The sequence below is a fragment of the Marinobacterium litorale DSM 23545 genome (assembly GCF_000428985.1).
GTDB classification, from domain to species: Bacteria; Pseudomonadota; Gammaproteobacteria; order Pseudomonadales; family Balneatricaceae; genus Marinobacterium_D; species Marinobacterium_D litorale.
In genome coordinates this window covers 230685-320729 of sequence record NZ_AUAZ01000002.1, presented here as the reverse complement: position 1 = coordinate 320729, position 90045 = coordinate 230685, and the positions used below count along the sequence as shown (strand labels likewise).

At 57.9% G+C, this 90045-nt stretch carries 84 protein-coding genes (1 of these 84 cut by a window edge); 34 read left to right on the top strand and 50 right to left on the bottom strand.

All coding sequences use genetic code 11. From position 1 onward, the window contains the following. Positions 1 to 175 precede the first annotated feature (175 nt). Complete coding sequence (locus G403_RS22025; protein ID WP_281171136.1) at positions 176 to 1177, bottom strand: DNA/RNA helicase domain-containing protein; 1002 nt, start codon at positions 1175 to 1177, stop codon at positions 176 to 178. Between the two features lie 238 nt (positions 1178 to 1415). On the opposite strand from G403_RS22025, the gene istA reads away from it, so the two are divergent. Both istA and istB read left to right on the top strand, forming a co-directional pair. Then, positions 1416 to 2957 carry an IS21 family transposase gene (istA, locus tag G403_RS0103020; protein WP_027852673.1) on the top strand — a complete coding sequence of 514 codons (1542 nt, stop codon included), beginning with the start codon at positions 1416 to 1418 and terminating at the stop codon, positions 2955 to 2957. 22 nt (positions 2958 to 2979) lie between these two features. Next, positions 2980 to 3774 carry an IS21-like element helper ATPase IstB gene (gene istB / locus G403_RS22020; protein WP_051298454.1) on the top strand — a complete coding sequence of 265 codons (795 nt, stop codon included), beginning with the start codon at positions 2980 to 2982 and terminating at the stop codon, positions 3772 to 3774. 206 nt (positions 3775 to 3980) lie between these two features. On the opposite strand, the gene G403_RS25605 is transcribed toward istB, so the two are convergent. Then, positions 3981 to 4115, bottom strand: coding sequence for a MerR family DNA-binding protein (locus G403_RS25605; RefSeq protein WP_245578191.1), 135 nt, complete (start codon positions 4113 to 4115; stop codon positions 3981 to 3983). A 182-nt stretch (positions 4116 to 4297) separates the two neighbouring features. Here G403_RS25605 and merP point away from each other — a divergent pair, with 182 nt between their 5' ends. Then, positions 4298 to 4573: a mercury resistance system periplasmic binding protein MerP gene (merP, locus tag G403_RS0102995; protein ID WP_027852671.1), complete on the top strand. Its 276-nt coding sequence runs from the start codon at positions 4298 to 4300 to the stop codon at positions 4571 to 4573. A gap of 29 nt (positions 4574 to 4602) precedes the next feature. Continuing rightward, entirely contained in the window at positions 4603 to 4794 is a 192-nt protein-coding gene (locus G403_RS25755; protein WP_342665424.1) for a GDCCVxC domain-containing (seleno)protein, read from the top strand. Positions 4795 to 4806: 12 nt separating this feature from the next. Here G403_RS25755 and G403_RS0102990 read toward each other — a convergent pair whose 3' ends face one another. The 11 genes from G403_RS0102990 to G403_RS0102940 form a co-directional block, all read right to left on the bottom strand. After that, positions 4807 to 7803: a Tn3 family transposase gene (locus tag G403_RS0102990; RefSeq protein WP_027852670.1), complete on the bottom strand. Its 2997-nt coding sequence runs from the start codon at positions 7801 to 7803 to the stop codon at positions 4807 to 4809. Between the two features lie 3 nt (positions 7804 to 7806). Continuing rightward, positions 7807 to 8217, bottom strand: coding sequence for a putative toxin-antitoxin system toxin component, PIN family (locus G403_RS0102985; RefSeq protein WP_027852669.1), 411 nt, complete (start codon positions 8215 to 8217; stop codon positions 7807 to 7809). Next, positions 8217 to 8456 (bottom strand): ribbon-helix-helix domain-containing protein, encoded by a 240-nt coding sequence (locus G403_RS0102980; RefSeq protein WP_027852668.1) that lies wholly within the window; start codon positions 8454 to 8456, stop codon positions 8217 to 8219. The genes G403_RS0102985 and G403_RS0102980 overlap by 1 nt, the downstream gene beginning before the upstream one ends. 339 nt (positions 8457 to 8795) lie before the next feature. Next, positions 8796 to 10145: a DegQ family serine endoprotease gene (locus G403_RS0102975; protein ID WP_027852667.1), complete on the bottom strand. Its 1350-nt coding sequence runs from the start codon at positions 10143 to 10145 to the stop codon at positions 8796 to 8798. A 249-nt stretch (positions 10146 to 10394) separates the two neighbouring features. Further along, positions 10395 to 11180 (bottom strand): prolipoprotein diacylglyceryl transferase, encoded by a 786-nt coding sequence (gene lgt, locus G403_RS0102970; protein WP_027852666.1) that lies wholly within the window; start codon positions 11178 to 11180, stop codon positions 10395 to 10397. 184 nt (positions 11181 to 11364) lie between these two features. Then, the gene (locus tag G403_RS0102965) at positions 11365 to 12741 is read right to left on the bottom strand and encodes an MFS transporter (RefSeq protein WP_027852665.1); all 1377 of its coding nucleotides are present in this window, start codon (positions 12739 to 12741) and stop codon (positions 11365 to 11367) included. A 120-nt stretch (positions 12742 to 12861) separates the two neighbouring features. Further along, positions 12862 to 13401: a DsbE family thiol:disulfide interchange protein gene (locus G403_RS0102960; RefSeq protein ID WP_027852664.1), complete on the bottom strand. Its 540-nt coding sequence runs from the start codon at positions 13399 to 13401 to the stop codon at positions 12862 to 12864. Between the two features lie 40 nt (positions 13402 to 13441). Further along, positions 13442 to 14167 (bottom strand): cytochrome c biogenesis CcdA family protein, encoded by a 726-nt coding sequence (locus G403_RS0102955; RefSeq protein ID WP_027852663.1) that lies wholly within the window; start codon positions 14165 to 14167, stop codon positions 13442 to 13444. A gap of 93 nt (positions 14168 to 14260) precedes the next feature. After that, positions 14261 to 15049 (bottom strand): DsbA family protein, encoded by a 789-nt coding sequence (locus G403_RS0102950; RefSeq protein ID WP_027852662.1) that lies wholly within the window; start codon positions 15047 to 15049, stop codon positions 14261 to 14263. A 79-nt stretch (positions 15050 to 15128) separates the two neighbouring features. Then, the gene (locus tag G403_RS0102945; RefSeq protein ID WP_027852661.1) at positions 15129 to 15563 is read right to left on the bottom strand and encodes a DUF411 domain-containing protein; all 435 of its coding nucleotides are present in this window, start codon (positions 15561 to 15563) and stop codon (positions 15129 to 15131) included. Between the two features lie 327 nt (positions 15564 to 15890). Next, positions 15891 to 16247 carry a hypothetical protein gene (locus tag G403_RS0102940; protein WP_027852660.1) on the bottom strand — a complete coding sequence of 119 codons (357 nt, stop codon included), beginning with the start codon at positions 16245 to 16247 and terminating at the stop codon, positions 15891 to 15893. 131 nt (positions 16248 to 16378) lie between these two features. On the opposite strand from G403_RS0102940, the gene G403_RS0102935 reads away from it, so the two are divergent. Further along, positions 16379 to 17356 carry an arsenic resistance protein gene (locus G403_RS0102935; protein ID WP_027852659.1) on the top strand — a complete coding sequence of 326 codons (978 nt, stop codon included), beginning with the start codon at positions 16379 to 16381 and terminating at the stop codon, positions 17354 to 17356. A 147-nt stretch (positions 17357 to 17503) separates the two neighbouring features. Here the strand turns inward: G403_RS0102935 and G403_RS0102930 are convergent, their stop codons facing one another. From G403_RS0102930 to G403_RS0102910, 5 genes are all read right to left on the bottom strand, one after another. Continuing rightward, positions 17504 to 18082, bottom strand: coding sequence for an SCO family protein (locus tag G403_RS0102930; protein WP_027852658.1), 579 nt, complete (start codon positions 18080 to 18082; stop codon positions 17504 to 17506). A 3-nt stretch (positions 18083 to 18085) separates the two neighbouring features. Continuing rightward, complete coding sequence (locus G403_RS0102925; RefSeq protein WP_169719877.1) at positions 18086 to 18514, bottom strand: copper chaperone PCu(A)C; 429 nt, start codon at positions 18512 to 18514, stop codon at positions 18086 to 18088. Positions 18515 to 18531: 17 nt separating this feature from the next. Then, positions 18532 to 19431, bottom strand: coding sequence for a cytochrome c oxidase assembly protein (locus G403_RS22005; RefSeq protein ID WP_084403906.1), 900 nt, complete (start codon positions 19429 to 19431; stop codon positions 18532 to 18534). A gap of 124 nt (positions 19432 to 19555) precedes the next feature. Continuing rightward, on the bottom strand, positions 19556 to 21094 hold the full coding sequence (locus G403_RS0102915; protein WP_027852656.1) for a M16 family metallopeptidase: 1539 nt from the start codon (positions 21092 to 21094) through the stop codon (positions 19556 to 19558). A gap of 17 nt (positions 21095 to 21111) precedes the next feature. After that, a complete protein-coding gene (locus G403_RS0102910) occupies positions 21112 to 21561 on the bottom strand; it encodes a MerR family transcriptional regulator (RefSeq protein WP_027852655.1) in 450 nt (149 codons plus the stop codon). Between the two features lie 106 nt (positions 21562 to 21667). Here G403_RS0102910 and G403_RS0102905 point away from each other — a divergent pair, with 106 nt between their 5' ends. The 9 genes from G403_RS0102905 to G403_RS25225 all read left to right on the top strand — a co-directional run bounded on the left by G403_RS0102905 (position 21668) and on the right by G403_RS25225 (position 30344). Beyond that, on the top strand, positions 21668 to 23911 hold the full coding sequence (locus G403_RS0102905; protein WP_027852654.1) for a heavy metal translocating P-type ATPase: 2244 nt from the start codon (positions 21668 to 21670) through the stop codon (positions 23909 to 23911). A gap of 248 nt (positions 23912 to 24159) precedes the next feature. Further along, positions 24160 to 24600: a disulfide bond formation protein B gene (locus G403_RS0102900; protein ID WP_027852653.1), complete on the top strand. Its 441-nt coding sequence runs from the start codon at positions 24160 to 24162 to the stop codon at positions 24598 to 24600. A 68-nt stretch (positions 24601 to 24668) separates the two neighbouring features. Next, positions 24669 to 25241 (top strand): DsbA family protein, encoded by a 573-nt coding sequence (locus G403_RS0102895; protein WP_245578190.1) that lies wholly within the window; start codon positions 24669 to 24671, stop codon positions 25239 to 25241. Positions 25242 to 25287: 46 nt separating this feature from the next. Then, complete coding sequence (locus G403_RS22000) at positions 25288 to 26499, top strand: M23 family metallopeptidase (RefSeq protein WP_051298452.1); 1212 nt, start codon at positions 25288 to 25290, stop codon at positions 26497 to 26499. Between the two features lie 90 nt (positions 26500 to 26589). Beyond that, positions 26590 to 28020 carry a cytochrome-c oxidase, cbb3-type subunit I gene (ccoN, locus tag G403_RS0102885; RefSeq protein WP_027852651.1) on the top strand — a complete coding sequence of 477 codons (1431 nt, stop codon included), beginning with the start codon at positions 26590 to 26592 and terminating at the stop codon, positions 28018 to 28020. A gap of 19 nt (positions 28021 to 28039) precedes the next feature. After that, the gene (ccoO, locus tag G403_RS0102880; RefSeq protein ID WP_027852650.1) at positions 28040 to 28660 is read left to right on the top strand and encodes a cytochrome-c oxidase, cbb3-type subunit II; all 621 of its coding nucleotides are present in this window, start codon (positions 28040 to 28042) and stop codon (positions 28658 to 28660) included. A 6-nt stretch (positions 28661 to 28666) separates the two neighbouring features. Next, positions 28667 to 28822 (top strand): cbb3-type cytochrome oxidase subunit 3, encoded by a 156-nt coding sequence (locus tag G403_RS24795; protein WP_084403905.1) that lies wholly within the window; start codon positions 28667 to 28669, stop codon positions 28820 to 28822. 94 nt (positions 28823 to 28916) lie between these two features. Next, positions 28917 to 29432: a signal peptidase II gene (lspA, locus tag G403_RS21995; RefSeq protein ID WP_245578189.1), complete on the top strand. Its 516-nt coding sequence runs from the start codon at positions 28917 to 28919 to the stop codon at positions 29430 to 29432. A 132-nt stretch (positions 29433 to 29564) separates the two neighbouring features. Beyond that, positions 29565 to 30344, top strand: coding sequence for a hypothetical protein (locus G403_RS25225; protein WP_156899627.1), 780 nt, complete (start codon positions 29565 to 29567; stop codon positions 30342 to 30344). On the opposite strand, the gene G403_RS0102865 is transcribed toward G403_RS25225, so the two are convergent. Next, positions 30262 to 30846: a recombinase family protein gene (locus G403_RS0102865; protein WP_027852649.1), complete on the bottom strand. Its 585-nt coding sequence runs from the start codon at positions 30844 to 30846 to the stop codon at positions 30262 to 30264. The genes G403_RS25225 and G403_RS0102865 overlap by 83 nt on opposite strands. A gap of 77 nt (positions 30847 to 30923) precedes the next feature. Between G403_RS0102865 and G403_RS21990 the strand changes: the two genes are divergently transcribed. After that, on the top strand, positions 30924 to 31268 hold the full coding sequence (locus tag G403_RS21990) for a hypothetical protein (RefSeq protein WP_245578187.1): 345 nt from the start codon (positions 30924 to 30926) through the stop codon (positions 31266 to 31268). A gap of 93 nt (positions 31269 to 31361) precedes the next feature. Here G403_RS21990 and G403_RS21985 read toward each other — a convergent pair whose 3' ends face one another. The 6 genes from G403_RS21985 to G403_RS0102830 form a co-directional block, all read right to left on the bottom strand. Further along, positions 31362 to 32840: a DNA/RNA helicase domain-containing protein gene (locus G403_RS21985; protein WP_245578186.1), complete on the bottom strand. Its 1479-nt coding sequence runs from the start codon at positions 32838 to 32840 to the stop codon at positions 31362 to 31364. A 359-nt stretch (positions 32841 to 33199) separates the two neighbouring features. Beyond that, positions 33200 to 34189 (bottom strand): nuclease-related domain-containing protein, encoded by a 990-nt coding sequence (locus G403_RS0102850; RefSeq protein WP_051298450.1) that lies wholly within the window; start codon positions 34187 to 34189, stop codon positions 33200 to 33202. A 475-nt stretch (positions 34190 to 34664) separates the two neighbouring features. Continuing rightward, positions 34665 to 36644 (bottom strand): UvrD-helicase domain-containing protein, encoded by a 1980-nt coding sequence (locus G403_RS21980; RefSeq protein WP_051298448.1) that lies wholly within the window; start codon positions 36642 to 36644, stop codon positions 34665 to 34667. Between the two features lie 13 nt (positions 36645 to 36657). Beyond that, positions 36658 to 38397 (bottom strand): DEAD/DEAH box helicase, encoded by a 1740-nt coding sequence (locus tag G403_RS0102840; RefSeq protein WP_027852647.1) that lies wholly within the window; start codon positions 38395 to 38397, stop codon positions 36658 to 36660. 105 nt (positions 38398 to 38502) lie between these two features. Continuing rightward, on the bottom strand, positions 38503 to 39474 hold the full coding sequence (locus G403_RS0102835) for a hypothetical protein (RefSeq protein WP_027852646.1): 972 nt from the start codon (positions 39472 to 39474) through the stop codon (positions 38503 to 38505). A 123-nt stretch (positions 39475 to 39597) separates the two neighbouring features. Further along, positions 39598 to 40962 carry an MFS transporter gene (locus tag G403_RS0102830; RefSeq protein WP_027852645.1) on the bottom strand — a complete coding sequence of 455 codons (1365 nt, stop codon included), beginning with the start codon at positions 40960 to 40962 and terminating at the stop codon, positions 39598 to 39600. A gap of 253 nt (positions 40963 to 41215) precedes the next feature. Between G403_RS0102830 and G403_RS0102825 the strand changes: the two genes are divergently transcribed. Continuing rightward, positions 41216 to 42736, top strand: a complete 1521-nt coding sequence (locus tag G403_RS0102825) for an EAL domain-containing protein (RefSeq protein ID WP_027852644.1) — start codon at positions 41216 to 41218, stop codon at positions 42734 to 42736. A gap of 7 nt (positions 42737 to 42743) precedes the next feature. Here the strand turns inward: G403_RS0102825 and G403_RS0102820 are convergent, their stop codons facing one another. From G403_RS0102820 to G403_RS0102785, 7 genes are all read right to left on the bottom strand, one after another. Beyond that, positions 42744 to 43007 (bottom strand): amphi-Trp domain-containing protein, encoded by a 264-nt coding sequence (locus tag G403_RS0102820; RefSeq protein ID WP_027852643.1) that lies wholly within the window; start codon positions 43005 to 43007, stop codon positions 42744 to 42746. Next, entirely contained in the window at positions 43001 to 44338 is a 1338-nt protein-coding gene (locus G403_RS0102815; protein ID WP_027852642.1) for a metallophosphoesterase family protein, read from the bottom strand. The genes G403_RS0102820 and G403_RS0102815 overlap by 7 nt, the downstream gene beginning before the upstream one ends. A gap of 66 nt (positions 44339 to 44404) precedes the next feature. Continuing rightward, the gene (locus G403_RS0102810) at positions 44405 to 45103 is read right to left on the bottom strand and encodes a histidine phosphatase family protein (protein WP_027852641.1); all 699 of its coding nucleotides are present in this window, start codon (positions 45101 to 45103) and stop codon (positions 44405 to 44407) included. Continuing rightward, on the bottom strand, positions 45100 to 46068 hold the full coding sequence (locus G403_RS24295) for an NUDIX domain-containing protein (RefSeq protein WP_051298447.1): 969 nt from the start codon (positions 46066 to 46068) through the stop codon (positions 45100 to 45102). The genes G403_RS0102810 and G403_RS24295 overlap by 4 nt, the downstream gene beginning before the upstream one ends. Continuing rightward, a complete protein-coding gene (locus G403_RS0102795) occupies positions 46061 to 47158 on the bottom strand; it encodes an HprK-related kinase B (RefSeq protein WP_027852640.1) in 1098 nt (365 codons plus the stop codon). Before G403_RS0102795 ends, G403_RS24295 begins: the two co-directional genes overlap by 8 nt. After that, the gene (locus G403_RS0102790) at positions 47148 to 48044 is read right to left on the bottom strand and encodes a GAK system ATP-grasp enzyme (RefSeq protein ID WP_027852639.1); all 897 of its coding nucleotides are present in this window, start codon (positions 48042 to 48044) and stop codon (positions 47148 to 47150) included. Before G403_RS0102790 ends, G403_RS0102795 begins: the two co-directional genes overlap by 11 nt. Further along, the gene (locus G403_RS0102785; protein ID WP_051298445.1) at positions 48037 to 49674 is read right to left on the bottom strand and encodes a phosphotransferase; all 1638 of its coding nucleotides are present in this window, start codon (positions 49672 to 49674) and stop codon (positions 48037 to 48039) included. Before G403_RS0102785 ends, G403_RS0102790 begins: the two co-directional genes overlap by 8 nt. 166 nt (positions 49675 to 49840) lie before the next feature. On the opposite strand from G403_RS0102785, the gene G403_RS0102780 reads away from it, so the two are divergent. After that, the gene (locus G403_RS0102780) at positions 49841 to 51031 is read left to right on the top strand and encodes a GAK system CofD-like protein (protein WP_027852637.1); all 1191 of its coding nucleotides are present in this window, start codon (positions 49841 to 49843) and stop codon (positions 51029 to 51031) included. A gap of 4 nt (positions 51032 to 51035) precedes the next feature. Here the strand turns inward: G403_RS0102780 and G403_RS21965 are convergent, their stop codons facing one another. From G403_RS21965 to G403_RS0102745, 6 genes are all read right to left on the bottom strand, one after another. Further along, positions 51036 to 51542, bottom strand: coding sequence for a hypothetical protein (locus G403_RS21965; protein WP_036232282.1), 507 nt, complete (start codon positions 51540 to 51542; stop codon positions 51036 to 51038). A gap of 47 nt (positions 51543 to 51589) precedes the next feature. Then, positions 51590 to 54883, bottom strand: a complete 3294-nt coding sequence (locus G403_RS24290) for an EAL domain-containing protein (RefSeq protein ID WP_051298443.1) — start codon at positions 54881 to 54883, stop codon at positions 51590 to 51592. 197 nt (positions 54884 to 55080) lie between these two features. Further along, complete coding sequence (locus G403_RS21955) at positions 55081 to 56682, bottom strand: DNA recombination protein RmuC (RefSeq protein WP_051298441.1); 1602 nt, start codon at positions 56680 to 56682, stop codon at positions 55081 to 55083. Between the two features lie 97 nt (positions 56683 to 56779). Further along, on the bottom strand, positions 56780 to 57076 hold the full coding sequence (locus G403_RS0102760; protein ID WP_027852636.1) for a DUF6156 family protein: 297 nt from the start codon (positions 57074 to 57076) through the stop codon (positions 56780 to 56782). A 199-nt stretch (positions 57077 to 57275) separates the two neighbouring features. Then, the gene (locus G403_RS0102750) at positions 57276 to 57899 is read right to left on the bottom strand and encodes a glutathione S-transferase family protein (RefSeq protein ID WP_027852635.1); all 624 of its coding nucleotides are present in this window, start codon (positions 57897 to 57899) and stop codon (positions 57276 to 57278) included. Then, positions 57893 to 58255 carry a NifB/NifX family molybdenum-iron cluster-binding protein gene (locus G403_RS0102745; protein ID WP_027852634.1) on the bottom strand — a complete coding sequence of 121 codons (363 nt, stop codon included), beginning with the start codon at positions 58253 to 58255 and terminating at the stop codon, positions 57893 to 57895. Before G403_RS0102745 ends, G403_RS0102750 begins: the two co-directional genes overlap by 7 nt. Positions 58256 to 58620: 365 nt before the next feature. On the opposite strand from G403_RS0102745, the gene G403_RS0102740 reads away from it, so the two are divergent. From G403_RS0102740 to G403_RS0102725, 4 genes are all read left to right on the top strand, one after another. Then, complete coding sequence (locus tag G403_RS0102740; protein ID WP_027852633.1) at positions 58621 to 59337, top strand: outer membrane protein OmpK; 717 nt, start codon at positions 58621 to 58623, stop codon at positions 59335 to 59337. Positions 59338 to 59388: 51 nt separating this feature from the next. Continuing rightward, positions 59389 to 60771: a uracil-xanthine permease family protein gene (locus G403_RS0102735; protein WP_027852632.1), complete on the top strand. Its 1383-nt coding sequence runs from the start codon at positions 59389 to 59391 to the stop codon at positions 60769 to 60771. A gap of 147 nt (positions 60772 to 60918) precedes the next feature. Then, on the top strand, positions 60919 to 61566 hold the full coding sequence (locus G403_RS0102730) for a TetR/AcrR family transcriptional regulator (protein ID WP_027852631.1): 648 nt from the start codon (positions 60919 to 60921) through the stop codon (positions 61564 to 61566). An 11-nt stretch (positions 61567 to 61577) separates the two neighbouring features. After that, a complete protein-coding gene (locus G403_RS0102725; protein ID WP_036232278.1) occupies positions 61578 to 62114 on the top strand; it encodes a nucleoside 2-deoxyribosyltransferase in 537 nt (178 codons plus the stop codon). Between the two features lie 95 nt (positions 62115 to 62209). Here the strand turns inward: G403_RS0102725 and G403_RS0102720 are convergent, their stop codons facing one another. The 8 genes from G403_RS0102720 to xdhA are packed head-to-tail and all read right to left on the bottom strand — an operon-like array spanning position 62210 to position 70793. Beyond that, positions 62210 to 63418 carry a urate hydroxylase PuuD gene (locus tag G403_RS0102720; protein ID WP_027852629.1) on the bottom strand — a complete coding sequence of 403 codons (1209 nt, stop codon included), beginning with the start codon at positions 63416 to 63418 and terminating at the stop codon, positions 62210 to 62212. Then, positions 63419 to 64723: a guanine deaminase gene (gene guaD, locus G403_RS0102715; protein ID WP_036232275.1), complete on the bottom strand. Its 1305-nt coding sequence runs from the start codon at positions 64721 to 64723 to the stop codon at positions 63419 to 63421. After that, positions 64723 to 65229, bottom strand: a complete 507-nt coding sequence (locus G403_RS0102710; RefSeq protein WP_027852627.1) for an ureidoglycolate lyase — start codon at positions 65227 to 65229, stop codon at positions 64723 to 64725. Before G403_RS0102710 ends, guaD begins: the two co-directional genes overlap by 1 nt. A gap of 19 nt (positions 65230 to 65248) precedes the next feature. Continuing rightward, a complete protein-coding gene (gene uraH, locus G403_RS0102705; RefSeq protein WP_027852626.1) occupies positions 65249 to 65590 on the bottom strand; it encodes a hydroxyisourate hydrolase in 342 nt (113 codons plus the stop codon). Then, positions 65591 to 66106, bottom strand: coding sequence for a 2-oxo-4-hydroxy-4-carboxy-5-ureidoimidazoline decarboxylase (gene uraD, locus G403_RS0102700; protein ID WP_027852625.1), 516 nt, complete (start codon positions 66104 to 66106; stop codon positions 65591 to 65593). It abuts the gene before it with no gap. Then, entirely contained in the window at positions 66096 to 67004 is a 909-nt protein-coding gene (gene xdhC / locus G403_RS21950; RefSeq protein ID WP_036232271.1) for a xanthine dehydrogenase accessory protein XdhC, read from the bottom strand. Before xdhC ends, uraD begins: the two co-directional genes overlap by 11 nt. Continuing rightward, positions 67001 to 69358, bottom strand: a complete 2358-nt coding sequence (gene xdhB, locus G403_RS0102690) for a xanthine dehydrogenase molybdopterin binding subunit (protein ID WP_027852624.1) — start codon at positions 69356 to 69358, stop codon at positions 67001 to 67003. Before xdhB ends, xdhC begins: the two co-directional genes overlap by 4 nt. Next, on the bottom strand, positions 69351 to 70793 hold the full coding sequence (gene xdhA / locus G403_RS0102685; RefSeq protein ID WP_027852623.1) for a xanthine dehydrogenase small subunit: 1443 nt from the start codon (positions 70791 to 70793) through the stop codon (positions 69351 to 69353). Before xdhA ends, xdhB begins: the two co-directional genes overlap by 8 nt. A gap of 336 nt (positions 70794 to 71129) precedes the next feature. On the opposite strand from xdhA, the gene G403_RS0102680 reads away from it, so the two are divergent. The 8 genes from G403_RS0102680 (at position 71130) to G403_RS0102645 (ending at position 80294) form a co-directional block, all read left to right on the top strand. Next, on the top strand, positions 71130 to 72662 hold the full coding sequence (locus tag G403_RS0102680) for an ABC transporter ATP-binding protein (RefSeq protein WP_027852622.1): 1533 nt from the start codon (positions 71130 to 71132) through the stop codon (positions 72660 to 72662). A 16-nt stretch (positions 72663 to 72678) separates the two neighbouring features. Further along, on the top strand, positions 72679 to 73785 hold the full coding sequence (locus tag G403_RS0102675; RefSeq protein WP_027852621.1) for an ABC transporter permease: 1107 nt from the start codon (positions 72679 to 72681) through the stop codon (positions 73783 to 73785). Next, the gene (locus G403_RS0102670; RefSeq protein ID WP_027852620.1) at positions 73785 to 74711 is read left to right on the top strand and encodes an ABC transporter permease; all 927 of its coding nucleotides are present in this window, start codon (positions 73785 to 73787) and stop codon (positions 74709 to 74711) included. Before G403_RS0102675 ends, G403_RS0102670 begins: the two co-directional genes overlap by 1 nt. A gap of 9 nt (positions 74712 to 74720) precedes the next feature. Next, a complete protein-coding gene (locus G403_RS0102665) occupies positions 74721 to 76082 on the top strand; it encodes an 8-oxoguanine deaminase (RefSeq protein ID WP_027852619.1) in 1362 nt (453 codons plus the stop codon). Positions 76083 to 76101: 19 nt separating this feature from the next. Then, positions 76102 to 77448 carry an amidohydrolase family protein gene (locus tag G403_RS0102660; protein ID WP_027852618.1) on the top strand — a complete coding sequence of 449 codons (1347 nt, stop codon included), beginning with the start codon at positions 76102 to 76104 and terminating at the stop codon, positions 77446 to 77448. A 41-nt stretch (positions 77449 to 77489) separates the two neighbouring features. Beyond that, complete coding sequence (locus G403_RS0102655; protein WP_027852617.1) at positions 77490 to 78437, top strand: isopenicillin N synthase family dioxygenase; 948 nt, start codon at positions 77490 to 77492, stop codon at positions 78435 to 78437. Positions 78438 to 78502: 65 nt separating this feature from the next. Next, positions 78503 to 79000, top strand: coding sequence for a xanthine phosphoribosyltransferase (gpt, locus tag G403_RS0102650; protein WP_027852616.1), 498 nt, complete (start codon positions 78503 to 78505; stop codon positions 78998 to 79000). 196 nt (positions 79001 to 79196) lie between these two features. After that, a complete protein-coding gene (locus G403_RS0102645) occupies positions 79197 to 80294 on the top strand; it encodes a BMP family ABC transporter substrate-binding protein (protein WP_027852615.1) in 1098 nt (365 codons plus the stop codon). 116 nt (positions 80295 to 80410) lie between these two features. Here the strand turns inward: G403_RS0102645 and G403_RS0102640 are convergent, their stop codons facing one another. The 3 genes from G403_RS0102640 to G403_RS0102630 form a co-directional block, all read right to left on the bottom strand. Next, the gene (locus tag G403_RS0102640) at positions 80411 to 80806 is read right to left on the bottom strand and encodes a hypothetical protein (protein ID WP_027852614.1); all 396 of its coding nucleotides are present in this window, start codon (positions 80804 to 80806) and stop codon (positions 80411 to 80413) included. 100 nt (positions 80807 to 80906) lie between these two features. Continuing rightward, a complete protein-coding gene (locus tag G403_RS0102635) occupies positions 80907 to 81260 on the bottom strand; it encodes a hypothetical protein (protein WP_211232629.1) in 354 nt (117 codons plus the stop codon). Continuing rightward, on the bottom strand, positions 81245 to 82741 hold the full coding sequence (locus G403_RS0102630; RefSeq protein ID WP_027852612.1) for an aldehyde dehydrogenase: 1497 nt from the start codon (positions 82739 to 82741) through the stop codon (positions 81245 to 81247). The genes G403_RS0102635 and G403_RS0102630 overlap by 16 nt, the downstream gene beginning before the upstream one ends. Positions 82742 to 82901: 160 nt before the next feature. Between G403_RS0102630 and osmF the strand changes: the two genes are divergently transcribed. Genes osmF through G403_RS0102610 form a run of 4 tightly spaced genes read left to right on the top strand, consistent with a single transcriptional unit; the run spans position 82902 to position 86685 of the window. Continuing rightward, positions 82902 to 83804, top strand: a complete 903-nt coding sequence (osmF, locus tag G403_RS0102625; protein WP_027852611.1) for a glycine betaine ABC transporter substrate-binding protein OsmF — start codon at positions 82902 to 82904, stop codon at positions 83802 to 83804. Between the two features lie 15 nt (positions 83805 to 83819). Beyond that, positions 83820 to 85001 carry an ABC transporter permease gene (locus G403_RS0102620; protein ID WP_211232628.1) on the top strand — a complete coding sequence of 394 codons (1182 nt, stop codon included), beginning with the start codon at positions 83820 to 83822 and terminating at the stop codon, positions 84999 to 85001. Next, positions 84998 to 85951 carry an ABC transporter ATP-binding protein gene (locus tag G403_RS0102615; protein WP_027852609.1) on the top strand — a complete coding sequence of 318 codons (954 nt, stop codon included), beginning with the start codon at positions 84998 to 85000 and terminating at the stop codon, positions 85949 to 85951. The genes G403_RS0102620 and G403_RS0102615 overlap by 4 nt, the downstream gene beginning before the upstream one ends. Further along, positions 85948 to 86685, top strand: coding sequence for an ABC transporter permease (locus tag G403_RS0102610; RefSeq protein WP_051298439.1), 738 nt, complete (start codon positions 85948 to 85950; stop codon positions 86683 to 86685). Before G403_RS0102615 ends, G403_RS0102610 begins: the two co-directional genes overlap by 4 nt. Positions 86686 to 86741: 56 nt before the next feature. Here the strand turns inward: G403_RS0102610 and G403_RS0102605 are convergent, their stop codons facing one another. After that, positions 86742 to 88637 carry a propionyl-CoA synthetase gene (locus tag G403_RS0102605; RefSeq protein ID WP_027852607.1) on the bottom strand — a complete coding sequence of 632 codons (1896 nt, stop codon included), beginning with the start codon at positions 88635 to 88637 and terminating at the stop codon, positions 86742 to 86744. 409 nt (positions 88638 to 89046) lie between these two features. Here G403_RS0102605 and G403_RS0102600 point away from each other — a divergent pair, with 409 nt between their 5' ends. Continuing rightward, positions 89047 to 90045, top strand: partial view of a diguanylate cyclase domain-containing protein gene (locus tag G403_RS0102600; RefSeq protein ID WP_027852606.1) — the 5' portion only. It continues 663 nt past the right edge of the window; 999 of the gene's 1662 nt are visible here — the first part of the coding sequence; the start codon lies at positions 89047 to 89049; its stop codon lies beyond the right edge, outside the window.

Sequence of the window (90045 nt, the reverse complement as noted above, 5' to 3'; positions counted from 1 at the left end):
TCCGTTAAAAAGGGGTGGTTGTGCGCATTTTATGCGCCCCAGCACAGAGAAAATGCAGTTTTAGTGGCACTGAAGGGAGTTGTTCATACGTTTGTTAGGGTTCACATTCGTCGGATTTGTTTATGTCCGGCGCCTCTATACCAAATATTTTTTAGCCTTGAGGCCCCTGTAAGGCTCAAAGCACCGTCAAGAACTCACCGATAACTACCAGATCTTCCTGCTCATCTTCGAGCACAATATCCTTGTATCCGAAGGCATTGGTGAGTGGCCGAAGCAGGATGCGTTGGTTGACCAGTTCACCGTATTCTTCCACCTTCTCACTGTGATATTGCTTTACCGTGTAGCTGCCGCCGTGGTCGGGGTCTTCGATTGAGCGATGCTGAACCACAACAATCTTTCCTTGTCGTGAGCCGCCTGGGTTTGCTCGGAATAGACACCAGGATCCATTAGGGATGCGCCGGTTCATCGATTCACCTACCACACGGCTAATGAAAAGATCCGGGCTTGATCGCATGAAATCAGGCAACTCGGCCCAGTAGTCTGCTTCCGCAGTCTGCATTTCACTGAACTCACCTGCAGCTATGCTCAGGTCATAGATCGGTACATACTGCTCGGAGTTCGCTTCCAAGCGTGACACGACTGGGAGCTCCAGGCCGTTGAAGTCGGGCATTTTACTGCTTTCCCGTGCTTGCTCGTGCTTGGTTTGTGAAGCAAGAAAACTCGCGAAGTATTCCCGGGTTTCAGCGTCGGTTGCGTAAAGGTAACAACCCTTCTGGCCGCGTGTCATGAGAGTGCGGTATGTGTTCTTTATTATTTGGTCCGCTTGGGCTTGGGCATAATCGGGTTGCTCTTTGAGAAGCTTCTTGTAGCCGTGCACGGATCGATCCTGGCCCGCCCTCTTCCCTGCGTCAGTTATTACCCGGCCATCACGAATAACAAAATCATCCCCGATTATCACGCCTATATAGTCAAATTCCAGCCCCTGGCAAGTATGAATGCCCCCGATTTGTTCAACGGAATTATCCGCGATAGCCCAGAGCATGCCGTCGTTATCCAGGTTCCACTGAGCAGCAAAGCCATATTCGGGAAACACGATATCCATCGATTTCTTGTCTTTCTTACTTGCCCAGGGCCAGCAGTATCCCGCGACCATACGAGCCCTATTATCCTTATGCATATTCCGGCCCATGGTGAACAGCCATTCCGGCGGAACGTGAACACCCATTCTGGTTCAACGTGAACACCGAATCCGCTCGAAGCTGAACACTTTCGCCTAATTTCCGGAATCACCGTTCACGGTGCCGGAATCGCTGTTCATCTTCCCGGAATCCGTGTTCACGTTCGTCCGGAATTCCTCTTAACGCATTGATATTTCAACTTGTTTGGTAACCTCTCCTCATTTTCAGGGAGAGGCTATGCCGGCTAAGAGGATCACAATGCGTAAAATCCGAGATGTTCTTCGCCTACGGCTCGCCGCCGGGCTGTCGATCCGACAGATCAAGGACAGTACCAAGATCAGCGTGGGAGCCATCCAGAAACTGCTGAGCCAAGCCACCGAGCTGGGGCTCACCTGGCCATTGCCAGACGATCTGGACGACAGCCAATTGGCGCGGCTGTTCTACCCCGGTGCTGACACCACAGCGTCCGCACGCTACGCAGTACCGGACTGGGCCGCTCTCCACCAGGAACTCAAGCGCAAGGGGATGACCAAGCAGTTGCTCTGGGAGGAATACACCCAGCAGTACCCCAACCGCTGCTACAGCTACTCCCAGTTCTGCGACCGCTACCGCCACTGGTGCGGCCAGCAGAAGCGCTCCATGCGTCAGACTCACCGGGCCGGTGAGAAGTGCTTCGTCGATTACTGCGGGCCGACCGTACCGATTATCTGCGCGAGTACCGGTGAGGTGCGTCAGGCACAGGTGTTTGTCGCTGTGCTAGGCGCCTCGAACTACACCTATGCCGAGGCCACGCTAAGCCAGACGCTGCCGGACTGGCTGGGTAGTCATGTGCGGATGCTCGAGTACTTCGGCGGTGCTCCCGAGATTATCGTGCCCGATAATCTGCGTAGCGGCGTCAGCCGGGCCTGTCGCTACGATCCAGACCTGAACCCGAGTTACCAGCAATGGGCCGAGCATTACCAAGTCGCCGTGGTGCCGGCACGCCCTTATAAACCGAAGGACAAGTCGAAGGCCGAGGTCGGCGTACAGATCGTCGAGCGCTGGATCCTGGCTCGGTTGCGCCATCACAGCTTCTTCTCGTTGGCCGAGGTTAACCACTGCATCCGGGCCCTGCTGGAGGAGTTGAATGAGAAGCCATTCAAGCAGTTGCCGGGCAACCGTCGGCAGGCCTTCGAGCTGCTCGATCGCCCAGCGTTACGAGTACTGCCCAACCATCCCTACCATTACGTCGAGATCAAGCCGGTTAAGGTCAACATCGACTACCACGTTCAGTACCAGCAGCATCACTACTCGGTACCGCACCAGTACGTCGGTGAAACGCTGGAGCTACATGCCAGCGACACCTTAGTCAGGCTGTACTTCCGCCAACAGGTGGTAGCGTCCCACCCACGCCGACATCGGCCCGGCACCACGACCGAGGCCAGCCATATGCCCAAGCGTCACCAGAAGCAGCAGCAATGGACGCCGGGACGACTTAAACACTGGGCCAAGCACATCGGACCGGAGGTCCAGGCTTGGGTGACGGAACAACTGGCAGCGAAGGCTCATCCGGAGCAGGCCTATCGGATCTGTCTGGGCCTGCTGAACCTCAGTCGAGACTACCCCGCCGAACGACTGAATGCGGCTTGCGGTATCGCCAACCGGGAAGGCCTGATCCGGCTGAAACAGATCAAGTCGATCCTGCTTAGCAACAGAGATCGACTCCCCGAAGCACTCAACGTGCAGGCCGATCTGCCTCAGCAGCACGAGAACATCCGTGGCCCCCACAGCTTCCACTGACCCTTCGACACAGGACACCCCGATGAGTACTCAGATCCTGGCGCAGCTGCGCCAACTAAAACTCGGCGGCATGGCCCACGCCCTGCAAACCCAACTGGAACAAACCGGCACCTACGAAGCACTGCCGTTCGTGGAGCGGCTCAGCCTGCTCATCGAGCAGGAAAACCTGAACCGCGCACATCGAAAGCATGAGCGCTTGATCCGCCAGGCGCGGTTCAAACTCGCTGCCAATGTTCAGGACCTGGACTACCAGCATCCGCGCAACGTCAGCCAGGCTCAGATAGCCAGGCTGGCCCAAGGGGACTGGATAGAACGGATGCAAAACCTGCTGATCACAGGTCCCTGCGGTAGTGGCAAGACCTATCTCGGCTGCGCACTGGGCCACAGTGCGTGCCTGCGGGGATACAGCGTCCGTTACTACCGGCTCTCACGTCTGCTGCTAGAGCTGACCCAAGCCAAAGCCGACGGCACCTATCACAAGCTGCTCAAGCAACTGGCCAAGGTCCAGTTGCTACTGATCGACGACTGGGGACTGGAGCCACTCAAACCGGCTCACCGTAATGACTTGATGGAGATTATGGATGACCGACATGGCCAAACTTCGACGTTGGTGATCAGTCAGTTGCCCACCGATCAGTGGTATGCCTGCATCGGCGACAACACCCTGGCGGACGCGATCCTGGACCGGCTGATGCACAACGCACACCGCCTGCAACTGAAGGGTGAATCAATGCGAAAGATCCTGGGGCAGTTGACCGAAGATGAAGGGGTTTGGGGAGTAATGGAACAGAAAGTGCACTTAAGCCCATCATCATGAGCGAATCGCGCTTCTGGTGATGGCGAATGCATTTTGAATACCCTCGGGAACAATGGAGCCGCGATCTATGGTCTCCCCCAAGCATGACTCTCTGGTCAGTGTCTCGATGACTGTGCACATCGCTCCGCCGTCTCCCGCATCACACTGCCGCACCAATCCGCCTAAAAGTTGCTGCATGGCAACTAGGTCGGCCATCTTCTGTTCGATCAACGCGAGCTTGCATGCAGCCAGTGCTCGCGTTTCGGCGCAGGCGTCCCCTCATCGAGCGTCAGCAGTCCACCGACTTCCATGAGCGTGAATCCCAGCGCCTGAGCGCGCTTGATGAAACGCAGTCGCTTCATCATTTCACCCGGATAGCGCCGATGGCCACCTGGTGCCTCAGGTCTACACGCCGGCCATGCCCTGCGCCGATCCGCGCACGCGCTCTCGGCAGCGGCTCCTGTTCTGGATTGTCGCCACCTTGTTGCTCGGCCTGTTGGCCGTGCCGTGGCTGGCCCCGCTGTTCTACTGAAAGGAGATTCCCATGCGCAAACTGCTGCTAGTCGCACTCATGGCCTTGCCTCTCGCGGTGCTGGCTGCAACACAGAAAACCGTCACCCTCGATGTGCAGAACATGACCTGCCCGGTCTGTCCGATAACGGTCAAAAAGGCGCTGGAAAAGGTCTCCAGGGTGAGCGCCGTGAAGATCGATTTCGCCAAGAAGGCCGCCACCGTCACCTATGACCCGGACAAGGCCAAGCCGGACTTGCTGACCAGGGCCACAACGAATGCGGGCTATCCGTCCACCGTACAGAAGTGAAGTCACTATGAGCGCCGTCATCCTCGAATCTGTGTTCGACCTGCCCGCATTGTGGTCATACTCAGCAGGAAACCATGCCCACGGACGACTGCCAGTTCTATTACGAGTGCAGCAACTGCAAGGCGCTGCTACGCCCCAACCCAGGTCATTGCTGCGTGTTCTGTTCGTTTGGCTCGGTGAAGTGCCCGCCGATCCAGCAGCAGCGTGGGTGTTGTTCGTAGCGTTTAGGGAGATCACAGGTCATCATTGGGATTTCGCAGCGGACGTAGTTCCCCGCGCGCAACCTCTTCCGGCACCGCGAACGAATACCGCCCGAGCATGTTGATGTGCTCATGGATCAGCGGCGACAGCCGGGCCACATCTTCCTCCAGCACCGGGTAGCCGGACTGCCTGAGCCGCTCCACGGCGGCCGTCATGTAAAGAGTGTTCCACAACACGATGATGTTCACCACCAGGCCCAGGGCGCCGAGCTGATCTTCCTGGCCTTCACGGTAGCGCTGGCGCAGCTCGCCGCGCTTGCCGTGAAACACGGTGCGGGCCAGGCTGTGCCGGCCCTCGCCTCGGTTCAGCTGGGTCAGGGTGGCGCGTCGTTTGGACTCGTCATCGATGTAGGTCAGGGTGTGCAGGGTCTTCTCGATGCGGCCGAACTCCGCCAGCGCCTGGGCCAGGCGGGTGGGCCGGTCGCCGGCCTGGAGCGTGCGCATGATACCGGTGGCCGGTATCCGGCCGAGCTTGAGCGAGCCGGCCAGGCGCAGCAGGTCGTCCCAGTGTTCGGCGATCAGATCTAGCTTGACTGACTGCCGGGCCAGACCGTTGAGCTTGCCGTAGTCCGCTTCCGGGCGCGTGCGCCAGAAGCGGGTGCCACCGACGTCGGCCAGGCGCGGGCTGAAGTGGTAACCGAGCAGGCGGAATAGCCCAAACACCACGTCGCTGTAGGCGCCGTTGTCGGTCATGATCTGCGTCGGCTGCAACTCGGTCTGCTGCTCCAGCACCACAGCCAGCAGAACCAGGCTGTCACGCAGGGTGCCGGGGACGGTGATGGCGTTAAGGCCGGAAAACTGGTCGGAGATCAGGTTGTACCAGGTGACTCCCCGGCCGGTACCGAAATACTTCGGGTTGGGCCCGGCATGCACGGTGCGCACGGGCACCACGAAGCGCATGCCATCGGCGGAAGCGACCTCGCCACCGCCCCAGGCCTGAGCAAGCGCCAGTTGGCTCTGCGTGGCGACCAGGATGGCGTTGGCAGCGGACAGGGTGTCGTCACGGATGTAGTTCTGGCTGACCCAGGACAGCCGGTCGCGGCGCAGGGCAGGATTGTCGTTGCGGATCAGCGGCTCCAGGCCGGTGTTGCAGGCGCCGCCTAATAGCACGGCACAGAGGCTAATGACCAGGTTGTCGGCGCGTGCATTGCGTTCGGATACATGAGTGAACGCTTCGGCGAAGCCGGTACGGGCAGCGATCTCCAGCAGGATTTCCGGCAGATCGACACGAGGCATCAGGTCGGCTACGGCCGCCCGCAGTTGCAGCAGTGAGTTCGGTTCCTCCAGCTTGTCCAGCGAGCCGAGCGACAGCTCGGTCTTGCCTTCGGCGTTGTCGCTCAGTTGGATCGCGGGGTTGTCGGGCAGGCGGGCGGCCACCGCCTGCCAAGTCGCATCCAACTCGGAGGCCAGCGCCTCCAGAGTAGTGCCAGCATCGATGGTCAGGCCCAGTGAGCGACAGATGATCGGCCGCGCCGCCAGCCATTCGGCACCGTCGAGCAGGCCGAGACGGGGATCGGCATAGCGCCAACTGGGCGAGACGAACACGTCGCGGCGGCGCAGGGCCGTGCGCAGCGCATCGAGCGTGCAAAACACATAGGCGCCCATGTCGAGGGAGCCGTCCTTGCGGGTGACATGCTTCTGCCAAGCTTTAGCCACGATCTCTTGCGGCGCGTCACCCTCCGGTTTCCGGCGCGGCAGGTTCAGTTGCAACCAGTCCAAGCTGGCCGCCACGCCCTTGCCGGCCGGGCTGAAGCCGAAGCGGATATGCTTGAGCAGGTCAGGCAGGAAGCGGCGCACACTGCGGTAGCGCGCTTCCAACGCGAGGAAATACACGTCATCGGCGGGGCGGATCAGCGCATTGACCTCTTCCAGGGCCTTCTCCAGGGTGGTCCTCGGCAGGTCGTTGAACAACCGGGCGCGCACGTTGTCATCGCTGATCGAGTTGTCCAGCACGACCTTGCAGGCAGCGGCGAGCAGCGCGGCCGAGCGGTCCAGGTCTTTCAGGCTGCGCATGCGGGCTTTCTTGTCGGCCTTCTCCGCGTTGCTGAACAGATCGCGCAGCAGCGCTTCCAGGACCTCCAGGGCGTCGTCGTGCGCGGTGGCCTCCAGGCACAGCGCAAACGCCACGAGCGTCGCCATCCGCCGCGACGCTGGCAGCCGGTTGATTGCTGTGACTTTGGCGGTGTTGGCGAAGCGCGCCAGGGCGGCGATGCGGCTGGGCGGGATATGCGCCGCGGCCGGCAAGTTGATGCCGATGCCGCGCACCTCATCGAGCCGGCGCAATGCTCGGATCAGCGCGGGACCACTGACCATCACTGGGCCGGAGCGCAGCTGATCCAGGCGGGAATAGCGGTTACCCTCGGCGACCAGCAGCAAGTCGTGTAGTTGCTGCCGTTGCGCCTCGCTCACGCTGCGACCGAGCGTGAGCCAGAGTCGTTCTTCAACCCGGCTGCGCAGTTGGGCGATGAAGCGCTCCAGGACAGTCACACCGGGCAGCAAGACCTTGTGCGTCAGCAACCAGGTCGTTGCCCGGTTGAACAGCTCGCCCGGCCGGTCGGTGCCTGTCCAGCACAGGGCATACAGCCAACGGGACAAGCGGAAACCGACGCCAGGGCCGGTAAACACTCGATAGCCATAGCGCGCCTGTATTTCCACCGCGTGCCGATGCCGCTGGCGGGTATCGACATAGGCGTGGATACAGGCTGGATCGTCGATCCCCAACTGACGGCAAAGTGCCTGTAGCACCTCTTGGGGGACGGTAGAGAAGTCGTTGGGAAAGGTGCCTAGGTAGCGGACGCTGGTCAGTTGAATGGCATAGCCAAGCCGACTGTGCACACCGCGCAACGGCTGGAGGATATTGTGGTCGTCATCACTCAGGTGGAAGTAGCGTTCCAGCTCTTCACGGCTGGGAGCCTCGACGTAGCGGCCAAAGCTGTTGCGCTGCTCTTGTGTCAGGAAGCCGACCGGCATCGATCACAGCACCTCGGCACAGAATTGGGCGGGCGTGACGATGCGGGTGCGCTCGATGTGTCCCCGTTGCAACAGGCCGGCACGGCGATCCCCGGTCACCAGATAGTCCGCCTGGCCTTCGACAGCCATGGCCAACAGGAAAGCATCGTCGGGATCATCGGCTTCGGCCTCGATGGTCAGACGTTCCAGGACCAGGGCGCGTTGCAGGTTGTTGATCATGGTGCCCACCTTGGCGGGCTGAAGAATGGCCTGGAGTTTGGGGTAGCGGCTGGCCCGGCGGATTTCATCGAGCTGCATGCGCGAAGTCACCAGTTCGAAGCGCGCCGTCCGCCAAGCGCGGTAGATCGCATCGGGTGCACCGTGGGGCGAGATCAGGGCGCTGAACAGGATGTTGCTATCCAGCACGACCCGCATCAGCGTTTACGTGCCCAGTCGAGCGCCTCGGCAACAGCGTCGGTCAGTTCCGACTCGCTCAACTGAGCGTTGGAGGCCTTGGCCTGCTCGGCGCTCAGCTCCAGGATGTGGGCGCGCACCGCTTCCTCGATGAAGCGCGACAGGTCGCCTTTCCGGCCGCCGCCCTGGCTGGCCAGGAACATGCGCAGGGACTGGTCGGTGTCGGCCGAGACGGCGACGTTCCAGCGAACAGTTGCCATGGTGGGCTCCGTGTATAGGTGTTTGTATGTTTATACACCTTCAGCAGGTGGCTCGCAACGGTTCGTCTAAACCTTCGTTTTGTAACTGATCGCTAAATGGCACTGATTATGGGATCAGCTCACGAAACGGAAAATATCGTACGCCAAGATTTATCCGGCACTTTCTTTAAGGCATATGCCGCACCGCGGCCAGATTCTGGCACTATAGCGATCGTCTGCACCAGGGTTACGGCCAACTACTGCCCTTTGGATGTCACGTGCTCGACTACATCCGACTGGAGAGTCGCTGAAGTGGGCCGACGCCCGGCCCCCTTGGCGGACCAGGTGCCGGCCATCGCATCAGCGCAGTACCAGGAAGAAGACCCCGGCTCCTCGCTGGACCTGCAGCAACACTTGATCCTGCTCACGTTTGAGTGCTTGTTCGACATCCTCGACCGTCGACACCCCGGCGCGATTGACGCTGAGCAGGATATCGCCCGGGCGCAGCCCGCTGATCGCGGCCTGGGAGTCGCGCGCCATATCCACGATCTTGACGCCCCCTTCCGGATTCGGCGCCAGGGTCACGCCCTTGAACAGCGGATGCATGTCACTGCCGGCCAAGCGTTCGGGTTCCCCAACCTTGACCTTGATCGTTATCTCCATGCCGTCTCGCAGCAACGACAACGTCACTGTTTCGCCGATATCGCTGAAGGCGATGCTGTTGCGCAGCTCACCGGTGGTCGGGGTCGGATCGCCATTGACCGCGGTGATGAGATCGCCGGCCTGGAGCCCGGCCTTGTCGGCTTCCGAGCCCTTGCGCACATCGGTCACGAGCACGCCGCGCATGCCATTGTCGAGCTTGAAGGCCTTGCGCAGCGCCGGGTTCATGTCCTGGATCGCCACCCCTATTTGGCCACGCTTGACTTCGCCGTGCTCGACAATCTGTTCGACGCTAGCACGCGCCATATTGACCGGAATCGCGAAGCCGATGCCGACATTGCCGCCGCCTGGGGCGATGATGGCGGTGTTGATACCGACCAGCTCACCGCGCAGATTGACCAGGGCGCCACCGGAGTTGCCGGGGTTGATCGACGCATCGGTCTGGATGAAGTCCTCGTAGCTATCGATACCGAGGCCGGTCCGCCCCAAGGCGCTGACCACGCCGGTAGTGATGGTCTGGCCGAGGCCGAAAGGGTTGCCGATCGCCACCACGAAATCGCCGACCAGCAGGCTGTCGGAGTCCGCTAGCTCGACTTCGTACAGGTTGTCGGCATCGATCTTCAGCACCGCGATATCGACCTCGGGGTCGGTACCGACCAGTTCCGCCTCGAACGTCCGGCCATCGATCAGCGAGACCTGGATCTCGTCGGCCCCCTTGATGACATGGAAGTTGGTGACGATGGTGCCATTACCGGCATCGAAGATGACACCGGAGCCGGCGCTGGTCTGGCGCCGTTGCGCGTGCGGTCGCGCCTCCTCGTCGGGTATGTTGAAGAAACGCCGAAAAAAGGGATCGCTGAGCAGCGGGTTCTGCTCCGGCTGGCGGGCGTAGGTGGCGATATTGACCACCGCGGAATTGACCTGTTCGAGCATCGGTGCCAGCGACGGCAGCTCCCGCCCCTGGGGGGCGTTCATCGGCAGGGCGGCAAGGGCGCCGAAGGACAGCGTGGTCAGCATCAGTAGCGCCAGAAAGCGCGCCTTTCGTCTCATTTTTCATTCTCCTCAGCATCGGCCGAGCCCTGGCCCCCGAAGCGGTGCAGACTCGGCCGGCTCCTGAAACCAGGACTGATCATAAAAAGTCTAACGGGTTAGTCGGATCGAAAAACTCATGGGCGTCAATAGATAGCGGAAATGATAAATAGTTCGGCAACAACCTCTGCGCTCCATCTCGTCGACCCTGTGCGTCTGCTGCAGCCGGTACATTTAGCTGCCAAACCTTTAGTTCGCTCAAGGTATCCGTCAATCTACCCGCCGCTGGTAAGCCAGAGCGAGCAGCGCCGCGCCGAACAGGATCATCGGCAGCGACAACAGCTGCCCCATCGACAGCCAGTCGAAGGCGATGAAGCCGAGGTGCTCGTCCGGCTCGCGCACCAGCTCGACCAGCGAACGGAACACGCCATATAAAAGCAGGAAGAGCCCCGATACCGCCATGGGCGGCCGGGGGCACGACGAGAACCACCAGAGCACAATAAACAGCACTACCCCTTCGAGGGCGAACTCGTAGAGCTGCGACGGATGCCGCGGCATCCCGTCGCCGGCCCGCGGGAAAATCACCCCCCAGGGCAGATCGGTCGTCCGCCCCCAGAGTTCGCCGCCAATGAAGTTGCCCAGCCGGCCCGCGCCCAGGCCGATCGGGATCAGCGGGGCGACGAAGTCGCCCATCTCGAAGAAGCGCTTGCGGTGGTGACGCCCGAACAGCCAGAGTACCAGTATCACGCCGATCAGGCCGCCATGGAAGGACATGCCGCCCTTCCAAACCTGGAGCAGCCAGAGCGGATTATCGAGAAAATTATCGAAATTGTAGAAAAGCACGTATCCACTGCGGCCACCGACCACCACGCCAACCGCGCCCCAGAACACCAGATCGGAGATCTGCTGGACGGTCCAGCCCGAGCCGGGACGGCGGGCGCGGAGGGTACCGAGCCACCAGGCCGCGGCGAAGCCCACCAGGTACATCAGGCCGTACCAGTGGATCTGGATAACCCCCAGGTCCAGGGCCACCGGGTCTATATCATGCACCCACATCGGGGCCTCCTCGTTCACAACAGATTACCCATCGAGAGCCGCCGCCCCGCCGGTGCCAAAAAGGCTCCCCATCTCCAGTCGGCCAACGCCGCGTGCCCACAGCCGTCGACCACTTTGGCGCTGGCGCCCATCAGTGCGATTGGCGGCTGAGGTCACCACTCAGCACATCGTTCTAAGTGCCTTACTATCGCTCACGCGCCGGCCAATAGGGATGGTGCTCATCGATGACTAACCGATGACGGTGTCTCAGCGATACGTGGTGATGGCGATGACTGTGGGGTTCAGGACCTTCCCAGCCTTCGTGTTCATGCTGGTGATGCGCGTCATGACAATGCAGGTGGCTGTGATCCAGCGGCTCATGTGTATGCTCAAGAGATTCCGGCTCTTTTACGGGCCAGAGAATCCAGGAGACTGCGGCCGAGAACAGAGCTATTGCGCCCATCACGCCGAAGGCCGCCGCCAGGTCGAGGTTTGCACCGACCCAACCGGCGAGTGGATAGGCAACCAGCCAGCAGGCATGGGACAACGAGAACTGTGCCGCGAATACGGCCGGCCGGTCCGACTCTTGACAGGAACGAATCAGCAGCCTCCCCACAGGTGTCTGCACCAGGGAGCTGCCAAAGCCGATCAGGAACCAGAGCATCATCAGCCCCGCGATGTCAGGCAGAAAGGTTCCTAGCAGAACCGCTGCCGCCATTACACCTCCGCCAAACAACATCAACGGGCGTTCGGAGACCTTTTGCAGCGCCCTGGGCATCAGCAGGGCCGCGATCATCGAGCCAGTTCCTGCCGCTGCCAGAGCAATCGCCACCCAGGTGTCATCGAGGCCCAGGTACGTTCGGACATAGACCACCGTGTTGACGATCTGCATCGCACCAACCGAGGCAACCACCAGGCAAAGCGCCAGCAGTCCCTTGAGCCTCGGTGTCCGGAGGTAAATCTTCATGCCTTTCATCGCCCGAACCCAAAAGGGCGCGCTCTCAATTTGCGATCTGGCGGGCAGCACAACCGATACCACGAGGAGCGCAGAGGCGACAAAGGCCATGGCATTCAGCACAAACAGCGCATTGAAGCTCATCACTACAATCAGCGCCGCGGCGATCGTCGGGCTCAACAGGTTTTCGAGATCGTACGCCAGCCGGGAAAGCGAGAGGGCCCGGCTGTACTGCCGCTCATTCTTGATGATGTCGGGGATCGTGGCCTGAAACACCGGCGTAAAGCCGGCCGAAAACACATTGAGCAGAAACACCAGGCAATAGATTTGCCAGACGGCGGTGATAAAGGGTAGCGCGAGAACAACGGCGGCCCGTAGCAGATCCAGTGAGACCAGAAGCGTGCGGCGTGGCAGCTGCTGGGCGTAACTGCCGAAGATCGGTGCTATGAAGACATAGGCGACCATCTTCAGTGCCAGCGCGACCCCGAGTACTTCGCCGGCCTTCCCACCTGCAACGTCGTGCGCCAGCAATGCAAGGGCGACGGTCGTAAGGCCGGTGCCAAACAGGGAGATGACTTGGGCCAGGAAAAGGTGCCGGTAACGGTGGTCATTCAGCGGGGACGCCATACCTGGATCATTCCTGTGGCAGATATTAGGGGCATGGTAGTATCCAACTACAGCGCCGGTCTGTGTCCTTTTCCATGCGCGAACCGGCCTGACGGGAAAGACGCCCTACCCGTGTTCCGCTCACGGGGTCTGTTGCTGATATTGTTCGAAGAGTGGCCGGAATTTGTCCTGCCACACCTGTTCATCGACGATGCCGGCGTGGCGCAGGCGGATAATGCCGTCCCTGTCGACCAGGAAGGTTTCCGGGGCGCCATAGACGCCGAGATCCAGCCCGAGCCGGCCGTCACCGTCGAACAACGTCAGCTGATAGGGGTTGCCCAGGTCGCTGAGCCACTTCAGCGCCGCGTCGCGCTGATCCTTGTAATCCAGGCCGATGATGCGGATCCCCCGCTTCTCGGCCAGCTCCATCAAAAAGGGGTGTTCGTCGCGGCAGGCCGGACACCAGGTGGCCCAGACGTTGAGCAGGCTCACCTCGCCTTGCAGGATATCCTGTGTCAACACCTGGTCGGGCTGCTGAAGTGACGGTAACTCGAACGCGGGCACCGGTTGCCCGACCAGCGCCGATGGTAGCTCCTGCGGATTCAGCGACAGCCCGCGCCAGAGAAAGAACCCCAAGCCGAACGCGACCAGCAACGGCGCGAACAACAGCACTTTCCTCATCCCCATGTCACAACCTCCATTGATCCGTGTGGGTGTCCATTCATCCGATCGCCCCCATGGCCGGAAACAGCTCCAGCATCCAGATCGCGAACAGTGTCAACTTGCCTGTGACCATGGCGAGGCCCATCAGGATCATGATCAGCCCGGCGGTCAGGTGCAGATAGCGGCTGAAGCGTCCCAGCGCGCGCAACCGCCGCTTGAAGGTCTCCATGAACAGCGAGACCAGCAAGAACGGGATCGCCAGTCCGAGGGCATAGACCGAGAGCATCGCCACGGCCATCCTCGGGTCGGCGCTGAGCGAACTCATGGCCAGGATCGCCGCCAGGATCGGTCCGATACAGGGCGTCCAGCCCAGGGCGAAGGATACGCCCAGCAGGAAGGCGGTGGTCGGATTGCCGGGCGGCAGCGACAGCTGCAGCCGAAACTCCCGTTGCAACCAGCGGATCCTGAGCAGGCCGGTCATGAAGATGCCGAACAGTATCACCAGGCTGCCGCCGATCAAGGTGGCCTCGTAGCGGTAGGCCTGCAGCATGTTGCCCAGCAGGGTGGCCCCCGCCCCCAGGGAGACGAAGATGATCGAAAAACCCAGCACGAAGAACAGACTCAGCACCAGGTGCGGCCAGCGCTGCTGCTCCGGCACCGAGCCGCCCTGGCCGGCGACGAACGACAGATAGCCCGGCACCAGCGGCAGTGTGCAGGGCGACAGAAAGGAGATCAGCCCGCCGGCAAAGGCGCCCAGCAGGCCGAGATTGGCAGCATCAGGCACGGCAGACCTCCAACAGAGTGTACAGGGCGCGAGTCCGGTCCGAGGCCGATTGGCAAGCTCGACATGCAAACGCTCTCACAAAAGTCTCCCTGCTCATTGGGCCTGTCGTGCCCGCTCGATCAGTGCCTCGAAGGTGCGCCGGTCCGCCGCACCGCCCAGCACTTCCGACCCGATAACGAAGCCCGGGGTCCCGGTGATATTGAGTGCGCGGGCCAGCTGGCGGTTGCGGGCAAACTGCGCCTCGATCGCCTCGTGCTGCATATCGGTTTTCAAGACATCAATATCCAGGCCGGTTTCACGGGCAAGCTCGAGCACCCGGTCCTCGGTCAGACGCGTATCCGAGGTCATCAATGCCTGGTGCAGTTCGAGGTATTTCCCCTGCTCGCGCGCCGCCAGCGCGGCCCGGGCGGCGAAGTCCGACGCCGGCCCGAGGATCGGGAACTCCTTGTAGACGAAGCGCAGCTGCGAATCGGCCTCTGCGAGCGCGGCCATCACCGGTACCACCTTCTTGCAGTAGGGGCAGTTGTAATCGAAGAACTCGACGATGGTCACGTCCCCCTCGGGATTGCCGCCGACCGGGGAGTCGGGATCCTCGAAAATGGCCGCCTGGTGTTCGGCAATGGTCGCCTTGATCTGGCCCTGTTGCTGCGCCTGCTGCTGCGCCTGCCACAGGGTGAAGGCTTCGACCACCACTTCCGGATGGCTCAGGATATAGTCCCGCACCCGCTGCTCGAATTCCGCCTCGAGCGGGGCCGATGCGGCGGGCGCGGACGAGGCTGTCGCATGGCTATCGGCCAGGGCAATGCCCGAGGTTAGGGCAATGACAATCGTCACAATAGTGCCTTTCAGTGACTGCACGATGCGTGAAATGTCCGGCTTCATTCGGTACTCCTTAGTACAGTCCCGGCTAGTCACGCGACAGATGCCCGGGCCGGGACAGGTCCTGAGACGAATCGCTGTCTTACTCGACGGCGAAAACTTTCGGCATGCCTTCGGATATCTCGTAGACCGTGAGAGGTTCGGCCTTGGCACCGCCCATTCCCGGCGAGCCGGCCGGCATACCCGGCATTGAAATACCCTTGATATCGGGGCGCTCGGCCAGCAGGCGCTTGATCGAGGCGGCCGAGACATGTCCCTCGACCACATAATCGTCGATTAGAATCGTATGGCACCCCTCCAGTTTTTCCGGTACGCCCAGCTGGCGTCTGAGAGCCTGAAGATCGTTCGTCGGTATGACTTCGAGTTCGAAGCCCTGTTCGCTCAGATAGTCGGCATGCCCCTGACAGCAGCCGCACTGCGGGTTCTTGTACAGCTTGCCTTTGAGGGGCTCATCGGCCCAGCTGAGCCCCGGCAGTATCAGGCCAAACAGCAGTGCCAAAACATTCAGTCGTTTCATGATGTACTTCTCGTCTCGATCGCGGTTAAAGGTGATTTCAATCGACGCTAAGTCGGGTCGCGGTACTGCCGCCCGCGGCGTGCCTGGATCTATCGAGGCATGCCGCGCTGGGATTCCAACATCAAGCGGTGTGGCGGCAAGTTCAGGCAGCGGATAGCACTTCGTTTAACTGGGGAAAGCCAGGGGATAGCCCAGGAAGCCTGTCACCCACCACCGCCAAGCGCGAAATTCAGTCGGATAACAGGCCTGTTAGGTCCCCTTCGGTTTCCCCGGGTAACGACGGCAGCTCACACTGTCTTGCTGGCCTCAACACTGGGCCAGCAAACTTCAGGCGGGAACGGTAATGCGCGGAGGCTGGGGCTCGGGGGGCAAAAAGAGGCCCGTGTGGAAGTCGTGTTGCAGTGCGGATTGCACCGTTGCAGCAGGCCAGGGAAACAGGTTGTCACCCCCTATCGCCGCAGCTGGAAGGTGCACACAGAACAGGTCCATATCGATACAGTCACTGTCCAGCGCTTCGAGTTCACCGCATCCTGTACAGCTCTCTGACATTGCCACCACACCGGCCTGTCCACTGGACTGTGCGCCGTCCAGAGCGGCCCCAAGAGGCTGCCAGACCAGGCTCAGAAGCAGAGCGCACAATGCCAGGCAGGCATACAGTCGGCGAAGATGGGTGGCGGTTCTCATGGGCGGATTAAAGCATGGGGTCTGGGCCCGTGCAAGCTCGCCCCCGCTGAACCCGGGCTACCGGTAGTGGTACCATCGCGCTACTGAACAATCATCGGCAACTCGATGCCATTCAACGGACTTGGCGTGCAATGCGTGACAAACTGGAGCGAAATCAGGTATGGGTCTATCTCATTGCCCTCCTGACCGGCATGGCAATCGGCTGGGTGGCGCCGGAGCAAACCGGAGTTTGGGAGATATGGCTCTGGCCCGTTCTGGGCCTGCTGCTCTACACCACCTTTACGCAGGTGCCCTTGATCCATCTGACGGCCGCTTTTTGCGACCGCCGCTTCATGATCGCGCTGTTACTGGGCAATTTCGTCCTGATGCCGCTGGCTGTTGGCACCCTGCTGCTTCTGCTTCCGGATGATCCGGCCGTCCGCCTTGGCGTGCTGTTGGTGCTGTTGGTGCCCTGTACGGACTGGTTCATCAGCTTCACGCATCTGGGCCGCGGTGACGGTGCCCGCGCTATCGCCGCGGCCCCGGTGCTGTTGATCGTTCAACTGGCTCTGCTGCCGGTGTATCTGTGGGTGTTCATGGGAGAGGTGACCCTGGAGCTCACCCTGGGCAGCCATCTGCTGCCCGCCTTCTTCGGGCTGATCGTGACACCCCTGGTTCTGGCCGGGCTTACCGAGCGGCTGGCGGAAAAGCACCCGTCGGCTCAGGCCCTAGTTGGCCGGCTTGGCTGGTTGCCAATACCCTTGCTCGGACTGGTGCTTTTGCTGATTGCCGGATCCCAGGTTGGCCTTGTGATCGACAATGGCACCTTGCTGTGGTCGGTGTTGGTCGTTTTTGTGCTCTATCTGGCCGTCGCCGCGATCACCGGCAAATATCTCGGCCGTATTTTCCGCTTGACGCCCCATGCCGGGCGCACGCTCACCTTTAGCCTCGGCACCCGAAACTCCTTCGTTATGCTGCCACTGGCCCTCTCCCTGCCCGATGCCTGGGGTGTCGCTGTTGTGGTGATCGTTTTCCAATCCCTGGTGGAATTGTTCGGGATGCTGGCCTTCTTGCGGTGGGTGCCGGGCTTCTTGATCAAAGATGACAGCTCAGTTCGGGGCGATACCTGATGGGGCGAGGCGCAATCTCCCCGGTCGGGCCCTATTCTCCGGTCCCGAAGGACACGCCAGACCTTTGTCGCGCCAAGGCCGGTCAGCCGCCCGACGGCAGGGGCCGGCGCGGGCGCGAGTGGCGTACAAACAGCCCGATTGCTCGCGTTAGCCCTGCACGAGCCGGATCAGGTCGGCCAGAATCGCGTCGATCGTGTCTTCGCCGCGGATCAGCAGCTGCGCCCGGCCCTGTGTATCGAACGCATAGACGGCGCTGCCATGGGAGACCGGATAGTTGCCTTGCGCATCCGGTTCGCCATAGCCGTAGGTGGTACGATAGCGCCGGGTGAGGGTATCGAGCTGCTCCCGACTGCCGGTCAGGCCCACGAAGCGGTCGCCAAAAAAGTCGGCATAGCGGCGCAACGATTCGGGGTCGTCCCGCTCAGGGTCGACACTGACGAACAGCACCCGGATCTGGTCCGCCATGCCCTCGGGCAGCCGGTCCAGCACCTGCCGCATCTGGCCGAGCGTGATCGGGCAGACATCGGGGCAACTGGTGTAGCCGAAAAACAGCAAGTTGACGGTATCGGCATATGCCGCTGCCGTCACTGTTTGGCCGTTCTCGTCGGTGAGCCTGAATTGCAGCTCCGGCATCAGGCCGCCGATGTAGCGGGTCTGCCACTCCGGTCCACGGTCACAGCCGACCAACAGTATTACGGCGGCCAGCGCCAGGACAATGCGTCGCATGGTCTACTCCTGCCATAGTGGCTTGATGCTGAACGGGACGGTCGTCTCCTCGCCACTGGCGAAGCGGAACTGCACCGCAACCTGGTCACCCAGTTGCAGCGCCCTCTGCGGCCCGATGAGCATCAGATGGTAGCTGCCTGGCGCAAATTTCACCTGCCCCTGTGCGGGTACATTCAGAGACGCCACCGGCGTCATGCTGACAGCCTCCCCCCGGTCAACCGTTCGGTGCATGCTCACGTCGTCGAAGGCATCGCTGGACACGGCCACAAGTGTCTGCTCGCGATCGCTGTTGTTGTCCAGCACGAAAAAACCTCCCGACGGGCGGTCGCCCGGCAGAAAACCGATCCAGGCATTCCGGATGGCCAGCGCCGACCCGGCGCTGGCCAGTGTCGTGGACAGTAGCATAACGGTTGCGATGCATATCCTGATCATGATGTTACGTCCTCTTCTCATGGCGTTGAGCGGATACGACCTGAGTCGCCGTCATCGACCTCTGCGGCTGTCGGGTTCGGCGCCTCACTCTGGGCCTGCTCCTGATGCAATAGCATTCGGAGCACCACCAGTATGCCCAGAACGCTCATCATCGCGGCCGGAATCCAGGTCAGCAGGCCGCCCAGCTGCTGGTCGACTTCGGGCGGAACCGGCCAGGCACGGCCGCAAAGCGCGTAGATATCGAATAGCTCCTGTTTCGACAAAGCGATGTAGGCCCCCAGTACCACCTGCGGTAGCGTGATCAGCACCAGTATCAGAATGCGCCGCCCGTAGCCGAGCCGCACCGCCGCATGCTGGACGCTCGGATTCAGCATCAGCCACCAGAACAGGATACCGTCGACCAGCATGCTGGCATTCATCAAGTGATACAGCCTCAGGTTCAGCATGGCGTCGAAGTGCACGCTGGGAGTCAACCAGAAGTAAATAAGGCCGACAAAGAGGGTGGGCGCCACAACCGGATGCTGCAACACCCGATAAAGGCCCCTGGCCATCGGGTTACAAAGCAGCGGTCGCAACCCTCGCTTGCGAATACCGACCGGCACGCCGAGCGCGAGTACCGACCAGGGCGCGGACAACGCGATCAGGAAGGCGCCGAGGTGATGCAGCACCAGATGCTGCAAGCGGTGCATGAAGAACATGTACTGGGCGTAATAATCGAAGCGGGTGTGCAGCACTGCGTAGCAGAGCGTTAGGCCGGCGAAGAACGCCAGGTGACGCCCGAACCCGACCGGCAACTGCTGCTGTGCTGCTGCGCGGGCACCACGGATGTACAGCGCGAGCACCACAACGGTTACACCGACAATGACGGGCGAAAACTGATAGGGCGTCAGCAGGTATCCCCAATCGATCGTCTGCATTGTGCGCTCCATGCCTGCATACATTCGGACCGGAATGGTTCGCAGATCCGGCGGTCTGCACAAACTCTAGTACCAGCGGTGCCCGAGTGCGAATCGGGTTGTGCTTGCCGATCTCGAATGGACGTTACAATGGCGCTTGCACCGCGCCGTCAGCAATAGTCGTTATGTCGATCGCGCTACGGTCTGGATCTGGGTTATCCAGTCGACATTCAGCGGGCTGCCGGCACCCTGATCCGGGGTCAGGCACGGCCGTAACCCTAAAGTGTGGCGGTAGAAGGACGTTGACGGACCTGCGCACATCGTCTTGCGTCACCTTGCTGATGCGTTCTGGCCAGGCACTTAGCTCCTCGAACTCAAGCCCCGATGTCAGGGCCGTTCCGATCCACTGCGCCCAGGCGTAACGGTCCTGTTGCGAATGCACTGTTTCGGCCAGCAGCGCGCGCTTGGCCCGTTCCAGTTCTGCTTCGAACGGGCCCTCCAGTCGAATCCTGTTCAGCTCCAGGTCGATGGTTTCAACCACTCGCGCCACGTCCTCTCGGGATGACAAGGTCACCTCTATTGTGAGAGGCGTCATGCCCAAACTGGCAGGTTCGTAGGTCACTGAAATATCTCGGGCAAGCCCCAGTTCACCGACGATTCTGCGATGCAGGCGACTGTCCGGATCGCCGCCCAACAGCGCGGCCAGAACCTGCAGCGCGGCAGTATGCTCGGTCGGCCCGGTGACGTAGCTCGGGGCGAGGTATTCACGTATCCAAAGGGTCTCGCTCCAATGCTGATACAACCGGGTAGCCGACAGGCCCGGCTTGGGAGAGATCGCTGTTGCCTGTCGCCGATCCGCCAGGGGGCGGGCTGGTATATCGCCGTAATGTTGTTGAATGAGGGGCCGAAGCGATTGCGCCCGCACCGGCCCAGTCATGATCAAAACGGCATTGTTTGGCGCGTACCATTGTCGATGGTAGGCCTTTGCATCCTCTGCTGTAACGCCTGCAAGCTCCTGGACCCCACCCAGAACGGACCGGCTATAGGGATGACCTGGATACAGTGCTGAGTGAAGCTTCTGGTGCTGATCCCGTTCGTCTTCGAACTGCTCGTCGGAGCGTTCTTGCCGGATCTCCCTGCGCTCGGAGGCCATCGCTTCTGGCGTAAGGTCCAGGTCACGCATGCGCCTGGCCTCGACGCTCATGGCCAACGGCAAGGCTTCCAGTGACACGTCCTGGTAGTAAACGGTTTGGTCGTACGAGGTATAGGCCTCCAACTGAACGGCCTGCCGCTCCAGCTTATGAAAGTCCGGATAGTCGCTGCCGACCTCCATGCTGCCAAACGTCAGGTGTTCGACAAAATGGGCAAGCCCCGATTGGCCTGGCGGATCATCAGCCGCACCGGTTTTGTACCAGACCATATGCAGCACGCTTTCGCTGTCGCGGCGGGGGATGACAACCACCTGCAAGCCGTTGTCCAGAACAAAGGTTTCGGCAACGGCCAAGGGCGGGTCGGTGGATACCGATTCGTCCGGCGGCGTGACCGCCGGCCCTGCGTCGGGCGCCGACAGTGCGCTGGCCGACAGCGTAACCAGCAGGCCCAACATGGCCATCCGAGCCCAATGAGACGGCGAGATCAGGGGCACGTTTTTACCGGCTTCTTTTGAATGTCCGATAGCTTGCATCTCCACCTCCCGTCTTGTCAGCTATGGTCGCTTATGTCACCTGACTGCACTTTTAGATGATCGTTCAGGCATTGCGAATGATCGCTCAGGACTTCGATCACGCGGCAGTCGGCGATTCGCCCGCTTTGGCACTGTATCAGCATGCGTTGCAACTCATGCCGCAGCGATTGCAGTTGCTCGATCCGGCCTTCGACCGACTCCAGCTGTGCGCGGGCGATCGCATCGGCGGCTCCGCAGGATTGTTCCGGATGGTCGGACAGGCTCAGCAGATCGCGGATCGCGTCGAGCGAAAAACCCAGCAAGCGGGCGTGATGGATGAATGCCAATCGCTCGATCATGGTTGCGGGGTAGAGCCTCTGATTCCCGGCGCTACGCGCCGGTTCCGGTAACAGGCCGATCTTCTCGTAATAGCGCACCGTTGGTACCTTGACGCCGGTTTTCCGAGCCAGTTCTCCAATTGAAAGCATAAAAAAGCCCTTGAACCTATAGTCGCTATAGATATTAGGGTGTAGGCGAATACTGTGACAAGGGCGTCCGACGGCGGCGCCCTGTTATGTCGGGAGAGCACATTGAATGAATGACATCGGTACGGACTCGACCACGGAACTCTGCTGGAGCGTCGGCGGCATGGACTGTGCCGGCTGCGCGGCCAAGATTCGCAATGCCCTGGAGCGGCTACCGGGCGTCAGCGACGTCAGAGTCTCGGTCATCTCCGAAACGCTGAACTTGCAACTGGAGGAATCTCGAACATCGCGCGACAGGGTCGAAGCTTCGGTTAGAAAACTGGGCTACAGCCTGGTCCCGGCCGTGACCGACCGGGCTGAACCGGCTGCGGCGTGCCGGCAGCGCGCGTGCTGCCACGCGGATACCCGACAGACACCGGGAACCGCAAGCCCCGCTGAGCCCCACAAGCACAGACACGCCTCTGCCGAAGGCGGGCGACACTGGTACCGGACAGCGAAGGGTCGTTTTGTACTGGGGACGGGATTGCTGCTGGCACTGGCCTGGACCACGAAGCTGGCCGTCTCCGAGACCGCCGCTTTCTGGGCCTTTTCCCTGGCCAGCCTGATTGGCGTCGCACCGATCGCCCGACGCGCCTTCGCGGCCCTGCGCGCTGGCATGCCGTTTACGATCGAAACACTGATGACGATCGCCACCGGTGGTGCCCTGGTGATCGGGGCCGTCGAGGAAGCCTCGCTGGTCGTGTTCCTGTTCGCCGTAGGCGAAGCGCTGGAGGGCGTCGCCGCCGACCGCGCCCGTGCCGGCATTCAGGCCCTGGCCAAGCTGATGCCGACGTCGGCACTACTGGAAATCGACGGCACCACGCAAAAGGTGGATGTCAGCCGCCTGAAGGTGCAGCAGGTCGTGCTGGTGCGTCCCGGCGACCGGATCCCGGTCGATGGTGAGATTATCGAGGGCACCTCCGGCATCGACGAGAGTCCCGTGACCGGCGAATCGGTGCCGGTGACCAAGGGGCCCGGCGATCAGGTGTTCGCGGCCTCGATCAATACCGAAAGCGCATTGCGCGTGCGCGTCACCCGCGAAGCCCGGGACAACACCATCGCCCGCATCATCCGGCTGGTCGAGGAGGCGGAAGCCAGCCGATCGCCCACGGAGCGGTTTATCGACCGCTTCAGCCGCTATTACATGCCGTTCATCGTCGGCATCGCCGTACTGGTCGCACTGGTGCCGCCTCTGCTGTTCGGCCAGCCTTGGGAAACCTGGAGCTACCGTGCCTTGGCACTACTGCTCATCGGTTGTCCCTGTGCCCTGGTGATCTCGGTTCCGGCCTCCATTGCGTCGGCGCTCTGCGCCGGCACCAAACGCGGCCTGCTGATGAAAGGCGGCGTCGTCATCGAAGCCATCGCCAAGATCCGCCACATCGCCTTCGACAAGACCGGAACCCTCACCCAGGGCCGTCCGACGGTAACCGACATTGTGCCACTGGGTGCCAGTGACACCGAGGTGTTGCGACTGGCGGTCGCGGTCGAAGCAAGCTCCACCCATCCGCTTGCCGAGGCCGTCCTGGCACAGGCCCGGTCGGCCGGCATACCGGTCGTGGCCGCGGCGAACACCCGGGCCCTGCCCGGCCGCGGCATGACCGCCGAGATCGACGGCCATGAGGTCGGCGTCGGCTCGACCCGCTTCGTTACCGAACGGGGCCTGATGACCGAGGCGGTCCAGAACGCCGTCGCCACACTGGAAAACGCCGGCAAGACGGTGGTGATGGTGTTTCGCGGGAACAGTCTGCTGGGCCTGATCGCACTGCGGGATGAGCCGCGCCAGGATGCGGGCGAGGCGATACGACAGCTCAAGAGGCTGGGCGTCCGTCCGGTCATGCTGACCGGCGACAACGCGCGCACGGCGCAGGCCATCGCCGATACCCTAGGACTGGACTTCCGCGCCGGGCTGCTGCCGGATGACAAGGTCGGCGCTATCCGCGAGATCGCCGCCCAGGGGCCGGTTATGATGGTGGGTGATGGCATCAACGACGCGCCGGCACTGGCGACGGCCCATGTCGGTATTGCCATGGGCTCCGGTACCGACGTTGCGCTGGAAACGGCGGATGGCGCTCTGCTGCGAAACTACGTCAATGACGTGGTGGCCAAAATCCGCCTGGCCCGGGCCACCATGGTCAACATCCGTCAAAACGTGGCGCTGGCGCTGGGGCTCAAGGCGGTGTTCCTGGTGACCAGCATTCTCGGCATCACCGGACTCTGGATCGCGGTACTGGCCGATACCGGCGCCACGGTGTTGGTGACCCTGAACGCTCTGAGACTGTTGCGCTTCGGACACTGCAGGCAGGCAGCAGAGTGAAGTTCAGTCTACTCGAGGCGATGATCGGAACTTTGATTGACCTCAGTGGTCCTTTGCCGGGCGCCTTTCGATCTGGGTGCCCCCGAAGGGGCGGGTCACAGGCCGCGAAGGTTGCCGATACTCGGAAACCTTATCGCGATTTTTCGCAGAACTGACAGGACCAGGAGCCCCCTGCAGGCCTTATCGGCCGGGCGTGACCGGTCTGCGTGATGTGGGCGCCAGTTGGGCTACGGAATGGAGGACCCGATATGAATTCACCCAGCCTGGCGGTCGGTCAGCACAGCTGGAACAGCCTTTTTATCGCCTGGCTGGTTGCACTCGCCGCGACACTCGGCGCCCTGTTCATTGGTGAGATCATGGGACAGGTGCCCTGTCAGTTGTGCTGGTATCAGCGGATCGCCATGTTCCCGTTGGCGCTTATTCTGGGCGTTGCCTGCGCAACAGAGGATCCCTCGGTCCATCGCTACGCCGTGCCTTTGGCCGGTGCGGGCGCTGCTGTCGCGCTCTGGCACAACCTGCTGTTTTTCGGGGTTATCCCCGCAGCCATCCAGCCCTGTGGGCAGGGTCCCTCATGCAGCAGCGCCGATATGACCATTCTAGGCGGGCTGCCCTTACCGCTCTTGTCACTCGCGGCGTTCGCGATCATTTTTTTCCTGCTATTCAACATTAGACTCAAGACAACATCATGAAAAGACGCACCCTCGTCGCCGGCACCGCCGTGCTTGCCGCTGTTGCCTTCGCTGGCGGCGCCTATATCATGAACCATAAGCGGCGGTCCGAGTTGGTGGCTACCGAAGCCAGCGGCGACTTGCTCCTGCGCCCTCACTCCCCGATTCTGGGGCCAGAGCATGCACCTGTGACCATCGTCGAGTTCTTCGACCCCTCCTGCGAGGCCTGCCGCGCTTTTTATCCTTTCGTGAAGCAGATCATGTGGCGTTTCCCCGGCCAGGTTCGCGTCGTGCTGCGCTATGCCGCTTTGCACAAGGGCTCGGATGAAGCGGTTAAGATCCTCGAGGCTGCGCGGTTACAGAACGTATTCGAGCCTGTGCTGGAAGCCTTGCTGGATGCCCAGCCAGCCTGGGCACTGCATGAGGGCCCGAAACTGGACCGGGCGTGGGAAGCTGCCGCCGGAGCCGGTCTCGATACCGAACAAGCCAAGCGCGACCGGAATAGCCCTGGCATCCTGGCGACACTCGATCAGGACGCCGAGGACCTGCAAGCGCTCAACATCACCAAGACCCCCACCTTCTTCGTCAATGGCAAGCCGCTGGTCGACTTCGGCCCCCAGGGATTGCTCAAACTCGTCCAGGACGCGGTGGAAAGCTCTTGATGACCGCGCAGGCGGTTAGGACAACGGAATCACAGCTTCAAACGATATGGCAAACATCAGGAAAAATACCGGTGCAACGCATCTGCTGCCACTGTTGCTTGCAGCCGCACTGACAACAAAGGCACTCGCCTCCCAATCGGAGGTGCCTGCGGATGCGGAAACCCACGGCTCCCCGGCGACCAACACCCTTACCGTTAGCGCCGGAGACACCCTGGAAAGTCTGCTCGATCAGGCGGGGCTGTCCCCGGAACTCCGGCGCGAGGCGACGCTCGCCATCGAGGCACACTATGACGTGACGAAACTGAGCCCCGGGCAGACACTGAGGTTCTATTGGCACCCGTTCTCCAGTCCGCGCCTCGAACGCATCGAGATGACGGTCGAGGGTGGCGCGAAAATCGCGATCGACTTCAGCGACACCGTTACCGCGCGCCGGCTGGAGCCGGAACTGGAGAACTATGACAGGACGGCCATCGGACGCATCGACGGATCACTCTACGATACCCTGGCGAAACTGGATGCACCGCAGCGTTTCGCCGTCGATCTGCCGGAAATGCTTGGTAACCTCGTCGCCTTCAACAGAGACCTGCGCGGTGGCGAACCGATCGCGCTGGTGTGGCGTGAGCAGCAAAGTCCGGACGGCGTGCGCATGGGCGATCAGCTGTTGCGATATGTCCGGCTCGAGCTGACCGATAGGGTACTGGAAATCGTGCTCGATGCCGACGAGGCGACGGCAGCGCTCATCTATCAGAACGGCAAACCGGTTCGACGCCTGGCCAAACCGGTGACCGGTGCGCGTCTGTCATCGGTGTTCGGCAAGCGCCTGCATCCGGTCTTCGGCACGATGCGCATGCACACCGGGGTCGACTATGCGGCCTCGCGCGGAACCCCCGTCAGAGCGACGTCCTCCGGTCGCATCGCTTTTATGGGACGTCTACGCGGTTACGGGCGCGTGGTCGACATCGACCACGGCAACGGCACCATCACACGGTATGCGCACCTGGCTGGATTCGCGGCCGAACTTGCCACCGGTCGATCAGTGATCGCAGGCTCTGTTATTGGCAGGGTCGGTGCCAGTGGGACGGCGACGGGGCCCAATCTCCACTATGAAGTCCGCCTCGACGGGCAACCGGTCGACCCCCTGAGCAGCAGCCGCGAAATCGCCTCCAAGGACAGGCAACCGAACGATGATGATCGCAACAAGCTACAAACCTATCGTTTCCTGTTCCCGACGCTGCTAGCGGACAGTGAGATGGGCTAAGCGGGTGCGACAATTCAGCCATTTGGAAAAGCATACGAAAGTGCCTGGGCCGGTACGAATATCGATTAGCCGGCAATGAGGAGGACTGACATGAATACAGCAGCCGAACATCCGACTTACAACTACAGGGTGGTCCGCCAGTTCGCCATTATGACGGTGGTGTGGGGGATCGTCGGTATGGCCGTCGGTGTCCTGATCGCCGCCCAGTTGGTCTGGCCGGCACTGAATTTCGATACGCCCTGGCTGACCTACGGACGCATCCGTCCGTTGCACACCAATGCGGTCATTTTCGCTTTCGGCGGTTGCGCCCTGTTTGCGACCTCTTACTACATCGTGCAACGCACCTGTCAGGTACGGCTGTTTTCTGATGCCCTCGCTTCCTTCACCTTCTGGGGTTGGCAGGCCGTCATCGTCGCCGCGGCCATCACCCTGCCGCTGGGGCTGACCACCTCCAAGGAGTACGCCGAGCTCGAGTGGCCGATCGACATCCTGATCGCGCTGGTCTGGATCGCCTACGGCATCGTCTTCCTCGGCACCGTCAAGCTGCGCAAGACCTCGCACATCTATGTCGGCAACTGGTTCTTCATGGCGTTCATCATTACCGTTGGCGTGTTGCATGTCGTCAACAGCCTGGCGATTCCGGTCTCGGCATTCAAGTCCTACTCAGTCTACCCGGGTGCCGTCGATGCCATGGTGCAATGGTGGTACGGCCATAACGCCGTCGGCTTCTTCCTGACCGCCGGTTTCCTCGGCATGATGTACTACTTCGTGCCGAAGCAGGCCGAGCGTCCGATCTACTCCTACCGACTGTCCATCGTCCACTTCTGGGCCCTGATCGCCACCTATGTCTGGGCCGGTGGGCATCATCTGCACTACTCCGCGCTGCCGGACTGGACCCAGTCTGTGGGCATGGTGATGTCGCTGATCCTGCTGGCGCCGTCCTGGGGCGGCATGATCAACGGCATGATGACCCTGTCAGGTGCTTGGCACAAGCTGCGCACCGATCCGATCCTGCGCTTCCTGGTGGTGTCGCTGTCCTTCTACGGCATGTCCACCTTCGAAGGCCCGATGATGTCGATCAAGACCGTCAACGCCCTGTCCCATGATACTGACTGGACCATCGGCCACGTACATGCCGGTGCCTTGGGCTGGGTGGCCATGATCAGCATTGGCGCGCTTTATCACATGATCCCGCGCCTCTGGGGCAAGACCCAGATGTACTCCGTGGGCCTGATCAACGCCCACTTCTGGCTCGCCACCATCGGCACCGTGCTCTACATCTGCGCGATGTGGGTGAACGGCATCCTGCAGGGCCTGATGTGGCGCGCCGTCAACGAAGACGGCACCCTGACCTACAGCTTCGTCGAAGCCCTGGCGGCTAGCCACCCGGGTTACTTCGTCCGTTGGATGGGCGGCGCCTTCTTCCTGACCGGCATGTTGCTGATGGCCTACAACACTTGGCAGACCGTTCGTAAAGGTAGCCGTGCGCCGGTCGCTGATACAGCTCCCCGGGTAGCCTGAGGGCAATCGGAATGATGCCATGATCAAGCACGAAGTGATTGAGAAGAACATCGGCCTGATGGTGCTGCTGATCATTATCGTGATCAGCGGCGGCGGCTTGGCGGAAATCGTGCCATTGTTTTTCGCCAGCTCGACGACCCAGCCGATCGAGGGCATGCGCCCCTACTCGGCACTGGAGCTGGAAGGCCGCGATATCTATATCAGGGAAGGCTGCACTGTCTGCCACACTCAGATGGTCCGCCCGTTCCGTGCTGAAACCGAGCGCTACGGCCACTACTCCACCGCCAACGAGGACGTCTGGGAGCATCCGTTCCTCTGGGGCTCCAAGCGTACCGGCCCAGACCTCGACCGTGTCGGCGGCCGCTACTCCGACGACTGGCACCGCGCGCACCTGTACAACCCGCGTGATGTGGTGCCGAAGTCCAAGATGCCGGCCTACCCCTGGCTGTTCACCAACCGCGTCAGCGGTGCCGATACCGCCAAGAAGATGGCAGTCATGCGCAAGATGGGCGTGCCCTACACCGACGAGCATATCGAAGAGGCTGCCGATCAGGTGAATGGCAAGTACGAGATCGATGCGCTGGTCGCTTACCTCCAGTCGCTCGGAAAAACCCATTCCCAATACACCAACAAGCGGTAATTAACCATGAACTACGAAGTGTACGGTCCCTATCTGCCTGTCATCATGCTCATCACCTTTATCGCTTTGTTCATCTGGGTGCTGCTTCCAGGACACAAAAAGAAGTTTGAGGATGCAGCCAACCTTCCCTTTGCCGACGAAGATAAAAACAATCGTCTGTAAAGCTGCGATGGGAATCGCGATAGGCGACATCAGTTGAGCGACTTGAGGGACACCAATGAGCGAATGCGGTTCAAGAGAGCGCGGATGCGCCACCATGATCTGGCGAGCGATTCGCAGTAGCCAGGCCTTATTTTGGTATATGGTGGCCATATTCGTCTTGATGACTGACCAACTGGTAAAGCTGACTATCGTCCACACCTTTACCTATGGCGAACAAGTCGAGATCACGTCTTTCTTCAACCTCGTTTACGTACTGAATCCGGGCGCGGCCTTCAGCTTCTTGGCTGATGCGGGCGGTTGGCAGCGCGGCTTCTTGATCCTGATGGGCCTGGTAGTCTCGGCCTGGTTAATGCACACGCTGTATCAACGCCCGCCGCGCCTGGAAGCGCTAGGGTACAGCCTGGTATTGGGGGGCGCGCTTGGCAATGTCGCGGATCGCGTGCTGCGTGGCCAAGTTGTGGATTTCCTTGATTTTCATTGGCTGCACGCGCATTGGCCCGCATTCAATCTCGCCGATGTGGCCATTGTTTCCGGGACAGCTTGCCTGTTCGCGGTAGTTTTGGTGCAACGAGTGCAAAGGCGCCCAACAAATTGTCAAGGTGACCTATAGCTCAGCCAGGCGTCAGGCCGATGACCTCGTGCGTTAGACTAGGGTCGATTCCCGCTTTCACTGACATGTCCTGTGCGTGGTCTAGGCCTCAACGTACCACCGATCGAGTTTCAGCCTCGGCCGGCATTCTTTGTGGCTGCTGACCTTGGCTCGCCGCGACAGGCAACGCTCGACATTATCAATCATCAGGCAACGTCGTTAACTATTGTGCGGGCCGAGCACCAAAGCGAACGGTTTACGCTCGAACTGAAGACGTTGACTCCGGGACAGCACTATCAGCTGGTGCTGACATTGACGGGGGATGAAGCGGGCGGGCGACTGGCGGAGCCGATCCACCTGGTGACTGATGACACAATGGGCGGCCGTTTGGTGATCCCGGCTTACACCTTGGTTCACGATCGAGTCTATACCTTCCCAGAAACCCTGGACATGGGCCGCCTGCCCCTCGATGTGGTGACACAGGCGGCAAATGCTGAGCGGTTGTCGCAAACTCTCATGGTGTACCGCAAGGGAACATCGGATTTCAAGATTGCCGTCAGTACTGACCTGGATAGCATTCAGATTGACACTGAGCGGGGCCCGGCAGGGGATCGCTACCAGCTGACCGTGTCGCTGTTACCTGGGCGTGCCAGTCTCGGCGCCATTCATGGCCATATCGTCATTCAAACAAATGAAGAGTCGATCCCGGAAATCCGGGTGCCCGTCACGGGGCGCCTCTTTGCTGAAGAACCTCGCATACCTGCTGGCAAGGAAAAGGCGGTCGGGGGGAGAATAATTGGGTTATGTACAGCTTTATGTAAGAGGCGATTCTGGAAGTGCACGTCACCTTTTACACGGTGTCGCGAGCTTGACGGTCAAGCGTCCGGTAGACCGTCGGTCGTGAGATCGAAAACAGCTCAGCCAGGTCGCTGATCGAGTAGTTTCCAGTGTCGTACATGCGGCGCAATTCCTTTTGCTGGCGATCCGACAGCTTCGGCTTCTTTCCGCGCAGTTTCCCTTTGGCGCGGGCGATCGCCATCCCCTCGCGCGTACGGAGCTTGATGAGGTCCGCCTCGAACTCGGCAAAGGTGGCGAGGATGTTGAAGAACAGCTTGCCCATCGGGTCGTTCGGATCATGAACGCTGGCGCCGATTTGTAGCCTCACGCCGCGCTCGGCCAGGCTGTCGCCGATTGCGCGTGCATCAGGAACAGAGCGCGCCAGCCGGTCAAGCTTCGGAACTACGAAGGTATCGCCACTGCGCACGGCCGCCAGCGCCTGGTCGAGGCCGGGCCTTGCCCGGTTCGTGCCGGTGAAGCCTCGATCAGTGTAGATGCGATCTGGCGCGACGCCGAGTTTCAATAGGGCTTCCTGCTGTGCAGCGAGGTCTTGTTTGTCGGTTGAGCAGCGGGCGTAACCAATTAGTGTATGTGTCATGGGTGATTTGTAACGCAAGAGGCCCCTTCACTGAAAAAAATATAGTACCATCTAAATGAGACACGGCATATGCCGCATTGGCGCGCTCCAAAGAACAGGCGGCAGAGCGTCCGTTTAATGATCCTCTATCGGACAGGGTAGTCCCCAATGACAGCCGACCGAAAGGACAAAGCGAAGCTCAACACAGTGGACGCTGCCGAGCGGGTGGCCACCGCCACCCTGCGCCTCACGGTGGTGAACAGCAGCAAGTTCGTGCGCGACCGGAAGCGGGCCACTACGAGCTGACCATTCCTTATCGGAGCGACACCGAGCTGGACAAGACCGTGTACGACCTGCTCACCGAGATTAGCCAGGAAGCCTACATGCGCAACTGTTTCATCGAGGCCGATGCCTGGGAAGTAGGCACCGAGCGCAGGTGGTAGGGCTTAAGTGCACTTTCTGTTCCATTGCTCCCCAAACCCCATGAACAGCTGGGTTAATAATCCGGGGGCGTGATGCGTTGAGAAATCCGGTGTTCACGTTCGTCCGGAATCACTGTTCATCTTCGCCGGAATACGCACCTTACGGTTTTTATCGACAATAGCCTCGCGCATCGCACAGGGGTTATCAAAAACCTGGAGGTCGTAGTCTATGTCGTTTAGATCAGTGTTAGCTGTAGTGCGAATCTGGAGCGCGTGATCAAGCCAAGCCAGGTATCCATCTGATCCGTTACAGCGAAACTGTGACGCAAGCTCAAGCTCCTGAATGTCAGCTCCACACTCGTGTGCCCTTCTTTTGATCTCTTCTACTGTGCCGACATCTTTTAAGGTGACGCGTTGCGCTTCATCGATAAAGAAAACCGAAAATCGTGATGCACTTATCAGCTCTTTGATCTGGCTTTCACCGAGATTCTGGTACATGCCAGACTTTTCATTGAGGCGGTGTGCTTCATCGACGATCAGTGCATGAAAGGTATTTGGCTCGGTATCGGTGTAGCTCCCCGAGCCTTTAAATAGGTTGTCGATATGGGTCTTCTTGCGAGTGCCTGTTAGCTTTTTCTTAAACACCTCTCGCGGAGCTGAGTTCCGTGATACATATTGTGTCATCATTCCACGGTTCGTGAGCTCTACCAACAAATTTATTGCTACCACTGACTTACCGGTTCCTGGCCCTCCCTTGACCACCAAGCATTGCTTGTTACGGTCTGTTGCTTTATGAGCGAGATCGATGGCGGTTTCATACACCAGCTTCTGCTCGTCAATCATCAGAAACTCGGCATTACCCTGCATCATTGATACGAGCGCGTCGGCAAGATTCTTGCTCGGTTTGATTACACCATGCTCGATTCGATACATGATGTGGTTACTGTCACCAAATTTTATGTGTTGGCTTAAAAACTTCGAGAGCTTCAGTGCATCAGGAGAGATAAAGACGGGAGCGCGTTCGGTGTGATTTTCGTAGAAAGGATCATTGATAGCATCTGCCTGCTTCATATTGTGAAGATAGGCGCAGGGTAAGAGGCTAATTGACTCTGATCGTACCGTTTCGTTGTAATCCTCGATTAGCGCTGCATAAGACCATGCCTGATACGATGGGTGGTTGGTTTCCCTTACCGCGCCACCCAGCTGAGTGCGCACGATGGCATCTTTGTTCGTAACTTCGACAGACTGCCACTGCTTGAGCTCCACGATGACCGCGGCATCGTTTCGTTGATGGTTTTTACCGGTAAGAATGAAGTCAACACGACGGTTTGTTAGTGGGATATTGTATTCAACAGCCACTCCAGCTGAGGGAGGGATGGCTTCATCTAACAAAACGCTCATCATGAATCGGAGAGAGTTCTCCCAAGAAACAATTTCACCACGAGGTGAATTCCGATTCATTTTTCGAGCAACTTCGTTCGTAATGATATCGGAAATGACGTTGGCGCGTACGTCGTCAATAAATTGTTGTTTTGTAGAGCTGTAAACCAACATTGCTATGGGTTTTCCTTTCGCTTCTCCGGAGAATACCATGCGAAGGTCCCCAGTTTCGGAAGTACTATTCGGAAGGCAAAATAGATGTTTCGGTACTCGGGTTCCATGGAGTTCGCGTGCTTTAGGTTATTAATGCGGCCCAGCAATTAGATGGGGGCGCCCGCGCAATTCTGATTGGAAATCAGTGTACTACAGGGTGTTGTTGAGTCCGAGTCGCAGGTGTGTTTTTCCGGGCAAACGCCTGCGGCTTCTGCCGGGTTACGGGGTGTGAGGTTTCTTATCGTCTTGACCTTTTCGGGCTTGTGCTAAGTCGCCAAGAGATAGGCCATGCTGAAAAGGACTGGGAGCAGCCGGTTAAGTGGCCGCGCCCGAGGCCCGGCCCGGCCCGGTCATCCGGTCTAGCTCGAGCGTGGCTGAGTAAACAGCAGATAAGGATCGGAACAGGAACAGGTTGCCCAATACTCCTGCCGCTTCTTCATGACTTTGACGTCCTTGCTACCGCAGCGGATGCAAGGCTGACGCATGGAGGTGTTGGCACCGCACGCCTCGCACTTCACGTAATAGCCATATTTTCCGTAGGAACCGGTAAGACGCTGGGCCTCGCCACATTTTTTGCAGCTGATTTGGGCCGAAGGTGCTGGTTCAGCGACTGGCGCTGGCTTCGTGGTAGGCTCTCTCACCTCAGTGACAGGCTCTGCTACCGGGGTCGATGCCGGAGCGGCGGCGGAAGGCTCTGGATCCGGCGCGGCTGCAAGGGATGCCCTCGTGAGCAGATAGTCCGCTATGCTGCGCAACTCGTCAGCCGAAAACGCCGGGCTGGTTTCGATAAAGGCTTTAAGCCGTCCTTTACCGCCGATTTTGTCAACCGCATCGGCGACCGCCTCACTTTTGATGATTCGCTTGTTGATATCCGCCGGGATGTCTTCGCGATGCAAAATGCAGGTGTTGGAGACCACACACAAAGCCTCCCATTTACGGCCGCCGACGTTCTGTTGAAGACCCAAGATTTTACCCAGGAAATCAGCCGCGTTCTCAACGAGCATTTTTTTCAGTAGTTTTTGTTGCAGCTCAGCCTGTCTGATCGGGGACGGAATGCCGGCCCAGTTGCCGTTATAGCTGCGTGCCCACTCACCCGCACCGTTGACCTTCACCTCACCATAAATGCTTTTGGACTCGAGAATCAGAAAGCCGTACTTGTGAACGATCAGATGGTCGATCTGCGCACGTTCATCATCATAGCTAAACGCGTAGTCGTTAAAGACATAGATATCATCACTGTCCTTAAAAGCACGGCGTAGATAAAACGCCACATCACGTTCTTGCTTATCGCCTGCGATTTGGCGGACATCCGAAAGCTCCTGTTGGTGTTTCGTGGTGACGATGGGCATGACATCTCCGTGTCGTTGTTATAAGCGGATCCCCATTCTATACGACGGGTTTATTCCTTAGAACTCTGCTGACTGCCCTTTCGCACGCACTCGCGAACATCTCGACGCGCTTCAGATCAGCCTGTTGGACGAGGTTGTATAAGCATTCATGCCACAGTTGATATTGAATTCGCGTGTTGACCGTGATAGGTAATCGCTTCTCGGAGAGATTTTCTTCCTCCCGGGGAGCTTTTTTTATAAAAAATGATTTTTGGAAAGATTTTCTGCGTGTTGGGACGGGACTCGGCATCGCCCAACGGAAAATATATTCGTGTGGCGTGTTACCTGTGGGAGCACTTCACACAATCTGTTCTGGCTCTCGTGACGCTGAAGAGATGACGGGCTACCGGGCAGGCGCCTGGCTGACCAGCATGCCCGCCAAGGTTAAGGATCAGGGTTACCTCTTGCCCCAGAAGGCGATGCTAGACCACTCGAGTTATAGGCCGGGTGTACCTTTAGTCTCAACACACTGTTCGAGCGCATCGGGCAATTTGGTCGTCGAAAACAGGACGAGCCTTTGTCCGGCTCGGGTCATCCCCATATAGAGTTTACGGGCGCATTCCTGACGTTTTTCTGTTCGCTCCTCTTCGTTCAAATCCAACGATTCATATTCTGAGAAAAGCTGATCCACTCCAAGAATAAACACAACACCCGCCTCGAGGCCGGTTGCGGCATCGAGCTTTGCGATTTTCAGGAACCCCGGTTTGTCGTCAGCAGGAGCTTTATCGCCGTTTTTATTGGAGAAGTTCCATATCTCATCGGCAGCCACGACAGTCTCAAGGCGCTGCTGGACGGTAGAGGGGTAAACACCCGTTGTGTAAAGCACCAGTATTTGCCCAGGTGGGCGGCCGTTATCGATCAGATCGCGCACTTCGTTAACAAGCTGCTCCAGTGCATCCTGGGGCGACTGCTTATACAGAAGCATCGGCTTAACGCCCTGACTCATGCCCTCGTATTCGGGCTTTAAGTAGTCTTCATCAAGCTCCGGCGCAAACTCGGATAAAAAGCTGTTGGCAGCATGCAGTATCTGCCGAGTGGTACGATAACTTTTATGCAGACGCTTAGTACGCCCCCGCACATTAATCCCTGCACTTTTCCAGCTCAGGCGCGACTTCAGAAACCCCTGATTGGGGTCAGCGCAGAGAAAGAGGCTGCCCGATGGCTGCAAGCTTCTTTTCACCAGCTCAAACCAGCTTGGCGCGAAAAACTGAGCTTCATCAACGATAATATGGTCATAGCGCTCCAGTTTTTCAGTTGCGGTGGCGGAACATAATCGGTTTGGCATCAGGCTAGAGAGTAGTCCCGACTTCTCGCCGAACTTTGCCACAACTTCGTTTCTCAGCTGCCAAAGCTCCGCCCGCTCTTCCGAACGTAATGCAAAGCCGCGCCCTGCCCGATTTGTATCTAGGTATGCGGTTTCATCGGAGATAAAGTTGTCGTTTAGAAACTCAATTTCATCACGTATCTGATTAGCGGTAAGGCGCTTACCGACACCGTAACGTCCCTGCTGATCCTTGATATAGCCGCCAACAGTTTTATCGGTATTAAACAGGAGCTTCAGGTACCCCTTTCCAAAAGCCTCATCCCATTGACCACGACACCAGGACCAGAAAGTCTTGATCGTAAGATTCGGCGGCTCACCCCCCCAATACTTATTGATTTTGTATCGGATATCAGCTGTCACCGGCTTGTTGTGAATCAGCAATAAAACCTTGTGATCCGGGTGTTGCTGGCAGTACATCAAAATCCGGCTGACAATGATCAGCGTTTTACCACTGCCGGCCACGCCATTGATCAGTCGAACGGACAGATCTCCTGAATCACTATTGGCTTTGAGGAGGTCCAGCTTGGCAGCCAGCTCCTGATCGTAATCGAGGAAAAACCGGGAGAGCTGAGCCGAGTTATCTCTTTCGATAACTGTCCGGGTCGTGCACGCCGCCGGCACCTCGCGCTCCGGGAAGAACTCATGAAACAGCCAATCGAACCCGGCCCGCGGAAGCGGCCTGGAATCTTCGAGCAATGTGGCTGTGTTCTCCAGAAAATACGGTTTACTCACTATCCGAAGTCTGAGTTCACTCCAGCTTTTATCCTTAGGCTCACTACCTTTCGCTTTTAAGACCACGATAAGCAGCTCTAGCTGAGCGGAACTCCCGGTGGCCTCCATACATCTTTGAGACCAGTTTTTTACCGCGCTGAATAATGCCTTGGCTTTGTCCTTTACCTCTTCGATCGTTTCGACAAAAGCGAGACCCAACCAAGTACCACCAGTTTTGGTGATAACCAGATCGAAAACATCAGGAATGCTAAACGGGATTCGTACGCTATAGTCATCGGCCAGCTCGCGCAGTGCCTTGGCCAGATGACGCCGATGGGCATTGGGCAAAGTATCCAGCGTTTCGGGTATCAGTAGTGCCATGTTTCGTTGTCTTTTAGATGGTTGTGCGATGGCAACTTGCGATCAAGCTGCGATACATATCGACCCACTCGCCAATCTCGGGCTCTTCATGAAAGAACTCGTCGTCGACCTCTGGCCCTATGACGATTGTCTTGGTTTTAGCGCGAGTTACAGCCACATTCATGCGCTGCGGCTGGAAAAGGAAGCCGGCTAACGAACAGAGGTATTGCGGATCTGTCGCTGTCATATTGAGAATAACGAGCTCTTTTTCCTGGCCCTGCATACGCTCCACCGTATCGGCGACGATCAGCTTCGCGATAGCCGGGCCCAGATAACGCCGCAGCATGGTGCGTATACGCCGTCCTTGGTTCCTGAAAGGAACAACAACTCCTATCTCTTTGGGCGAGAGCCCGGAATCGATGCAGGTTTTGCAGAGTTTCGCAATGAGTACAGCATCGTCCTGATTGATACTACGCGAATTCCGCCCTGTGCTTTCTATAAACACCAGACTGTGATCACCGTTAAGTATCGGCTGATACTCCCCAGGGGTATTGGGCAACGAAAAGCGGCGGTTTTTGTTAGCCCCATCAGATTGCAGTAAACCGGCATAGAACTGTTCGCTGGGCCAAGCGCTCAGCGATGCGTTCATGCGGTAGGTGGTATTGAGCGTGACCACATTCTCCCGTTCGGCGCTCAATAACCGAGCGAAGACGGAAGCAGAACCGATATCCAATACCGAGAGCGAACTAACCACTGGCGGGAGCTGCCTGTGATCGCCGATAAAAACGAAACGCTTCGCCCGTCGCATCGCCATCAGCGCCAAGGGCGATGTGACCTGGCTGGCTTCGTCAAAAATAACGGTATCGAAAAGGTGCTCTTCAAGTCTTGAGGTGCAGGTGGCAAAGGGCGTTGCGCCTATCACATAGCCCGCGTCTTTGGGGCAGTCCTCCCATTCGCGAAATGTCTCATAGCACTCCACTTCAGGGCGCAATCCTTTTAACGAGGTATGTTTACCGACTTTGATTGTTTCTACGCCTTCCTCGTAGATACGATTCAGAGCGTTATTAATTGCCATATGCGTGTGAGAAGTAACGAGAATCCGCTCACCACGCGTCACCAACAACTTGGCGATCAGTGCCAAGACGCGGGTTTTCCCTGTGCCAGGTGGACCTTGGATACAAGCCAGATAACGCGCACCGCAAGCCCACCCCACCGCATCAACCTGATCCTCATTAAATCCGTAACCGGACTCTGCGATGTCGGCGGCGGCGTCATAGTCGGCGCTGTTAAGCTGGTCGGCCGGAAGGGCTCCGCTCAGTAGCGGTAACACTAACTGCCGTCCGACCGGAGAGCGCGCGATATCATCCAGCGCCTGCTGATACATACCGCTGAGGTCTATCATGTCGGGGTCCGCATAAGTGAGCTGGTTTGCCACACGTTCCCAGGCAGAGCCGGGTAAATTATGGCCGCTTAACAACCAGCAGTCGTCGGCTTCCTCTTCCAGGACCAACTGGGCGGCTACCTCCTCGAAGGGGTCTCCCAAATGCAGGCGCAGCAAATCACCTTCACGAAAACGCGATTCCTGCTCCGGGTCTGGATAGGCCCAAACAGTATCGCGGGATGGTCCCTCTTCGAGCTTGGTAAAGGACTGACTATGGCCGGTAAGGAGCTTTTCTGGCAACGACCGTTCCCAGGTATCAAACAACTGAGACCGGGTCGCCTCCATTTCATCTTCAACAAACTGGCGTAATTCAGACATCATCGCCTGACTCATATGACTATCCCTGTAAACCTAACCTGATCGGGTTTCTGTATATCACGCAGCGAACCAAACCCAATGCTGATGCCCTGAATGGATTTGATGGCGGGATATACTCATTTACTGCGTCCTGATCTCTGCATCTGCTGAAATTTTGGGTACATAGGGTTCGACCCAATTACGGTAAGCTGACTCGAAATGCTGTGGTGTCAGCTCAACCAATGAAAGCAGTGAAAATAGCGATAGTCCGGCCAATACGATCCCTAACCAGGTAGAGCGTCGGCTGAACGCTTTTTCACGTTTTTGCTCCTGCTCATCCCGCAACCGGGCCTGTGCTCTGCGCTGTTCCTGCTCTTCCAGCACTTGCTGCGCTCGCGCCCGCTCACGCTGCTCATGCAAAAGCAGTGACACGTTGGCAAGCTGGGCGGTCAGCTCTGTATTGAACACCTGTAATTTGTGATGCTCTGCGAGCAAGTCCCATACCGGGAAGAGCTCATGGTTCTTGATTATCACCGGGTGCTGGAAGAAATCCCCGGCGTTGAAGTGCAAAATATCTTCATAAAGTGCCAGTGTTTTTTCCGAATCCCGGGCTTTAACGGATGCGGTGAGTCTGGCCATGCTCTCTTCGAGCACGCGACGATAAGCGACCGCAAGGCAGAGCTCAAGCACTATGCGTTTAAACTGATCTGCTTTATCCGAGAAGTAGGCAACTGCATCGCGATCCACGATCAAACCGCGGGTGCTTGTCAGCGGCACGATCTTGTCGGCTTGCAGGGTGGTGGATTTGCGGATAAACCACGACACTGGTGGCAACAACTGCGCGTTCATGGCGACATCGTGCTTATTATCAGCCCAGACAGCTTTCGCTTCGCATTTTTTATCCTGCTCGGACTCGGTAAGCTGCACACCCAGGATCTGCTGAAAGCAAGAGTTCTTGAAAAACGTAATTTCCCAGTAGTTGCCACAGTGAGACTGCCTAAACCGAGCGTTTTCCAGTATGGGGGCGATAAAGAAGGCGACTCTGTTATCACCAATTCTTAAAGCGGTTTCTGATGCTGACGGATGCGGCTGATCATAGATGTAGGCGTACATTCCGTGTTTTTGCCCTTGTATGCATAAAGTTCGTTTTCAAATTCTGATAAGGCTTTAAGGTAATCGGCTTTGCTTCCGGTCTGCAAGTCCGATCCGCCTTGCGGTTTGTGCCATCTTATCGAGCTACGGGACGGGGCGTTGAGGCGGTTTCCCGGCATCCGCCTTCGGCTCCTGCCGGGCTGCGGGCTCAGAGTCTGGGTCTGGTTCCGGCTCAGTGTGTCCTTCATCTTCATAACCTTCCAGTTCTGCGGGTTCGTAAGGCTCGCCCTCCTCGTCTTGCAGCTGGTAGTCGTAGGCGGCCTGCAAGCCGCTTTCTTCCTCTTCGTCCGCCTGGGCACCGCCATCTCTTGGATACATGGGTGAAAGTATGGCGACCAGGATGCCCAGTGCCGCGAACATGGCGAAGCCGTCTGCGTAACCGAATTCCGCCACTAAAAAGCCGGCAGCGGGCGAGCCGGTCGCCTGGCCCAGTGAGACGGCCAAAAACGGCAGGACCGGGCCCATGGAGAGACGACCGGGTAAAAGCCGTATGCCGCTCATCAGGTAGAGTCCTGTCAGGCTCATGTACGCCAGGCCGAACACGAGGGCCGAGAATATCGCGACGGGCAGTTGTCCGGGGCTGGCCGCGAGCAGTGCGACGCTGGCAGAGAGCATCATCAGCATCAGTGCATGGGTGATCGGTGGGTTATTACGGTCGGCCAGGTCTGCAATCACGGCCCCGCCCAGGCCGGCGATACCGACCGCCAGCCACAGCCAACCGGAGGAACCCGGGGGCAGTGCTCCAAGCGTGGCAACCAGGTCCGGCGCAAATATCCAGTAGGCGGAGGATACAAACCCCATGATGAAGGCGAACACCCCCAGTCGTGAGAGGCTCACCCACTGCAGTGCGCTGACCGGTGGTGGCGGAGCCGCTTCTGAGGGTGTAACACGCGATACCGATGGCAGCAGAAACCAAGTGGCTAACACACCGATAGCCGCCAGAACGGCAAACGACAGATAGGCGTATCGCCAGGCGCCGGCCATGAACAGAACCGCCGGTACTGCCACCGCGACCCCCACACTGGTCCCGGCGTTCATTACTGCACTGACACGGCCATGCACCGAGCGTTTAACCAGCGCCTGCATGGCTGCCGTAAGTGCGGGCATCATCAGGCCGGTACAGATACCACAGGCAAAGACCCCTCCCCCCAGTGTTACGGGGCCATCAGCCTGGCTGATCAGCCCCAGTCCGATGACGCCGAAAATACCGGAGAGCACCGCCGTGTTGCGTGCCCCGAGTCGCTTGGCGGTTGATGGCGCCACAAGCGTTGCGAGCATAAAGCTGATCAGGGGAAGCGAGCCGATCAGACCAATCACGTAGGGCGTAAGTTCGAGCTCATCGCGGATCGGCGGTACAAACAGACCGAACGCGAACCGGGCCAGGCCGAAGCTTATGGCGATCAGAGCGGCGCCCAGAATCGCAAAGCTCGTACTGGATGGAACTCTCATGCCCGCCTCCTTGATCAATCCACTTTCGTTGCCAAAGCGCCTTTGGGCTCCGGGTTGCCGTGTCTCTCAGCGTAGACGGCTGTGCTGAACGCAGCCAAATATTTTAGGGAATCAAGGCATTGGTTTATAGCGAGCTCATGGATCGTATCTGCGACGTGGCGTCGGGAGCGCTCTATGCTAAGCTTGCTGGAGATTGATTCTCATTATTGCTACTTCCGGGTGCAGGTATGGAGCGCCGGTTAACGGGGAAACTGTGAGAAAGATAACCCGGATCATTATTGATCGCCTCGTCGTTACCGGAATTGCTTTGCTCCTCGGTTTTGGGCTGTTCGCCGCCTATAGCGTTCTTGAAAGCAGTTTTGAGAAGCAGTTGCAGGCGCAGATTCAGAAGAGCTTCAATCAGATAAACCTTATCTCCGGTGATCTTCTCACCACGTTAAACCGCTTGAATGCATCGGGTCCCCGAGATTGCAGTGATGCCTCACTGCTTGAGTTGCGCCGGGAGGTCTTTTTATCGGAGTACATTAAGGATATCGGCCGTCTTGAAGGCGATAGGCTGCTGTGTAGCGCAGGCGTTGGTCGCTTATCGTTCCCCTACGAAATCCGTCACCCCAACTATATTGGCCGTTTAGGCGCGAAAGTCTGGCTGGATATGCCGGTTCTGCTGACTGAAAACGCGGTGCGCGGGATATTGGTGCGCCTCGGAGCGTATGATGCCGTTATCGATAAAACGTTTCTGGGTGACCTGATTTTCATTCCCGGTGTGGAGTGGCAATTAATCTTCTCAGCTGAAGGTGTAAAGGAATACATCGCGGGCTCATCCGCTGCGTCTTTGCAAAACGCCGATCTCTATGTGCATCAGTGCAGTGATAGTGTTCCCTACTGTATAACGATAGGTGCCGGTTCGGAGGTTTTTCATCAGCGGTATCGGTCTACATTAGCTGGATGGCTTATTATCGCCGTACTGGTCGCCGGGTTTGGTTTTATTGGCCAGCGAAGGTGGTTGCGGCGCTATCGGTCGCAACAGTCCCGGGTTCTCCGTGGGCTTAAAAACGATGCATTTTACTGCCTGTATCAACCGTTGGTTGAGCTTCGTACCGGTCGGGTTATCGGATGTGAGGTGCTGGCCCGCTATGAAGATGTACTGGGCCCGATCTATCCTGACAGCTTTATTCCAGTGATCAGTCGCTGTCGTAAAACCTGGCCTTTTACCCGGTTGATTATTGACAAGGCCCTCGCCGCCGTGAGTCAGGCGTCCGCTCTACCCGAGGGCTTCAAGGTTAATATCAACTTCTTTGCGCAGGATATCGAGAGCGGTGCTGTCTTGGCGCTATTGGAAAACGGTCGCTTTAGTCAACCCGGCCTGCAGTTTGTTATCGAAGTGACTGAGGACGAAAAACTGAATAGCGAAGCGGCCCGGATCAATCTCGAAAAGCTGGTGGCGGGCGGTTTTCAGGTGGCTATCGATGATTTTGGTACCGGGTATTCCAACCTTCGCCAGATCCGCGATTTTAAATGCGATACGTTAAAGATCGATCGCAGCTTTATCAGTGAAATGGAGGGTGGATCCGTGCGTTCCACCCTGATACCGCATATTGTCGATATCGCCCATAAGATCGATGCCTCGATCGTGGCTGAGGGTATTGAGAACAATATGCAGAATCGGGCGTTAATCGATGTGGGCGTGCGCTACGGCCAGGGCTATATGTATGGCAAACCGATGCCGTTCGATAAGCTTCTGGAGATGATCAGCCTGTCCCGCCAGTCTGTATAGACCAGCGTTACTTAACCGACAGGCTGTTGCTCTTGAGCGGCTGATCACTCTGCCAGCTGATACGAAGCTCCAGGCGGTGACGCGATTCCTCTTCGCTGGCGGTCACTTTAAGGTCAAGCAGGCCCTTGGGCTCCAGCCGGATCTCACCATCCTGGTCGCTGAAGGTGATCTCCCCTTTCTTGATGCCCGCCGCAATCGAGTTCAGAAGCTCCTGAATGCTCTCGCTATCCTGCAGGGACTGGTGTCTGAAGCGGTTTTTGTTCTCTAGCATGTTTGATACTCGCAAGCTTCCGGGCGAAACAGTTTGGCTTTGGGGTAGTCTACGCTGATTCCCAGGATATGCCGATCCGGATGGATTACGGTTACACCGGCACCGACCCCATGAAGCCCCTCTTTACGGCGTGAATTTCGGTCCAGCGTGATATCGCCTTCGATATGCAGCATCCCCTCTTTAACCGCCAGACGTTGACCGTGCAACCGGTTGATATGGCCGTGGACCAGTGTACGGATTCCCGTTTCCCGCAACGCGGTTAACCCAGTCTCAGTCAGGGAGAGGTCCGCCGGGCGATATTTGGTGCGCATGGTATTGGCCAGTGGACCGAAGTAGAAATGGAACAGGTCGTTTTTGATCTGCTTACGGAACTGACGGTTCAGATGTTTGACCCCCTTGTCCCGCAGAGCTTCGCTGATGGCATCATCCAGCCCTGCGTGTACGAACAGGAAAGCCCCGTTACGGTAGGCCAGGCGCATCTCCCGGTAAAACCAGCTGAACTCACCTTTGGGCTTGAGAAACAGGGCACGACAGGTTAGCGCGATATGGTAGATCTCTCGCAGCGTAAAACCGGCTTTGTGGCAGGAGGTCTCAAAGCCGTTTACCTTCTTGCGCATGCGCTTGAGTTCGCGCTCGATGGCGGCTTCGCTCATAAAATCAGCGGCTTCCCGGGGGAACTGTTCGAACCAGTCCTCCGAGGGAAACAGCTTTGCCCGACAGGTCGCCTCATCCGGTATTTTCTTGGGGATCTTTTTGCCGGCCAGGTAAACCCGGTGGATCTCCTTGAACAGCGGTATCACCTTGTCGCCCATGCGAACAAAAAGATGTTCGGTGGTGGTATCGCAGTCGCCGGTAACGGTTCGGATTCCCATCAACAGCCGCACATCGTGGTTGCCGGCCAGCAGCTTGACGCGTTTGCTAAGTCCCATGAGGTGGCGAATCGCACGCAGTAACTCCAAGTTACTGGGCCCCTTGTCCAGGCAGTCACCCCCAATCACGTAGATGGCGTCCTTCCCTGCCCGATTCAGCTCGAACTCGGTGGGTTTGTCGCCCCGCTTTACCACGGTACCGGTGGCCACCAGAGAGTCGATAAAGGCCTGCGCATCGGCGTGGGGGTCGGCGATGAAGTAGATCGGCCGCCGCGGCCAGCGCCAAGCACCGTTGATATCACCGCCCAATGACTGCTGGAAAATGATCGGGTCGATGGCATTACGGTTGGCCGAATGGGTATGGCTCAGGTCCCAGGGCTCCACATGGGTCGGCAGCCGATCGATGATGGCTCGGTGGGTCGGAATCGGCTTGATGTCGGGTAGGGATTTTAGTGCGCGCATGGACCTGAGACATTTGAGTTATAAGAGTGGGCCGATATTCTAGTGAGCCAATGTGTCGACTATATGTCAGTCTGTAAACCCTTCGCGCTTGCGCTCCTTCCAGTCCCCGCCCACGTGGCGCCACTGGCCGTCGGAACAGAGCTCCAGATACACCGGATGAGCGTGGTACATACTCAGCTCGGCGATCCGTTCAAAAGGTAAAACGCCGAGTCGGTGCGCCGCGTGCCGGAATGCAGCACCATGGCCCACAAACAGGCGCACACCCGGCTGCGCTGATTCCTCCAGCGCTTCGAGTTCACGGCGCAGGCACGCGGCAACGCGCTCTCCTGCCTCCATTAATGACTCCGCTCCCTCCAAGGGTAGACGATAATGGCTGTTGGACTTCCAATCCGCCGGTGGCGTTTCAAACCGGGGATCGGATTCAACAATCCGGTAGATCTGGTCGCTGGTCAGATTGGCGGCGCTGCCGACACAGCGCTCACACAGGGCGCTCTCGCTGCGGTGTTGTATCGGTTCTGAGCAGGTCGTGCTCAGCGTGTCGATGAAAAGCTCGGCGGTTTGCCAGGCCCGTAATAGCGTGGAACTGACAACCTGAGCGTCCAGTATCCAGCCGTTTTCGGCTAACTGACTTTTCATCAGCTCCGCACCGCGTCGTGCCTGCTCATGGCCACGCTCATTGAGGCCAAACGGCTGGTGGGCACTCGGTGTTCCCGCAAGTTGATGATAATCGCCGTGGCGCACAAGTGCGGCTATCCGTCTGGTCACGGGTTTGTCCCCTGGAGGTGTTCAGGCAGGGTTCTGACAATGTCGGCCAGATCAGGGTTTTTGAGGAAGCTGCACGCCTGCTTTAACGGTAGCCAGCGACGCTCGCGGTGGGTTTCTTCCCACTCCTTGTCGGGCAGCTCGCGCGTAACCTGCATGGGGTAAACCTGAATATCGCAATGGGCGCCCCATTTCGCCTGGCGGTACTGACCCAGAGCTTGTTCCTGCACATTACCTTCAATGCCGGCCTCTTCGCGCGCCTCCTTGGCTGCGGATGCCTGAGGCGAAAGCCCGGGTTCAACAATCCCCTTGGGGAGAACCCAATACCGTCCGCTGCTGGAGGTGATCAGCAAAACTTCCACTTCGCCGGATTGAATCCGATAAGGTATCGCCGCCGATTGTGTGTAGTAATAGGCGGGGCGCTCCCGGCGCTCCCGACCGTCGGGTGCCGGCCAGGGGAAACCGTCGGGAAGCTCATCCGGGGTTATCCGCTCCAGCAGCGCAGCGCCGCCATCGAGCGGAAACGCCTGGGTCTCCGGCAGTGCAAGGCGCAGCAAGGTGCCTGCCGGCATCAGTGTGTCGTACTGATTGCAGACGGATTCCGGAAGCAGCTGTCGGGCGAGCTGCTCAAGTCCCGGGTTGTGACCCACCAGCATTACCGGTGATGTTTGAGAGGCGGCTTCAATCAGACGATCGAACAGGCTGCTGGCGCTGGCGCAGTAAAGCCGGTCGTCATTCTCGATCCGTTCTACGGTTGCGCCCATCGCCTTAACACATTTCTCAGCGCTCTCCCGCGCCCGGCGAGCCGGCGAGCAGATAACCCGCGCTGGCAGGTTGCCGGTTTGCGCGAGCCAGGCACCGGTGCGTTGGGCACCCCGCTTACCCCGCTCTTTCAGCGGTCTGTCAAAGTCGTGTCCGTCGCTGCTCTTTTTCGCCTTGCCGTGGCGCAACAGCATTACTTCAATCATGTTGCTCTACCTGGGCTTTGAAACGCTCTGCCAGCGCGTCAAAGTCGATTCCACCGCTGGCTTCATAGACGGTAACACCGCGCAGATAGCTGAGATAGGGGGCAGGATCAATTGTGTTATCGTCACTGAGAAAGCTGCCATCCTGGCGTTGATAAAATGGGCCGGGGGATTTCATGATGGCGGCCAGCAGGTCCGGGCGTTGATCCAGTTGTACGCGGTTCAGCGTGAGCGGCGCATCGCTGTCCCGTTTCCAGTTCAGTACCAGAAACGCTTTAAGTGGTCGGGATTCCGGTTGAATGCGGTCCGGCCCATAGAGGGATTCAATATCGGCGTCGAACTTTTCCTCCAGCTCCCACAGCTCTGCGCGATCCATTTTCGCCAGCTGGTCGCGCCGTTCCGGGTCAATCAGTGGCTGTAAACGCGGGTTGTTGAGAATGGTGCCGGGATTGATTCGCGGCAGTTTGGGAATGCCGGTGGCCTGGGTGTCCTCTCCTTCGCGTTTGATAAAGAGGCGATCATTGGTCATGAACCGTGTCGCCGGGTCTTCAAGCAGATGCAGCATCAATGTGGATTTACCACCCCCGGAAAAACCGGCGATGGCCAGCGCCTGCCCCTGGTACTCAAAGGCGGCTGCGTGACAGTTCAGCCAGCCGTCATTCTGCAGCTCGGTCATGAGCTGGTTGTTGATGAAGTTGATCACCTGGTTGTCATGGGCGACACAGGGCCCCGCCGCGATGCGCAGCTGCGGGCTCTGCAGGAAGTTCATGCCGGTTCGCACTTTATGGATCAGCCGAGCGCCGGGGAGATTAAAAATTGCGTCCTTACGCCCGCTCTTGCCGGGTTCCCGCTTCCAGTCCACCAGCTCAAAGGGCAGCTCGACTGCATCGCGCTCCACGGCGATCACTTCGATGGCTGTATCCAGCTGTGCCCGCACAATATGGGCAAAATACTGTCTGAGCCGGGCAATTAGCTCGGCACTGTTGGAACGCAGATGAATACCGCACCCGCCGCTTTGCAGGCGCAGGTCGTGATTGAGTTCAGCGCCTCCAATCAGGTGTTGTGCGACGAAATCCGGTGAATCATTGGCCATTGTGAAGCTGTTCCAGAACGTAGTTACTGTAGAGTTTTGCGGCATCAATATTGGCGCCCTTAAGCGCACCTTTAAAACCACCGAACGCGGACACTTCAAAAACCACGGGGCCCTGATCGGTAATGGCCACATCGACGGTGGTGAAATCGAGCCCGAACGGTGCCTGAGCCCGCTGGGCAAGCTCGATCAGCGCGTCATCAGCCTCAAACGGTGCGTAACGCCCGCCACTGTTGATGGTGGTATCCCAGGCACCGTCGCGGGAAACGCGGGCGTAGGCACCCAGATAACGTCCACCGAGGAAGATCATGCCCAGGTCCTGTCCATTCAGGTTCAGCTTCTTCTGAATATAGAGCATGGGGTTGCTTTCCTGGAATCGCTCCAGGCGACGGCGCAGTTTCTCCCTGCCCTGCGATGCGTCCAGCACAATCATGCCCCGGGCTTTGGTGGAAAACAGGGGCTTGAGTATCGCCTCTTGGTACCGCTGGATAGCTGACAGCGCCGCATCGATATCTTCGGTAAGGAGCGTGGGCGGCATCGGTATGTCTTGGTTAGCCAGGGTTAGCGTGCAGCTGGCGCGGTCGATCAGCTTCAGCATGCGATCGGCAGAGCTGAATACGCGCACGCCTTTGGCTTCGGCAAAACGCAGCAGCTCCAGGCGGTCCATGGTTGTGGGGCTGTATTCACCACTGATCTTTTTGACGATCAGTGCATCCAGCTCACACAGGTCAAGATCACCCTGTTTGAGCTGCCCTGTGCCCAGATCCAGGGCGACGTTTGCCATATCGATGACCTGGCGATAGCCGGTTCTGTCCTCGAGCGCGTCGGCAAGGACCTCGGTGGACCATTTACCCGGAACGCCGACAACTGCAATCTTGGGCTCAGTCAACGAAGATCTCCTTCATCGGAATACGGTAGCTTTTTTCTTCGCCGGGCTGCAGACGGTCCACCTGCTCAAGCAGATAGCGCGCTCGTAAAAACATGCGCCGGGCCAGAGATTTGTCATGGATAAAACGGGTTGAGGTGGCAAAGGAACGGGCCAGGCCCAGCGCCAGGCGGATTTCGAACAGTTCATCCTGCTGTTTCCGCGCATAACGGTACGCCCGTTTGTAGAACGCCTGTGCCAGCGACATGATACGGGCGCGGGTCTCCACATCCAGTATCTGCAGCCGGTAGTTCGAGACCATGAAGACTGAAACGTCCTGAACATAGTCCATGTAGCGCGACCGGTGCAGATCGATAAAGTTGATACGCTTCTCGAGCGGATCATAAATAATATTGTCCACGTTAAAATCACCGTGGATATACACAGAAAACGGTGCGGGCCAGCCTTTCTCCCGCTCCTGCAGGCGTTCCACCAGCGTTGTGAACGAGGTGACCGGTACGCCACAGATAAAACCGTCACCCTGATCGAACTCCGGATGTATGCGATACACCTCCGGTAGCCGTTTCTGCATCTGCTGCATAAAGTTGGCCGATACCGGCTCCAGCGTGCGGGTCTGGCTCCAGATCGACTTCAGTGTCTTGCCCAGGCGTTTCAGCGTTTCATCCACCAGGGCATCGGATTCGTTGAGGACAATCTGCTCGAATGTGTGGCCCGGCAGGTGCTCGATCAACAGTGCGGCGGACTGTCCGCGCTTTTTGTAGGAGAGAATTCTGGGTGCCAGGCCCGGGTAGATTTCGTGCCAGCTGCGTACGCCCTGACGCTCCTCCTTGAGTTTGCGCTTTTCCCCATCCTTAAAAATCGCCAGGTAGCCACTCTCCTCTTCCTTACCGGAGATGCCGGAAATAGCACTGCCGGAGCGTGTTTCAGCAATGGTATGAATCTTCAGGTCATCTTCGTCTTCGTCGAGTTCAGCCACCAGGGACTGAAGCGAAAAATAGCGCTCGAAACTGACAGGCTGACCCAGGTTGGCTGAGATGATCGATTCACTGATGTGCAGGAGGGCATCGCCCATCTGACGAAACTCATAGGCAACAAACAGGAGTGCGATCAGCTCTTCGCTGTGTTCAGGGTGTGCCTTGAGTCCCGCAGCGTAGCCGCGTAGCAGTTTTTTGTAGTCATCCAGCAGGCGGTCGTTAAGCTGGCCGATTTGAATGGCCGGCGCCGAATCGCGCGCTTCCAGCGCGTCCTCTAGTGCATTGAGTCCGCGTCGAACACGCTTGAGCATCTTCAGGTGGCGTTTGTTCTGCAGGAGCGCATAGTGCTCAACGTACTCAAGCTGTTTTACGCAATTGCGGCTGATTTCGGCGATGCGTTCCAGGTCTGTTGCGATAAATTCAACACTGCGCAGACTGATGTCACGCTGAGCCCTGCGCTTGCCCGCTCTGAGCTTTTGTACCGTGCTGTTATGGATACGGGTTTTCAGGTTGTAGGCGTAGCCGGCCCGGTCCAGAATGCGGCGCATTCTCGGGTTGCCGGGCTCCTCGAAGAAGCTCTGCAGGCTGGCGACCTGAGAATCGACCTCCACACTGAGAAAGTGCAGGTTTTCACGAATGGTCTTGGGCAGTTTGATCATTTGGCTGGCCAACAGGAAAAATCAGGGTCAAGGATACCGAACTCGACCCGGTTTCGACATTGCAGGATTATGACATACAACATTTCGTGTATTCTGTAATACATTGGGCTGTAAGTCTTTTTTGGATACACTCTGTGTTTTCACCCGCCAGACGACAGGATAGTCGATGACCAGAGTGCGCGTCACCCATAGCGTCCGTTTACCCGATCCGTTAAAAGTGAGCCGCTATCGCAAGTTGCCCGAACTGGGACCGAACCTGTTGTTTTTCAGCGGTGGTACAGCGCTCACTGGGATCTCCCGGACGCTCAAGGAATACACACACAACTCAATCCACTTGGTGACTCCGTTCGATTCAGGCGGTAGCTCGGCGATTCTCCGGCAGGCATTTGATATGCCTGCCATCGGCGATCTGCGCAGCCGATTGATGGCGCTGGCCGATGAAAGCGTCACCGGGCATCCAGAGATCTATCGGCTGTTCACCTTTCGCTTTCCCAAGGATCAGCCCAATAAAGTGTTGAAGGCGCGGCTGGAGGCGATGGTCGACGGCAAGGATCCACTCGTTGATGATATCGCAAACCCCATGCGGCAGTTGATCTGCAACCATTTGGGCTTCTTTATGGAGGCGATGCCCAAAGGTTTTGATCTCAGCGGCGCCAGCATTGGCAACTTGATTTTGGCCGGTGGCTATATCAATAACCACAACGACCTGGAACCGATCCTGTTCCTGTTTTCCAAGCTGGTGAACGTGCAGGGCACGGTGCGCGCGATTGTGGACGATGATTACCACCTGAAAGCGCGGCTGTCGGATGGTGAGGAGATTCTGGGGCAGCATCGCCTGACCGGGAAAGAGGTCGATCCGCTGCAGTCGTCGATTGAATCCTTATCCCTGTGCCGGGGGCTGGATGATCCGCGCCCTGCCCGCGCTGAACTGCGCAAACGTAATCGGAAACTGATTCAGAACGCCGATCTGATCTGTTACCCGCCCGGTAGCTTTTACTCCAGCCTGGTGGCCAATCTGCTGCCCGATGGGGTGAGTGAGGCGATAGCGAAGAATCCGTCGCCGAAGGTCTATGTACCAAACCTGGGGCATGATCCGGAGCAGTTGGGCATGACGCTGGAGATGAGTTTGCAGCGTTTATTGGGTTATCTGAGCGCCGGCAATCAGGAAACACCGGCCACGGCTTTTCTGGACTTTATCCTGCTCGACAGTAAAGCGGGTGCCTATCCGGGCGGTGTGCCGGATAAACTTTGCAAAACGCTGGGCATTGAGGTGATTGATATGTCGCTGATCAATCCCGATAAACCAGAGCGATATGACCCGGAAGCGCTGGTTCAGGCGCTACTTTCGTTGGCCTGACCCCTCACTGTAATACACGATCCTCCCCTGCGGGGCCTGCAAAAAGTGCCGGTGCGCCCCAGTCCAGAGATTCGCAGCCGCTGTGAATTAGATGGAGGATCTGGTGCAGCTCATCGTAGTTGAGTACGCTCACGGCGGCCACTTCGTTGGGCTCATCCTGGTTAAAGAGGCGTAACTGGTAGCGGCCATCCTTATGGCTTACGTCAATACGCTGCAGCAGCCCGGGTTCACGCTCCTCGGTTTCCTCGACCGGTTGGTGCGAGACCTCCATGCGTTCCTGCGCCTGTTGATGCTCGAACTGCGCCGTGGCTTCCCGGTACTGGGAAGGTACCTTACTGACTCGAACCGAGGTGCGCTGAACCATCTCGTTACCTGCATCAAGCATCCGCAGGGCGAGACGCCGCGTGAGCCAGAAATCGATACGGGTCTGGCCGTTATCCAGGTTGCCCACCAGCCGGATGCGGTCTTCCACCGGATCGAATTTAAAGGTAAGTGATTCGATATTAATCATGTCGCCAAGGATACGTGCTCTCCCGAACACGGTCCAGAAAACCGGCCTCAGGCTTTGGCTGGATGCCTCTTTTGGTAGGCGCCGTCGTCCAGCAGTGCGCGCAATAAGGTCAGCAGATTCTCACTGCTTAAATCGAGCTGGCGAATGCAGTCGTCGCTCACTGGCGCGTTAGCCATTTCCATAATGACATGGCGGTGCAACTCGTCATGGACCTTATGGATTGACCGGAAAGCCGGATGTTCACCGTAACGTTCTACCCCGTCGCTATGGAGCCATCGGCCGAGACGACACTCGGTGTTTTCCAGTACCAGCTCTACATTTTTCTCGCCGGCCAGGAGTCGCTTGGCGTTGTTAACCCAGGCGCGGTGCTCCACCGACGCGAAAATCAATGGCATGCGATCCCGGTTAATCGGTTTTTGACGGGTCCAGCTGGCAAAGGGACGCCATTTACGGGTCCAGAGTTCAAACTCCTTGGCCGACATCGGTCGTGCGATGCCATAGCCCTGCCCCAGCTCACAGCCCAGCTGTAGCAGCAGAAGGCCCTGCTGTTCGGTTTCGACCCCTTCTGCGATCGCTCGCCGTCGGAACGCCCGCGACAGTCCAAGCACACCGTCCAGAATGGTCAAATCCTCCGGATCATCAAGGATGTCACGGACAAAGGAGCGGTCGATTTTCAGCGAGCGAGCCGGCAGATTTTTCAGATAAGCCAGTGTGGAGTAGCCGGTACCAAAGTCATCCAGAGCAAAGTGGATATCCAGAGCGCGGCACTGTTTCATGATATTGGAGACATGGTCCATATCCTCCAGCGCCGTGGTTTCCAGCACTTCGATCTCCAGAGAGCGAGCAGGCACCCCCGGATGGCGGATCAGGTGGCACTGGACGCGTTCTACAAAATCTTTCTGTTGCAGCTCCAGAGCACCAACGTTGATGCTGACCGAGATATCGAGCCCGTGACGATGCCAGTATTCAAGCTGGGTCAGGGCGGACTCGATAACCCACTCGCCCAGCTCAATCGCTAACGGGTGGTTCTCTACGTCAGGCAGAAACGCGCCCGGCGGCAGCAGACCTCGCTCGGGATGCTGCCAACGAATCAGTGCTTCAGCGCCTAAAATTTCGCCGGTGTGCATGTTGACCTTGGGCTGGAAGTGGAGCACAAATTCATCGTTTTCCAGCGCTTCGCGCATGCGTCCGATATTTTCGTTATAGCCACGCATGGAGCGATCATGCTCGGTATCGAACAGGTGGAACCGGTTCTTGCCGGCAAGTTTCGCCTGATACATCGCCTGGTCAGACTGGCGCAGGAGCTGGTCGGCGTCCTGCCCCTCTTCTTGCGGATAGAAGGTCACACCCAGGCTGGCGGTCACCTCCAGCGTTTTGTCGTCAAGCTCCACCGGTCGTGAGGCCGCATCCAGGAGCGCTGTGATCATCGGTTCGCAGGAGCGCGGGTCATCATCAAGCCCGACGAGCACGGCGACAAACTCATCGCCACCGAGCCGGGCGATGGTATCGCCGGGCCGAAGCGCCTCTTTCATCCGGGAGGCCAGCGTCAATAGCAGGCGGTCACCAATATCGTGCCCGAGTTGGTCGTTGATCGCCTTAAAACCATCCAGATCCAGGTAAACCACGGCGAGACGCCCCTGTGTTCTGTCGGCCAGCGCCATCGCCTGGTGTAGTTTATCGGCCAGCAGCCGGCGGTTGGGCAGATTGGTCAGGGCATCGTAATTGGCGATCAGCTCAAGCTGCTGCTGGTAGCGTTTCTGCTCGGTGATATCCGAGAACAGCACCACATAGTGGGATATATCGCCGGCTTCGTTCTGGACCGCTGTGATAGTGAGCATTGCCACGTAGCCGGTGCCATCGGCGTGACAGTTTTCCACCTCTCCGCTCCAGTGTCCGCAGGCTCGCAGGTTCTCCTGAATGCGTACACGCTTGGAATCTGGCAGCCCGGATAGTTCGAATGCATCCTGGCCGTCAACGGATTCGGGCGGTAAGCCGGTGATCCGGCAGAACGCCTGGTTAACCTCTCGGATACGACCCCAGGCATCGGTAATCAAGATCCCTTCGCGGGCACTGGTGAACACACTGGCGGCGAGCCGGAGCTGCTCCTGTGCGCGGTACGTATCGGTGACATCACGGGTGCTGACAAGCACTCCCTCTATCCAGCCGTTCTCAGCCCGGTAAGGGTTGTAAATAACATCCAGGTAACGCCGCCCCTGTGCCGTATCGAACCATTGCTGGTAGCGCAGGGTTTCGCCTGCCAGGCAGCGATCAAATTTAGGTTTGACGGTTTCCTGGAATGACGCCTCGCCCAGCAGCGCCGGCACCGATTGGCCCACTATCTGGTGATACGTTTTACCGAAGGTTGTCAGGTAAGACTCGTTAACCAGTCGATAGATATAGTGCCGGTCAACCAGGGAGATCATATCCTGCGAAACCGCCAGCGCCTGGCGACTCTCCTTGAGCTCGTCAACGCGTTGTTCCAGCGTCGTCAGCGGTTGCACGATTTCAGCGTCTACAAAGTGGTCGGTGCGACGGATGACCAGCCAACAGGCACCCAAGGTGAAAACAACCACGCATACGCCGCCAAATAGCCAGCCGGCGAGACTGGCGGCGGGAATCTGCACCAGCAGGCTCCACCCGCCCACGTTCAACGGTGTACGACTGACGAGCATCCATCCACCGGGCGATGCATTGACCAGATTGATACGCTGGTCGCTTTCAATCGGTGCGTTATACAGGGTATTCAGAGGCGGGCGTTGCGCGAGAAGTCCGATATTTCGGTGAGTGAGCAGCCGATTGTCGTTGTCGGTCAGGAAAACAGCTCCCGACTCCCCTACCCGGATTCGGTTAATTCGGGTCCAAAGGCGGGTCAGATCAAGCGTCGCAAGCAGTGCATGGGCGGGCATGCCGGTCTGGTGGGGTATCGGTTGGCCGACGTTAACGACCTGCACAATGCCGGTACCCTGGTGAGGTGTGCCGATAAAAGAACCTGAGTTGCGAAAGCTGTCGATCCAGCCTTCATCGGCAAGCACACTGCGCGGCTTATGGCCCGCCCGATGCTGCTGTTCAAGTACGGTGCCTTCAGAGTCCAGCAGGTAGAGGCTCTGCAGCGACGGGTCCTGCGCCAGAGCGGTTCGCAATATCGGCTGGGTTTGTTCCGCAACGACCAGAAAGCCCGCCACTGTCTTGAGCTGATCAAGCCGCGCAGATACGAACTCCTCAACAATCAGCGCTGCGCTTTCATGGGCTTCCTGCATGCGTTGCTCGACCTGCTGCCAGGCCATGGCCGAGGCCCCCAACACGACGATCAGAACGCCGGTCAGGGCGAACAGGCTCAGCATTCGAATGCGGCTCTGTAATCGCTGTATAAGGCCTGTCGGCGGGCTGGGGGTTCTGCTGCTCAAGGGACTACATGGCTCCAATGTTGCGTGCGTGTGCGGTGATGAGCGCCGATTCATCTAGTGGTGCAGCCGCGGGTGAGTTATTACTTCATCTTTTAACAGAACGCACCGATAAGACCAACTGTACTGAAGTGCAACTACTCATCCTGCGCATGGCCTCGCTCCAGGTGCGTATCCAGCTCCAGTCGTGCGCGGTCCACCAGTTCTGCCGGCAGCTCTTTCTGGACTGATACGCCCAGCTCCTTGAACTCGGATGCCTGCTTGATCAAATTTCCCCGGCCATCGGCAAGCTGTCCGACCGCCCGGTCAAAGCTGCTTCGAGCCTGGTCGATCTTTTTACCTACATCCTGAAGTGTCGAAAGGAAGTTATTGAGTTTGCTGTAAAAACGCTCAGCTCTCCTGGCGAGCTCAGCAGTATGCCGGCTTTGATCTTCAAAGCGCCAGAGCTGGCGAACGATGTTGAGGCTGGTAAGCAAAGTGGTGGGCGTCGCGACCAGTACTTGACGCTCGATCGCGCGCTGATAGAGGGTCTCGTCGTAGCGCAGCGCTTCCACATAGGCGGACTCAATCGGTATGAACATGACTACGATCTCTGGCGAGTTCAAGCCGGGCAACCGGTAATAGTCCTTATCGGCCAGCTCGTTAATACGTGCCTTAACTGCTTCGGTGTGTTCGCGCAACGCGGTCATCCGCTCGCCTTCATCTTCAGCGTTCACGAACCGCGTGTAGGCTATCAATGATGTCTTTGCGTCGATAATCAGATGCTTGTTCTGCGGCAGAAAAATAACCGCATCAGGCCTCAGGCGCCCCTCCTCGGTAGTGACGCTGAATTCGCGCTGATAGTCCTCACCCGGGCGCAGGCCTGACTTTTCCAGCACATTCTCCAGCATCAGTTCACCCCAGTTGCCCTGCATCTTTTTCTGACCCTGCAAGGCGGTCGTAAGCTTATGAGCCTGATCGGTGATATCGCGATTGAGTTTCTGCAGGTTTTCCAGCTCAGTCTTCAGTTGGATCCGTTGCGCGGTCTCCTGCTCGTGAATTCGTTCTACCTTCTCCTTGAAGCCTTTCATCTCGGAATGAATCGGGTTGAGCAGTGCGCTAAGGCTATTTTGGTTTAGCTCTGTAAAGGCTTTGCCCTTGCGTTCGAATATTTCGTTAGCCAGTAGTTCGAACTCACGCTTCAGCAGCTCCCGGCTCTCCTTGAGCTGCTGAATTTGCTCGCCAAAGTGGTGCTCTTTTTCGGTCAGCGTGGTTCGTAGCGCAGTATGGGTGGATTCGAGTTCAGCGTAAGCCCGTCTCGCGCTATCGAGTTGCTGCTCGCGTTCGGCAAGCTGTGCTTCCGCGCTGTACAGGCGCTCGGCGAGCTGATCGCGCCGCTCCTGGGTCGCCGCCAGATCTTCTCGCAGCTGCTGGAGCCGGTCTGAGCGCTCATTAGCCAGGGCTTTGGAGTGTTCAAGCTCGTCAGATTGGCGATCAAGCTGCTCCTCCAGCGCTTCAAGCCGGACCTCAAGCCGGCCGCAGCGCACATCGAGAGCGGCCCGTGCCGACTCGGTTTGTTCAAGTGTCTGGGTTTGTTCCACGAGCCGTGATTCAAGTCGCGAAGCTTGTTCTTCGGCATTAGCAGCTCGGTGTTGCTCGGCTTGGAGTCGGCGTTGCGCGCCAAGAGCAACAACCAGCCAGGTGAGCGTGAGGGTCAGGAGGGCTGTAAGGATCAGCGGTAAGGCTGGGTTTTGCAGCATCAGTCATATCCGGGCGGCGACGTTAAACTGCGATGATAGAGCAGATTAGGCCTTGGTTGTACCGTCGCCGCGCCGGATAAACTGTTGATTGGATTAGTTAGATTCGCTGGCCGTTGGTATCGAACTCCAGCCGTTGGACTTCGTCATCGTCATCCCTGATCTCAGCCCACTGCAGTGTGCCATTATCGTGGTACCCGTAGCGATGTTCGAGCTCCACCTCGCCGTACACCACCTTATGGATAAGCGTGGTGCGCTCCTGATCATCATACAGCGCGCCAAAATAGGTGTTTCGGTTTTCGGTGTCGGCTTTTTCCATGGGCGTTACCAGCTGCAGGGGCAGTGAAATACCGGAGTAAGTGAGGTAGTAACGGTCGTAATGCTCGGGGCTGTTCATGGGGTCCTCTCATTCTAATAACGGCTGGCGTGTTAAAACCGGTGCCGCCGATGCCGGAGTGGGTGTAGGAACTCCAACATTGCTCGTTGCAAAGCCGACAGCCATCCCTGCTGCACCTGGATGTGACAGTGGCTGGCCGCGTATCCGGCACCGGCGGTGAACCGTTTGTGCAAAAAACAGCCCAATCAGAACAGGTGATTTAAAGCCTGTACCCCTCTTCCATCAATACCTGGCGCACCTTTGGCCGGGTAAGCATCAAGTTATAGTGGGCGCGCACCCGCTCCGGTAGCGGTATGTCGCTCCGGTCGGCCCAGAACTCCACATAGAACAGAGCGGCATCGGCCACTGAGAATTCGCTACACACGTAACCGTCGTTGCGGTCGAGGAGCTGGCTGACGACATCAAAGCACTCAGCAACCCTGCGTCGCCCCTCTTTTTTCACCGCTTCGATGTCGTTGGCATCCGCGGCAAACTTTTCGGGCGTAAAGATGCGGGCAAAGGCCTGCAAGTGGATGGTTCCCACCGCGTAACTCATCATCTCGATGGCGCGGGCTGCGCCCAGTGCGTCGGATGGAATCAGCTTGAGCCGGGCGTGCTGCCAGGCCAGCCAGCAGGCGATGGCCTGAAATTCGGTCAATACCGAGCCATCCTCCAACTTGAGCATGGGAATCGTGCCTTTAGGATTCAGCGCCAGATAAGTATCGGATCTATTGTCACCCTCGAGGAGGTTAACGAGCTCGACGGCGAACAGCTCATCAACCTCCTCCAGCAGGATATGAATTCCCGTGGTACAGGAACCAGGGGTCATATAGAAAGTCAGCATCCGGCGCGCTCCTCTGTGCAGTCGCTTTGGTTCTGGGCCCATTGCTTGAGCGCCGTATCAATCTCTTCCCAGGGGTAGTCCATGACCGGCTCTATGCCGCGTGCAAGTAACTTATCTGCAGGTCCATCCCCCACCCGGGCGACCAGGACGGCATCGCAGTCCTCGATGGTGTCGAGAATTTTCATCAGTGCAGAACGATCTCCGTGCCCGCCCAGGCAGTAGTGCTCGACATCCCGGTTTTCAACGAACGTGATCCCATCAGGATCGATCTGATAGATGCGAAAGTAACGTGCATGGCCAAAGTGTTCGTCGACGGCCAGGCCTCCTTTTGAGGCAACGGCAACCTTTTTTGTCATGAAAGCCTCCCCGGATATGAGTTGGGGAGGCCACTGCAATTCGCAGGCCGCATCGGAGCGATATAAAACAATTAAGATACGTAATACGTATTAATAATACCATTTCTTTGTTTTAATTTTGGTTAATGGCTCCATAAATGTGCTTTAGGTACGAAAACGCACCAAATAGGTTGTCGGGGAGGTAAGATTTATACTTGATAAATCACTTCTTAATATTTGTTTAAGTTATTTATATATAAGAAATAAAATATTAATTTTATTTGTATCTGACTAATTGGTCAGTTTATTGCTATCAGTCGATTGGCTTTTAATGTTGATCGAACGGACAGGATTATCCTGATCCTACTGACCAAAGGTATGAATGGATGAAATCAAGAAATACAGCTGTTGCCATCGCGCTCGGTTTAACACTCTCCTCCACTGCATCAGCTGAGCTGATTTGGCAGGACTTCAGTCTCAGCTACCTGAACGGCAGCGAATATGAGGTGGGCGACGACGACCGCCAGGTGATCACGGTTGAACATGCCAGCGGTCACAGCTGGGGTGATACCTTCTTCTTTATGGACCGACTGAAGTCGGATAACGGATACACGGAAAATTACATGGAGTTCTCTCCCCGCCTGAGCCTGGGTAAGGTCAGCGGTAATGAACTGTCCTGGGGCCCCATAAAAGATGTGCTGATCTCAACGACCTGGGAGTCTGGAGAAGGTTTCGATAATTTCCTGTACGGTGTTGGCTTAGCGCTGGATCTGCCGGGGTTTCGCTACTTCAACATCAACCTTTATCAGGCGAACAATGAAAACTGGGATGATGATGAGCAGCTTACGCTGACCTGGGGCTATCCTTTCTCTATTGGTCAGGCCGATTTCCTGTATGACGGTTTTCTGGACTGGTCCACTAAATCCGATACCAATGAATCGGAGCGTAATTTCACCTCGCAGCTGAAGTGGAACGCAGGCAAGCACATGGGGCTGAAGTCTCCGCTGTATGTGGGCATGGAATATGCCCACTGGACCAATAAGTTCGGGATTGATGGCGTTGATGAGCACAACCCCGCACTGCTGGTGAAGTGGCACTTCTAACCCTGAATAACCTCCGGGCGTCATGCGCCCGGGACAGGAGGTCTATACATCATGTCTAATCAACAAGAGAGCGACCTGCTCTATCCGCTGGATGCGCGTCCGGGGGTTCTTGAGTCAACGTTTGCCGCGCTTCAGCATGTGCTGGCGAGTTTTGTTGGCATCATCACGCCAACCCTGATTATTGGCGGTGTTCTGGGGCTGGGATCCGAGATCCCCTACCTGATCAGCATGGCGTTGGTGGTATCCGGTGTCGGCACGTTTATTCAGGCACGCCGCCCCTTCGGGATTGGTGCTGGTATGATCTGTGTACAGGGCACGAGCTTTGCGTTTTTGAGCTCGGTTCTGGCCGCAGGATTTATCGCAAAGAGCAAAGGCGGCGGTCCTGAAGAGATTCTCGCGCTGATCTATGGTGTCTGTTTCCTCGGCGCTTTCGTCGAAATTTTCCTGAGTCAGTTTTTGCACAAACTGCAGCGGATCGTCACGCCGCTGGTCACCGGTATCGTCATTACCATTATTGGTGTCAGTCTGATTAAAGTGGGTATGACCGATCTGGCCGGCGGGTTCAAGGCGCCGGATTTCGGGTCGCCGGTCAATCTGGCGCTGGGTCTGGGCGTGCTGGTCACCATTATTATCCTGAACCGCTTCGGCAATGACTGGATTCGCCTTTCATCGATCATTATCGGCTTGGCGGGCGGTTACATCGTGGCAATGATGCTGGGCAAGGTAAGCTTTGCCGGCATCGATGCACCGCTCATCAGTATCCCGGTGCCTTTCAAGTATGGCTTTGATTTCGATTGGGGTGCATTTGTCCCCATTGCGCTGATCTATCTGATTACAGCGATTGAGTCGACAGGCGATCTGACCGCTAACTCGATGATCTCTCGTCAGCCGGTGAAGGGCCCGGTCTACATTTCCCGAATCCGCGGCGGTGTGCTGGGTGACGGTATCAACTCTGCCCTGGCTGCCGTATTTAATACCTTCCCGAACACCACGTTCAGCCAGAACAACGGCGTGATTCAGCTGACCGGCGTGGCCAGCCGTTATGTGGGTTACTATATTGGAGCGATTCTGGTCATCCTGGGTCTGTTTCCGATTATTGGCGCCGTGCTGCAGCAGATACCGAAACCGGTACTGGGTGGTGCGACGCTGGTGATGTTTGGTACGGTCGCGGCGGCCGGGGTCAAAATTCTGGCCACTGAGAACCTGGACCGCCGTAAGATGCTGATCATGGCCGTTTCCTTTGGTATCGGTCTGGGTGTGACGATGGTTCCCGATTTGCTCGCTCAGATGCCAAAGCTGGTACAGAACATATTCGGGTCCGCCATTACCTCGGGCGGCCTGGCCGCCATCATCCTGACGCTGCTCATGCCAGAGCGGGATGCCCAGGCAGATTCGATACCGGAGGCTCCAACCAAGGAGGCCGCACAGTCATAAGCTCATAACGAAATGGCCACCCAACGGGTGGCCATTTTGCGTATAATGACGAAAACAAAGCGCATATCCTTAGTAGGGTTATTATGCAGTGCAGGGGAGACGGATCGCCCCGCTCTTCCCTTTCGGTCACTCGGAGTACTTTGATCAATGCTGTTTAAAATCGATCCCGAAACCAAGTCCCGGCCGGCTGGCCGTATTCGCCAGAAAAATGAATCAATCATACTCAGGGCTGCGGAAGTGGAGTTTGCCAGCTCCGGTTTCAAGGGTGCCAGTATGAATGACATTGCGCAGCGTGCCGGGTTACCGAAAGCTAATATCCATTACTACTTCAAGAACAAACTGGGCCTTTATATCGCGGTTATTGCCGACATCATCGATATGTGGGACAGCACCTTCAATACGATTACCGAGCAAGACGACCCTGAACAGATCCTCACCGCCTACATCGCTCGCAAGATTCAGTTCTCTGCCGAGAACCCCTTGGCTTCGAGAATTTTTGCTACCGAGCTGGTCAGTGGCGCACCGAACTTGAAAGACTATCTCCGGGACGATTACAGCGTATGGTTCGGAGATCGGGCCGGCATATTCCGCGCCTGGGCCGAACAGGGCAAGATAGACAAAGAGGTGACCCCTGAGCACCTGATTTTCCTCCTCTGGTCAGCGACGCAGCATTACGCCGATTTTGCTGTTCAGATCAAGGCAGCGCTGGGCCGTAGTGAGCTCACCGAGCAGGACTACGAAGACGCCACCAATACGCTGACCCACATTATTCTCAAGGGTTGCGGGATCAAGTAACAGGGAATGTGATGAGCCTTAAGATCTATCTGGCCGGGCCGGACGTGTTCCGGCGTGATGCCAAGCAGCTCGGTCAGGCCAAGGCCATTATTTGTGCCGAATACGGCTTTGAAGGTCTGTTCCCGCTTGATAGCAATGTGGACCTGACCGGCTTGAGCCCCTATCAGTCGGGCCTTGCGATCTATCAGGCCGATATCGATCTGATGAACCGCTGTGATTTGATCATCGCCAATATGACCCCCTTTCGCGGCCCCGGCCTGGATGGCGGAACCGCTTTTGAAATGGGTTATATGCGCGCTCAGGGCAAAGCGGTATGGGGCTATACGTTGGATGAGCGCGATTACGGCGACCGCGTTGAGAAAGATGCAGAGGGCTGGGATATCGAAGATCAGCATGTAGAGGTCTTTGGCATGGCCGACAATCTGATGATGGTGGGCGCCATCGACGCAAGTGGTGGTCAGCTTTTGCGCGTACCCGGCGATTCGGCCAATGCGGAAGATCACCTCAGGGCGTTTCGGAAAGTTGTTGAAGCGCTGGCTCGTGCCTGACTCCCCCTCCCTTTTGAGTTTTTAACCGGATCTGGCAAGGTTCCCGGCATCCGCCTTTGGCATCTGCCGGGCTACGGGAGCCTGTGGCCCGGATGCTACTCCTCTCTTTTCGATACGATCCATGCACCCAGTTGCGCCCTCTCCTCATCGGTCATGCCAGTTTTGTTCAAAAACGGCATATCGTGGGTCATGATCGCCCTCGCTTCGATGCGGTCCATCATACGCATGATCTGCTCCGCACTATCGAACATCACACCCGATGGTGCGGCGGTAAAGACATCATCTGACGGTGTGGCGCTGTGGCAGCTGCTGCACCGGGTCTGCACCAGCGCAACGGCCTGAGCGTCGCTGATCAAGCTTCCGGTCTGCGCAGGCAATACGCGTGGCGCTGGACGCACGACAAGAATCAATACACAGAATGCCAGGAATGCTGAGATCAGGACCCAGGGTTTGACGATTCCACGGTGGCGCAGGTTAAAAAAGTGCCGTGCCCAGGCACCGATCAATGCCAGCGCCCCGAGGATCAGCCAGCCATATTCATGCCCGTAGGTCATCGGGTAATGGTTGCTGAGCATGATGAACAACACCGGCAGAGTCGCGTAGTTGTTGTGCGTAGAGCGCAGCTTTGCCATCAGTGCCGGTTTAGGGTCGGGTTGGACACCGCGCTTAACCGCATCCACCAGCCCCCGCTGGGCGGGCATGATGCCCAGCATGACATTGCCTGCCATGCAGGTGCCGATCAGTGCGCCCACATGGATATAGGCGGCTCGGTCACCAAACACCTGACTCAGACCAAAAGCGATCAGCGTAATCAGCACCAGCATCACCATACCGAAGGCGAGTCCATGGTTCACCAACGGCGAGCGGCAGGCGGCTTCGTAGATCAGAAACCCACCGAGTAAGGTGGCCACACCGATACCGATCGCCTGCCACTCGGAAAGCGCTGCTTTGATGGGATCGATCAGGTAGCTGCTGGCACCCACGTAATACAGCAGTGTCAGCAGCAGAGCGCCGGTAATCCAGGTGGAGTAGGCCTCCCACTTGAACCAGTGCAGATGCTTGGGCATCGATTCCGGTGCGAGCTGGTACTTGGCAATCTCGTAGAAGCCGCCACCGTGAATCGACCAGAGATCGCCCCGGATCCCCTTTTGCTTTTTCCATTCCGGCGGCTCCTCCAGCGAGTTGTCCAGCCAGACGAAGTAAAACGATGCCCCGATCCAGGCGATGGCCGTAACCACGTGCAGGAAGCGCAGCAGCAGATGGAGCCAATCTGATAGATAGGCAGTGAATTGAGGATCTAACACTTAAGCGTCCCTCCTGTAGGCGACGTCTCCCATGACCCAGGTTCTATCGATGACACGGTCATCCCCCAGGGTGTTGAGCACAAAGAGTACTTCGAAAAGGTTTTGGCACTGCTGGGTGCGGAACTGGAGAAACGGCGTGGCGTGGAGATCCAGCGCGACCAGGTCCGCCTCGCATCCGGGGCGGAAGCTGCCGATGCGGTCTTCCAGGTCCAGCGCACGTGCGCCGCCCAGGGTAGCCAGATACAGCGCTCGGAACGGGTCGAGCTTTTGCCCGCGCAGGGCCTGAACCTTGTAGGCATCGGCCAGCGTTTGCAGCATGGAGAAGCTGGTTCCGCCGCCGATGTCGGTACCGATGCCCACATGAACACCGTGCTCGGTCATCCGATCCAGTTCAAACAGACCGGAGCCAAGAAACAGGTTGGAGCTGGGGCAGTGCGCGATGGCTGAGCCGCTTGTACCGAGCCTTTCGCAGCTGTCGTCACACAGGTGGATACCGTGGGCAAAAACGCTGCGCCGGGAGAGTAAGCCCGCCTGGTCGTAGGCATCCAGGTAGTGTTCGCTGTCCGGGAACAGCGCGTTAACCCAGTCACACTCCTCCGGGTTTTCCGCCAGATGAGTATGCAGGTAGACCCCGGGATATTCTTTAAGCAGTTGTCCTGCGTAGTTCAGCTGCGCGTCGCTGCTTGTGGGCGCGAAACGCGGTGTGACCGCATACTGGAGCCGGTCTACCCCGTGCCAGCGCTCGATCAGCATTTTGCTGTCTCGATAACTGCTTTCAGCGGTGTCGCAGAGGTAGTCGGGCGCGTTGCGATCCATCATCACCTTGCCGGCGATCATTCTGAGGCGGCGTTGTTGAGCTTCGGTGAAGAACGCGTCCACCGACTGGGGATGCACGCTGCCGAACACCAGGGCTGTTGTCGTGCCGTTGCGCAACAGTTCATCCAGAAAGCGCGCCGCTATCTCGCGGCCGTAAGCCTCGTCAGCAAACTTGCTCTCCACCGGGAAGGTGTAGGTCTCCAGCCACTCCAGTAAGCGCTCGCCGTAGGCCGCTACCATCTCCGTCTGCGGATAATGGACGTGGGTATCGATAAAACCCGGGATCAGCAGGTGGTGTTTAAACACCTCCACATCCAGCCCGGCTGGTAGCTGGGGCAACACCTTGCCCGCATCGTCTGCCAGTCTGATCCGGCCATCCTCAAGCCAGAGCACACCATCAGTATGATAGCGCCAGGCGCTCTCACCGGAGGTGGCGGGGTCATCGACGAAATAGAGAATTTGGCCGCGCAGGGCTTTTTGTTCTGCCATCAGTCCTGAAGCTCCGCACAGTCACTTAAATCAACCTCGATCGGTTGCGGTAGCGGGATTTCGTCACAGTTATGGCCATCACCGCCGCGGTCGATAACGATGAAGTCACTGACGCTGTTCAGGGCCAGACAGTAGTGGTGCCAGGTTCCGCGGTGGTAATTGACGCCTTGGCCCGGCTGTACAATAAACAGCTTCAGGGCTTTTAGATCGAATTCGCCGGCCGGGGCTACTGCTACCAGATAGGGTTCGCTACCCATCGGAATAAAGGCCTGGGAAGCCAGTGGGTGGCGCTCCATCACTTCAAGTGTCAGCGGCAGCGGCAGTGGCTTGGAGCGAAAGATGCTGACCAGGGGAGTTCCGCCCTGCTCTGTCAGGTCGAGCCGCGCCAGGTCATGGTGACGCTCGGTATTGCCGTAGTTGATGATCATCGGATCTGATCCGGTTTGAATCAGGTCACCAAAAGGCGAAAAGTTCTCGGCGGTAATCGCCTGGGGTTTCAGTTTCATATTTTTGTCCGGTGTTCGATTAACTGCCGCGGTAGGTGGAGTAGCCAAAGGGGCTCAAAAGCAGGGGGATGTGATAGTGCTCGCCCCCATCCGCAACCATGAATTCGATATCGGCGCGCGGGTAGAACACCGGTGCTCCTTCGCGCAGCAGATAGAGCTCAAGCTCGAAACGCATACGGTAACGCCCAGCTGGCAGCACCTGATCGGAGGGCAGCAGGTCGGCGACACGGCCATCGGTGTTGGTGGTGCCTTTCGCTAAGGTTTGCCAGGTGCCATCAATCAGCATGGCCAGTTCGAGCTGAACACCCTCTGCCGGGCTTCCCTGTGCCGTATCAAGAATATGGGTTGTGATCTGGCTCATTCAGCCCTCCTTCGTGTTTAACATTTTCTGCAGGCGCAGACGGGTAATTTTTGCCTGCTCTCCGGCGGCAATAGCCAGCTCCGTGACCATGTCGTTGTCCAGCCGGGCGTTGAGCAGCGCCAACATCTCTTCAGCGCTTTTTCCGGTGGCACAGACGATAAAAATAAAGCCAAAACGCTTTTCATATTCCGCGTTTCCGGCTGCCAGGCCTTCCAGCACCGCTGCATTCGCCTCGCTCGCGCCCGACTGCTCTCCGGCGGCCAGCGCCTTTGTATTGGCATACTTGGCTTTCAGTGAATTGATATCGCCAATTTTTGGGTGCCCTTCAAATGCCTCCAGATAGTCCGGCATATCCAGGCCTGCCCAGATCTGGTCGGCAGCCTGGTAGAGCGTGTTTTCATCAATAAACGGGCGCGCTGAAATCATTCCCTCAATCCAGCGGGTTGATACACAGCACTGGCGCAGTGCTTCCTCGCACTCGGGGCGCGTTAAATTATTGAACTGATCAAGTGTCATTATTCGGTCCTGAAAACACCGGTTTAATCGCTCCGGTTTCGGCGGCTGAATGGGAGTTTGAGCGTTCATTGCTGATGAGAAGTTTCTGCATCTCGCGCCAATCGATGCCCGGCGCTGTCGACGGGCTGGGCTGATGTTGCTGATAAAGCGTAATCAGCTGCGCCGCTATCGAGATCGCCACTTCCATCGGGCGTTTACCTGATACCTCACCCAGTCCAACCGGGCAGATAAACCGCTCAATCTGCTCCTGGCTAAAACCGCGATGGGTCAGGCGCTGGCGAAACCGACGCGCCTTGGTTTGGGAGCCGATGACGCCGAGAAAGCCGAAATCGCCCCGCTTAAGCACCGCTTCGCTGAGTTCATAATCAAGCTGATGATTATGGGTCAGAACCAATGCGTAGCTGCCGGGGTGGGCCCGATCGATAAACTCGATCGGATCCTCCGTGCAGGAGACCGTGACCCCGTTCGGTATCTGCTGCGGGAATTGATCGGGGCGACTGTCGATCCAGGTAATACGCAGTGGAAGTTCAGCCAGCACCGGAATCAGTGTCTTGGCCACATGGCCTGCGCCAAACACAAGCAGCGCCTGCCCCTGCGCTGCAAAATGCTCATAGAGCACGGAAACCTGGCCCCCACAGCATTGGCCTAGCGATGCCCCCAGCGGATACTGCTCAAAGCTCTGTGTGTCGTGGTCCTGGCACAGCAATGTGCGGGCATGGGCGATGGCCTGAAACTCAAGATGCCCGCCGCCGATGGTGTCAAAACTCTCCTCAGCGGTGACGATCATCTTGCTCCCGCTCTCTCTGGGCGTCGATCCCCGGGTGCCAATGACGGTGACAATCACATAGGCCTCGCCCCGGCGCTGAATATCAGCGAGCGCCTCTCCCCAGCGAATCATTGTGCACCTCCCTGCGCTGCTTTTTCCCGGGTTTCCATCACCGCTTTCAACACCCGCTCAGGTGTCGCCGGTGTATCTAACGCCGGGCTGACGCGGTAACTGGACAGGCTGGAGATGGCGTCACGCAGTGCGGACCAGACCGAGATCGCCAGCATAAACGGGGGTTCGCCCACCGCTTTTGAACGGTAGACCGTCTCCTCCTCGTTGTCCCGCGTGAACAGGTTGACGTTAAACCGGGGCGGTGTATCGCTGATCGCAGGGATTTTATAGTTGGCCGGGCTGTTGCTGATCAACTGCCCTTCGGCGTTCCACTTCAGCTCCTCGGTAGTGAGCCAGCCCATCCCCTGAATAAAGCCACCCTCAATCTGGCCCAGATCCACGGCCGGATTCAGGCTGCGTCCCACATCGTGCAGGATATCCACGGCCAGTACCCGGTATTCACCTGTGAGCGTATCGATCACGACCTCGGATACAGCAGCGCCGTTGGCAAAGTAGAAGAATGGACGCCCTTTGGCCTGCTCCCGGTCGTACCAGATTTTAGGTGTGCGGTAGTAGCCGGTGGCGGACAGAGAAACCCGGTTCACATAGGCCAGCTGAGCCGCTTCGGCGAAGCTGAATGAGTCGGCATCACTCCAGAAGACCCGGTCGGATTCGAAGCGCACCTGTTCGATAGAAACACCTTTCTGCTCCGCCACGCATTCGCTGATCCGCTTTTTCAAGGTTAATGCAGCATCGCGGGCAGCCTGACCATTCAGATCGGTGCCGCTGGACGCTGCCGTGGGTGAGGTGTTGGGTACCTTATCGGTGCGAGTTGCCGTGATCTGTATAGCTTCCGGGCTGACCGACAGCGCTTCGGCAACAATCTGAATCACCTTGGTATGCAAGCCCTGCCCCATCTCTGTACCGCCGTGATTGAGCTGAATGCTGCCATCGGTATAGATATGGACCAGGGCTCCGGCCTGATTCAGGTGCTGCAGAGTGAAGGAGATGCCAAACTTCACCGGTGTCAGCGCTAGTCCCCGTTTGAGGACGCGACTGTTGCTGTTCCATTCGGCAATTTCGGCCCGGCGGGTCCGGTAATTGGAGCTCTCCTCCAGCTGGTTGATCAGCTCGGGCAGAAGATTATGTTCCACCTGCTGATGATAGGGCGTCATGTCTCGTCCGGCACCGCCGTACAGGTTGAGCTTACGCACATCGAGTGGGTCTCGCCCGACCACACGGGCGATATCATCCATGGCGCGCTCGATAATCATCATTCCCTGCGGCCCCCCAAACCCCCGGAATGCGGTGTGGGACACGGTATTCGTCATGCAGCGGTGACCGTCGATACTCACATCGGGGATAAAATAGGCATTATCGGCGTGAAACATCGCTCGGTCGACGATGGCATCGGACAGGTCCGGCGAGTGCCCGCAATCACCGGTGACGCTGATCTGAGCGCCGAGCAAACGGCCCTGAAGGTCAAAGCCGATCTGATACTGGTTGTAAAACGGGTGGCGTTTGCCGGTCATCGGCATATCGTCACAGCGTGGCAGGCGCATTTTGACCGCGCGTCCGGTTTTACTGGCAAGTAGCGCCGCCATACAGGCCCAGGGTGCGCCCTGGCTCTCTTTGCCCCCGAAACCGCCACCCATGCGGCGCATATCCACGGTGATGCGGTTGGCGGGCACATTAAGCACCTCCGCCACAACTTTCTGAACCTCACTGGGGTGTTGGGTGGAGCTGTAAACCAGCATGCCGCCATCTTCAGCAGGGATGGCCAGTGCCGCCTGCCCCTCCAGATAGAAGTGCTCCTGGCCGCCTACGTGCTGCTCCGCGCTCAGTGTCAGTGGCGCTTGCTCTATGGCGCTTTTATGATCGCCCCGCTGCATATGGTGGGATGGCCGTACAAAGGACCGCTCACGCAGTGCCCGGGTAACATCCAGCATGGGCTCGCGGGATTCGTATTCGATCACCGCTTTCTGCACGGCCCGGCGTGCCTGTATTTCTGATTGGGCGGCTACGGCGAAGATCGGCTGACCGGCATATTTGATCTCATCTGATGTCAGCAGCGGATCGCCGGGAAACACCGGCCCGATATCCACATGACCGGGAATGTCGTCTACCTCCAGCACGGCTATCACGCCCTCGCTGGCATAGACACCACTCAGATCCAGCCTGCGGATATGCCCCTTGGCGATGGTGCTGTATCCGCAGGCCGCATACAGCGTGCCGAGAGGCTCGACGATATCGTCAACGTAGGTGGCTCTGCCCGATACATGCTTGTCGGAACTCTCATGTTTGCGAGCGCTGCCGGTCACAGTGCTGGCTGGAGTGTCCGGCCCTGATTTGGGGACCAGCTTTAGATTACGCATATTGCACCACCTCCAGGGGCTCCGCCTGATCGTTATTCTGCTCCAGAACCGCACGCAGGAGGAGGTTACGTGCCACCTGCATCCTGTAGCTTCCGGTGGCTCGAACATCGTCAATGGGGCTGAAGTCGTTTTCAAGTGCGGCCTGGGCGGCTGCTATACCGGCCTCGTCAAAACGCTGGCCGATCAGGGCCTGCTCGGCTTTTAAGGCCCGCGCTGGGGTCGCCGCCATGCCGCCGAAACCAAGACGGGCATCAGTGACTATGCCCGCCTCAACCTTGAGACTGAACGCGGCGCAAACGGCGGAGATATCATCATCAAGGCGCTTGGAAACTTTAAACACGTGTAGTCTGTAATCGGCTTTGAGGGGGATCTCGATCTGCTCGATGAACCCGGCATCCGGTAAGGCGGTCTGGCGATAACCGGTGAAGAACTGATCGATATCGATTACCTCGCAACGGTTGCCGCTGCGAACATGGACTCTGGCGGCGAGCGCTAACAGCACCGGCGGCGTGTCTCCTATCGGGGATGCGTTGGCTACGTTTCCGGCCAGGGTGCCCTGATTACGAATCTGCAGCGACCCGAGCCGCTCCAGCAGCTGTGAGAACGCCGGCAGATGCGCCTCAAGAACCGGCTCCAGCCTGGCGTAGCTGACGCCACCACCGACCAACAGGTGATCATCATAAACCTCTATATCTGTCAGTTCTTTAACCAGCCCTGTATAGATCAACACGCCGGGTTGTTTGAGTTGCTGGGTCACGCCAAGTGCTAGGTCGGTGCCGCCGGCTACCAGTTGCGCGCTGTCATGGGACTGAAGCAGCGCGGCCAGCTCGTCACTATTGGTGGGGCTGAAAAAGAGCCGGTCGCCCTGCTTGAGCGACCCGCTGGGCCACTCTTCCCTGATTTTCTGTAACCGGGCGTATATGTCGACCTCACGCTCGGAAAAACAGTCCTCCGCCCCCTTCCCTGCAAGGCTGAGCGCGGCATCAATTATTGGGCGATAGCCTGTGCATCGGCAGAGATTGCCCGCCAACGCACGTTCAATAGAGGCGCGATTCACGGCGTCGCCACTCTTGTAAAGGGCAAACATGGACATGATGAAGCCAGGCGTGCAAAACCCGCACTGAGAACCATGCCAGTCAACCATCGCCTGCTGGACTGGATGCAGTTCACCGGCGCTTTCAAGGTGCTCCACGGTCAGAAGCTGTTTACCATGCAGGGTGCCAACAAAAGTAATGCAGCTATTCAGGCTGGTGTAGCGCAGTTGGTCGCCGTCAGGTTCGGCCACGACCACAGTGCAGGCTCCACAGTCGCCGGATGCACACCCTTCTTTGGTGCCTCGTTGCACCTCAGTAGTGCGCAGATACTCCAGAATGGTCAAAGATGGGGAGCACTCTTCTACACTGACCAGCCTGTCATTTAATAAAAATCGGATCATTCGCCGAACCCCTGATTGTCTGCCGGTCAATTCTGCAACCGGTCGAATACTGTTATCTAAGGCGCTGTTTGTATTGTAGTTTGATTGTGCGCATATATGGCCGAGCCCGGTTTGTTCTGCTAGAGGTAATGAGGGAGGATCCTCGTTATAATCGGTGCCTCTAAAAACTGTCCGCTCAGTCAGCTCCCGGATAATTGCAGGAAGCTTGCCAAATCTGACCGAACAGTCAAGTTCAAATAAATATAACCGATTGGTCAGGTTTTTGCATACTACAACGAACGATCTGACCTTCCGCAGTCTGTTTCTGCGGCCGAATCAACTGAAAGAGCTGAGCCCATGGCTGAACCACATATCACGCCACCTCGCCTGACATTGCGGGGCATCACCAAGATCTACCCCGGCTGCGTTGCCAACGATTCCATTGACCTCAATATAGAACCCGCCGAGATCCACGCCCTGCTGGGTGAAAACGGTGCCGGTAAAAGCACACTGATGAAAGTGATTTATGGTCTGGTTCGACCGGATCAGGGAGAGGTGCTCTGGGATGGCCTGCCAATCGATATAAAAGACCCGGCCCATGCCCGCAAACTGGGGATCGGGATGGTATTCCAGCACTTTTCCCTGTTTGAGACGCTGACAGTTACCGAGAACATCGCGCTGGCCCTGGGTGATGAAGCGGGTGACCTGGAATCGCTGGCTGAGCGGATTCGTGACGTTTCGCAAAAATATGGGATGGCACTGAATCCAGATCGGGAGGTTCATACCCTGTCAGTGGGTGAACGCCAGCGCGTAGAAATTGTGCGCTGTTTGGTGCAACCCATCAAACTGCTGATTCTTGATGAGCCCACCTCGGTGCTGACGCCTCAGGAGGTGGAAACACTGTTTGTGACGCTGCGTCAGCTGGCCCGGGAGGGATGCTCAATCCTCTTTATCAGCCACAAGCTCAACGAAGTGCGAGCGCTCTGTCACAAAGCCACAATCCTGCGCGCCGGTAAAGTCTCAGGTGAGTGTTTGCCTGAACAGGAAAGCTCGGAGAGCATCGCTCGGATGATGGTCGGTGATGAAACCGCCATCAGCACCGATTACCCGAAAGTAGACGGCAAAGCGCCGTTCTTGCAGGTTCGTGGTTTAACACGGACCAGTGAGGACCCTTTTGGGGTGGATCTGCAGGGCATCAGTTTTGATGTCCGCTGTGGCGAAATACTCGGTATCGCCGGCGTGGCCGGTAACGGCCAGGAGGAGCTGCTGGGAGCCCTCAGTGGTGAGGATCAGGTAGAAAACCATGATGCGATCCACTTCCCGGAAGGGCCGGTTGGTAACTTCTCGCCCCGCGAACGTCGCGCTGCCGGTATGGCGTTTGTTCCGGAGGAGCGCCTGGGTCGCGGTGCGGTGCCCGATATGAGCTTGAAGGATAATGCACTGCTGACCGGCTTTCTCTCCGGGCTGGTGAGTCGTGGTTTGATTGCGCACGGTAAAACACGGCATTTTGCCGAACAGATCATCGAGCGGTATCGGGTCAAAACGCCGAGTTCGGAAACCCACGCTGCCAGCCTGTCCGGCGGTAATTTACAGAAGTTCATTATCGGCCGCGAGATTATGCAGAACCCCCGGTTGCTGATTGCGGCCCACCCCACCTGGGGGGTGGATATTGGCGCCGCCACCGCCATTCACAAGGCGTTGATTGAGCTGCGTGACAAGGGTGCCGCGATTCTGGTGGTTTCGGAAGATATCGATGAGCTGTTCCAGATATCCGACCGGATCGGGGCGCTGTGTCACGGCCGGCTTTCACCGATTAAACCGACACCGGAAACCAGCATCAACGAAGTCGGTCGCTGGATGGCTGGTGAATTCCAGTCCCCTGCCGCCTGAGCCTCGAGGAAAATCCATGATCAAACTTGAACCCCGCGGCCAGCACTCAAAGTTAATGGCCTGGCTCTCGCCGGTATTAGCCGGCGTACTGACGCTTATCAGCGGAGCGATTCTGTTCAGTCTGTTGGGCCAGGATCCGCTGGAAGCCCTGCATACCATCCTTATCCTGCCGGTATCCGATGTCTACGGCGTGGCGGAGCTCTGTGTCAAGGCTGCGCCGATCATGCTTTGTGCTATCGGCCTTTCGGTGGTTTTCAAAGCCAAGGTGTGGAATATCGGCGCTGAAGGCCAACTGCTGATGGGCGGCCTGATCGGCAGTGCCTGCGCGCTGGCTCTGATCGACGCCGAAGGTGTCTGGGTGCTGCCTGTTGTTTTGCTGGCCGGCATGGCTGGTGGCGCGGCCTGGGCGGGCCTGGCCGCTTGGTTGAAAACGGCCTTCAATGCCAACGAAATCCTGACCACCATTATGCTCAACTATATCGCGTTGAATCTGCTGATCTGGTCGGTGCACGGTCCCCTCAAGGATCCTGATGGGTTTAACTTCCCCGAGTCGGCCATGTTCTCCGACTCGGCACTGCTACCCACGCTGATCGATGGGACACGCATCCATTGGGGAATGGTGTTCGCGCTGTTTGCGGTGGTGGTTATCTGGGTATTGATGAGCCGCACGTTCCTGGGGTTCCAGGTCAAGGTGCTGGGCCTGGATGCCAGCGCCGCACGGTTGGCCGGTTTCCGTGAAAAACGATTGGTCTGGATCGCGCTGTTAATCAGCGGTGGTCTGGCCGGCCTGGCCGGAATCGGGGAAACCGCCGGGCCGCTTGGTCAGCTGGTTCCTCAGATCTCCCCCGGATACGGGTATGCCGCAATTATCGTCGCCTTCCTGGGACGCTTGCACCCGTTGGGGATTTTGCTCGCCACCCTGCTGATGGCGCTGATCTATATGGGCGGTGAAATGGCCCAGATCACACTGGGGTTGCCGGTGGCACTGACCGGGCTGTTCCAGGGGATGTTACTGTTCTACCTGCTGGCCTGTGATGTCTTGATCAACTTCAGAATACGAATTCCGGCGCTTGCGAAACCCGAAGCCGCGGTCGCCACCATCAAAGAAGAGGCTGCCCGCTGATGGATATCGATCTGCTCTCCAATATTCTCTATGCCATGGTCCGTACCGGTACCCCGTTGCTGCTGGTTGCGCTCGGTGAACTGGTCTGTGAAAAAAGCGGTGTTCTCAACCTGGGTCAGGAAGGGATGCTGCTGATGGGGGCCGTCGTTGGTTTTATTGCTGCCCTGATGAGCGGCAGCCTGCTGCTCGGGTTCCTGCTTGCCATAGCCGCCGGCATGATCATGTCGCTGCTATTCGGCTTTATCGCACTGGGCCTCAATGCTAACCAAGTCGCCACGGGGCTTGCCCTGACCATTTTCGGCACCGGACTTTCCGCCTTCATCGGGGCCGGGTTTGTCGGCAAGCCTATCGACGGCCTGGAACCGATCGCCCTGCCACTGCTCAGCGATATCCCGCTACTGGGCAAAATGCTGTTCAGTCAGGATCTGGTGGTTTACCTCTCCTTCTTCCTGTTTGCCGCCGTCTACTGGTTCTTCCGTTCGTCACGTCCGGGTCTGGTGGTTAAAGCCGTCGGCGAAAACCCCCACGCGGCCAATGCGATCGGCCTGCCGGTCATGCGCACACGCTACCTGGCGGTGATGTTTGGCGGTGCCATGGCAGGACTTGCCGGGGGCTACCTTTCCATCGCCTATACGCCGCTTTGGGCTGAGAACATGAGTGCGGGACGGGGCTGGATCGCGTTGGCTCTGGTGGTCTTTGCCAGCTGGAAGGTGGAGCGCGTTCTACTGGGTGCCTGGTTGTTCGGACTTGCCAGTATTCTGCATCTGGTGTTCCAGGGGCTTGGATTCTCAATCTCCCCCAATTTGCTGGCTACACTGCCCTATGCGGCAACGGTGGTGGTTCTGGTTCTTCTTTCGCGTAACCAGATTCGCGCCCGTTTGCTGGCGCCGATGTCACTGGGCAAGCCGTTCCACGCAACCAGTTAAGGAAACCGGATGAGTACACAGACTAACCGCCTCTGGATCAAGAACCCGCTGGCGATTCACACTAACAGCGCGTGTGATGCCAGGGGCGGACTGGTCATTGAAAGTGGCCGCATCGCTGAGTTGGTTCCCTCTGGTGCGGAACCGACGCAGCCCTGGGACAGCACGTTTGATGCCCGGGAGCACGTGGTCATTCCGGGATTGATCAATACACACCACCACTTCTACCAGACGCTGACCCGGGCGCTGCCGGAGGCGCTGAATAAAGAGCTTTTTCCCTGGCTTAAGTCGCTCTACCCGGTTTGGGCCCGGCTAGAACCAGAGATGCTCAGCGCCGCCACAGAACTGGCACTGACCGAGCTGTTACTTTCGGGCTGTACGACCGCCGCCGACCACCACTACCTGTTTCCAAAAGGCCTTGAGGATGCGATCGACCTGCAGGTGGCGGCTGCTCGTAAAGTTGGGGTGCGCGTGACGCTGACTCGTGGCTCCATGAGTCTGGGAGAGGAGGACGGCGGACTTCCGCCACAATCCGTGGTGCAGACTGAAGCACAGATCCTGGCTGACTGCGAGAGGCTGGTAAAACGCTTTCATGAACCCGGTGACGGCGCCCGCGTACAGGTAGCATTGGCGCCCTGCTCCCCGTTTTCGGTTACCACCGATTTGATGAAAGCCACGGCGGAGCTCGCCGAGCAATACGATGTGCGCCTCCATACCCACCTGGCGGAAACACTCGACGAGGAAGCCTTCTGCCTGAAGATGTTCGGTATGCGTACCGTAGATTACCTGGAAAGCGTGGGCTGGCTGCAGCCACGCACATGGTTGGCGCACGGTATCCATTTCAATGACGATGAGATCGCGCGTCTGGGCAAGGCCGGTGTCGGTATCGCGCATTGTCCCAGTTCAAACATGATGCTGGCATCGGGCATCTGTCAGGTTCAGACGCTGGAAGCCGCCGGCTGCCCGGTGGGCATCGGTGTTGATGGCTCAGCCTCAAACGACTGCTCCAACATGATCCAGGAGGTGCGCCAGGCGATGTATCTGCAACGGCTGCGCTATGGCTCCTCGGCGGTTCATCATCAGCATGCGCTGCGTTGGGGAACCCAGGGCTCGGCACGCGTGCTCGGTCGCGACGATGTGGGCGAGTTGGCGCCCGGGAAGCAGGCCGATGTGGCGCTGTTTAAACTCGATGAGCTGCGCTTTTCCGGCAGTCACGATCCGTTGGCGGCCCTGTTGCTCTGTGGCGCTCATAAAGCGGATGCGGTGATGGTCGCGGGTGAGTGGCGAGTCAGAGAGGGTATGCCTCTGGATATCGATACCGATGCGCTGATCGCCAAGCATCAAGACGCCGCAAGACGGCTGGCGTCAAACTGACGGAGTATGTGACTCGACCATGGACGCTTTCGTTATTACCCACGCGGTCATCTTCACTGTCGATTCCCGTAACTGGGTGATCCCCGATGGCTATCTCCATGTCGACAAGGGCCGGATTATGAGCCTGGGAAGCATGGAGGGTCTGAAACTGCCGGACGATTTGCCTCGCATCGACTTTAACGGTGACGCGTTGTTACCGGGGTTGATCGACTGCCATTCTCACTCCAGCCTGATGCGCGGCGTGACCGAAAACCTCGCGCTGATGGAGTGGCTTCCGCTCTATCAGCGGGAGTTCAGGGCGATGACCGCCGAGGACGCAAAGTGCGCGGCCCAGCTTGTTTATCTGGAGGCACTCAAATCCGGCACCACCTGCATCATGGATATGTACCGTTTCATGGACCAATGTGGTGATGCGGCCCTTGAGCTGGGTATCCGGGCAAATCTGGCCCCCTATGTGGCCGATATGCCCGGTAAGGATTTTTTTTCCACGGTTGCTGAAAACGAAGCACTGATCGAAAGCCATCATGACGCCGGTGGCGGGCGGATCAAAGTGTGGATGGGGCTGGAGCACCTGTTCTACTGCTCCTCCGGTGCGTACCACAATGCGGTTGCGAGAGCGCGTGAGTATGGGATCGGTATTCATACCCATGCCTGTGAACAGAGCGCCGAAGAGCAGGCGGTGACCGAGCATTTCGGTAAACGCTCCATCGCTCAGTTGGAGGAGTATGGCGTTTTAGGCGAATCAACGCTGCTCGCCCATTGCGTCTGGCTCAACGATGATGAAATCAAACTGCTGGCCGATACCGGCACCGCCGTGGCCCACTGCCCGGTCAGCAACGCAAAGCTGGCCAGCGGTATCGCACGTACCCCCGAGATGCTTGAGGCGGGTTTGCGAGTCGGCCTTGGTAGCGATGGCAATGTCTGCAACAACAGCCTGGATCTGTTTGAAGAGATGAAGTTCGGCTCGCTGATCCAGAAAGCGAACCGGCTCGACCCCACCAGCATGCCCGCGCAGACACTGTTGCGAATGGCCACCATCGAAGGCGCCCGCGCACTCAACCTGGATCGTGAAATTGGCTCACTGGAGGTCGGCAAGCGTGCAGACATGATCCGGGTGGGCCTGAATACCCCGAATTTGGCGCCCATCCTGCTCGATGCCAGCGGCGGTAATCTGCTCTGGAACCTGGTGTTCTCGGCCCGGGGCAGTGATGTGCACAGTGCATGGGTAGATGGCGAGCTGCTGATGGAGAACCGCCGTGTTACACGGATTGATGAACAGAAGTGGTTGCAGCAGGCTCAGGCCGGTGCGCAGAAACTGTATGAACGTGCCAGTCAACTGGATGCGCCTGCGTCGATGACAAACTGATAGGTCACAACCTGATAATGGAATTTGACACTGGAGACTCTATGACATCCCTGCCGATTGTTTCTCTCAAAGGGCTCTACAGCGCTGACGCGGGTGAGCGCAAAGCGGCCGCTGATAAGCTTGGCCACGCCTGTCGCGAAGTCGGCTTTTTCTATCTCACCGACCATGGGATTCCTGACGCGGTATTCGAGCAGCTGTTTGGAGACTCGGCCCAGTTTTTCGCCCTCCCCCTGGCGGATAAAGAGAAGCTGTCGATCAAACAATCGAGCAATAACCGCGGGTATGTGGCGATTTCGGATGAAAAGTTGAATCCGGAAAACGGTGCTGACTTCAAAGAAGCGTTCAATATCGGCGTTGATCTGCCTGCGGATCATCCCGATGTGATTGCAGGAAAACCGTTTTGTGGCATTAACTACTGGCCCGATTTGCCCGGTTGGCGCGAACGCATGCTGAATTACTTTCAGCTTTGCCTCGATGTTGGCCGCGTCGTGCATCGCGGTTTTGCCCTCGACCTGGGGGTCGATGAAGAGTTTTTCGCCGGCCCACTGGACAATGCGATCCCGACGTTGCGAATGCTGCATTACCCGCCGGGCGGCCCTGATCAGACCCGCGTCGATGCCGGTGCGGGGGAACATACCGACTATGGCAACATTACCCTTTTAAAGACCGATGGCGTGGATGGGCTGCAGGTCCGTAACCGTCAGGGGCAGTGGATCGACGCACCGGCCGTTCCCGGCGCGTTTGTCTGCAATATCGGAGACTGCCTGATGCGCTGGAGTAATGATATCTATCAATCCACGCCACACCGGGTTCGGGCACCGGAGGCGGAGCGCTACTCGGTCGCCTTTTTCCTGGAGGTCGATCCACAGACCTCGGTGGACCCGAAAGAGCTGTTTCCCGATGAAACGCCCAAATATCCACCCATCGCGTTTGCCGATTACCTGGCCCAGCGCCTCGATGCCACCTATGGCCATCGAGATAAAGACTGAATAAAGCTGACCAATTAGTTAGAATTCAAGCAATTCATTAGCTGGCCTTTTAGGAGAGATTCACCATGAGCCATCCGTACCAGATGGATTTCCCGGTATCCTGGGATGAACTTCACCGCAACGCGCGGGTCCTTTCGCTTCGCCTGCTCGATAAAGGACCATGGAAAGGTATTATCGCGATTACGCGGGGTGGCCTGGTGCCTGCGGCGATCCTGGCCCGCGAGATGGATATCCGTCTGATCGATACCATCTGTGTGACCAGCTACGGCAAAAGTGATACGGATGGCACGGCGGCGGTTCAAGGTGAGTTGAACGTGCTCAAAGGTGTCGAAGGTGATGGTGAAGGGATGCTGCTGGTGGATGACCTGGTCGATACCGGTAAAACGGCCCGCCATGTACGGGAGATGCTGCCCAAAGCGCATTTTGCCACATTGTATGCCAAGCCCGCCGGCAAACCCCTGGTTGATACTTTTATCACCGAAGTGAGTCAGGATACCTGGATCCGCTTTCCCTGGGACATGGCCTACACCTTCGCGACGCCGTTGGCGGATCGCGAGGCCTGACCGGGTAAACGGTTGACGAAGCGCAGCCTGGGTGCACTAATGCTTCAATCAGGTGCATGCGATACATGAAGTACAGGAAAAAGCCCGGAAAACAGAGGCTGTCCAAGTGGTCAGGTTATTGCATAGTCGTTTACCGAGATTACACTCTTACGTGCGCTGATGGGGCGCTCATCCCATGACCAAGGAGAAACACTGTATGAAACGTCGCCAATTTAACAAGCTGCTCACCGGCATCGCCGCCGGTGTCGGGCTGAGCACTGCTCTGGTTGCCGGTCAATCGGCCGCAGCGGACGACCCGCTTAAGGTGGGGTTTGTCTATGTAGGCCCTATTGGTGACCACGGTTGGTCTTACCAGCATGATCAGGGCCGTCTGTCGGTGGAGAAACACTTTGGTGACAAGGTCGAAACCACCTACGTCGAAAACGTGCCGGAAGGCGCCGACGCGGAACGCGTTATCCGAAACCTGGCGCAGAGCGGTCATGATCTGATCTTCACCACATCCTTCGGCTTCATGAACCCGACGGTTAAGGTCGCTCGTCAGTATCCAAACGTTAAGTTTGAACACGCCACCGGCTATAAGCTTTCGGATAACCTGGGCACCTACATCTCCAAGACTTATGAAGGTCGCTACGTTGCAGGCTATGTGGCAAGCCAGGTCACCGAAAGTAACAAGATCGGTTACATCGCCTCTTTCCCGATTCCAGAGGTCATCCGGGACATCAACGCCGTGCAGATTGCACTGAACAAATACAACCCGGAAGCTGAGCTGAAAATTATCTGGGTCAACAGCTGGTTTGACCCGGGTAAGGAAGCAGACGCTGCCAACGCAATGATGGATCAGGGCGTAGATGTAATTCTGCAGCATACAGACAGCCCGGCGGCGATGCAGGCGGCCGAGCGCCGGGGTAAATATGCGGTGGGCCAGGCCTCCGATATGTCCAGCTTCGGCCCGAACGCGCACCTGCTTTCTGTGGTTGATGAGTGGGGTCCCCACTACATTGCCCAGACTCAGAAAGTGATGGACGGCACCTGGGAAAGCAAAGCAATGGTTGAGGGTATGGCAGAGGGTGCCATCGTGATTCCAAGCTTCAACGACTCCATCCCGGCCGAGGTGGTTGCCAAGGCGGAAGAGATGATTGCAGGTATCCAAGATGGCAGTGTTCATCCGTTTGCGGGCCCGCTCAAGAACCAGGCCGGTGAGCTGGTTGTTGAAGAAGGCGCGACATTGAGCTGGGAAGAGCTTGAGAAGATGAACTACTACGTAGAAGGCATTTCTGCCGATCTGCCCAAGTAATTCGCTCCAACCCCGCGTGAGTCTGAGAAGGGCCGGTTTTTACCGGCCCTTTCTCATTCAGGCGGATAGAGGCGGGCAGCCGACTAAGCCGTTGAGCGCAGCCGGTGATCATCACGTCATGCCAGGGAGAACATGCGTGCATGATCCTGGTGAACGCTCAGCAGATCTTCTCGCCGACGGCGGCGCGCCTCTTCGGATCCAGGACACAGTGCCGGCCGTGTATCGAGCGTACTGTGCATCTCCAGCTGAGAGCCGGCGCTGATGCGTTCGCGAAATTGGTGAATGAAATCAGTGCAGCCGATAATGTCCTGACAGTGCATCCGCGCCTGCAGCAGATGGATTTCATCCCCTTCACTGCAATGGATGTAATGTTCAGCGAAATCGAACATGTAGCGGGCCAGGCCTTCGGTGAAAGATACGGCCAGATCGGATTTGAGAATGGTGCGCCCGGGACGGACTTCCTGCTCGCCGCGCACACGATGACCGAGAAGATACAGATCCAGAATCGCCATCAGTCTTACCCCTAATTTCCATATGGATTAGGCAATTCTGGATCAGGAATGTGTCTGTAAGACGACGGAATAAAAACAGTTTCGTTGCACTTAAGGCCGCTTAAAAACGGCTCCACTCGATCTCGCGAATCACGCCATCAAACACTTTGATGGTCCAGTTACGCTCATCATAGTGATAACGCCAGGTTTCCAATACACCCCAGCGGCGGCATTCGTCACGGCCTTGATCCAGGCAAATCTCCTGCTCCGAACGGTAAGCAGGTTCGCCCATATACTCCAGCAGGAGTGTAACAGGAGAGCCTTCACGGACATGCACACGGCCGTTATCAAACCGGATTGATGAGGCGTGAACGACTGTCGATGCCATGATGACAAGCATGACACCACAGGCTAACCCCACCCAACTAAACCGGGTGGGGAAATTGCGCTTTGATTTGGTCAGAGCGCGATCCACGTCGCTTTAACCTCCGTATATTTCTCGAATGCATGCAGAGATTTATCCCGGCCGTTACCGGACTGCTTATAACCGCCAAACGGCGCTGTCATATCTCCCCCATCATAATGGTTGATCCAGACCATACCGGTACGCAGCGCCTTGGCGGTCCGGTGAGCCTTACTGATATCGCTGGTCCAGACAGCAGCGGCAAGGCCGTAATCGCTGTCGTTGGCGATCTGAACCGCCTCTTCCGGGGACTCGAAGGCAATCACCGACAGTACCGGGCCGAATATCTCCTCCTGCGCAATCTGCATCGCGTTGTTAACGCCATCGAACAGGGTGGGCTCCACGAAGTAACCGCCGCTCTCGGCATCCACACGGTTGCCGCCCAGCCGCAGGTTAGCACCCTCCTGCTGACCTTTTTCAATATAGTCCAAAACGCGTTGCATTTGGCTTTCATCCACGATGGCGCCAACGCGAGAGCCCGGGTCCAGCGGATGCCCCGGTTGCCAGCGCTTGAGCGCATCGATCACCAGGTCAATAAACTGATCCTTGATCGAAGCCTCAACGAGCAGCCGGGATGCGGCCGTACATACTTCGCCCTGGTTAAACGCAATTGCGGAGGCTGCAACCTTGGCGGCCCGTTTGAGATCCGGTGCGTCGGCAAAGATAATGTTTGGGCTTTTGCCGCCGGCTTCCAGCCAGACACGTTTCATATTCGACTGACCGGCATAGACCATTAACTGCTTGGCGACACCGGTCGAACCGGTAAACACCAGCGTGTCGACGTCCATGTGCAGGGCCAGCGCCGAGCCCACCTCGTGACCGAATCCGGGCAGGACATTAAAGACACCGGCCGGTATGCCGGCCTCTATCGCCAGTTGTGCAACCCGAATCGCGGTAAGTGGCGATTTTTCGGAGGGTTTGAGGATGACGGAGTTGCCTGCCGCTAGCGCCGGTCCGAGCTTCCAACTCGCCATAAGAAGCGGGAAGTTCCAGGGAACGATCGCAACAACGACCCCCACCGGTTCCCGTGTAATCATGCCGATTTCGTTATGGGGCACGGGGGCGAGTTCATCATAGATCTTGTCGACCGCCTCGCCGGACCAGCGCAACGCACGGGCCGCATTGGGTATATCAACCCGTAACGAATCCCCTATCGGCTTGCCCATGTCCAGTGTTTCCAGCAGTGCCAGCTCTTCGCGATGGGCATCAATCAGGTCAGCGAAGCGGATCATTATCTGCTTGCGCTCAGCCGGGGCCATCAACGCCCAGCGGCCGGACTCAAACGCAGTGCGGGCACTGAGTACGGCACGGTCTGCGTCGGCGGCATCACAGGCCGACACGTCAGCCAACAGCCGCCCATCCACCGGGCTGCGGCACTCAAAGGTTTTACCGCCAGTGGCATCACTGTATTCGCCGTCGATAAACGCGCGCCCTTCAATTGCCAGAGCCTGTGCCATATCTTCCCAGTATTGCCGTGTTTCAGTGCTGCTCATAAGCAAGTTCTCCAATTCACTATCCGCCAGGGTCGGTGCTGTTTCGCGATGATCCAATAACTCTAGCGTGTTCGGCAACCGTCGTTTCTGTTTTGTCCGCAAAAAACGAAACCCTGTGTTAGGCTCAAAATACGGACGTCAATTGGAAAGGAGAGCACCCATGTTTCGCCCGTTTCTTTTTCTCGCTACGCTTGCACTGACTTTGAGCGTTCACGCTGCACCTATCGTGGTGTCATCCAAGATCGATACCGAAGGCAGCTTGCTCGGTAATATGATCTACCTGCGTCTGCAACAGGCCGGGCTTGAGGTCGAAAACCGCGTCCAGCTGGGGGGCACCCCCATTCTTCGCAAAGCGATCACCTCTGGGGAGGTCGACATCTATCCGGAATATACCGGGAATGCAGCGTTCTTTTTCAACCGCGCGGAAGATCCGGTCTGGAAGTCGTTTGAGGAGGGCTACGAGAGAGCCCGGCGACTGGACCTGGAGGCAAATAACATCGTCTGGCTGACACCGGCGGACGCCAACAACACCTGGGCGATAGCGGTGCGTCGTGAAATTGCCGATGAAGGTGGACTTTCGACCATGACCGATTTCGGCCGCTATATACGTGAAGGCGGCGAGGTCAAGCTGGCCGCCTCGGCAGAGTTCGTATCGAGCCCGGCGGTGTTACCTGCTTTTCAGAGCGTTTACGACTTTGAGCTGGACCAGAACCAGCTGCTCGTGCTCTCCGGGGGCAACACTGCAGCAACGATTAAAGCCGCCGCCCTGCAAACCGATGGCACGAATGCCGCCATGGTCTACGGCACCGATGGTGCGATTCCCTCCATGGGGCTGAAGGTGATGGAGGACGACAAAGGCGTGCAGCCGGTCTACGCGCCAGCGCCGATTGTGCGGATGGAGATCCTGAAGGCCTATCCGGAGATCGCCGACCTGCTTGAACCCGTCTTTAAATCGCTGGACTTGGAAACCTTGCAGTCCCTCAACGCGCGGATTGCGGTGGGTGGGGAAAACGCCTCGGACGTGGCCGCCGGTTACCTGGAATCCCTCAACCTGGACAACTGACGCCCAGTGCCGCTTGTGTCCTATCAAGTGCCCGGGGCGTCCGCCCGGGCAGGTATCACCTTTGACCGCCTGGGAGCCACGCTGTCTACTTTGACACTGATAGCGCTGGTTCTACTGCCTGTGGTTACACTGCAACCTAATCGTATTCTTCCCGGGGAAGGCGTTGAGCTGGAGCAGCTTGCTCGGTATCCCACATTTATGTTGTTTCTGGGGCTGCTGATCCTGACTTTAACCGGCGTTACGGTCGTTAGTCGTCACTGGATACGCCTCGGGCTCGCCACGCTTACCCTGCTCGCTCTGGTTGTGGCCACCGGCTCTATCGCATCGCCCCTGTTGGACAACCGAGGCGCCTTTGCTCGCCTGGCATTGGGTAGCGGGTTCTGGGCAATTGGCCTTTTACTGGGTTTAATGATGACGGATGCGGTCGTTAAAATGGGCCTTTCCGCCCGATGGCGGCTGGTCATTGTGACGGTCTGTCTGGGCGCGATCGTTAGTGTCCTGAGTAGTGGCCTCTGGGATCATTTGTCGCTCATGCTCGAATACCGGAACCAGGAGCGCTTTTGGGCCCAGGGCGGGCGACACCTGCTGCTCGCATTCGGTAGTGTCCTCCCGGCGCTGTTGATCGGCGTTCCATTGGGCATAGGCTGCCACCGTTCCGCCGCACTGCGCACATTTATGATCCCCTTGTTGAGCCTGCTGCAGACGATCCCGAGCCTCGCCATGTTTGGCTTGCTGATGATCCCGCTTACCCTGCTTACTCAGGCTTTTCCGGTATTAAATGAGCTCGGGATACGGGGAATTGGAGCCGCGCCTGCCGTACTGGCCCTTTTCCTCTACTCACTGCTTCCGATCGTCAGCAATACGGCGGCCGGTTTCGATGGGCTAAACCCGGCCGTGATCGACGCCGCACGCGGCATGGGCATGAACGCTCGACAACGACTCTGGCAGGTTCAGCTGCCATTGGCGCTACCGGTCATGCTATCCGGCCTTCGCATTGTGGTGACCATGAATATCGGTTTGGTCGCTGTCGCGGGGTTAATCGGGGGCGGTGGCTACGGCACCTATATCTTTCAGGGGCTGGGGCAAACGGCTACAGATCTCGTTTTGCTGGGCACCCTGCCCACGATTGTGCTGGCATTCGTCGCGGCACTGGTCATCGATACGCTGATCGAATTCAGCCGTAAGGAGCGAGGATGATTGAGCTTAAGCAGCTGACGCGGGTGTTCGGAGAGCGGACCGCCGTCGACCAGCTCAACCTGACGGTAAATTCCGGTGAGATCTGTGCCCTGATTGGCACATCAGGCTGCGGCAAGTCCACGACGCTGAAGATGATCAACCGCCTGATTGAGCCGACCTCCGGCACGGTCCTGATCAATGGTGAGGACATTCGTGATCAGTCGCCCGAGTTACTGCGCCGACGGATCGGCTACGCGATCCAGGGGGTCGGTTTGTTTCCACACCGGTCGGTCTACGACAACATTGCGACGGTACCCAGGTTGCTTAACTGGTCCCGACAGGAGATCGACGCACGTGTGCGCGAGCTTCTGGAACTCTTGAAAATGCCGTTCGAGACCTTTGCTCACCAGTATCCGCACCGGCTGTCCGGCGGCGAGCAGCAGCGCATCGGTGTCGCACGGGCACTGGCGGCACGGCCGGAGTTGCTGCTGATGGACGAACCCTTCGGCGCACTGGACCCGCTTACCCGTGAGCGCTTACAGGGAGAGCTGAAACAGATCCAGAGAATGCTGGGGATTACCGTGATCCTTGTGACTCATGATATGGAGGAAGCGATCCGGTTGGCCGATCAGGTTGCGGTCATGGATGCTGGCCGACTCCTGCAAAGTGGGACGCCGCAGGCGCTGTTGCGCAATCCCAGAGAAGGTTTTGTCAGCCAGTTGGTCGGCGGTGAAGATCGCGCCCTGCGGCTGCTCGCATTGCGCCGTGTTGATGAGTTAGTGCAACCCCTCGATCAGCTGTCATTTGAGGCCGAGCTACCGACCGTCAGCAGCGGCATGAGCCTGCGCGATGCGCTGGCACGCCACCTTTGGTACGGCCAAAACTGCCTGCGGGTGGTCGATGATGCCGGGAATACGCTGGGAGGAATCTCACTGGATGCGATCCTGAACGCTGAGGATCAGCGCCCATGATGCGCTCGCTCGCCGTTACATGGGTTGGCACGCTCGCACCACTGGCCTGTCTGCTCTACCTGGCCGTTGCCGCATCGACGCTGGAACCGTTGCTGATGCCACTTGCCCCGGAAGGCGCCCCAACCATCTATGCCCGCGACAGCTTTATAAATCTGATTGGCTGGCACCTGATGCTGGTCTTCATCGCTATCGCATCGGCATCGATTATCGCGATATCCGCCGCGATACTGGTCAGTCGGCCTGCCGGTCGTGATTTTCTGCCACTCGCCCGTTCACTGGCCAATCTGGGGCAAACCCTCCCGCCGGTGGCGGTGCTCGCGCTGGCAGTACCGGCCGTTGGTTTTGGTGCCTGGCCCACGTTGATAGCGCTGTTTCTCTACGGTCTGTTGCCGATATTCGAAAACACGCTGGCGGGCCTGAGTCAGGTCAGTGCCGAGGTGAAAGAGGCCGCACGCGGACTGGGTATGAGCCCTCTGCAAAGACTTTGGCAGGTGGAGCTACCGCTGGCACTGCCGGTGATCATTACCGGTGTGCGCCTCTCGATTATAATCAGCGTTGGTACCGCTACGATTGGCTCCACGGTCGCGGCTAAAGGGCTCGGTGAAGTGATTATCGCCGGGCTATTGACCGACAATCTGGCGTTTGTACTCCAGGGCGGGATAATCGTCGCCTTGATGGCGATGGTGCTTGATGCTCTGCTACGTAAAGTGGAGCAGAAAATACGTCGCACATAAAAAAGCCGCGCTTCCGAGGCGAGAAGCGCGGCTGAGTATACGCACCTAATCGGGGATCAGTCGCGTTTTACCAGGCCATGGTTATCCATGATCTCTTCAATTTCAGACAGACTGGCCGGGTCATCGATAGTCGAAGGTACCGTATAGCTCTGACCATCGGCGATCTGGCGCAGGAGTTTGCGCAGAATCTTACCCGAGCGGGTCTTGGGCAACCGCTGAACGATGATGGCGCGGCGGAAGCAGGCAATGGGGCCAATCTCCTTGCGAACCATGGCGACAAGCTCACCCTGCAGCTGCTCCTCATCCACCTCGGCACCATCTTTAAGCAGCACCAGACCGATCGGTTCCTGCCCCTTGAGCGCTTCGTTGATACCGATGACCGCACACTCGGCGACTGCCGGATGAGCCGCAACGATCTCCTCCATCTCTCCGGTAGAGAGACGGTGACCGGCCACGTTGATGACATCATCGGTACGGCCCATGATGAACACATAGCCGTCCTCATCCTTGTAGCCCCCATCGCCGGAGGTGTAATAACCGGGGAAGTCAGATAGATAGCCCGTACGGAAACGCTCGTAATCTCCCCAGATGGTGGGCAGACAGCTGGGGGGCATGGGCAGCTTGATGGCGATGGAACCCTGTTCTCCAGCGGGCATTTCCTGACCATCCGGCCCCAGAATCTGCACATTGAAACCGGGCACCGGCAATGTGGAGGAACCGGGCTTGGGTGTTTTCGGTTCGATCCCCATCAGGTTGCCGCAGATCGCCCAGCCGGTTTCGGTCTGCCACCAGTGATCCACCACCGGCTTGCCGGTTTTCTCGACGGTCCAGTCATAGGTCGGCGGATCAAGACGCTCACCCGCCATAAAAATGGTGCTCAGGCAGGAGATGTCGTAGTTTTTGAGCTGCGCCGCCTCCGGATCCTCTTTCTTGATCGCACGGAATGCGGTCGGTGCGGCAAACAGTGCTTTGGCCTTGTACTCTTCGACGACCCGCCAGAATGCGCCACTGTCCGGTGTCTTCACTGGCTTGCCTTCATAGACAATGGTGGTGCAACCGGCAAGCAGCGGTCCGTAGACGATGTAGGAGTGACCCACAACCCAGCCCACATCCGATGCGGCCCAGAACACATCGCCCGGCTGCATGTTGTAGATCGCTTTCATCGAGTATTTCAGGGCCACCGCGTGACCACCGTTGTCACGTACAACGCCCTTGGGCTTGCCCGTGGTTCCCGAGGTATAAAGGATATAGAGCGGATCAGTGCCCTTGACTGGAACGCAGTCAGCGGGTTCCGCTTCAGTCATGGCGGATTCCCAGTCCAGGTCCCGCCCCGGGGTTAGCTCGGCCTTGGCCTGCTCGCGCTGCAGGATGATGCAGGCATCGGGCTTGTGTGCAGACTGCTCGATCGCCTGATCCAGCATCGGCTTGTACTCGATAACCTTGGCCACTTCGATGCCGCAGGAGGCGGTGACTACCACTTTAGGCTCGGCATCATCGATACGCACCGCGAGTTCATGGGGTGCAAAACCACCGAATACGACGGAGTGAATAGCACCCAGGCGGGCGACCGCGAGCATCGCGATCAGTGCTTCCGGCACCATCGGCATATAGATGACCACGCGGTCACCCTTGGTCACGCCCTGTGCCTTCAGTACACCGGCAAATTTTGCCACCTGGTCACGCAACTCGGTGTAAGTCAGTTTGCGTTTGCTGCCGGTGACCGGGGAGTCGTAGATCAACGCATCCTGATCACCCCGGCCGCTCTCCACATGATGATCCAGCGCCATGTAGGCGGTGTTCATCTCGCCGTCTGCGAACCACCGGAAGACACCGTTATCGTCAGTGGAGAGAATAGTTTGCGGTTGAGTGTACCAGGGCAGATCCGCGGCTTTTTCCGCCCAGAACCCTTCCGGATCCTCAATGGACTTGCTGTATTCGGCTTGGTAGGACATGGCACGGGTCCTTTATATCTAGTTGTGAGACGCTTGGGGTATCGGGGTATTATTGTTGACACTTCCCCGTAATCGCCGTCCACTTTATCGAATCTTTTCCGTGAATGAGATACGACAAAAGGCGTAGCCTTATACGCGAGAAGGCCCATCATTTTATAGAATCCCACCAAGTCTCCGACAAAACGGGGGGTTAAACCGAGAACTGTCGGGTTTGTTGAACTTTTTAATGAAGTGTCGACACTTTTTGGAATAGCGTATATCGCGCAACCATCAGCCGCCCGCAGCGCGTATGAACGGGAACTGATCTCGGTTTTGATCTCGGTTTTTATCCCGGTGCCGGTTGTACCGGCCCCCTGCCCCCCGGTATTCTGAAGATCCGTATAGATGCTGTTTGTTAAGGTAAATCTGAATGGTCGCCGGATGGCTGCTCGTTCTGTTGCTGCTCGGTGTACTGGGATGGCAGCTGAGAACCCAACATAGAAAGGCGAATGCCATCGCATCGGTGGATACCCTCAACGCACTCAGCCAACCTGTGCTGATCGCCGCCCGGGATGGCTCCATCACTTTTGCTAACCCCGCCGCTGCAAAGCTATTGGGCTACAGTGTAGAAGAACTTCGGTCAACAACGGTGGAGCAACTGGTTCCCCGGGAGCAGCGTCATCACCATCCCAGCTGGCGACAGCGATTTATCGAAGAGGGTCGAAAACGTCCTATCGGTGCGCTGAACAGCCTGTTGGCGCTGCATAAGTCCGGCCGCAAGATTCCGGTTCAGATTGAGCTGACGCCGACCTCCGATAACAGGGTTATTTGCGAGCTGCATCCATCCCGTGACAACGACGCCATGTTCGACCAGGTACAGCAGGATGCGGGGGTTGGCACCTGGGAGTGGGATCTGGATTCGGATCAACTGAGCTGGTCAGCCAATGTATTCGCCATGTTCGGGCTGGACCCGCACCAGTTTGAGGCGAGTTACGAAGCCTACATCGATCGTGTCCACCCGGAGGATCGCAGCGCGGTGGATCAGGCGATTAAGCGTTCGCGTCAAACGGGCGAGCCGTACGAGATTGAGTACAGAATTCAGCGCGGTAACGACGTTCGCCACTTATTGGAGCGTAACTATCTGTTCCTCGATACCTCAGGCGAGATTCGCCATATGTGGGGTAGCGTCATCGACATTACCGCGAAACGAGAAGCCGATGCGCGTTTACAGCTCGCCGATGCGGTTTTCGAAAATTGCGCTGAAGCGATTCTGGTTTTCGATGCTAACGAGCAGCTTATTCGTGCGAATGCCGCGCTGTTTGCCATGATCGAGGCCGGCGAAAAAGAGGTTGCCGGTGCCGCTGCGGCCGAGCTTATTCAACGGGGAGAAGACCTCTCCCCCATCCGTCTCAGTCAGCTCTTGGCCAGT

Excerpts from the sequence above, each read along its gene's own strand:
- G403_RS0102900 (WP_027852653.1), top strand. The coding sequence starts at position 24,160 with ATGAATTCACCCAGCCTGGCGGTCGGTCAGCACAGCTGGAACAGCCTT.
- lgt (WP_027852666.1), bottom strand. The coding sequence starts at position 11,180 with ATGTGGGTGCATGATATAGACCCGGTGGCCCTGGACCTGGGGGTTATC.
- G403_RS0102675 (WP_027852621.1), top strand. The coding sequence starts at position 72,679 with ATGATCAAACTTGAACCCCGCGGCCAGCACTCAAAGTTAATGGCCTGG.
- G403_RS0102865 (WP_027852649.1), bottom strand. The coding sequence starts at position 30,846 with ATGACACATACACTAATTGGTTACGCCCGCTGCTCAACCGACAAACAA.
- G403_RS0102795 (WP_027852640.1), bottom strand. The coding sequence starts at position 47,158 with ATGGCCAATGATTCACCGGATTTCGTCGCACAACACCTGATTGGAGGC.
- G403_RS0102730 (WP_027852631.1), top strand. The coding sequence starts at position 60,919 with ATGCTGTTTAAAATCGATCCCGAAACCAAGTCCCGGCCGGCTGGCCGT.
- G403_RS21965 (WP_036232282.1), bottom strand. The coding sequence starts at position 51,542 with ATGATTAATATCGAATCACTTACCTTTAAATTCGATCCGGTGGAAGAC.
- lspA (WP_245578189.1), top strand. The coding sequence starts at position 28,917 with ATGATCTGGCGAGCGATTCGCAGTAGCCAGGCCTTATTTTGGTATATG.
- G403_RS0102815 (WP_027852642.1), bottom strand. The coding sequence starts at position 44,338 with ATGCGCGCACTAAAATCCCTACCCGACATCAAGCCGATTCCGACCCAC.
- G403_RS0102985 (WP_027852669.1), bottom strand. The coding sequence starts at position 8,217 with ATGCGGGTCGTGCTGGATAGCAACATCCTGTTCAGCGCCCTGATCTCG.
- gpt (WP_027852616.1), top strand. The coding sequence starts at position 78,503 with ATGAGCCATCCGTACCAGATGGATTTCCCGGTATCCTGGGATGAACTT.
- G403_RS0102975 (WP_027852667.1), bottom strand. The coding sequence starts at position 10,145 with ATGAGACGAAAGGCGCGCTTTCTGGCGCTACTGATGCTGACCACGCTG.
- G403_RS0102735 (WP_027852632.1), top strand. The coding sequence starts at position 59,389 with ATGTCTAATCAACAAGAGAGCGACCTGCTCTATCCGCTGGATGCGCGT.
- G403_RS22025 (WP_281171136.1), bottom strand. The coding sequence starts at position 1,177 with ATGCATAAGGATAATAGGGCTCGTATGGTCGCGGGATACTGCTGGCCC.
- G403_RS0102965 (WP_027852665.1), bottom strand. The coding sequence starts at position 12,741 with ATGGCGTCCCCGCTGAATGACCACCGTTACCGGCACCTTTTCCTGGCC.
- G403_RS0102750 (WP_027852635.1), bottom strand. The coding sequence starts at position 57,899 with ATGCTGACTTTCTATATGACCCCTGGTTCCTGTACCACGGGAATTCAT.
- G403_RS21985 (WP_245578186.1), bottom strand. The coding sequence starts at position 32,840 with ATGGTATTCTCCGGAGAAGCGAAAGGAAAACCCATAGCAATGTTGGTT.
- G403_RS0102610 (WP_051298439.1), top strand. The coding sequence starts at position 85,948 with ATGATGCGCTCGCTCGCCGTTACATGGGTTGGCACGCTCGCACCACTG.
- G403_RS0102630 (WP_027852612.1), bottom strand. The coding sequence starts at position 82,741 with ATGAGCAGCACTGAAACACGGCAATACTGGGAAGATATGGCACAGGCT.
- G403_RS0102745 (WP_027852634.1), bottom strand. The coding sequence starts at position 58,255 with ATGACAAAAAAGGTTGCCGTTGCCTCAAAAGGAGGCCTGGCCGTCGAC.
- G403_RS0102640 (WP_027852614.1), bottom strand. The coding sequence starts at position 80,806 with ATGGCGATTCTGGATCTGTATCTTCTCGGTCATCGTGTGCGCGGCGAG.
- G403_RS0102915 (WP_027852656.1), bottom strand. The coding sequence starts at position 21,094 with ATGCAAGCTATCGGACATTCAAAAGAAGCCGGTAAAAACGTGCCCCTG.
- G403_RS0102820 (WP_027852643.1), bottom strand. The coding sequence starts at position 43,007 with ATGCTAGAGAACAAAAACCGCTTCAGACACCAGTCCCTGCAGGATAGC.
- xdhC (WP_036232271.1), bottom strand. The coding sequence starts at position 67,004 with ATGATTCGCTGGGGAGAGGCGCTCGCTGATATTCAGCGCCGGGGCGAG.
- G403_RS0102780 (WP_027852637.1), top strand. The coding sequence starts at position 49,841 with ATGACCAGAGTGCGCGTCACCCATAGCGTCCGTTTACCCGATCCGTTA.
- istA (WP_027852673.1), top strand. The coding sequence starts at position 1,416 with ATGCCGGCTAAGAGGATCACAATGCGTAAAATCCGAGATGTTCTTCGC.
- G403_RS0102835 (WP_027852646.1), bottom strand. The coding sequence starts at position 39,474 with ATGTACGCCTACATCTATGATCAGCCGCATCCGTCAGCATCAGAAACC.
- G403_RS0102940 (WP_027852660.1), bottom strand. The coding sequence starts at position 16,247 with ATGAGAACCGCCACCCATCTTCGCCGACTGTATGCCTGCCTGGCATTG.
- G403_RS0102840 (WP_027852647.1), bottom strand. The coding sequence starts at position 38,397 with ATGAGTCAGGCGATGATGTCTGAATTACGCCAGTTTGTTGAAGATGAA.
- G403_RS0102740 (WP_027852633.1), top strand. The coding sequence starts at position 58,621 with ATGAAATCAAGAAATACAGCTGTTGCCATCGCGCTCGGTTTAACACTC.
- G403_RS21980 (WP_051298448.1), bottom strand. The coding sequence starts at position 36,644 with ATGGCACTACTGATACCCGAAACGCTGGATACTTTGCCCAATGCCCAT.
- G403_RS0102785 (WP_051298445.1), bottom strand. The coding sequence starts at position 49,674 with ATGATCAAACTGCCCAAGACCATTCGTGAAAACCTGCACTTTCTCAGT.
- osmF (WP_027852611.1), top strand. The coding sequence starts at position 82,902 with ATGTTTCGCCCGTTTCTTTTTCTCGCTACGCTTGCACTGACTTTGAGC.
- G403_RS0102950 (WP_027852662.1), bottom strand. The coding sequence starts at position 15,049 with ATGAAGCCGGACATTTCACGCATCGTGCAGTCACTGAAAGGCACTATT.
- G403_RS21955 (WP_051298441.1), bottom strand. The coding sequence starts at position 56,682 with ATGCTGCAAAACCCAGCCTTACCGCTGATCCTTACAGCCCTCCTGACC.
- G403_RS0102960 (WP_027852664.1), bottom strand. The coding sequence starts at position 13,401 with ATGAGGAAAGTGCTGTTGTTCGCGCCGTTGCTGGTCGCGTTCGGCTTG.
- G403_RS0102850 (WP_051298450.1), bottom strand. The coding sequence starts at position 34,189 with ATGCCCATCGTCACCACGAAACACCAACAGGAGCTTTCGGATGTCCGC.
- istB (WP_051298454.1), top strand. The coding sequence starts at position 2,980 with ATGAGTACTCAGATCCTGGCGCAGCTGCGCCAACTAAAACTCGGCGGC.
- G403_RS0102655 (WP_027852617.1), top strand. The coding sequence starts at position 77,490 with ATGACATCCCTGCCGATTGTTTCTCTCAAAGGGCTCTACAGCGCTGAC.
- G403_RS22005 (WP_084403906.1), bottom strand. The coding sequence starts at position 19,431 with ATGCAGACGATCGATTGGGGATACCTGCTGACGCCCTATCAGTTTTCG.
- G403_RS0102680 (WP_027852622.1), top strand. The coding sequence starts at position 71,130 with ATGGCTGAACCACATATCACGCCACCTCGCCTGACATTGCGGGGCATC.
- G403_RS0102710 (WP_027852627.1), bottom strand. The coding sequence starts at position 65,229 with ATGAAACTGAAACCCCAGGCGATTACCGCCGAGAACTTTTCGCCTTTT.
- G403_RS0102660 (WP_027852618.1), top strand. The coding sequence starts at position 76,102 with ATGGACGCTTTCGTTATTACCCACGCGGTCATCTTCACTGTCGATTCC.
- G403_RS0102615 (WP_027852609.1), top strand. The coding sequence starts at position 84,998 with ATGATTGAGCTTAAGCAGCTGACGCGGGTGTTCGGAGAGCGGACCGCC.
- G403_RS0102725 (WP_036232278.1), top strand. The coding sequence starts at position 61,578 with ATGAGCCTTAAGATCTATCTGGCCGGGCCGGACGTGTTCCGGCGTGAT.
- G403_RS0102930 (WP_027852658.1), bottom strand. The coding sequence starts at position 18,082 with ATGCGACGCATTGTCCTGGCGCTGGCCGCCGTAATACTGTTGGTCGGC.
- G403_RS0102895 (WP_245578190.1), top strand. The coding sequence starts at position 24,669 with ATGAACCATAAGCGGCGGTCCGAGTTGGTGGCTACCGAAGCCAGCGGC.
- G403_RS0102925 (WP_169719877.1), bottom strand. The coding sequence starts at position 18,514 with ATGATCAGGATATGCATCGCAACCGTTATGCTACTGTCCACGACACTG.
- G403_RS0102670 (WP_027852620.1), top strand. The coding sequence starts at position 73,785 with ATGGATATCGATCTGCTCTCCAATATTCTCTATGCCATGGTCCGTACC.
- G403_RS0102935 (WP_027852659.1), top strand. The coding sequence starts at position 16,379 with ATGCGTGACAAACTGGAGCGAAATCAGGTATGGGTCTATCTCATTGCC.
- uraD (WP_027852625.1), bottom strand. The coding sequence starts at position 66,106 with ATGACACTTGATCAGTTCAATAATTTAACGCGCCCCGAGTGCGAGGAA.
- G403_RS0102910 (WP_027852655.1), bottom strand. The coding sequence starts at position 21,561 with ATGCTTTCAATTGGAGAACTGGCTCGGAAAACCGGCGTCAAGGTACCA.
- G403_RS0102980 (WP_027852668.1), bottom strand. The coding sequence starts at position 8,456 with ATGGCAACTGTTCGCTGGAACGTCGCCGTCTCGGCCGACACCGACCAG.
- G403_RS22000 (WP_051298452.1), top strand. The coding sequence starts at position 25,288 with ATGGCAAACATCAGGAAAAATACCGGTGCAACGCATCTGCTGCCACTG.
- ccoN (WP_027852651.1), top strand. The coding sequence starts at position 26,590 with ATGAATACAGCAGCCGAACATCCGACTTACAACTACAGGGTGGTCCGC.
- G403_RS0102830 (WP_027852645.1), bottom strand. The coding sequence starts at position 40,962 with ATGAGAGTTCCATCCAGTACGAGCTTTGCGATTCTGGGCGCCGCTCTG.
- G403_RS0102605 (WP_027852607.1), bottom strand. The coding sequence starts at position 88,637 with ATGTCCTACCAAGCCGAATACAGCAAGTCCATTGAGGATCCGGAAGGG.
- G403_RS0102645 (WP_027852615.1), top strand. The coding sequence starts at position 79,197 with ATGAAACGTCGCCAATTTAACAAGCTGCTCACCGGCATCGCCGCCGGT.
- G403_RS0102760 (WP_027852636.1), bottom strand. The coding sequence starts at position 57,076 with ATGAACAGCCCCGAGCATTACGACCGTTACTACCTCACTTACTCCGGT.
- G403_RS0102990 (WP_027852670.1), bottom strand. The coding sequence starts at position 7,803 with ATGCCGGTCGGCTTCCTGACACAAGAGCAGCGCAACAGCTTTGGCCGC.
- G403_RS0102905 (WP_027852654.1), top strand. The coding sequence starts at position 21,668 with ATGAATGACATCGGTACGGACTCGACCACGGAACTCTGCTGGAGCGTC.
- G403_RS0102945 (WP_027852661.1), bottom strand. The coding sequence starts at position 15,563 with ATGAAACGACTGAATGTTTTGGCACTGCTGTTTGGCCTGATACTGCCG.
- merP (WP_027852671.1), top strand. The coding sequence starts at position 4,298 with ATGCGCAAACTGCTGCTAGTCGCACTCATGGCCTTGCCTCTCGCGGTG.
- G403_RS24290 (WP_051298443.1), bottom strand. The coding sequence starts at position 54,883 with ATGCTGAGCCTGTTCGCCCTGACCGGCGTTCTGATCGTCGTGTTGGGG.
- G403_RS25605 (WP_245578191.1), bottom strand. The coding sequence starts at position 4,115 with ATGAAGCGACTGCGTTTCATCAAGCGCGCTCAGGCGCTGGGATTCACG.
- guaD (WP_036232275.1), bottom strand. The coding sequence starts at position 64,723 with ATGGCAGAACAAAAAGCCCTGCGCGGCCAAATTCTCTATTTCGTCGAT.
- G403_RS0102665 (WP_027852619.1), top strand. The coding sequence starts at position 74,721 with ATGAGTACACAGACTAACCGCCTCTGGATCAAGAACCCGCTGGCGATT.
- ccoO (WP_027852650.1), top strand. The coding sequence starts at position 28,040 with ATGATCAAGCACGAAGTGATTGAGAAGAACATCGGCCTGATGGTGCTG.
- xdhB (WP_027852624.1), bottom strand. The coding sequence starts at position 69,358 with ATGCGTAATCTAAAGCTGGTCCCCAAATCAGGGCCGGACACTCCAGCC.
- G403_RS24795 (WP_084403905.1), top strand. The coding sequence starts at position 28,667 with ATGAACTACGAAGTGTACGGTCCCTATCTGCCTGTCATCATGCTCATC.
- uraH (WP_027852626.1), bottom strand. The coding sequence starts at position 65,590 with ATGAGCCAGATCACAACCCATATTCTTGATACGGCACAGGGAAGCCCG.
- xdhA (WP_027852623.1), bottom strand. The coding sequence starts at position 70,793 with ATGATCCGATTTTTATTAAATGACAGGCTGGTCAGTGTAGAAGAGTGC.
- G403_RS24295 (WP_051298447.1), bottom strand. The coding sequence starts at position 46,068 with ATGATTGAAGTAATGCTGTTGCGCCACGGCAAGGCGAAAAAGAGCAGC.